Here is a 115,343-nt window from a genome sequence, read left to right on the forward strand (position 1 = left end):
ATGCTTTATGTTTAACCGTAAAACGCAACAAGTCTTCGATGCTTAAAGTGTTTTTTTCAGCCATAATCGGATAGTCCTATCAGTCAAAAAAGGTCAAACAAAAGATGGTAAAGGCCAATGATGGTGTGATGCTAATATCTGGCGCAGCAGGACGCAGCCTTGGGTAAAGCGATCTGCCAACCTACCTTGTCTTTACCATGACGCTTATATTCAGTAGCATATGTTAGACCATGTAACAATATCATAACAAGACTGCCGGCATTTAACCATCTACTGCCCAAAGAAAATGTAAAATTTGTCTAGCGTTGTAGGTCGCAGATGGGGAGCGAGACAGTTAATGTTAGACCCAATTGCTAGACCCAACCGCAACGGGCGAAGCTTATAAACAAACCTATATAACAACAGCGAAAATACTATGGATAAGCAATACTTAATCGACAATTGGCAACGCGTTCATGCACAGGTGATCGCAGCTTGTGAGCAAGCGGACTCTCAAGCCGAGCAGGTAACACTACTGGCCGTCTCCAAAACCAAACCTGCACAGATGATCGCGACTCTGGCGCAGCAAGGTCAGCGCCATTTTGGCGAAAACTACTTACAAGAGGCGCTCGAAAAAATCAATGAGCTACAAAGTCAACCTGACGCTGAGCATATCGTTTGGCATTATATCGGCAGTATCCAGCGCAACAAAACCCGTGACATCGCTGAGCATTTTGATTGGGTGCAAACGGTCGAGCGCGGCATTATCGCCAAGCGCTTAAATGATCAGCGGCCAGAGGATTTACCGCCATTGAATGTATTGGTGCAGGTCAATATTGATGATGAAGACAGTAAGTCAGGCTGTCTGCCAGCCGAGTTGCCTGAGCTGATAAGTGCCATGAAGCGCTATGAGCGTCTGATACTGCGCGGACTGATGATTATCCCTGCCAAGACAGATACCAATGCCTTTGCCCGTACCCAGCAGTTGTTTGAAGACATTAAAGATAAGCATCCAGACTTGGCGCATTGGGATACGCTGAGCATGGGCATGAGTGGGGACATGGCGGACGCCATCGCTCATGGCTCGACGATGGTGCGCGTGGGTACCGCCATATTTGGGTCGCGAGAGTAGATGCCGTCCTATCTTTTTTCTAACTATTCTCCAGTTACCCTGTCTCATCAAGTCTGGTAACCAGCATTTGGGTGATTTTGAGGTTGTCGGTGGCGATGATCTCAAAACGATAGTTGGCATATTCGATAGAGTCGGTCTTTTTGGGGATTTTGCGCAGCATATACATCATAAAGCCGCTGATGGTTTCATAGTTTTGATTGCGTGGCAGATTGACGATATCGAGCGCGCGCACCACATCTTCGATAGGCGTCATACCATCGATCAGCCATGAGTTGTCAGTGCGCTGAACGATAGGCTGCTCCTCTAATGTCACAAGCTCGCCCATGACGATGCTCATGACATCCCTTAAGGTAATGACGCCCACCACCAAGCCATATTCATTGACGATGACAGCAAAGTCAGCACCTGTGGATTTAAACATCTCCAGCACTTCAAACAATGACAAGGTATCTGGCACAAACAGCGCTGGTTTTATCAGGGACTTGTCCGTGAGGCTGACTTCTTGCTTATTGAGTACCAACGCCAAAAAACTACGAGATTCGACATAGCCGATGATATGCTCTAAATCATCGTCATGACAGACCAAAAACTTATTGTGCGGCTGTTCAATCATCGTCTCGACGATTTGTTCGGTACTCATTTTTGTATCGAAGTACACGATATGCTCGCGAGGGTTCATCACTGAGGTGACGGTACGCTCCTGCATCTCAAAGATGTTTTCTATCAAATGATGCTCTTGTTTTTTGAGCACGCCTGCCTCGGCACCAGCATCCATCACCGCATAGATGTCTTCTGGCGTGATGTCATCTTGACGACTGGTGGAGATACCAAAAAACTTAAACAACATATTGGCCGCGCCGTCAAACACCCAAATAACAGGCTTAAAGATAAACGTCAGCGCCATCATTGGCCGCACCAAACGCACGGCAAAAGCCTCGGCATTGGACATCGCCAAGCGTCTGGGCATCAAGTCCGCGAGCAAAGAAAACAGGCTGGTGATGAGGACAAAGGAGATGACTGACGAGACGGCTTCGTTTTTGACCACCAATTGAAAATAAGGGCTGATAGCAGACTCACCGATAGCACCTGCGGAGATGGCAACGGCGTTCAACACCACCTGCACCACAGTGATAAAGCCCCCAGGATTGTCTTGCATATGTAGCACATCAAGGGCGCGCACCTCTCCTTCTTTTGCTATGATTTGTAGCTTGATCTTGCGAGCAGCAGCAATGGCAATCTCAGCGCCAGAGACAAAGGCACTCAAGGCAAGTAATAAAAGCAAAAACACACTAGCGGTTAGCAAACTCATGACATACTCGGTAAAAGATAAGATTCATTAAAAATAATGCAGGATTAGCATAAAAAGAAAAACAGCATGGGTATAGAATCCTTATGTATAAAAACCAAAAAAGCTGGGCAAGCACCCAGCTAATCATAAGGCAGTAAAATAGTATGAAGCGCTGCTCTTGCATCTAAGTTGGTAAAGACTTAGATGCTAAAGGCGCAAGCGCTGAGCGTTTAGCCTTTGATTGACCACTTATTGACCAGTGGATAGCGGCGCTCACGGCCAAAGGCTTTGTGACTGATTTTGGTGCCGATTGGTGCTTGTAGACGCTTGTACTCGCTGTTATCCACCATCTTGATGACCTTGGCCACCATAGCTGCCTCAAACCCTTTATCGACGATTTCTTGATAGCCCATGTCTTCATCGATATACGACATCAAGATGCTGTCCAATACATCATAATCAGGCAGGCTGTCTTGGTCTTTTTGGTCAGGACGCAGCTCAGCGGACGGCGGACGTGTGATGACGCGCTCTGGAATCACAGGTGTGTCCTCTAGGCGGTTACGGTAGCTTGCCAGCTTATATACTTGTGATTTATAAACGTCTTTTAGTACATCAAAACCGCCTGCCATGTCGCCATATAATGTTGAGTAACCAACTGCCAGCTCTGACTTGTTGCCAGTGGTGATGACCAGATGACCAAACTTGTTGGACAGTGCCATCAGCACCACACCGCGCGCGCGCGCTTGGATGTTTTCTTCGGTGGTATCAGTAGGCGATTTGTGAAACAGTGGCGCTAGCGTATGACGGATACCTTCCACCGCATCAAAGATTGGACAGACAGTATAAGAAACGTTTAAGCGGCGCGCTTGTGCTTGCGCGTCCTCTAAGCTGATCTGTGAGGTATATTCGTACGGCATCATCACTGCATAGACTTTATCTGCGCCCAGCGCGTCGACCGCGATACAAAGCGTCAAGGCAGAATCGATACCGCCTGACAGGCCGACGATGACACCTGAAAACCCAGAAAGATTGACATAATCACGTAGCCCCACTACCAATGCTTGATACATCTCCGACTCGCGGCTCAAGCTCAGTGGCGCTTTGGTTTGGCTGTCGAACTTGGCTGTTTTGACATCTAAAGTGGCCAGCAGTAATTGGCTCATAAAACGCGGCGCTTCGTGGGCGACGCTACCATCTGCTTGTATCGCCATCGAGCCGCCATCAAACACCAAGTCATCTTGTCCGCCCACGGCATTGATATAGATAATAGGTAAGTCGTTTTCGCGGCTGCGTTTGGCCAGCATGGTCTTGCGGTTTTCTTGTTTTTCGATCTCAAACGGTGAGGCGTTTAGGCTGACGATCATATCAGCGCCTTGTTTTTTTAGCTCAGCGACTGGGCCTTTTTCCCACAAGTCTTCGCATATTAGCAGACCGATGGTGATACCTTTATAGTCGAACAGTACTTGATTGCGGCCTTTATCAAAGTAGCGGCGCTCATCAAACACGCCATAATTTGGCAAAATTTGCTTATGATAAAAGCCTTTTTGATGACCATTATGTAAGATGGCCGCTGAGTTGAAGGTACCGTGATGATCGACGTGCGGATAGCCGACAATCATAACGATGTCGTCGATATCGCTTAGGGTAGATAGCGCGCTTTTGACGCGGCCTGACAAGCTTGGGCGCAGTAATAGGTCTTGTGGTGGGTAGCCCAATAAGGCCAGCTCTGGAAAGACGATAACGTCGGCGCCTTGCTCACGTGCTTGCAGCGCTAAGGTACGCATTTTTTCGGCGTTGGCGTTGATATCACCGACCAAAAAGTGTGACTGCGCCAGTGCAAAAGTAACGGTCTCTGGCGGCTTGCTGGTATGACTGGCCTCGCTCGAGGGGTTTAGATTGGGATTATCAGTGTCTTTTGACATTGTTATTTTTCCTATCGATATAGTATTTAAAATGTGGTCAGGCAGTGTGGGTCTAAAAATCCAACATTCATTCAAACAACATTTATGCAAAATAATGCGGTTATACAGCACTGGTATAGACCGCTTGATTATTAAATCATACAGCGCCTAGATGAAATTTTTGCTTTGAGAGAAGGCGTAAAGCGGCACCTGATACGTGCGCCAATATTCTGCTAATCTCTCAAATTAGCGTCATCGATAACACGACGCTAACCTCTTGATTTGATATCAAAATGGCGATGTCCATGTGATAGCGGCTTTGTAACGGTCTTTATTTTATGGTGGATTGCCATTGATGCGCCCAAAAAGCGTAAAATAATCGCTTTAGTATAACATCAATTACCGTGACAAATAGAACGCGCCGGTGAATTACCTGATGAGATAGCTGCTGCAAATGGGCAGAAGCGCGCTGCTGTCGGTGATGGTTTATATCGACCAAAACCCTATGATGCAGTGTGGTTATTGTGCTCATAGCTCGGTAAGATTGTATAGAGAAAGTTGTAAGTAAAGATTACAACATAGCGTTATTTATTTGGGATATTTTATTGCATAATGAGGGGTGATAATCGCTTTGATTTTGGTGTGTTTTTATAAAAAGAATGGCCGCTAAATGTGTTACGGTATCATAAGACTTGCTACTGCTATCGTGATGGTGTTATCGCTATGAATGTTGGACAAACCCTCGCTTGTGAATACGACTTATGGACATGATCTATAGACGGATATTCATCACCCATTTATAAACTTGTCAGCAAAGCTGTGATGGTCTTTGCTGTCAGCCCTTGGTTTATACGCTATGATTGAAAACTGGACAAAAGAATTTATTATTCAGCGCCTGCTGGCCATTACCTTATTGGTTGCGTTATTTGTACTGTGCTTTCAGGTGGTACAGTTTTTTATTGTGCCGGCTTTGTGGGCGGCGATTTTGGCGTATGTGACGTTTCCTATTTATAGTTTTTTTCATGAAAAAGTAAAGCTCAGTCCAGACTTTAGCGCGGCGATTATGACCGTGAGTATCTCACTTATCATCGGTATACCGCTGGTCATTGGGGTTTTTATTTTACAACAAGAAGCGTTGAGCCTTATCAGCAACTTAATCTACCGTATCAAGGTAGGCTATCTGGATGTGCCAGAGTCCATCAAGGACCTGCCAGTTATCGGTCAGCAGGTCAAAGATATCTTGTGGCGCATCAATAAAAACCCAGAGGGCACGCTAGAAGCGTTTCGGATGTGGGTGCAGTCACATTTATATTATGGCAAAGTCGCCTTTGATGTGGTGTTTAGTGGACTTGCCAAGCTGGGTATGGCATTGATGACGCTGTTCTTTTTTTACCGAGATGGCACCAGTTTGGTACGGCAAATACGCCAAGCCCTGCGCAATATCATTGGCAATCGCATCGATGGCTATATCGATTCGGTCGGCACGACGACGCGAGCGGTGGTCTATGGCATCGGGCTGACCGCGCTGGCGCAGGCTTTGCTTGCGGGTATTGGCTATTATTTCTCAGGCGCGCCCAGTCCTATTTTGTTGACCATCGTCACCTTTATTATTGCCTTGATTCCGTTTGGGACGCCGTTTGTGTGGGGCGGGGTGTCGGTCTGGCTGCTAAGCCAAGGCCATACAGTTGAGGGCATCGGTTTGGCACTGTGGGGGATATTTGTCATTAGCTGGGTGGACAATTTGATTCGGCCTATCGTCATCAGCGGTGCCACCAAGATTCCTTTTATTATTATATTTATCGGGGTGTTGGGCGGGCTGACAGCGTTTGGCTTTGTTGGTTTGTTTATTGGGCCTGTGGTGCTAGCCATCGGGCTGGCCGTGTGGCGTGAATGGATATCTCAGCATAAAAATGAGATATTTGCTCAGCAAGACGTGGTACTGTCTGAGACTCAGACGTTGCCAACTGTGACTAAATCAGAATAGAGGTACACGACCATGTTAAATAAGAGCGCAGATGTGGCAATGGAAAATAAACCAAATGCAGCAACCGACCTCACCATCGTGGCCGATAGCAATATTGCCAGCTTGTCTGAGTTTTTTAATAATGACACGCTCAGTGGGACGACAGGACGGCGCGTGCGTATGATCAAAGTGGCAGGGCGCGATATCGATGCGCAGCTATTGGCGGATACGCAGCCCAATGTCTTACTGATACGTTCAGTGACCCACGTCAACGCAGATTTATTGAAAGACAATGACAGTGTGAGGTTTGTCGGTTCGGCGACGATTGGTACCGATCATGTCGATCAAGATTACTTAGCGGCGCGTCGTATTCACTTTGCCAATGCGGCAGGCTGTAGCAAGCACTCTGTGGCGCAGTATGTGCTGAGCGCTATTTTGACCTTGCGGCCTGAGTACTGGCAGCGGTCATCGACGCCGCCCACATTGGGCATTATTGGACTGGGCAATATCGGTAGTACATTGGCGCAATATGCCAGTAGTTTGGGCTGGCAAGTGCTCGGCTATGACCCGCTGCTACCAGCCTCAAGCCTCAATAATGCCAGCTTTGCGCAAGTCATCGAAAAAAGCGATGTGGTCAGCCTGCATGTGCCTTTGACTGACAAATCGAGTGCGACCAGCGTGGCGGACAGTGCCCATCATAGTAGTCATGTCAGTGAGTATCCAACGCGGCATTTGATCGACAAAAACGCTCTGGATGCGATGCCAGCCAGTACCTTATTGATCAACAGTGCTCGCGGGCCCGTCATCGATGCCGCTGCCTTGCAGGCGGATATTGAGCGTACCGGTCGGCAAGTGGTGCTCGATGTCTTTGAGCATGAGCCGCAAATTGAGGAAGCACTGCTAAGCAAACTGGCGATTGCCACCCCGCATATCGCTGGCTACACCTTGGAAGGTAAGCTGCGCGGCACTCAAATGATCTATGATGCGCTCTGTGAAAAACTCTCAATCAGCCCTGCGCAGTCGATGCATCAGCTGCTACCGCTCAATATGTTTTTGTGGTCTGAGCTACAGGCACACCCTGATAGGCTGGTTAAGTTTTATGACATCATGCAAGATGATAAAGCGCTGCGAGCCACGCTCGCTGAGGGTCAGGTAAAGGCCGCGGCTTTTGATCAGCTTCGCCGTGACTATCATTTGCGCCGCGAGTGGCAGTTTTAGGCGTATTTTCCATAGGTTTTTATAAAAGTTGTAGTACATCATCATGAGTTCCAAAGCATCAGTCACATCAAACCCAAACGCTTGCTCCCAGCCCAGTTATGCGCCGACCATGACGCTTGCCATGGCACAGCAGCGCGCGCACTTTATGAGTAAGGTGCGGCAGTTTTTTGCAGCGCGGCACGTATTAGAGGTACAGACGCCGCTACTGTCGCAAGCGGGCAATACCGATACTTTTTTGCAGTCGGTCGCCGCGGCAGTCACCTATCAAGACAAACCGCGCACCTACTATCTACATACCTCGCCTGAGTTTGCTATGAAGCGTTTACTCGCCAGCTGGCAAGTGCCGATTTATCAGATCTGTCCTGTGTTTCGAGACAATGAGATAGGAGCGCGGCATAATATCGAATTCACCATGCTGGAGTGGTATCAGCCCCATTATAGTCTTGAGGATATGGCCGCCGAGCTGGGAGCGCTATTAGAAGTGCTATATGGTCATGCAGTGGTGCTAAGTCATTATCGCTATGTCGATGCTTTTATGGATTTTGTCGGGATTCATCCGCTGACCGCTAGCCTTGCGACGCTACAAGCAGTTGCAGAGGATAAAGGGCTGATGGGGTTTGATTTTAATGCGAGCATCAATAAGGCCGAAAAAAACGACGCCGGTCAGAGCGAGGAGAGCATCCGCCAAAGCTGGCTTGATTTGCTGTTTAGCCACGTTGTTGAGCCAAACTTAGGTCATGATCTGCCGACGCTGATTATTGAATATCCACCAGCGACGGCAGCACTGGCAAAGACCGCGGTGGATAAAGAGGGTAATACCGTTGCCAAGCGTTTTGAGCTGTATATCAATGGCATTGAGATTGCCAATGCGTATGATGAGCTGGCAGATGGGCCAGCGTTACGCCAGCGTTTTGAACAGGACAATGAGCGGCGTCAGCAGCATGACCTGCCAGCCATGCCAATCGATGAGCATCTATTGGCAGCCTCTGATGCATTGATGCCTTGTAGCGGCATCGCGGTTGGTATCGATCGGTTATTGATGGTGACAACAGGGGCGCGCAGCTTGGAGGAAGTGATTGCCTTTCCTAGTGGTTTGGCGTAACTGGGCTGTAAATGCATTGTAAGTGCAAGCGTTCTGATATTATGTCTTCTAATAAACCATCATAAAAAAGCGAGTCAAGCAAAAAGGCTGACTCGCTTTTGTCTTTTTTAACTATAACGGTCGTTAATCTACTACAACGTAGCGATGGCTTCGTTGATGGCGGTCTCACCATTGTGCAGACTAAAGACTTTTTTGATGGTATTGTTTGCGCCCAATACCGCAGCCAAGGTCGCCGCCACATCTGCAATCGCATTTTCGCCTGCATTGTCATCGTTGATGGTGATTTTGCCAGTCCCTGCACGCTCCTTTAAGGCCCCTGCTTGTACGATGGTATAGTCAAGCGTGCTGTCGTTGACCAGCCACTGATCGGCGTAATGCTTACAGATATAGTATTCTTTTAGATCAGCAATGCCAGGAGTGTCCCACTTGTTGGTGTCTAATGAAAACACCGTGCTTAGCATGATATAGCGTTTGATGCCTTTGTCTTCTACCGCTTGCATGGTCTTTACAGCGCCATGTAAATCCACTTCTAAAACGTCTTTGCCGCCTGAGCCTGCAACAAAATAGACCGCATCGATATCTTGCTCTATTTGCTCGGCGATGGCGTCTTTTTCGGCGGTGATATCTAAGTCTAGCTGACGGTAATTGTCGTTATCAAAAAGTTTTTTATCTTGACGCGTGGCACCGATGACCTGATGGTCGTCTGCCAATAGTTGTTCGACCAAATCTGTACCCACACGGCCACTTGCTCCAATCACTAAAATTTTCATATGCATTCCTATTGTTATATATTAACTACGATGACGTCTGCGCTTTTATCATAGCGCTTTGACAACGCAGTATTTTGACTGATTTAAATGATACAGGGCTTTAAACAATATTGCGTTTTGTCGTTTTGCCAATGTCATCGCCCTATCAAAGCGTGTCTGAAAAAGCACATCTTAAAGACTGTATAAGACTGTATGTAGACTAACAACAATAAACGGCACACTTCGTTATGAAGCGTGCCGTTTGCATAGTGTTTGGTTGTAGAGTGTATAGGGTTTGCAAGATCTGCAAAAATACGCGGAAGATTAGCGTACCAGCTTATTTAGACCATCGGCAAAGGCTTTTTTGTCACGCTCGCCATAAGGCTTTTGTCCGCTCATCTCTTGTGGCTCTAAGACGCCAGTGCCGCGCATGGTATCCATAAAGTCACGCATGTTCAGCTTTTGCTTGATATTTTCTTTATTATAAATGATGCCGCGCGTGGTAAGCACCAACGCGCCTTTGTCCAAAATATCATTGGCCAAAGGAATGTCGCTGGTGATGGCCAGGTCACCTGCCTGTATTTGCTCAACGATATAATCATCGGCTTTATCAAACCCCGATGGTACCACCGTCATGGTAAGCAGGGGTGAGCGGCGCAGTTTAATCGGCTGATTGGCGACGAATATCGCCGCCGTTTGTGTGCGCTCAGCAGTCTTGATAATCAAGTCTTTGGCAATGGATGGTACCGAATCTGCATCTACCCAAATCTGCATTATTTTTTGGCCTGTGTGGTTTTGGCCTGTGTGGGTTGTGCCTTCGCCTCACTGTCCACTTGGTGGTCTACCGATTGGGGCGCAGCGTAGTTCGCGGCCTTGCTATCGAACGGCTTGGCGTCTTGGGCGATGCTGTTCGTTTGTGGACTGGCCAGCTCTTGAGGCTTTTGGACGGCAGCGTACTCTTTATCCAAACCGACTTTGTTGGGTAAGCTGGCGACCAGCTTGGCCATCGAAGGCTCTAAGTCAGTGACGTCATTGGGCATCAAGGTGATATGAGCGATTTTACGATCGTCGCGTTCGGCCTTGTGGTAGCTGTGATAATGGGCACCATCGATAGCCAGTACGTCGCTGATGTTAGGGTATTGACCCAGTACATTGACCATAATCGCTGGATGGACGTTATCAGTATCGCCTAATGGCAAATCGACCACCGCGCGGATATGGTTTTCAAATTGACTGGTAATCGCCCCTTCGATGCTCCAATGCCCAGAGTTGTGTACCCGCGGCGCAATCTCATTGGCCAGCAGATAGTCATGACCGCGCGCATCCTTGGTGACAAACAGCTCAAGTGCCATCACGCCTACATAACCTAAGTGGTTCATGATCGTGGTGATGGCTTCTTTGGCTTGGCTAAAGATATGGCTGGTGCCGACAGCAGGCGCTTGGGTCTTGGCCAAAATGCCATGATGATGGTGGTTTTCGACCAAATCATAACAGCGCACACTACCGTCTTGGGCGCGCGCCGCAATGATAGATACCTCGCGGCTAAAGTTGATAAAACCTTCGGCAATCAGCGGCGCTGGGGTAGGCGTTAGGCTGCCTTTACCGCTGACCGCGTCTTTGAGGTCGTGCCAAGCTTTGGTGATGTCGCTGTCTTGTTTGATGACATACTGGCCTTTGCCGTCATAACCGCCGCGGCTGGTCTTTAGAACGATAGGTAGCCCTAATTCATCGCAGGCCTGCTTTAACTGAGCCTCAGAGCTGACTTCTTGAAAAGGCACCGTGGCGATTGCTAAGTCATTAAACATCCGCTTTTCTTTTAAGCGATCTTGGGCAATATCTAAGGCCACTGGCGGCGGAAACATGCCTTGCTTGTTGCCTGATGTTGAGAGGCTGGCCAGTTTTTCGACCGTGGCAGTTGGCGTGTTTTCGAACTCTAAGGTAAAGACATCGGCCGCTGCGATAAAGTCATCGAGCTGCGCGCTTGAAAACACCGTACCATAAAGGCTGGCTGGGCAGTCCGCATTGTCCTCTAAAAACACGCATTGATAGCCGAGCGGTAGCGCAGCTTGGGCGAGCATCATGCCCAGCTGACCACCACCTAAGATACCGATGGTACGGATAGTTTGAGTAACAGGATAAGCATTGGCTGTGGTCATGAGAGTAACTCTTTGAATAAATAATGGATGAAAACGAACGTATTAAAATAGGAAAAGGCGCAATGTCTGCACCTTATTCTTGGGTGAACCCGCATGCTAAACGCGCATTTTAAAACAATCGCTAGACGCGCTAAGATGAGTGATCGTTTGGCTTTGCATGGTTGTTTCGTATGATAACCATCAGCCCAGATACCATAAATCGCTAGGCGGATTGATTAATGATACCTGGAGTTGGGCTGGCAAGGATGGTATCAGTTTGCGTCTGACGCAGCGTATCGAGCTTGCTGGCCACCGCCTCGTCATGTAATGCCAACACTTGAATCGCTAGCAAAGCGGCGTTATATGCGCCTGCCGTCCCAATAGCGAGAGTGCCGACCGCCACGCCTTTTGGCATCTGTACGATAGAGAGTAGGCTGTCCCAGCCGCTGAGCATGGAGGACTTGACTGGTACACCAAAGACAGGGAGCGGCGTTTGGCTGGCACACATACCAGGCAGATGTGCTGCCCCGCCAGCACCCGCGATAATCACTTGTAGGCCATTGTCTTTTGCACACTTGGCGTAGTCAAACAATCTATCAGGCGTACGGTGCGCTGAGACCACTTCACAATCAAAGGCAATATCAAAGTCGGCTAGTAGCTGGGCGGCGGCGCTCATGGTGGCCCAATCAGATTGTGAGCCCATAATGATGCCGACTTTTGGCTGGCCAGCAGGAGAGGCGATAGGATTAGGTTGAGTCGTAGCTGATTGGGTGCTCATGATGCGATATCCTCAAAAAGACCATCATACAAAAGTTTTGCCGCATTCGTAAAGCCAAGATTGAGGTTTCTCCATACTATCGTGTTTTTGTCCCCGCACGCATCACAAAAGTGTCAGCAGGTAGCGCGCATCATACGCAGTCTTAGCGCTGATCGTGACGATACTGTACAAAGCTATCTGCTGTGAGTGGTAATGGTTTGGTCGTATCAAGCTGATAGCACGTCAGATAGCCGCTGTCTACGGCGGCAGAATAATCTGTGCAAGCGACTTGCGCGCTGAGCGGCTCAGGCGTACCTGTCAGCCAATAATGCCCGACAAATACAGGTTTGTGGGTTTTTAAGGCAAAATCGATATTGTCAGCCAAGACGTCTTGAGGAATCTGCGCCAATGCCGAAGCGGGCGCGCGAGCAACTTCATACAGCGTGCGCTGGTTCAACGCATCCAGCCACCAGCGTACCCGTACCCGCTTGCGCTCCGTGCCTTCTTTATCGACCATCACTAAGCCGTCTGGCAAAGGTGTCTCCACACCTTTTAGCACCCGCTCTAGCGCATCAAAGGCCGGACTAAACTCACGCGAGGTCACCTCAAGCGCATGCGGCGTCAGACAATTATCTGCGGTGAGCAACGGCTTTAGCACAGCCATGCTATCTACATCCCAGCAAGCATGGACAAAACAGGCATAGTCAGTCTCGAGCCACAACGGAATCTCATAAAAACGCTTAAGCCAGTACTGATGCGCCGCCGAGCCAAAAGGCACCTCTGCCAAAAACGCCTCGTGTTGACGGGTATGCACCGCATCGTGCGAGCGCAGATACTCGCCAGGCACGTCCGGGTCGGGTGTGGCAAAAGCCAGCGCGTTATACTCATGATTGCCCATCACCGCGTCGGCGACATCAGCGTCTAGCATGGCAAACACAATCTCCAACGTCGCCACTTGCTGGGGCCCACGATCCATCAAATCGCCAATAAACAGCGCTCGATGACCCTCTGGCGGCACAAAGTATTGACCATTATGGACATAACCCAACTGTTTAAGCAAACCGACAAGCTTGTCCGCGTAGCCGTGAATATCACCGATAACATCTATAATCATAATAAAACAACATAAAGGTGAGGTTGTGCGCTTATAAAAACGCAATACATAAAAAATCAAACCATCAATGAGATGATTGTCTGTCGGTCATTATCAGCCATAGCCATAGCCATAGCGGCTCTAAAAACCTGGCGACAGCAGCGCGTTGATAAAGTGCGGCAAGACACGCGGCTCTAAAACAATCGTGGCCACCACTCCAAACGCGCCGCCCCACATATGCGCCATATGATTGATGTTTGAGCCGCCGCGCCTATCTGCATAAATACTATAAGCCACATATGCTACTGCAAACAAAATCGCCGGAATCGGAACAATGGCGAATAAGTAAAGGCTTTCCCACGGTGCCAGCAAGATAAAAGCAAACAGTACCGCTGAGACCCCGCCTGACGCGCCAAGACTTAGATAGCTGGCATTGTTTTTGTTTTTTAGATAGCTTGGCACCATAGCGATAACAATGGCAAGCACATAAAATACCACAAACCCATAACCGAACAAAAACGGCTGGTACAGCCCTTCGATGGCGCGACCAAAGAAATACAGCGTAAACATGTTAAACAATAGATGCATGCTGTCGGCATGGATAAAACCATGCGTCACAAAACGATCCCACTGTCCGTTGTTTACCGCTGGTGGATAAAAAATAAAACGGTTAAACAAGCGTTTGTTTTGCCATGCCAACAAGCTGATGATAACCGTAATAATAATGATAAGAGTGGTATGGTTTAACAAAGAAAAATCCTTAGGCCGCGCCTGATTTATGACAATGCGAGAAATGACAACGTTCAAAGCCTAAGCGTTACGGCTGCATAAAAACTGACGATCGTTACTAGGGCGTGTTCTGTCTGCTGAAGCTATCTCACTTTATCTTTACGTAACTTAAGCCTAGGTAATCTCAGCATAAGCCATACTTATCCCAGCCATGCGCTAGTGGTGTTATGTTTTATAGGGAACCAAATTATCGCTGATCGAGCACCGAGGTAAGCCATAATATTAACAGTAGTTGAGCCAATGCCAAACCCTATTATGTGACAAAACGCTGCGTTTTTATGCTTTTCTGGTGAATAATGTAGCCATGCAATGATTGATAGCCGTCAAACCTGAATTAGGTAGCGTTTGAGCTGGCATGAGGTCATCAATGTCGACGTGGTTTTGCGACACTGGCGCTGTTATTGAAAGTATACAGCCAGTACTTTTTCTGTACCGATACTGCTTTTCAATAGCGTCAACCCTAGTCATAATAAAATATAAGCTTGTCATTTTGTAAATTTCCATCAATGGCCGATAGAGGCAGTCATCTATGAGTATCATCGATCAACTAGAGCAAACCGTGACCCCAGCTGTCTTAGGTGAGCAGGCAAGTCACCAAAGCGTGGCTTATATCAGTTTGCTTGAGCAGTTTTATGCGGTTTTGGCTGCCCGTTTGGCGCAGCCAGATATATACTCTGAGCTATTGCGTAGCGATGAGACAATCAGTACAGAGGTGGCTGTAGAGCGTCCGTTTTTTGTGCAGCTATGGCCAGACTCTGCCGTACAGCAAGTGATGATACAAGCGCTGGCGGCCGATCATCATATTGATGAAACTGTGACCAAACAGCTACTGATCAATGCCGCGCCGCTGGTCTATCGCGAGCTTATGATCTTGGCAAATGGTCAGTTCTTGCCCGCATTTCTACAGCAGCAGACGTCAGCGCTGCGCCAATATTTACCGATATGGTCAGCACCTATCATCACCGCAGCAGCCAGCGGCGGCTTAACGAATTTTGAGACGGCTACCAATGCGCCTATTAACCCAAACGATACCGATGACTCTGATGCACGTGCCTATGATACACATGGTTCTGAAGGGCATTTTGATAAAACAGGTAGCGCTATCCATGCCAGTCCAGCGGCGCATCATCTGGCCAAAAACACCAGTCTAAAGCAAGAAAGAGTGCGCAGCCGTAACCTGCGCCGTGACTTGTTGGTGTGGGTGTTTTTATTGTTGTTGGCGGTGGCTGCGCTTGGCCTTGCTTTATGGGCGTTTGTCCTAAAACCCAATAGCGCGCCGCCAGCCGAGCCAATTGTCACTGAGTCTGCGAGCGTGCCGCCTGCGCCTGAACCAGTCGCCGCGCCGACGCCTGTTGAGCTTATCGTAGGGGTGGACGATAGTGGCAGTCTATACACTTGTAGCGCGATTGTCGGTGATACAGCACTACAAAACACCCTACAGCAAGCGCTCAGATCAAGCTTTGGTGAGCAGGCAGCGATCTGCCAGTTTACTGTACAACAAGGGGTTGCCAACAGTATTGCCAACCTACCAGCAGAGCTATTGCCCAATGTGTTGATGATGCTGAGGTCCACGCCCTTTGCCCGCTTGCATCTACAAAACGATCGACTTACGCTAGAAGCGCCAGATGCCATGCTGCTACAGCGCTTGCTCAATGAGATGCGGGCTTTGGTGCCAGCCATGGTCATCGATAGTACCGCGCCCATCCCTTTACCTGATGCCCCGAACGCGGCAACCAGTGAATTGGGTGATGCTGATAGTCTGAGTAATGATGTATACCCCAATAATGCTACTGGTGCTGGCGAATACCAGGCGGCAGACGATGAAACAGGCGATAGCGTCATGCCTGCGCCCAACACTAATGCCAGTATACCTGCCGATCTGCCCAACACTGCCCCTAATAATCTGCCCAATAATATACCGACTAACAATATACCGTCTAATAACAACCAAACTAGGCCGTCAGGCCCTATTTCGCTATCAGAGGTAGATGAGATGGCAAGTAGTGTGATCGTCGCCGAGCCAGCACAAGTCAGGTAGCAATGTGAGGCTACAGATGGATCGTTTTACTAAAAAATTATCTCTGTGTTTTCCTTTAAGTCTTTCTTTAAGCTTTTGTCGGACAGTTGCATTTGGGTGGGCTTTAGGGTGAGATAGTTACGTGTCTCAACTGAAACATTACTTAACGTAGCATTTGCACAACAACCTGTTGATTGTGAACGGATACTTAATACTTTTATAATAACAAAAGTTGAATGTATGAGTTGAACCTACAAAGTGTTGAACCTATAAAGTATTGTTAAAAAAAGCATTGTGAAGAGTGTAATTATATAAATACGTATTAACGGAGGAATTATCCAATGGATATTATCAGTCATCTAACACGGACCGTTAGCCCTGCAGTACTAGGAGATGATCACAGCCCAGCCAAAGAAAGCTTGCTTGAGCAGTTTTATGCTATCTTTGCCGCGCGTCTTGCCGACCATGATACTTATGGACGCTTTGCAAATGAAAACATCGCCCGTGACGATCAAGGGTTTTATGACCGCGTCTGGACAGAAGGCGCTCACCGTGATCAAATCTCGCGTGAGCTGGCGGACAAGCACAATGTCGATGCTACCGCCGCTCGCGGCTTGATTGCGATGGCAGCGCCGCTCGCATTTCATGAAATTAAAAGCTTAGCAGGGACCACGCCTGTGCCGCAGTTCTTAAGTGATAATTTGGCCAGTTATCAGCATCATATTCCGGCATGGGCAAGTACGGTCTTGCCAGCTGGCATGTTGGCGGCTACCCCAGCTGCGGGTGGTACTCGTATCTCTGATACCACCAGCACCGCACCATTGCAGCATACCGAAGAAGAAAAAGGCAGCTTTATGAAAGCGCTGCTACCGATTATTGGTTTGATTATTTTGGGGGCGCTGGCATGGGCGCTACTCAGAGGCTGTCAAGAAAACCCTGAGCCTGTTGCCACACCAGTTGCCAGTGAGCAACAAGCAGCAGGCGATGAGCAAGTGGCAGTTGCCGCAGATGTAGAGCCTGCCTCACTGCGTATCGCGACAGGCGAAAACAATGAGCTGTATGCCTGCCGGATGAATGCCGGTGACGAAACCCTACAAAGCAAAGTGATGAATGCGTTGACAGCCGCATTTGGCGATGAAGCCAATAAATGCCGCGCAGACGTCGATGATAACTTTGCCACCGATATGCCAGCCGCCGCTCAGCTTGCTTCTATTTTGCCCATCGTCAAAAACGTGCCAAACGCCAGCATGATCATTAAAGGTGATACCATCACCGTCAACGCCCCAGACGAAGCGGCGTTACAACAGCTAGTGACCGATTTACAAGCGGCTGCGCCTGCCATGACTGTCCAAGCAGAAGGCCCACTGGACTTACAAGGTGAGATTGACGATAGTCTAACGGCCGCTGATGCTGCTATGAACAACTTGGGTGACAATCCAGACCCTCGTGATGTGGCGCGTGCCCTGAGTATACAAGTGATTAATTTTGAATTGGACAAAGCGATCATCCCTGATGCCAACAAAGCGCTACTGGACCGCGCGGCCAAAATCATCACCGAAGTACCAGATATGAAGCTGATGATTATCGGTCATACAGATAGCCAAGCCTCTGATGACTACAATATCGAGCTGTCACAAGAGCGCGCCGATGCTGTCAAAGAGTATTTGGTCGCCCAAGGAGTCGATGCCAGCAAATTGGCCACCAAAGGTATGGGTGAATCAGAGCCAATCGCTGATAACTCAACTGAACAAGGCCGTTTCCGTAATCGCCGCATCGAGTTTGTGGTGAACGATGAGTTCAACGTGGCAAGTGCAGATGCAGGCACGACAATCAGTAACGATGCGCTTGATCCGGACTTAAACCCGCTAGATAGTAACAACGATGACTTATTGCCAGATGATGATGACGTCACCCAAGGTAGCGCTATCGATCCAGCAAACTAATATCAGCTGTGCTCAAAAAAACCGCTTCTTATTAAGAAGCGGTTTTTATTTATCACAAATGCAATGATCACAAATGTAATGATCAGAAAACAAAGTATTGAATCTAGGGCGTGCCCTCATTTTAAAAATGGCGATAAAAACGAGCTGCGATTATTTATAAGCGGTGGGGTCTATTGAGTCACTAGCAGAATGATTAGCCGGTGTCTCGGCCGCTGCAAAAAACGCCTGCATCACGTTTTGCTTGGCTTGCTGCCAGTAGTCAAACTGCTGACAAGTTGACTCAAGATCGCCTTGCCATGCTGGTATCTTGCCGGACATAGATTTGACACGGTTTTGGTTAGGATAGGGCAGATCTTGCGCTGCTTGGGCGGCTTCATGAGCCGCGATACGGTCATTACAGACCAAAGCAATATCGCAGCCTGCGTTGATGGCCGCTGTTACTCGTGCACTGACATCGCCTGCCGCCTGCGCACCTGCCATCGACAAGTCATCTGAAAACAGCACGCCATCAAATTTTAACTGCTCACGGATGATGTCTTGTAGCCAAATCTTTGAAAACCCTGCAGGTTTATTATCCACTTGCGAAAAAATCACATGGGCGGGCATCAGCGCATCGAGCCATGGCAGGGTTTGGGCAAAAGGCTGCATGTCACTATTGATGATCTCATCCAAGCTGCGATTATCAATCGCTTCTGCCACGTGTGAGTCAGGTGCGATGGCACCGTGCCCAGGGAAATGCTTGCCTGTGGTCGCCATGCCAGCCGCTTTCATGCCGCGCATAAACTGAGAAGCCAAGGCAATGATGGCTTGCGGCTCTTGATGAAAACTGCGATCGCCGATGACTTGGCTGATACCGCCTCTATCAAGCACAGGCGCAAAGCTCAAATCAATCCCCACGGCCAGCACCTCTGCCGCCATCAGATAACCGCAGTCATAAGCGAGGCTCAGCGCCTGCGCCGGATCTTGCTCAAACCGCTCACCCAGCTTGCCCATCGCTGGCAAAGGGCTAAAGCCGTTGCGGAGTCGTGCCACGCGCCCACCTTCTTGATCGACGCCGATCAAGATATCAGGATTGTGGTAGCGTATGTCATCACACAGCTGGCGCACTTGCGCGGCGTCAGCGACGTTGCGGGCAAACAAAATAACACCGCCGACTTGTGCTTGTTTGATTAAGCTGACATCTTCAGCGGTCAGAGCAGTACTATCGATATCAATCATTAAAACGCCATACATTGCGCTATCCTTTTTGGTTATTACTTGATAAGTGGTTATCTTAAAATGCGACTGTTACTGTTATTTAATAAAATTGACAATAAGGAGTACTAAGGTGGGTGACGGTGTTTGTGAAGACTGTACCGTTTAAGTCCCATCGTTTAAGCTCCTTAGGCTCGCGACAGACACGCCTTAGTATATTGTGTAGATGGCCTTATTATGACAGTTATTAGGCACGGCGTATAATGCGCCAGATAAATGGCTTTAAATTGATGGGCTTATGGGGTTTAATGAGTGATCTCGTCGATGTACAAAAAGCGCTAGTAGCGCAAAGATGGACTGCGATAAATATGACAGAAAGTTTGGTACAGAGCGGCGTAGCGTGTAAGATTGTTTATACAGTTTAAGACAGTTTTATCTAGATGCTCGTGATAATATTGATTGATTTTTCACGATATTTTAATGCTATCTGGTCACTTCTGTATAGAATGCCGTATAGGTAGTCAACTATTATAATCACTACAATCTGCGATACCAATGATTGTAATAACAGAGAGGGTATCAAGATAGCAGCAGAGCAAAGCCTTCTGGATTTTTACAATAACGATATTATTACTCACTTAAAAAACTAGGTATATATGATGAAAAAACAACCAGCACAGTGGTTACTCAGTGCAGTGTCAGTGGGCATCGCCGGTATTATTTTAACCCAAAGCTATAGCACCGCTGTGGCAGAGACCAGCACCGAAGGCTTTGTACCGACACCTGAACAAAAAGTCACCACGCGCCAAGTCGCCGCCTTGCTAGATCGGAGTCATTATCTCAATCAGCCACTCGATAGTAAAATGGGTAGCGAGATTTTATCGATGTATATCGATAGCCTAGACCCCAATCACACCTTATTTTTGCAATCTGATGTCGATGAGTTTAAGAAAAAATACGCCGACGAGTTTGGCGCACGCCTCAAGCGCGGAGATTTGTCGGCGGGGGTAGAGATATTTGAGCGTTATCGCAAGCGCTCAAGTGAGTACTTCGCCATGGCAAGTAAAATGCTCAAGACCGATATTGATTTGACAGGTGATGAGACCATCGTTTTAGACCGTGAAAAGCTTGGGCATTTTAAGACCAAAAAAGAGCAACGTGACTATTGGACGCGGCAGCTAAAATTTCAACTGATCAGCATCACCTTGGGGCAAGAAGACGAAAAAGCCAAAGAGCAGGTGTTTTTAAACAACCCCGATATCACGCGTGGTCAAGACCTCGTCCGTGATGACAAACGCACACCAAGTGAGATATTACTCAAACGTCTCACACGTCAGCAAGAGCAGTTTAAACGTCTCAAAGACGATGAAATCATGGAGACGATCTTAAATACAGCGATGCTGACCTATGACCCACACAGCAACTATTATGCGCCTATTCAAGCGACTGAGCTGCAAATTCAGTCAAGCTTGCAACTAGAAGGCATCGGTGTATCGATTCGCCCAGATCGCAAAAACCCAGACTATACGCGCATTGTCACGCTAGTCGATGGTGGCCCTGCAGCCAAAACTGGTCAGATAAAACCCAATGATTTGATCGTCGGTATCGCCAAAGACGGCAAAAACATGACCGATGTGGTCGGCTGGTCAACGCGAGAGATTGTCAGTTTGATTCGCGGTAAGCGCGGTACCTCAGTGACTCTCAAACTACGCCAGCCCAATACGCCAGACTCAAGTGCTCGCACCGTGACGGTGGTGCGCGATATCATTCAACAAGAAGAGTCGGGCGTCAAGCAGCGCGTCGTCGAAGTACAGCGTCCTAATATTGACAAAACGCCCAAACGTATCGGTGTGCTTGAGATACCAAGTTTTTATCTCAATTATCGCGCACGGCGCAATGGCGAAGACTATCGCAGCGTCAGTATCGATACCGAAAAGGCGCTAAAAGCCCTTAATAAAGAAAATATCGATGGGCTTGTGGTGGATTTACGCAACAACCCTGGCGGCTCTTTGGATGAAGTGGCCAAGATGCTGGGCTTTTTTATCAAGAGCGGGCCGCTCGTGCAAATTCGTGACAACCGTGGCAACATCCAAGTCTACCGCGACAACGATGGCGGCGAGCAGCTGTATGATGGCAAAATGGTGGTACTGACCAACTTAGCATCTGCCTCGGCCAGCGAAATCTTTGCTGCCGCTATCCAAGACTACGGACGCGGACTGGTCGTTGGTAGTACGACCACCGGTAAAGGCTCTGCTCAAATCCAGCTTGATAGTCTAGCGCTTGGGACAGCGACCTTGACTCAGCGTAAGTTTTATCGTGTGACGGGCGGCAGTACGCAAAACAAAGGCGTCGTCCCAGATATCGAGCTGGTCAATATCTATGATGATGCGACCTTTGGTGAGCGTTCGCAGAAAAAAGCCTTGCCTTGGGACACCATCAAAACAGCGCCGTACAAGCCTGAGGGCAAGTTTAGCAGCGATACCTTGGCGACACTCAATCAACAATCCAAGATTCGCCAACAGCAAAACCCGCAGTTCGTCTATCTCTCAACGCTCAATGATATCCGTGATATGGAAGATGAGAAAAAACCCATTCGCTTAGATATCAATAGCCGCCGCGCCAAGATGCAGCTGATCGAAAAACGCTCGCTTGAGGCAGAAAACAAGCGTCTGATTGCAACGGGCGAAAAGCCTTATAGTGATTGGAATACCTATCAAGCGGCGATGGATGCAAAGTTTGAAGAGCGCAGTCAGATGAAAGCCAATGAGCGCCCAGAGCTGCCAGAGGATGAAGTCTTTATCAATGAAGCTGCCTATATCATGCTAAGCGCAGAACCAAAGCAGCTGCTGAGCCCTAAAGAGGCGCTAGAGAAATGACGAGTGCTATCGAAATAACAATGGTATGTAAGCATATGCTTACACCGATTGACGTTTCGACCTCTTACTAACAATAGGGCAATCTGCGATTATAACTGTACGGCACGATTGAACGGAACGGTTCATGGATACTAGGGATTGGTATCTTAAAGGTCGCATCAGGGATAGGTGGTTTGCTGATTAGGGATGATAAGGCTGGATGCCTGTCAGTTATGAGATACCCCGGGATTAGGTATTTGATAACATTAACATGGATGGTTAGTGATAAAAGCCGCATAATGCTTGTCGTTATGCGGCTTTGTTACGTCTAAAGGATGGCGATTTAGTGGTAAACCATTGCGCCGCTCTCAATGACACTTGTGCTAGTATGGTTCGGTCAGCTGCTAAAAACGCTGCTCCCACAAACGTACCGTATAAACTAGCAGGCACAAAACAGCAGGCATAAAAAAAGCCGACTCAATTGAGTCGACTCTGTTGGCCAGTTGGCTGATGTATCTTAAAGCCACCAGACCTTTTACTGCTTACCAAATGCAAGTAGCGATTAGTGCTGAACGCCACCAGCGCCATGTACATGGCCGTGGTTTAGCTCGTCTTCAGTAGCAGCGCGCACTTCTTGAATCTCAACATCAAACGTCAAACGCTTACCAGCCAATGGATGGTTGGCATCGACAGTGACTTCTTTGTCGTTTACTGCCGTGACGGTCACTAGCATCACTTGGCCGCCCGCTTCTGACTGGAACTGCATACCAGGCTGGATATCGTCGACACCTTGGAAGTTTTCACGTGGCACGTGCTGTACCGCTTGCTCTTGGTACTCACCATAGCCGTCAGCAGGCTCTACGACAGCGTTTACTTTTTCGCCAGCAGATTTGCCTTCTAGTTGTTTTTCTAGACCTGGGATGATATTGCTGTGACCATGTAGATAGGCAAGTGGTTGACCTTCTGGTGACTGGTCAAGGATGTTGCCTTCGTCGTCTTTTAGCGTGTAATTGAATGTGACGGCGGTGTCTTTTGCGATAGTAGTCATAAAATATCCTAAATATATCGATGTAAAAAATTAAATACGGTTGCAATAAACCTAAAAAAGCCAATCAGCCAGCCAGATAGCCACGTCATTAGTCAATTATCATCAGTTTATTTCGGTTTATAAAAGTAACTTTAGCAGTTAGCATCTTTAATTGAGATGGCTTTGATAACTTTCAAGGCAAAAAACAGAAAAAATGCCAATTAATCACGTTAAATAGCTATTTTTTTGAAATATAAACGGATGGACTCGCCAGATGCCTGAACGCTCCAGCATAAAACGTTTGCCAGTTGCGTTTTGTCTGTCGGACTTCTACCATAATGATAACCATAAAAATGAGACAAGAAAATGACACAGATTACCTTAAAGACCAATGAGCAGCCAGGCAACTATGATGCCAACGTACAGAGTACAGCAGACATCGATATTCGTTATCGTTTTGATTTTTCCCGTTTTGCTGAGCATTTGGTGGATGTGACGCTGAGCTTTACCGCCAGCACCGATGCGCCGCAGCTTTGGCTACCTGCATGGATACCAGGCAGCTACTTGATGCGCGAGTTTGCTCGCAATATCACCGCTGTCCATTATCACCTGCTAGATGAGCAGGATACAGCTCGTGATACGTCGTCACAGCCTTATCGTGGCCAAAAAATAGACAAGCACACATGGCAGCTCCCGCAGATAAAGGCAGGGCAGAGCGTCAGCGTTCATTATGAGGTCTACTGTTATGATCTGTCGGTGCGTACCGCCTACGTCGATCAGCAGCGACTGTATGGCAATTTTACCTCGCTTGCATTGGCTGTCGAAGGGCAAGAGCAGCAAAAGCTGCAAGTGAGTCTTATCGTTCCTGCAACGTTTTTGGCAGATAAGGATGAGGCGCGTGTTTGTCTGGCGATAGGCCTGGACTACACAGAGCTGCAGCTAGAGGGGCAGCTGTGCTTTGCGCTACAAGTGCCCAGCTATCATGACTTGATTGACTATCCGTTTGAGATTGCCGAGCAAGATAGGTTTGATTTTATTATTCAAGACAGCGCGCATCAGACGCTACGTCACCGTTTTTATCTGTCAGGCAAGCACAGCAGCAATATGGGCAGATTGCAGCAGGACATCACCCAGATATGTCAGAGCTATGTAGACTGGCTAGGCGATGCACCTTTTGCAGATTATACCTTTATGACCTTTGCCAGTGGGCAGGACTATGGCGGGCTTGAGCATATCAATTCTACCAGCCTGATCACCCCGCGCCGCGACCTGCCAAGTGTCGATGAGCCAACAATACCCAGCAGCGATTATCAGCGTTTTTTAGGCTTGTGTAGTCATGAGTACTTTCATGCATGGTGGGTCAAGACGGTGCGCCCTGATGTGATGCTCGAGGTTGATTTACGAAAGGAGGCCTTTACGCCTTTGCTATGGGTGTTTGAGGGCTTTACCTCCTATGTGGACGACTTTATGCTGCAAGCATCAGGCGTCATCGATAAAGCCAGCTATCTGAAGCTGCTGGCTGAGCAAATCAATCGCTACTACCAGACGCCAGGGCGCGCATATCAGAGCGTGGCTGAGTCGAGCTTTGATGCTTGGATTAAGTTGTATCGCAATGATGAAAACACAGGTAACGCAGGTATCAGCTATTATAATAAAGGCGCCTTGGTAGCGCTTTGTTTGGATCTGACTTTGCTAGAGAAAACCAAGGGACGCTATCGCTTGTTTGATGTGATACAGGCATTTTATCGACAGGCCAAGCAAAATGACAAGAAGCGCATCGGTATCAGCAGTGCCGATATGGGCGCGGTCATCAGTCAGTTCATGCCGCTTGATGTCTGGCAGGACTTTGAGCGCCGCTACGTCAATGGCGTTGAGGCGTTGCCGATACAGACATTGCTGAGTGCCAATGGTGTCAAGTTACATGTCAATAGTAAGGAGACGGCGGACAAGTACATGCCTTGGGGTATGCGCTGTAGCGACACCCCAGCAGGCCTCAAAGTCAATCGAGTCCTACGCGGCAGTGCAGCGGCGCATGCGGGTATCTCCGCCCATGATGTGATAGTCGCCTTCGATGGTATCAAAGCCGATGCCAAACAGCTATCGGCTCTGAGTACGTCTGCGCGCAAGATTGACTGTCATTTGTTTCGCCGAGATGAGCTAATGTCGGTCACCGTATTACCCAAAGCGGCCGCTGAGAATAAAAATGCAGCGGCAGATATTGAGCAAGATGGCCTTTATCAAGACAGCCTCCGTCAAGATTGCCCTTATAAAGTCACTTTGCATCTTGCAACACCCACGAGCGCATCGCCCAGTGATGAGGCGGCATCGCCGACCCAAGCAGGCTGGTATACATGGCTAAATGTGTGAGCAGATAGGTAGGCTAAAGTCGCCCTTTCGTTGTCTGAGAGTAGATTAGAGGCTAAGGGCAGTTCGCTGTGTCGCCAGAGAGAGGCTTGGTGACACAGCTGGCTTACTATGTATGTTTATGTGTATTTACGACTCACTATCTTTGTCGGGTGCTGTAGCCGGCTCCTTAGACGGCTGAGCATGATCGTCTGACGCGTCAGTCGTAGAGTCCGCATCTGCATTGGTATTTGTCTCAGCGGCGTCCGCGCTATGGCTTGCAATCCAGTTTTGCATCAGCTCAATCTCAGCTTGCTGGGTGTCGATGATACTTTGTGCCAACTGTCGCATCTCTTCGTCTGTGCCGTACTTGAGCTGTACGTTGGCCATATCTACCGCGCCGATATGATGCGGAAGCATACCGCGAGCAAACGCCATGTCTGGCTGCGGGTCGGCGATACCAAGCACCATATCACCGTGTAAGACATCCATGCTTCTGGCATAGGCCTGCTGCATGGCTTCTGTGTGCGGGTTGGTTTTGACGGTGTCGGGATGGCTGGCAAGCCATTTATTTAACGTATCAATCTCTGGCTGCTGGGCATCAATGACGTTTTGCGCCAGTTGCCGCATGCTATCATCTGTCCCGTGTTTTAGCTGGATCTTTGCCATCTCGATCGCTCCGCGATGGTGACCGAGCATGGCTTTGGCAAACGCGGTATCAGGATCGTTATAACCCATACCGATCATCATCTCATCGTGCATACGCGTCATCGCCCTTGTATAGTCTCTGAGCATATCGGTCATTTGTGCCTCGTTTGCTGCATCTTCTTTAGCCAGCACATCGTCCGTTTGCGCATCAGATGGATTGATCTCTAGGTCGGTCACGGGCGGCGTTGCGGTATCGCTAGACGTCGCCTCATCCTCAGTCGCCGGCTGACAGGCACTTAATATCAGCGCAGCAGCAATACTGGTGGCAAGCAAAGAAAAGTGACGAGAAGCAATCATGACATATTCCTATTATAAAGCGGCAATGATAAAAACAGACGAGTGATGAGATAATATCCGTAATGTGCTGAATCTTAACAGATAAACCTTACCAGTTCGAGACATGATGTTTAGAGCGTGTGCCCAATCCCTAATTGTCGACAGCGCTCGTCATTTAGATGAATACGGACAAACTCACCGACCCCCAAACGCCCTAACTCAAACCCTGCAACCGACCAGCGTATCAAACGCAGACAAGGCAGACCTACATGAGCGGTCATACGCCTGACTTGGCGGTTTTTGCCTTCGTAGATGGTCAGCATTAGCCAAGACGTTGGGACGTTTTTGCGCTCACGTATCGGTGGGTTGCGGGGCCATAAGGCTATTGGCAAGTCCGCCTCTGTGACCATTTGGGCGAGCGCAGGTAAAGTTTTACCGTCCTTTAAGTGCACGCCTTTGCTCAGGGCTTGTAGCTGTGCAGCCGTTGCGATCCCCTCGACCTGTACCAAATAGGTTTTGCCTTGCTTATGCTTGTCTTTTTCAAAGCTCGCCGCCGATGGTGGCTGGGTAATGGCTTTGTTGACGCGGCCATCACTGGTCAAGATCAGTAGCCCCTCTGAGGTTGCATCAAGCCGCCCCGCCACTCGCAGCGACTTATCGGTAAAGTATGGCGATAGGGTGGCGTGGTCATTATTACTGTCGTCACGGAACTGACTTTGCACCCCATAAGGCTTATTGAACAAAATGAGACTAGAGCTCGGCATGGCGTAAGCATTCCTAAAATAAACTGACAAAGCGGTCAAAGGGCACTATTAAGTATAAAACAAGTATAAAAATTGCCGGTTGTAACCGTTGATGTGGTATCGGTCTTGAATGCTGCGACTATAACACCGTCCCATCAGCGAATAAATACCATGTTATTATTATGGTTTTATATCTTTGATATCCCGATAGGCGCTATAGTCAATCCGGTATAAAAATAATCTGATAGCCACGTATCCGATTTTAAACGATAAATGGCGAAGCAGCATACAGTAACGTCTCATCAAAACCCTAGCATATAACGCCTTTTGATTTGTTAATACTGTATAAACTATCTTTATAATTATGCTCGTTATGGGCCAATTGTGTTTTTGTCCTCTATGGTTTGGGTAAGTTATACAGTATGGTAAATGGCATAAGGCGTTACTCATCAGATTGGCAAAATTACGATAAATGACCAAGATATATAATCAAATAATTCATAATTGAATCATTAAGGAGTGTTACCCATGTCCTACGATAAAGTGATCGTCCCAAGAGACGGCGAAAAAGTCACGGTAAATGCTGACTTGTCTTTAAATGTGCCCAATCATCCGATTATCCCTTTTGTTGAGGGTGATGGTATCGGAGTCGATATCACGCCTGTGATGATAAAGGTCGTCAACGCAGCAGTAGACAAGGCTTATCATGGTAAAAAATCCATCATTTGGATGGAGACCTATCTCGGCGAAAAAGCGGCAAAAGTATACGATGGGGATTATTTGCCCAATGAAACGCTGGAGATTTTAAAAGACTATGTCATCAGTATCAAAGGACCATTGACGACCCCAGTGGGCGGTGGTTTTCGCTCGCTCAACGTCGCGGTACGCCAAGAGCTCGACTTGTATGTGTGCCAGCGCCCCGTGCGCTGGTTTGAAGGGGTGCCAAGCCCAGTGCAGCATCCCGAGCTGACAGACATGGTGATCTTCCGCGAAAACTCAGAAGATATCTATGCTGGCATCGAATGGAAGGCGAGCAGTGATGAGGCTAAAAAGGTCATTAAGTTTTTAAAAGAAGAGATGGGCGTCACCAAGATTCGCTTCGATGATGACTGCGGCATTGGCATCAAACCTGTCTCAAAAGAAGGCTCGCAGCGCTTAGTGCGTAAGGCCATCCAGTATGCCATCGACAATGATTTGCCTAATGTCACCTTGGTGCACAAGGGCAATATCATGAAATTTACCGAAGGCGCGTTTAAGGATTGGGGCTATGAGCTTGCCGCCGAGCGCTTCGGTGCCGAGCTATTGGATGGCGGGCCTTGGATGACGATGAAAAACCCAAAAACAGGCAATGACATCGTCATAAAAGACGTCATCGCTGATGCCTTTTTGCAGCAAATCCTCATGCGCCCTGCTGATTATTCGGTGGTGGCAACGCTCAACCTAAACGGCGATTATATATCCGACGCCCTCGCAGCAGAAGTGGGCGGCATCGGTATCGCACCAGGTGCCAATAAAGGCGGCGCAATCGCGGTTTATGAAGCGACGCATGGTACTGCACCCAAATACGCCGGACAAAACAAAGTCAACCCAGGGTCGCTCATCTTATCAGCTGAGATGATGCTACGTGACATGGGCTGGACGGAAGCGGCTGATTTGATCATCAGCGGTATCCAAGGCGCTATCGCTAATAAGACAGTGACCTATGATTTTGAGCGGTTGATGCCAGATGCCATTTTGCTGAGTACTTCTGAGTTTGGTAAAGCCATTATCAAGCACATGCACGCTTAAGCGTCGGGGCATGTCTGCAACCGAATCTGCGTCTTTACATAAGGACGCATCCTAAAAGTAAGCATAAAAAAACACCCCTGAGATTTCAGATCTAAAGGGTGTTTTTTTTGCTAAAAGTGGGCGTAAAGGCTTAAATACATCCTTTACGCCCAGCGCTTAGGCATATCAGCGGCGCATCAGATTATAATGAGGCGATCGCTTCGTTGAACAACGTGCTTGGACGCATCACTTGCTCAGCCAGTTTTTCATCGGCTAAGTAGTAACCTTTGATATCTACCGACTTGCCTTGGGCGTCATTCAACTCTTTTATGATGGCCGCTTCGTCACGCTGTAGTTGTTCTGCCAGCGGTGTAAACTGCGCTTTTAGCTCGCTATCTTTGTCTTGAGCCGCCAGCTCTTCTGCCCAGTACATCGCTAGGTAGAAGTGGCTGCCACGGTTGTCAATCTCGCCAGTCTTGCGCGATGGTGACTTGTTGTTTATTAGCAGTTTTTCTGTGGCTTTATCGAGGGCGTCTGCCAATACTTGCGCTTTGGCATTGTTGTCGTTTTTGGCCAAATGCTCCAAAGATTCGGTCAAGGCTAAGAACTCGCCTAGTGAATCCCAGCGCAAGTGGTTTTCTTCTACCAACTGCTCGACATGCTTTGGTGCTGAGCCGCCTGCACCTGTCTCAAACAAACCGCCGCCTTTCATGAGTGGCACGACCGATAGCATCTTGGCACTGGTACCAAGCTCTAAGATAGGGAACAAATCTGTTAAGTAATCACGCAAGATGTTACCAGTAGCAGAGATGGTGTCTAGACCGCGAGCGACGCGCTCTAAGGTATAACGCATGGCGCGAACCTGCGACATGATCTCGATATGTAGGCCATCGGTGTCATGGTCTTTTAGGTACATTTTGACTTTTTTGATCAGCTCGTTTTCGTGCGGACGGTATGGATCTAGCCAGAAGATCACAGGTGTGTCTGACTCGCGGGCACGGCGTACGGCCAGTTTGACCCAGTCTTGGATCGGGGCATCTTTGGTCTGACACATGCGCCAGATGTCGCCTTTTTCGACGGCTTGCTCCATGAGGACTTCACCAGTATCCACATCTACGATACGAGCGATACCAGCGTCGCTTGACTCAAAGGTCTTGTCGTGTGAGCCGTATTCTTCCGCTTTTTGAGCCATGAGGCCGACGTTTGGTACTGTACCCATGGTGGTTGGGTCAAAGTTGCCATGCCATTTGCAGAAGTTGATCATTTCTTGATAAATACGCGCAAAGGTAGACTCTGGCATGACCGCTTTACAGTCATACATTTTGCCATCTGCGCCCCACATCTTACCGCCTGAGCGAATCATCGCAGGCATTGAGGCATCGACGATCACATCGCTTGGTGAGTGGAAGTTGGTGATGCCTTTTGATGAGTCAACCATCGCCAGACGTGGACGATGCACTTGACAAGCATGCAAGTCGCGCTCAATCTCTTCTTGTAGAGAGGTTGGCAGCTCTTTGATTTTTTCGTAAAGTGATGCCATACCGTTGTTGACGTTGATGCCTAACTCATCAAAGAGCGCACCATGTTTTTGAAAAGCGTCTTTATAATACGTTCTGACCGCATGACCGAAGACGATTGGATGCGAGACCTTCATCATCGTCGCTTTTACGTGCAATGAAAATAAGATACCTGCTTCGCGGCAGTCTTCCATTTCGCGCTCATAAAACTCAAGTAGCGCTTTTTTTCTCATAAACATCAGATCGATGACTTCTTTGTCCAACAAAGCAATCTCTGGCTTTAGGACTTTGGTGGTGCCATCTTCGAGCAACAGCTCCATACGTACGGTACGAGCCTTGTCGAGAGTCATCGATTGCTCGCCGTCATAAAAGTCGCCGCTGTGCATGTGTGAGACGTGAGTGCTTGACCACTGTTTCCACTCACCCATTGAGTGCGGATGCTTACGTGCGTAGTTTTTGACCGCTTTTGGCGCGCGGCGATCAGAGTTACCTTCACGCAGTACGGGGTTGACCGAGCTACCTAGTGCTTTGCCGTAGCGCTTACGGATACTTTCTTCTTCCTCAGTTTTTGGCTCATCAGGGAAGTCAGGTAGGGCATAGCCTTTGCTTTGTAATTCCTTGATAGCGGCTTTTAGCTGCTGTACTGAGGCACTGATGTTCGGCAGTTTGATGATGTTGGCATTTGGGTCTTGGGTTAGGCGACCTAGCTCTGCGAGGTTGTCAGGTACGCGCTGTTCTTCAGTGAGGTACTCAGGAAATTCGGCCAACACACGCGCGGCCACAGAGATATCGCTGATATCGACAGAGACGCCTGCTGTATTGGTAAAGGCTTTGACAATCGGCAAGAATGATAAGGTCGCCAGCGCTGGGGCTTCATCAGTTTTTGTATAAATAATTTTTGACATATTAGTAGAATATTCCTATAGGCTGTAGTGAATAATAAAGCTCAAATATAATGCTACAAATCGTTAAACGACATATCGTTAAATAATACTATGCAATAGCAAACGTTATGGTTCGATCCCGTACATTATATGTAGTCTCTTGCAATGGTTGAGGCTACTTAAATTTCTTGTTGCTGTTGGCTAGCCTTTATAACCGTAGTGGCTAGCTTTGATTGGTTTTTTATTCAAAAGGCGCTTGCAATGATGATATCACCATCTAAAAAAAGCGACCTAAAAGCAAATGGCTAAGAGTATATTATAAAGGATCCACTATAAATTCGATACGGTGTCAATCCTATATCATGAACTAAGTATACTATTTTCGCTTATGTCCTATGCAACAGAATTATATTAAGCTAAGAACAGCGTTATTCTACCAGTCATCCGCTTTTATATCATCCCTTCCCAGCGATTACTGTCATTTCATGGGTGCTTACCCGTTATCAATTAAGTAAATCCAAACCGTGTGTCATTCTAGGGCGTGTCCTCAATTCAATCGATAGCCATCTAAATGGGCTAAAAATGGCCAAATCTGGCCAAACGGTGTCAAATAGCTGACTAATATCTCGATATTATCTGCGCTATTTTCCTTGTTTGACGGCGATTTATCTCATTTTTATCACCATTTTTAAAATGAGGACACGCCCTAAAACCGCGCCTTTACTGTCAGTGGTTTTTATAAAGTGATGAGTGTGCTTTGCAAATTGTGACAGCAAACCGGCAAAAATTTGCTAGGCTATTTTAGGTTAAAGTATATCTTTGTCTCACATACAGCGATAAGCTTTAGATAACGCAGCGATGGCTGATATTTGCTGTCGTTGTGACGCGAGCAGGCATCTCACCATGTTTGGCTGTCTTTTATAAGTGATTGACTGATATACGCCTTAAATAAAACATTGACACACATAGAGCGGCTAGAGTGACCATGAGCATACGTTTAAAATACGCACTAATGAGTGATACCAGCTGGCAGCAGATGGCAGAGTGGCAAACGCCAGACACGCCGTTTATGTCCTTTGCTTTTTGGCAAGCGCTGGCAGCCACGGGCGCCATCGGTGAGCAGGCAGGCTGGCTGCCGATATATGTCTTGATCCATCAGGTCGATGAGGGTACAACACCGCCAAGTGCCGCTGACATCAAAAACAGCAAGGCACACTCTGATGTTGACAATAAGGCAACAGAGACCGCAGGCGACAAGGTATCCGTCACGCATCCTATAGCGGTGCTACCAGTCTTTATTAAGGGTCACCACCGCGGTGAGTTTGTGTTTGATCATGCTTGGGCAGAGGCCTACGCGCGCTATGGTGTCGACTACTATCCGCGGCTGGTCAGTAGCGTACCTTACACGCCGATTACCGGTCAGCGGTTTTGGCTGACTAATGGCGAGCGCCTGCGTGCCGATATCATAAAGACCGCCCTAGCAGGCGTAAATGATATTGCTCAGCAAGTGGGGGCATCAAGCTGGCATGGACTGTTTGTCACGCCTGAGTTGGCCGATATTGTAGCTGCCGCCATGCCGACAGATAGCGATGTCATGAGTGCACTGACGGCGCAAGAGCAGGGCGGCGCAGCGGTGGCCATCGACATACCGATACTGGAGCGTCAGGGCTGTCAGTTTTTGTGGCAAAACCAAGACTTATTAAAAAACGCGCAGCCATTTGCAGATTTTGAGGCGTTTTTGGCAACGTTAAGAGCCAAAAAGCGCAAGACCATCCGCGCTGAGCGCCGCAAAGTCGCCGAGCAGGGCATCCGTTGTCAGCGTAAATGCGGGGATACGATTTGTGAGGAGGACTGGCACGCTTTTTATCATTGCTATGTGATGACCTATGCGGTGCGCGGCCAGCAGCCTTATTTAACGTTAGATTTTTTTATGGCGTTGGCCGCGAGTATGCCTGAGCACCTGATGCTGGCTCAAGCACGTGATGCGCATGGTGATATCATTGCCAGTAGTTTGTTTTTGTACGATAAGCCCGATAGCAAAGACGCGACTTTATACGGCCGCTATTGGGGCGCGCTGGCGGACTATGACAGCTTGCATTTTGAGCTGTGCTATTATCAAGGCATCGAGTTTGCTATCGAGCAGAGTTTGAGCTATTTTGATCCAGGGACGCAAGGCGAGCATAAGCTGGTTCGCGGTTTTATACCGACAACCACCCACTCGTTGCACCGCGTTTATGATGGGCGGTTTGTGCCAGCCATTGCGGACTTTTGCCGTAGAGACAGAGAGCATATGGCTGAGTATCGCCGGCGAGCATTTGACGCCTTACCGTTTAATGCTGATAATATGCCCGCCGCTGATGCCAGTCGCTAGCGCTGCTCTCATCTATTTTTTTATCCGTCTTTTATCCGTCATCATTAGCCGCTTATTATGCCTAGTAACCACCTGTTTTGCCCTGTACCGCCTCCCGCCGAGCTATACGCTTGGCTCAATGTCGAAGGCTCTTTGACTGCTGTACTAGAGGTAAAAGCTCGGCAGCCCTTGCGCGTTGAGCGCCGATTTGAGGGCTATCGCGCGCTGACACTGGCACAAAAACGCCAGCTGGGTGTACGAGGCGCGCAGCTAAATCGGCCGATGCTGGCGTGGGTACGCGAGGTGTACCTATATGGCAATGATGAGCAGCCGTGGGTCGAGGCACAGAGCATCTTTCCGTTGCCCAGTCTCAAAGGCCGCGCCCGCCGTTTGCAGCAGCTCAAGAGCACGCCCATCGGTTATGTGTTGTTTAAGCGCAGTCGCACGTTGCCCAATCAGCGTTTTATCTCACAGACGGCCAAAGGCTGGCAACGGCAAACGCGTTATGACTGGTATGGGCGGACGCTGCTGATCAGCGAGACGTTTTTACCCGCGTTCAGCCAAAATAGACAATCACAGATAGGCTGCAACAGAGAACAGAAAAATTTATATCCAAGCATATAAATATACCGTGATAAATACTTTATTTTATTGGCTATTTACTTGCGTTATAAGGCCATTTAATTTGTTCAGCTTAGCGTGAGATTTTTTTGCGCTCACCATACAAATTTTCATGTTACACTTAAACTTTAGCGATGATATCGACGCCTGCGTGTCGATTTGATTGTCGATATAGACACGTCAATGACAGGCCAATTGCCTGTGCTTGCCTGTTTTACCTCCTTTTGCTACTTGCTTCTTTTCGATAAACACTACCATTAACGATAGCCACTACCTAGGACATTATTATGTTTAAAGATATTTCTATCAAAGAGTTTGATCCAGTACTTGCAGAAGCCATGGCCGCCGAAAGCGTGCGTCAAGAAAACCATATCGAGCTTATTGCCTCAGAAAACTACTGCTCACAAGCGGTTATGGAAGCACAAGGCACCGACCTAACCAACAAATACGCGGAAGGCTATCCAGGCAAGCGTTACTACGGCGGCTGTGAGCACGTCGATGTGATCGAGCAATTGGCCATCGACCGCGCAAAAGAGCTGTTTGGTGCAGAATACGTCAACGTCCAGCCGCACTCTGGTAGCCAAGCGAACTCTGCCGTATTTTTGGCTTTGCTAGAGGCCAATGACACCGTACTTGGCATGAGCCTAGACGCTGGTGGTCACTTGACTCACGGCGCGCACATCAACTTCTCAGGCCTGAACTACAACGCCGTACAGTATGGCCTCGTCGAAGGCACTGGTCTGATCGATTATGACCAAGTTGATGCTCTGGCTCGTGAGCACAAGCCAAAGATGATCATCGCAGGTTTTTCCGCGTATTCACAAGTCGTTGATTGGCAGCGTTTCCGTGATATCGCCGACGAAGTGGGCGCGTACTTGCTTGTCGATATGGCACACGTGGCGGGTCTGGTCGCAGGCGGCGTTTACCCAAGCCCAGTACCCTTTGCCGATGTGGTCACCACCACCACGCACAAGACCCTACGTGGCCCGCGCTCAGGTATGATCTTGGCGCGTGATGAGAAGCTGGCGAAAAAGCTAAACTCTGCTGTCTTTCCAGGCAACCAAGGTGGCCCGCTCATGCACGTCATCGCGGCAAAAGCGGTTTGCTTTAAAGAAGCATTAGAAGACAACTTTAAAACCTATCAGCAGCAAGTGGTCAAAAACGCCCAAGCGATGGCAAAAGTCATCCAAGAGCGCGGCTATGAAATCATCTCTGGCGGTACTGAAAACCACTTGATGCTCATAAGCCTCGTCAAGCAAGAAATGACGGGTAAAGAAGCGGACAAATGGCTTGGTGATGCCCACATTACTGTGAACAAAAACGCCGTACCAAACGATCCAAAATCGCCATTTGTTACCTCTGGTATCCGTATCGGTACGCCAGCGATTACCACGCGCGGCTTTAACGAAGCACAAGCAGGCGAGTTGGCAGGCTGGATCTGTGACGTACTAGACAGCCGCGGTGACGAAAAAGTCGCTGCTGAAGTACGCGGCAAAGTAGAAGCTATCTGTAAAGAGTTACCAGTTTACGAAAAAAACCAGTAATTTTCGATTGCTTGATTTTTACAGTTAGGTTGAAAAAAACCGCTTAGCTTAATGGCTAGGCGGTTTTTTATTGCGCGGACGTTTAGATTTATAACAATTTTAATTTGAACTTACTATAACGGCTAATCGGTTTTGTGTCATTAGAAGCTGCGTAACGATAGGGTTAGGTACTGTTAGCGCTCTGCTTTTTTTATATTAAACGCCCAAAAAAGCCCCGATTATAAAAATAATCGAGGCTTATGAAGCGCAGTTCAGGTTAACTTTTGATTAAATAGCTTACATAAACGGCAGTTTGATAAATATCTGTAATATCGTGGCGTTGACGATATCGACAAAGAACGCCCCAACCATCGGCACAATCAAAAACGCTTTTGGCGAAGGCAAGTAACGATCAGTGACCGCCTGCATGTTGGCAATCGCCGTCGGCGTCGCACCCATACCAAACCCACAGTGCCCTGCTGATAACACCGCCGCATCATAGTCTTTGCCCATGACCTTAAAGGTAATCAGGTAAACATAGATGATCATAATAGCGGTCTGCACCAATAGGATGACCAGCACAGGGCCTGCCAGATCAGTCAGCTGCCATAGCTTGAGAGACAGTAGCGCCATGGCCAAAAACAAGCTCAAAGAGGCGTTACCAAACACATCGATTGAGCGATCAAACATATCGAAGTTAAATAAAGTGGTGAGCACATTACGAATGATAACACCGCCTGCCAGCGCCCAAACGAAGGTAGGTAGCTCAAACCAAGTGTCGGCGGCCAGCAGCGTCATCACATCGGCAAACGCCAAAGCGGCGGCAAATAGTGCCAACGTCTCAATGGTCGAGGAGGCGGTGATAAAACGCATACTGTCAGGTCTTTCAAAGATTTCTTTGTTGCTATGGGCAGAGTCTTCATCATGTTTGGTGCTATATAGCGATTGCGCCCCAGCGACTTTTTCGATATCACTAGGGTTGGGATTAGCAGGGGTTGGCTTGAGACCAAGCCGCCGAATCAGGCGGCGCGCCACAGGGCCACCGATGATACCGCCTGCGACCAGACCATAAGTGGCTACTGCGATACCAAGTGTGGTCGCACCCACCACGCCATAGTCTTCTTCTAAAGTAATGCCCCAAGCGCCTGCGGTGCCATGTCCGCCCGTCAGAGCGATGGAACCTGTCACTAGCCCAAGCAGAGGATCGAGTCCTAACATGCTGGCCATAGCGACGCCCACGATGTCTTGTAGCACGATAAACACCGACACCACGATCGTAAAAATCAGCAGCGGCGTGCCACCAGCTTTTAGGCGACTAAAGTCAGCACTGAGACCGATGGAGGCAAAAAACATCAGCATGGTCGCAGTTTGGAGCCCCTGATGAAAGTTGAAGCTATAGCCCCACACCGTATTGAGAATATAGACCACGATTGCCGCGACCAAGCCGCCAGCCACTGGTTCTGGAATATTAAAATCTTCTAAGAATTTAATCCTTTTGACCAAAAAGCGCCCCATTAGCAGCACTAAAGTGGCCAGTATCAGCGTGTAATAGCCGTTTAAGGTAATTTCCATACGTTAATCCTTTCTATAAAAATAAATTAACCTGAATTCGGGATAAATATGGCTTTATCTCGAATTCAGGTTTGGTGATGATTTTTGGTTAAGCGGAGTATGTCGGCGGTGTTATGACCCACAGTTGCGGCTTGCCAAACTCTTTATAGGCGTCCTCAATGATGCGTTGAAACATCGTAAAGTCTTTAGTCGTTATGTTGGTTACCATCGTCAAGTCCAGCACAAGCTTGGTCACATCGCTGTCGGTCAAGCAGTCCCAAGCGCTGTCCCAGTTGTACGAAAAATAACTGGGAAAATGGCACACTGCTGCCAGACTGCTTAGCAACGTGTGCTTGTTGAGTACGTCAGCGATAGGGATGACAGTTGCCTGCTGTAGCGCGTTATCGTGCTCGGTGCTGTCAGGATTGACATAATAAATGGCTTGGCTCATGTTATTTTACTTCCAGTTTATGAAAGCTATCGTAGTGATCCACGGTCAGATAGTAGATGGTGGGCGGATGACCGCCTGTGACGATACGCCTAGCACTGCGGTGCGATACGCCGGGTGTGGGCACAGTGTACTCACGGTAATAGCCTTGTGTCTGTATCGGTAGCCTGCCTTCACGGTTATAAAAAGTCGAGCCGTCTTTATGCGGGTAAGGAAATGGCCCGCCTTGTCGAATCAGCGCGATGGTATGATCTATTTGCGCGTCACCGGTGATAGGGCTGGCGCTGTTAGCCGGCCGCGATAGGGCAGCCGAGTCGATACTCGGATCAGGCTCGGCACTATCGCGATACTCGGCGACCGCACCACCCTCAGTGTGATCGACCAATGCCCCAGTATTTATATCAGCATTTATATCAGCGAAAAAATAAATCGCCGCGACAATCAGAGACAACACACCAAATAACGTGGCACGTGGGCTGTTATTGTTTTGCTTGCCGCTTTGCATAAGGGCATCGTCCTTTAGGTCGTTGGAAGACATTGACTACTCATCACATGATGGGACTACTTATCACATGATTGCTGATCTCAGCAAAGCCTATCGCATGATGGTTTGCGCCACAACCGATACGGACGTGAGCAAAACGTTATCAAAGGGTGGGTTTATATCGTAAGCTCGGCTCAAAATCAACACCTTGCTCATGGCAGATATCAAGGTAATAACGCGGTAAGAGTATGCTAGGGCGTGTCCTCAACTCAATCGATAGCCATCTAATTGGGCTAAAAATGGCTAAATCTGGCCAAACGGTGTCAAATAGCTGACTAGGGCGTGTTGAACATTCGACCATGGCACTGACAGCGACTATTTTTTAGGCGATTCGATGTTAAAAATAATAAGTTTAGTCGCTCTAAGCGCTTATTTTTAACGATGAAGCGGCAAAAAAGAGTCCTGTCCCCTGCTTTTATCGTTGGGTCTGATGCTAAAATTGCCCCATACTGCGTTACAAATCTCGCTAAGGCATCTGCATTATCGTCGCTTTGTGCCTTGTCTGGAACAATTTTAGCGATCAGCAGTGCCTATTTGCGAATATTCAACACGCCCTAATATCTCAATATTACTTGCGCTATCTTCCTTGTTTGACGGCAATTTATCTCATTTTTGTCGCCATTTTTAAAATGAGGACACGGCCTAGATAGATAAAAGTTATTTTTTGTTTGCTACCCCTGGCTGCTGAACACCACACAGCAGCAATTTAATAAAAAACGCCAGCAACTTAGCTGACGTTTTTGGTGGATTATACGTGAAGTTAGGCGATGGATGATAGGTTTGCGTCCAATTCGCCTTTGATAAGTGGTCGATAAATATGTGATAAGTTACGCGCGCGTCTCGCCGTGACCATAGACGATCCATTTTTGTGAGGTCAGACCTTCGAGCCCTACAGGGCCGCGCGCGTGGATTTTGTCGGTTGAGATACCAATCTCAGCACCCAAGCCATACTCAAAACCATCGGCAAAACGGCTAGAAGCATTGATCATCACACTGGCCGAATCAACCTCACGGATAAAGCGCTGCGACTTGGTATAGTTGTCGGTGATGATAACGTCGGTATGATGGCTGCCATGGGTGTTGATATGTTCAATGGCCTCGTCGATACCAGATACCACCTTAACCGCCAAGATAGGGGCCAGATACTCGGTATCCCAGTCCTCGCTAGTGGCTGCTGATAGATGACCTTGCAAGGTCGCATTGTCATTTAAGATGGCTTGTGCCTTATTATCAAGGCGCAGTTGCATGGCGTCATCCGCTTTTATGATGGCTTCGGCAATCTTTGGCAACAGCTCACTTGCGACATGCTCATCGACCAATAGTGTCTCCATGGTATTACAGGTGCCATAACGGTGGGTCTTGGCATTGACACTGACTTTAATCGCCGTTTCGGCATCGGCATCGCTATCGATAAAGGTATGGCAGTTACCATCTAAGTGCTTGATGACCGGTACTTTGGCATCGCGGCTGATGCGCTCGATCAAGCCTTTGCCGCCGCGAGGTACGATGACATCGACGTAGTCTGTCATGGTGATCAGCTCACCGACTGCTGCGCGATCCGTCGTTTGTAAGACCTGCACGCTGTGCTCGGATAGGCCGACCTTTTTTAGTCCTTGTAGGATACATTTGGCCAGTGCTTGATTGGACTCAAAAGCTTCAGAGCCACCGCGCAAGATGATGGCGTTACCTGATTTTAGCGCCAAAGAGGCGGCTTCTAAGGTGACGTTGGGGCGCGACTCATAAATCATACCGACCACACCGAGGGGGACGCGCATTTTGCCTAAATGAATACCAGAGGGGCGGTAGGTCATGTCAGTGACCTCACCGATAGGGTCAGGCAAGGCCGCCACGTCTTTGAGGCCTTGTAACATACCATCGAAGCGCGCGTCGTTTAGCTCAAGGCGATCTAGTAGCGCGGTGTCCAAGTCGTTTTTTTGACCCTTGTCCATATCGATTTTGTTGGCGGCCAAGATGTCTGATTTGGCGTTTTTTAGTGCGTCATGAATCGCCATCAGCGCCGCGTTTTTATCGCCAGTATTGGCTGCCGCGAGGGCGCGTGAGGCGGCGCGCGCTTGCTTGCCGACCGTTTGCATATAAGCAGTAACGTCTGTGGTAGTGGTTTGAGTCATAAATATGTCCTTATGGTTATCAGTGTCTGACAGGGCGATCAATGCCATAAATAATAAAAGCGCCTAGCAAGGCAAAAGTTTAACAAATATAGAAGATTAAATGCTCAGATGGCATTGTGCTATTTAACATAGAGGAGATTGCGTCGATAGTAAAGACGATTTTGTGAACAGCGCCCGCTTGACCGCATCTATTTGTCGACTTTCAGCGGTGTGTCAGGGGCGGTTACATGACAGTTACCTGTTTTTAACACAATTGTGCTGTAACTACTAAGGTAGTCAAATGACATCGTTAGTATAGTGAAGGGTCAAGTAGGGGGCAGCCGAACGCCCATGCTCCTGTTAAATGAATCAATACACTCTGTATTAATGAGGAAGAATGACATGGCTATGCTCTATAAAATGGACAAAAACTGGCTAACTATTGGATTGGTGGCGGCCGCCTTGACACTCAGCGCTTGTGGCAAAAAAGACGATGCGCCGATGGAGACCGAGCCTGCTGTCGACGCACAAACCACAGTAGAGACCGAGGCGACGGGTGTTGCGACTGCAGAGTCTTCTGATGATGTGGCAGTGGCAAGTGCTGATACCAGTGTCGATGACGCAATGGCGGTAGGTGACAATGATGATGTCGCGGTGGCAACTGCTGATGATGCCGAAGTGCTGGATGGTACAGAGAGCTCAGAGCACATCTCGACTTATTAATCGGTCTGACTAGACAAGATAGTTAGATAAGATGATTAGATGATAGGTGGTGCCTGATGTTTTTTACAGATAAGTAGGCATCAAAACAAGTAGGCGTCAAAGGCGATAAGATAACAGCACGCCAAGCTTGCTAAAGTGATAAAATAGCGCCCAGTGCTGTCGATGCAGACTGGGCTTTTTTTATGTGGGTAAAGGGCGGCCAACGTGGTATACGGGCCAAACGCCTAGGTACCTGACATAGATAACATTTGCCTTTTTGCTGCGGAATAAGAGACAATGGCACATTTTTATTCGTGTTTTCACTCATATTTATTGGAAGTCTGCTAAACCATGCTTGATACTGCAAAAAATCCGACTCGGCCTATCGCCTTAGATTTACAAGATATCCATAAAAGCTACGGCTCATTAGCAGTGCTAAAAGGGGTGTCGCTCACCGCCTATGATGGTGATGTTATCTCGATTTTGGGTTCGTCCGGCTCAGGCAAGTCTACGTTGCTGCGCTGTATTAACCTATTAGAGAAGCCCAATCAAGGTCGTATATTCATCGGTGATGAAGAGCTGATGCTAAAGCCTGCCAAATCAGGCGAGCTACAAGCGGCAGATATCAAGCAGTTAGAAAGCTTGCGCGCGCGCGTGGGTTTTGTCTTTCAAAACTTTAACTTGTGGCCGCACAAGACCATTTTGCAAAACATCATCGAAGGCCCGACGCAGGTCCTAAAAATCAAAAAAGACCAAGCCATCAGTGATGCCGAAAAACTGCTCGACAAAGTAGGGCTGCTTGACAAAAAAGACGCCTATCCGGCCAATCTCTCTGGTGGTCAGCGTCAGCGTGTCGCCATCGCCCGCGCGCTTGCCATGCAGCCGCAAGTACTGCTATTTGATGAGCCGACCTCGGCGCTCGATCCTGAGTTGGTCAATGAGGTGCTGGCGGTGATGCGCGAGCTGGCAGAAGAAGGGCGTACCATGCTCATTGTCACTCACGAAATGCGCTTTGCTCGTGAAGTCTCAAGTAAGGTGGTGTTTTTACACCAAGGCGTCATTGAGGAAATCGGAACGCCTGAGCAAGTATTTGACAATCCTACCTCTGAGCGCGTTAAGGACTTTATGTCCTCTCACCGCCAAAACTAGCCACATGGCTGCTATGCACTGTATTACAAAACTAAGATAGCATTAAAAAATTAGGACAGCGCGGCCGTTGCTGTCCTAAAGCGAGTTAACTAATTAACTAAGCCTGAAAATCACCTCTATAATAAAATCTAACGCTTGGTTATGATTTTTAGTCATGGCTATGTGGTCATTAACATTGATGGTTTATTACCCAACAATAACAGTCCGTATGTAAAACGTTTGTTTTTGATATTTTACTCAGGTATTATCAGAAGGTTTATAGGCGGCCGTGTATGACGGCTGTCTGTCTATTCTGCTATCTATATTGCTTGTCTGGCAGGGACGTCAGAGAACAAAATATCAGAACCCTATATCAAAAACTCATCAGAATTTAAGGAATGTATGATGTCGAATTCTCGCCTATTGTGGTCGTCGATGACCGTTACTGCAGCGCTCATGCTGAGCGCTTGTAGCCAACCAGCCAATGAAACTGCTGATACCAATGCCGATGCACCGGCAGCAGAAACCGCTGGCAAGACCATTCGTATCGCTACCGAGGGCGCTTACCCTCCTTTTAACTATACCAATGCCGATGGCAGCTTGGGCGGGTTTGATATCGATGTGGCCAATGCGCTATGCGAGCAAATGCAGGCGGATTGTGAAATCGTCGCTCAAGAATGGGACGGTATTATCCCGGGGCTATTGGCACAAAAATACGATGCGGTAATCGCAGGTATGTCTATCACCGCTGAGCGTCAAGAAAAAGTAGACTTTAGCGAGCCATACTTTGCCAATACCATGGTTTGGCTGACCAAAACCGATGGTAGCTTTGATCCGACCTCGATCAAAAACCTCACGCTCGGTGGTCAGCGCTCGACCACGCCTGGCGCTTATCTACAAGATAACTACGAAGGCAAAGACGGCAACACCGTGCAGTTGTACGACAATTACGACAACGCTTATTTGGACCTAAAATCAGGCCGTAGCGATGCGGTATTGGCCGAAAAAGTCTCAGCCAAATCTTGGCTGGCAGACAATACCGAAGGCTTTGGTATTGTAGGCGATGAAATTGACAATGACGATAATATTGCCATTGCCGTGCGCAAAGGCGACTCACTCAAAGAAGACTTTAACAAAGCCCTGAGCGAAATCCGTAGCAACGGTGAATTGGCGCGTCTTGAGCAGATGAATTTTGATCAATAAGCTGTCGGGCGTGTCAGCAAACGAATACTGACCCGCCTTATAAACAAACAGTAATCCATAAGTCATGAGTGACAAACGGCTGGTAAATATATTAAGGAATAACCCTATGACAATTTCAATGACTCGCTCTATGAGCAAAAAAGCCCTTTGGCTTGCGCCACTAAGCGCGGCCATGCTAATGCTGGCAGGCTGTAACAATAGCTCGACACCAGCAGACAGCGCCGAGGCAGATGCAGCAGACGCCCCGTTAAACATCAAAATCGCTACCGAATCGAGCTACAAGCCTTTTAGTTATACCGACGCTGATGGCAAACTGATCGGCTATGAGATTGAGCTGGTCGATGCCTTATGTGCGCAAATGAAAGCAGAATGTGAGGTCATCTCACAAGACTGGGATGGCTTGATCCCAGGTCTTAATGCACAAAAATTTGATGCCGCCATCGCGGGTATGTCCATCACCCCTGAGCGTAAAGAAGTGGTGGATTTTAGTGACCCTTACTTCCATAGCGGTATCATCTTGATCGGTAAAAAAGGCGATGACCTCGCTATCGATTCGCTCAAAGGCCAGCCGATTGCGTCTCAGCGCTCAACTGTTGCTTCACAGTATCTACAAGATGAGCACAGCGATGCGGATATCAAACTCTATGACACACAAGACAACGCGTATCTAGACCTTACCTCAGGTCGCGTGCGCGGTATGATGTCTGATAAAGTGACAGGTATTGACTGGCTAAAAACAGAAGCTGGACAAAACTACGAAGTTAAAGGCAATGAGATCAGCAGCAACGATGATGCGATGGGTATTGCTTTTCGTAAAGGCGATCCGCTAGTATCGAAGTTTAACAAAGCCTTGTCTGAGCTAAAAGCCAATGGCACCTACGATCAAATCACGGGCAGCTATTTTGGCACCAGCTCAACCGCCGCTGCGCAAAAAGCCGTCGCCACAGAAGGTGTGGAAGAAGTGCTGGTCGTTGATGATGGCGATGTCGATGCCAATGCGGTCATCGCTGACCAAGAGCAAGCAGAAGCCGCAACGAACTAATCTTACCGCTCATCGCTATTTGGGCGCATAGGGTCATCTCTGTGACTACTGGCGTAGGGTAGCGATGGGTATTGTTTTTATCACAACTCTCAAGGATGATCATGAATAATCGTTTTGACCACCGCCGCGCCGTCGCTACTGTACCTGCCAAAAGCCCTATTAGCGTGCGACGTTGTTTAGCACCGTTTGTCGCGATAAGTGCGCTTGTTACGTTGGTCGGTTGTGGTACTGGTCAAAACGAAACCGCCTCTGATGACTCTCAAGACACAGCCGCCGCTGCTGCGGCAGGTGAAGTGCTGCGTATCGGTACCGAAGGTGCTTATGCGCCGTTCAACTATACCAATGCTGATGGCAGTCTTGGCGGGTTTGATGTGGATATCGCCAATGCCATCTGCGCTGACATGCAGATGACGTGTGAGATCATGGCGCAAGACTGGGATGGCATCATTCCAGGACTCAAGGCGGGTAAGTACGATGCCATCGTCGCGGCGATGTCGGTCACGCCTGAGCGCGCCAAGCAGGTGGCATTTACCGAGCCATACTTTAGTAATGCGCTGGTGTTTTTGGCCAAAAAGGACAGCAGCTTTGATCCTACCAATAGCAGCGACATCAATGCGCACTCTATCGCCGCTCAGCGCTCGACCATCTCATCGCAGTGGCTGGAGAACGCCTATCCAAAGGCCGATATCAAGCTGTATGATACCTTGAGTAATGCCTTTTTGGATTTGGGCTCAGATCGCGTCGATGCCATGATCTCTGATAAACTGCCAGCACTAGAGTGGCTCGGCTCGCCATCAGGCAGCAATTATGCGCTCAAAGGCGAGGAGATCGATATCAATGATAACTTTGCGATTGCCGTGCGTCCTAACGATGAAGCATTGCAAGCCAAAATCAATCAGTCGCTGGCCAATCTCAAGGCCAATGGCACTTATGATAAAATCAATGAAAAATACTTTGCCATGCCTACCAGTGCAGCGGCAACGCCAGCAGCAGATGACGCAGCGCAGTAAGCTTGGCGCCCCGTGTTTGGTAAAATCACAGGTCTGCTGAGATATTCTATGGCGTGGTTGTCTTTACAAGGTCATTATAAGGTCATTAGCTATTAATTAGTCAGTACAAGGACATTGCCATTGGATTGCCAGTGGCGGTGTCTTTTTTGTTTTGGGCTGACCGGTGCGTGATGGCTGCACAGAAAGGTCGACTTTTATCAAATCTATCTGATTTGTTTGCTATTTATCCTGATAAGTGTCTATTTAGGCAACGCTTTTACGTCTTAGTATTAACATAGCGGCGAGCGAATATGATAAAATCAGCGCTCATTTCTACTGTGTCAATTACCGTCGCCATAGTCGTATGAATATCACGTCACTCTATGACGCAAAAAACCGCCCGTCTATGCAGTTTTTTATACGACTATCAGCCGCGCTCAGCTATTGATGCTGATTCTTTTAACTCATATTTTGCAACTTGCTAATATAAAGAGACTGAGTGGATAATTGTGTTTGATTTACAAGGATTTGGCGCGCTTTTATTAAGCGGCGCTACCGTCACCATAAAGCTTGCGTTGACTAGCCTAGTCATCGGCATGGCTTTGGGCTTGCTCGGCGCGACAGCAAAGATGTCCAATATCTGGGTGCTGCGTAAGCTGGCGACTGTCTATACTGCCACGATGCGCGGCATACCTGAGCTGTTGTTGGTGCTGTTTATTTATTATGGCGGCTCCATACTGCTGATGAGCATCCTCAAAAAATTCGGCTATAACGATTATATCGAGATTAGCGCGTTTTGGGGCGGGGTCATGGCGCTCTCGATTGCTTTTGGTGCTTATGCGACCGAAATCTTTCGCATGTCGATTCAAGAGATTCCAGTCGGGCAACGCGAGGCCGCGCAAGCGATTGGTATGCGTCCGCTGCAGATTTTCTATCGTATCACCTTGCCGCAAGTGTGGCAGATTGCCTTGCCAGGTTTGGGCAATTTGTTTTTGGTACTGCTCAAAGACACAGCGCTGGTCTCGGTTGTGGGCCTTAAGGACATCATGTATCAGTCCTCGCGGGCTGCGCAATCGACTCAGCAGCCATTTACGTTTTATATGGCGGCGGCCATTATTTATTTGGGTCTGACCATGTTGATTACCGGTTTTATGATGTGGCTTGAGTGGCGTGCCAATCCAGCGGCGCGCTACGCCAAAAAAATCAGCCGTCAGTCAACACAACGTCAATCGACCATAGGGTAGAGGAGAGAGACTATGGATTGGAATTGGCAGGTCATCTTTGACCATATCCCTGATTTGATGGGTGGTGCGGTGCTGACCGTACAGCTGGTGGTGATATCAGGTATCATCGGATTGTTTTTTGGTCTGATTTTAGCGCTGCTACGCCTATCGAAAAATTGGGCAGTACAGATATTACCGTTTTTATATATTTTCTTTTTCCGTGGTACGCCGCTGCTGGTACAGATATTTTTGATTTATTATGGTCTGGGTCAGTTTGAGGCGGTGCGCGACTCGTTTTTATGGGAGCCGGTGCTTAGTCAAGCTTACTGGTGTGCGATCATCGCCTTCACTATGAACACCAGTGCGTATTTGGCAGAGATCATTCGCGGTGCGATTCAGGCCATTCCCGTAGGCGAGCTAGAAGCTGCGGATGCGCTGGGTATGTCGAAGTGGCAAAAGCTGACCCGCGTGACACTGCCGCGCGCCTTTGGTATCGTCATCCCTGCTTATAGTAATGAAGTCATCTTTATGCTAAAGGGTAGTGCGCTGGCCTCGACCATCGCTTTGATGGACATCACAGGGGTGGCGCGGACGATCAGTGCGCGAACCTATACCTTGATGGAGCTGTTTTTTGCAGCAGGTGTCATTTATCTGCTATTGACGTGGGTGATCTTGTTTAGTTTTAGAATGTTTGAAAAACGTATGAATCGCCATGCCAGCTATGTACCACCCGATGTGGTGACCAATACCATCCCTTAAGGATATCAGTCAGCATCGCCACTTTTGATGTTTGTGAATAACTTGCTATGAGAGCCGAGTATGAGTCAATCGCCCCATATGTCGCTGGTCAATGCCATCGCCGCCAATGCCAATAATGATGAGAGCATGACCGATGCCAATCAAAGCTTGCGTGCGCCGATTGGTAAAGTGGTTTGTGTCGGTCGTAATTACGCCGCGCACGCTCGCGAGCTGGGCAATGAGGTACCTACCTCGCCGATGCTGTTTATGAAGCCCGCCTCTTCGGTGGTGTCTATCCGCCAAGGCGTGGTCCGTCCAGATCCGGCAGTATTTGGCGACACGCACTATGAGACTGAGCTGTGTATCCAGCTGGCAACGGACTTATCTGCTGCGACGATGGAGGAAGCAGCGCAAGCCATCGGTGCGGTGACGGTGGGGCTGGATCTGACTTTGCGCGATTTGCAGTCTGAGCTAAAAGCAAAAGGCCATCCATGGGAGCGAGCCAAATGCTTCGATGGCGCTTGTGTGCTGGCTGACTGGCTCGATCCCCAAGCGTTTGGCGACTTTCGCAATGTCGCCTATCAGCTGTATATCAATGATAGCCTCAAGCAAGACGGCGATACTGCTTTGATGCTGTTTCCGGTATATGAGCTGCTGGTCAATATCAGTCATGCCTTTAGCTTACAGGCAGGCGATGTGATTATGACGGGTACGCCAAGTGGTGTTGGGGCGTTACATGCTGGTGATACGCTGACCCTAAAGCTTGGCGCGCATGAGTGGCAGGCAGAAGTACACTAGGATATTGCTTAGCTAGTGCGTACTTTATCTAATAAGATTGTCTAAAAAATCCCAAGTGACCGCTTGGGATTTTTTTATTGGCGCTGTTTTTTATGAACATGACTTTTGTGGGAGTGTTTTAGGAAGCTATTTGATGAGCATGGTTGACGCTTATCTCTGTAACAATCTGGCAGCCTTTGGTGGGTCGCTGAGTGATAGATTTAGCAGTTATTGTCAACGTACTGTCATAAATGCTCGGTAGACTTGAGCGTAACTTATATCGTTGTGGTGGATTTGATAAAGCCGCAACCCACCCTTTACGCCACTCTAGCCAAATAGCAAGGTGACTGAACATGACGTTATTGAACAAACCGCTCGCTCATGAAGCCGTAGAAGACTCAAACACGAGCAATAATATTGAATTTCAAACCATCATCAACCGCCGTATGCATCGTCGCCATATCTTAAAAGGCGGTACAGGGCTGACGGCGGCGGCGTTTTTTGGGGCGCTGCCTTTGGTTGGCTGTAGTGACGACGATGACAACAGCCCATCTCGCCTGCCCAGCGACGATGACCAAGCCGCCATCCCAGCACAAGGGAGTCTCAAACGTCCCGATACCCTAAAATTCACTGCAGTGGCGCATTCGACAGCCGATACCATGAGTGTGGCGGAAGGCTATCAGGCAGAGATGATATTGCCACTAGGGACACCGCTGATGTCTGGTATCGCCGACTGGAAGGACAACCGTGAGCAGTCCGCTGAGTCGTTTGAGTGGCGTATGGGCGACAACCATGATGGCATGTGGTTTTTTGGCAAAAAAGGCAATGCCTATGATGCCAAAGCCTCTAAAAACGGCCTGCTGGTCATGAACCATGAGTATGTCAATAGCAGCGAGCTTAGCCCATTTGGTTATCATGTCATCGCGGATAACAATGCGGCACCCATTTATCAAAACCGTCGTCTGGCCAGTGATGTGCGCCGCGAGGTCAACTGCCACGGGGTCGCTGTCGTTGAGATGACGCGCCGTGCCGATGGCATGGGTTATGAGATGGTCAAGGATTCAAAATACAATCGCCGTATCACTAGCAGTACGCCCGCCCAGCTGACGGGTCCTGTGGCAGGCTCTGATTTGGTCAAGACAAAGTTTGATCCAACAGGGTTGCAGACGCGCGGCATTAACAACAATTGCGGCGCAGGACTGTCGCCGTGGGGTACCTATCTGACGACAGAAGAAAATTTCTTGGGCGTATTTGCGCGTGGTCAAGACGCCGAGCAGCTAAGCACAAGTCATAACTACGGGCGTGAGCGCTATGGGGCCAGCGAAAACTTCTCTGGCTGGGAGTATCTGTGGCATACGCCTTATGCCAAAGATGAAATCATAGCTGATGAGTTTGCCCGCTGGGATATGACCGCGACAGGTACTGATGCTACTGAGGATTATCGCAATGGCTTTAATACCTTTGGTTACATCACCGAAATCGATCCTTTTGATCGGAACTCAGCACCGCAAAAACGCACGGCACTCGGTCGTTTTGCACACGAAAACTGTGCGTATGCGCCCGTCGAGTCAGGTAAACCTGTGGTGTTTTATATGGGGGATGATGCGCGCGGCGAGTATATTTATAAGTTTGTCTCAAAGGCGCTATGGTCCAATGCAGATATCGGCGGCGGCCTAAAAGCTGGCGACAAATACCTAAATGAAGGCACGCTGTATGTGGCGGTGTTTCACGAAGATGGTCGCGGCGAGTGGCGGCCACTGGTCCATGGACAAAATGGACTTGATGCGAGCAATGCTGAGCTGCCCTTTGCTGGGCAAGATGAGGTGTTGGTCTTTGCGCGCGCTGCCGCCGATGCCTTGGGTGCGACTAAGATGGATCGACCAGAGTGGGTGTCGGTGAGCCCCATGACAGGCGAGGTGTATGTGACCTTGACCAACAACAAATATCGCGGCGAGCGTGAGGATCAGCCTCTCTCAGCAGCCAACCCGCGCAGCTACGAAGTGGGTGGCAAATCCCGCGGAAATGATAATGGTCATATCATTCGCTGGGCCGAAGCAGGCGGTGACCATGCAGCGACAAGCTTTGAGTGGGATATATACTTGTTTGCCGCGCCCAGTGAGCTGGCGGCAGAGAATTTATCGCAATTAAACAAAAACAATGACTTGTCATCGCCTGATGGCCTGTACTTTGATCCGCGCGGGGTATTATGGATTCAGACCGATGATGGCGCGTATACCGATACCAGCAGTTGTATGCTATTGGCCGCGTTGCCTGGTCAAGTCAGCGATGGCACGCTGATCACCACATCTGCAGGCCAGCAAACCCGTGTCGGAATGCCCGCCCGTGATGACAATATCAAACGTTTTTTTGTCGGTCCTGAAGGCTGTGAGGTGACAGGCATCACTATGACGCCAGATTTTAAAACGTTATTTATCAACATTCAGCATCCTGGCAACACATGGGGCGCGGTGGCTGGAGGTAGTACGCCGCGCTCGGCCACCGTGATGATTACTCGCGAAGATGGCGATGTCATATTGGCAGAATCATTTACTTAGAGCGCTTGGATGACTCGGCTACGATAGTGAAATGGCTGAAATAGTGAACGGCTGCGATGGTAAAGCGGCGGCACGGTGATTACAGATACGGATAGTGATGTTAGCTAAAACCGCAAGCGCTGGCTTGGGGTTTTTTTTCTGTGAGTAGCGGCAGATGTCACGACGTTTTATCGTAAAGTGGCTACCGGTTACATCATTTTTTTCTATTGCAAGCGTTTACAGGCTAGTATATAAATATCTTTTGACCCAATGTGTCCATTTCATAAACGCACTAACGAGTAACACTATGGACAGTGTAGAGATTATTTATAAAGACAGCATGAGGCCTGATAGCTCAGATGAAGCAGGTCATGAGCTGGCCGCGCATTTTGCCTCAGAGACTGCCGCCACAGAGCACACAGTAGCGCCGCATAGCGACCTGTATGAGCAAATCGATCAGCTAGCCGCCATCGATATCGACGAAATCATCAAACTGCAAGCCGATGATGCCAATGCCGTGACGACACATCCTGTGCTGTATGCCGATTTTTTTGAAGGGCTTGCGCAGCTGGCGACGATGGGCGTGGTGGAGGTGACAGAGATTGTGGAAGCCATTCACCGCGAGGTGATTTTACGCCCTTTGGGACGGTTTAATGAAAACCACCTTAACAATTGGCAACGGGGTATCACGGGGCGTATATATGGCACCATACGCCAAGTCATGCTACTGGTGGGCAACAATCTGGCCACGGTGCTGCGTATCTACAAAACCATGATGCGCCAAAAAAACACTCAGCCGTTGCCTGACACCCTAAAAAAACTAGTCAATGTGCTAAACGGCGTGATGGGTGATCATCTGGTCAATCATAAAAACGCGCTGGCCATACCGATGCAGCTCTATGATGGCAATGGTGATACGCAGTTAGCGACGCTCTCAGGGCGAGTGGTAATCTTATGTCATGGCTTATGTATGAGTCATCTCAGTTGGCAATCCGCAGAAGGCAATCATCTGGGGGAGGCCATCGCGCGCAGTCAGCCTGAAGCGACAGTGCTGTACCTTGATTATAATACGGGGCGGCGTATCTCGCGTAGTGGCCGCAAGCTGTGCCAGCTACTACAAGACTTGATCGAGCAGCATCCCAATATCAGTCAGATCGATCTGGTCGGTCACAGTATGGGCGGCTTGGTTGCTCGCAGTGCACTGTTTTATGGCGAGCAAGACCATCTGGCTTGGGTCAAGCGAGCCGGCAACCTCATCACTCTCGGCTCACCGCATCACGGCGCGGTGCTAGAGCGTATCGGTCATCATGTACAGGATATCATCGCCAAGCTGCCGTTTGCAGGCTCGCTTGCCAAGTTGGGCGAGATGCGCAGCGCGGGTATCATTGATCTGCGTCACGGTAGTATTCGCGATGCAGACTGGCGGGCGCTGGAGGTTCGTAGTGTGCTGCCGCAAGACTTTCGGCATCCTGCGCGCTTGCCAAGTGGTATCAAAACGTATTTTGTCGCCAGTGCATTGGTCGAGACCCATTATGACTCGAAGATGACACACCTGCTGGGCGATGGTCTAGTCTCTGTCGCCTCAGCGCTTGGAGAAGATGATGCCGAACATGCTTTGTTTGTCCCTGACGGGCATAAAGCACTGTTTTATGGCGTCAGTCATATGAATCTGATTCATAGTAGACGGGTGCGCGAGCAAGTAGTGGCGTGGCTATTAGCTAATGGCCGCAGTGACTACGCCGAGCAGCCGCGGATATATTCTTATCCCAAAAGTCTGGGACTGATGGTATAAAGGTAGGTTAGGCTAGATTGCCTTTGCTAAGCACAGCATCATAAAAAAAGGCCCTCACACTTTATGTTGAGGGCTTTTTATTGAGAGGTGTTTTACCAGATACCGCCTATTTAGCAAAGATAGCGGTCACATCGTCTTTATCAAACGGATAGATCTCACCGCAAAAACCGCAGTCCATCTCAAACGTCCCGCCTTGCTCTTCGACGATATCTAACGCTTCTGCTTCACCGATTTGCTCGATGGCTGTCTCGCACTTTTCGCGTGAGCAAGTACAGCCAAATGATAGCACCACAGGCTCAGGTGCCACGATGTTTTCTTCATGATACAAGCGGTATAAAATCTCGCTGGTATCGAGTGTGGTCAGCTCTTCTGCTTTTAGCGTACGCGTGAGGACGTTTAAGCGCGGCCATAGGTCATCATCGATGCCGGCGTCTTGGTTTTGCTCGACCTCAAAGGTTTCCTCAGCGGTACGTGGCAACATTTGTACCAAAATACCCCCAGCTTGTAGGCCGTCTGATGCTAAGTTGATCAGCGTTGGAATCTGCGCGGACTGCTTTTGATAGTGCGCTAAGCAGTCTGCCAAATTGTCATGACTACGCTCGACGATACCTTGATAAGAGTCGCCGCCGTCAGGCTGGATATTGATAAACAATATGCCTTGGCCCATCGCGCCAAGCTCCGCAAAAGCGTCTTTGGCTGTGGTCATGCTCTCCCACGCTTGTGTTTGCGCGTCGGTGTCGGCCTTCCAGCTGGCAAGCGCGCGGATGATGCCGTCTTGGTCACACTCTGCCATTGCCCAATTGAGCAGGCTCTCAGGGTCTGAGGACTGCAGCTGGATAGACAAACGACCGTTGATTTTGACAGTGCTGATCAGCAAGCTTGCCGCCGTCATCATCTCACCCAATAAGCGTTTAATCGCTTCAGGATAGGGTTTTTGGGCAATCGTGGTCGCATAGCTGCGCGATAGACGCACCACATCACCGCGTACAGGCGAGTCTTCAATAAAAAAGCGCTGGCGAATGTCGTTGTAACTGGTGGTTTGGGTGTCAGTATTTGGTGCTTGAGTATCTTGAGTCATAACTGGCTTATGTCATTGAGAAGTTGCTAACTTTATGGGGATTGTTGCGTATTTATCAATATTATCAATTACCCTGATGACCGTCGCGGGTTAGATGGGTAATCGCCAAAGACCATCATTCTATATTTTGCACAAAAAAGTTTATCGCCCGTTGCAATTTTGTTGTACAGTAACATTAAGTTGCATTGTGATAAACAATAGCAATAACGACAAGGGTGCATGACAACCAGTCAGTTGATAGGGGGTGATTTATAAACCCTTTATCGTCCAAGCACTCGTTTAATTTAGTGATAATGTGATAAAAAGGATGTATCTCATGAGCTATCTATCTTCCAAACCTTTCTCTAAGAGCTTGACCCTAGCGGCCTTTATGGCGTTTGGCCTCGCTGGGTGTAATAACAGCAACCAAGCGACCAGTGAGACAGCGCCTGCCGATGAGACGGGTACCGCGACCAGTGCAGCAAACGGCACGCTACAAAAAATCAAAGACTCAGGCACCATCGTGGTCGGTCACCGTGACTCTTCTATTCCTTTTTCTTATATCGCGGACGACCCAAATCAGCCGATAGGCTATGCCCACGACCTAGAGATGAAAGTCGTCGAGGCCGTCAAACAAAGGCTCAATATGCCTGATCTTAATGTCCGCTATAATCTTATTACCTCGCAGACGCGTATTCCCTTGGTACAAAACGGTACTGTGGACTTTGAGTGTGGCTCAACCACCAACAACGAAGAGCGCCAAAAGCAAGTGGCCTTCTCCAATGGCTTTTTTGAGATTGGGACGCGTCTGTTGACCAAAAAAGACTCCGGTATCAATGACTTTACCGACTTAAAAGGCAAGACGCTAGTCACCACCGCTGGCACGACATCAGAGCGCTATATCCGTCAATATAATGACGATAATCAGATGGACATCAACATCATCTCAGCAAAAGATCATGGCGAGGCGTTTTTGATGTTAGAAAACGGCCGAGCTGACGCCTTTATGATGGATGATGTGCTGCTCGCTGGCGAAAAAGCAAAAGCCAAAAACCCAGATGAATGGGTCATCGTCGGCGAGCCGCAATCGTTTGAGATCTATGGCTGTATGATGCGTAAAGACGACCCTGAGTTTAAAGCGGTGGTCGATGAAGCCTTGGTCAATGTCTTTAGCTCAGGCGAGATCAATAGCATCTATGATAAGTGGTTCTTGAACCCAATCCCGCCAAAAAACGTCAATCTCAACTTTGAGATGTCTGACAACCTAAAGGCATTGATTGCCAACCCGCACGATGGTGCGCAGCCAAAAGCGGCGCCAGCACAGTAATCGTTGTCCCAAACCCTAGCTGGCCTATGCGTATGTCATGTGTTGTTTGACGCATAGGCTTTTTTATCGCTGCTTGGAGAGACAACCATGAATTATAGCTGGAACTGGGGTGTGCTGTTTGAGCAGACCGGTATCGGTAGCGAGCTGTATATCCATTGGATGATTACTGGTCTTGGCTGGCTGCTACTGATTGGCAGTATCGCTTGGGCCATCGCCATGACCGTCGGCACCATCTTAGGCATCATGCGCACGCTGCCGAGCAAGACGGCGCGAGCGATTGGTACTGCTTACGTGACGTTTTTTCGTAATATACCATTACTCGTACAGCTGTTTTTTTGGTTTTATATCGCCCCTGGTTGGCTGACACCAACGATACAAGAATGGTGGTATAAAGACCTGTCGCCCAATACCTCAGCCATGCTCTCGGCGAGTATCGGTTTGGGGCTGTTTACCGCCGCCCGTATCGTCGAGCAGGTGCGCACGGGTATCGAGTCGCTACCAGATGGCCAAGTCAATGCCGCCTATGCGCTCGGCTTTAGTATTCCGCAAGTATACAAAGAAGTCCTACTGCCGCAAGCCTTTCGTATCATCTTGCCGCCGCTCAGCTCTGAGCTGACCAACTGCTTTAAAAACGCCTCAGTCGCCTCGCTCGTTGGGGTGATGGAGCTGATTAGCCAAACCAAAACCATCAGTGAATACACGCAAAACAGCATTGAGATCTATACCTACGCGACGATTATCTACTTGGTATTTAACTTGTCCTTAATCGCGATAATGGGACTGATCGAGCGCAAACTGCGCGTGCCTGGGCTGATTGCAGGAGGTCAAAAATGAATATGATGACTGAGCTTGCCACTGCCTATCCCGGGTTGATGGGCGGCATGCTGACCACGCTTAAGGTATTGTTTTTGGCGATTTTGGGCGGTATCAGTTTGGGGACGATACTGGCGCTGATGCGTTTATCGGGTATCAAAGTGCTTGAGATACCAGCAAAACTGTATGTGAATTATTTTCGCTCAGTGCCCTTGCTGCTGGTGCTTTTGTGGTTTTATTTTGCTGTACCGATGATTTATTTTTGGATCGCGGGTAAGTATCTACAGCTCGATGCGGCGTTTGCCTCTTGTGTGGTGGCCTTTATGATGTTTGAGGCGGCGTATTTTTCTGAGGTGGTGCGTGCTGGCATTCAATCGATCGGCAGCGGGCAGGTCAATGCTGCCAAAGCGCTGGGCATGACTTATGGGCAGACCATGCGTTTGGTTATCTTGCCGCAAGCCTTTCGCAAAATGCTGCCGCTGATTTTGCAGCAGTGTATTATTTTATTCCAAGATACGACGTTGGTGTTTGCTATTGGTTTGACGGATTTTTTCCGCGCAGCCTACGTGCGCGGTGAGCTGATGGGGCTGCTGACGCCTTATATTTTGGGCGCTGGTGCGGTTTATTTTGTCATTAGCTTGAGTGCGTCTATGGGCGTGCAGCAGCTACAAAAGCGTTTGCGGTTCTGACACACCCTAGACTGCGCGGTCGCGGTTGACGGAATTTTTAAACAATGATTATCAAGATAATGTGGTTAGGAGCCAGTAATGAACAATGCTGATACGTATGTAAATGCCTTTGGCGGGCTGGTCACCAATAATGGTCATGCCAGTGATGAGATGGTCATTGAGATGGCAAATGTCAGTAAGTGGTATGGCGACTTTCAAGTGTTGACTGACTGCACCGCCCATGTACACAAAGGCGATGTCGTCGTGGTTTGCGGGCCATCGGGTAGTGGCAAATCAACGCTGATTAAGACGGTCAACGGGCTTGAGCCTTTTCAACAAGGCGAGATTATGGTCAATGGTGTCTCTGTTGGTGCACCTAAGACTAACTTGCCCAAACTACGTAGCCGTGTCGGTATGGTGTTTCAGCATTTTGAGTTGTTTCCGCATTTGACCATTATCGACAATTTAACCGTCGCGCAAATCAAGGTGCTGGGCCGTAAAGAGTCTGAGGCTAAACAAAAAGCCATGGCTTATCTAGATCGCGTGGGACTGAGTGCGCAGGCACCCAAATATCCCGCCGAGCTATCAGGCGGTCAGCAGCAGCGCGTGGCGATTGCCCGTGCGCTGGCGATGGACCCTGTGGCGATGCTGTTTGATGAGCCAACCTCGGCGCTTGATCCTGAGATGATTCAAGAGGTGCTTGATGTGATGGTCGAGCTGACTCGTGATGGCATGACCATGATGTGTGTGACCCATGAGATGGGCTTTGCCAGTCAGGTCGCCAATCGCATTATCTTTATGGATGAAGGTCATATCGTCGAAAACTGTAGCAAAGATGAGTTTTTTGAAGGGGCAAAAAGTGAGCGCGCCCAGCTGTTTTTGTCCAAGATTTTAAATCATTAATAGCAACGTTTTTGCTGCTACTTTAGCGCCTTGATGTATAGTTAGCTGAATGTAAAACTGTTATGGATTTAAACGCGCTACTGGTATAAATTTTACTTGCGTGCTGCGTTCCCAGAGGCTGCGCAAAATTCATCCCAGTAGCGCTATGACATTTTTAGAGTGTATCGACTATAGAGACTGTTCAATGAGCCCTAAGCATTTGCCAAAAAGCGTCTATGATTTTAGGCGTTTTTTTTTGGCTATAACGGTCCATTAGCGGGGGGATAAGCAAGTAGATGAGTGCATGACTGTTTACTGCTACAATAGCGCTCAAGATACCGACAATTAAAAGTTTATACATTATATTGGAGCTATTATGAGCATAGAAAATGCCGACACCCTCGCAAACTCAACAAACCCCGCCAATGCTAAAAACCCTTTACATACTGAAAACCCCGCACCAGCGGAAAACCATGCGTCAGCGGAAAGCCAAGGCATCGTCATCGTTGGTGCCGGCTTGGCAGGTTGGCACGTCATCGATGCCATTCGAGCAAAAGACAAAGACATCGCCATTACTCTCATCACAGCGGATAATGGCGATCGTTACCATAAGCCAATGCTGACAATGGCCATCAGCCAAAACAAGCGGGCGGCAGATTTGGTACGTGCAACTGGCGCTGACGCTGCCAAAGCGGCAAACGTCAATCTACTAGCCAACACGCAGGTCACGGATGTTGACGCCGCTACGCAGCAGTTGCAGCTGGTCGCTGCCCTGCGCTCTGACCCTGTTTATACCAATTATGCCACCATCAGCTATGACAAGTTGGTACTGGCGATGGGCGCGCAGCCGATTTTTCCAAAGAGCCTGCCGGAGGATTTGGTGTGGCATGTCAATCATATTGAGCGCTTTGGGCAGCTACAAGAAAAGCTGGCAGCAGGCAGTCAGCATGTCGCCATCGTTGGCGCTGGTATGGTGGGGACAGAAATCGCCGAAGATTTACTCAAAGCTGGACATGAAGTCACCTTGATTGATTTAAATGACGCGCCTTTATCACAAATGCTACCAGCAAAAGCGTCCGCTCGTATCGCGGCGGCGGTCCAGTCCCAAGGTATTCACTTTTTGGGTGGTTATCAAGTGACTGGCGTTACGCGTCAGGAGGACGGCAAGCTACACGTCCGCTATGCGCCAGTGACAGACAGTGCTGGCAGCGCGGCCGCTCAGTCATCCGAGCCTTTGGTCGTCGATCATGTGATTGCCAGTACTGGCCTCACGGTCGATGCCAGACTGCCCACTGCTGCAGGGGTAGAGTTTGATCGCCGGACTGGTATCGTGGTGGATGCCACCACCTTACGTACGCAAGCGTCAAATATCTATGCCATCGGTGATTGTATGTCTATCAATGGCGTTGCCTGCCGTTATGTGGCCCCGCTGCGCGCCCAGGCGGCGACCATTGCGGATGATATCTTAGGGGTGGCACATGACGGCTATGATCATAAACCGCCAATGATTCGCCTAAAAAACAAAGCCATCTCTGTCATGGCTACTGGCGTACCACAAGCTGCTGGCAATTGGCAGGTAAAGACTGACACTGATGATGAGTTAATCATGAATTTGCTAGATGATAACAATGACGTCAGTGCGACAGTAACGATTAAAGCGCCGCCAATGGTTAAATCTTAATCAACGCTTAATCGCTGTAAGTTTAGGGCGTGTTGAACATTCGCAAATAGGCACTGCTGATCGCTAAAATTGTTCCAGACAAGGCACAAAGCGACGATAATGCAGATGCCTTAGCGAGATTTGTAACGCAGTATGGGGCAATTTTAGCATCAGCCCGCAGGGACAGGACTCTTTTTTGCCGCTTCATCGTTAAAAATAAGCGCTTAGAATGACTAAACTTATTATTTTTAACATCGAATCGCCTAAAAAATAGTCGCTGTCAGTGCCATGGTCGAATGTTCAACACGCCCTAACTTTTAGCTTTAATTTCTAGTTTTAATTTTTCTCAAGCCAGCTGTGTAACAAATACGTAGCTGGCTTTTTGCCTACAATAATCGCGGGTTTTCATGCTATCTTTTACTGGGCTAATATTTTTAGCAGTTAATTTAAATGATACATAATGTATTACTATTATTGACAGTTTCGTTTTAGGCGGTATAGTAGTGAATCATATATGATAGATACTCAAGGAAGAAAAATTGGCCCACGGGCGGTTTTTGAGTAGAATAAAAAGCACAACGAAAGGACTCGTTATGACGCAACCTACTGCATTTGACCACATATTAAGCAACATCCCTACCGTAAATATGGGCGCGCGCTCAGCGAATGCGCCACTGACCCAAAGCTATGATAAAGGTCCTGATGTGCCGCTGATTGAGGCGACCATCGGCGACTTTTTTGATGCCATTGTCTCCAAATATCCAGAGCGTGAAGCGCTGGTCGTCCGTCATCAAAACATCCGCTGGACGTACCGCGAATTGCAGCAACATGTCAACCAGCTGGCCAGCAGTATGATCGAGATGGGGCTTGAGATTGGCGATCGCATTGGCATCTGGTCGCACAACAACGCCGAATGGCTACTTATGCAGCTTGCCACGGCCAAAGTCGGCGTGATCCTCGTCAATATCAATCCTGCCTATCGTACTTTTGAGCTGCAATATGCGCTCAATAAACTCGGCTGCTCAGCACTCGTGCTCATGCGCCACTTCAAAAGCAGCGACTACGCTGGCCTTATCCGTGAGCTGTGCCCTGAGATTTATCATAAAGACTACACCCAGCTGGATTTGGTCGAGATTCCAACCATCGAGCGTATCATTTGGATTGATGAGCCAGACTCTGACGAAGCGTTTGGTTTTATGCAAAAATTCTCTGACTGGATGGCGGAAGGCGATGCCAACGATCCGCGCGTGGCCGAGCGTCAAGCGCAGCTAAAAAACACCGACGCGATTAATGTTCAGTTCACCAGTGGCACGACTGGGACGCCAAAAGGCGCGACCTTAAGCCATCGTAATATCCTCAATAACGGCTACTTCATCGGTGAGGCGATGAACCTTACTTTCGAGGATAGACTGTGTATTCCTGTGCCGCTATATCACTGTTTTGGTATGGTGCTCGGCAATTTGGCCATCTTGACGCATGGCGGTTGTATCGTCTATCCCAATGATGGTTTTGAGCCGTTATCAGTCCTACAAGCAGTCGAAGAAGAAAAATGTACGGGGCTGCATGGTGTACCGACGATGTTTATCGCCGAGCTTGATCACCCTGAGTTTGAAAACTTTGATTTATCGACCCTGCGTACAGGCATTATGGCCGGCTCTAGCTGCCCGATTGAGGTCATGCGCCGTGTCATTGATAAGATGCATATGAAAGAGGTGACCATCGCTTACGGCATGACCGAGACCAGCCCAGTCTCTTGCCAGACCAACGAGCACACGCCGCTTGAGAAGCAAGTCTCGACCGTTGGCCTGGTACAGCCTGCGCTTGAGGTGAAAGTCGTCGATACCGAGACGGGTGAGATCGTACCGTTAGGGGAGACAGGAGAGCTGCTCACACGCGGCTACTCGGTGATGAAAGGCTATTGGGGCAGCCGCTTTAAAACCCGTGAAGCGATCCAAGATGGCTGGATGCATACTGGCGATTTGGCTACCATGGATGAGGACGGCTATGTCAAAATCGTCGGCCGTAGTAAAGACATGGTCATCCGCGGCGGCGAAAACATCTATCCGGTTGAGATTGAGAACTACTTATATCGCCATCCCAAGATTCGCGATGTACAAATCGTTGGTGTACCAGATAAGCGGTATGGTGAAGTGCTGGCCGCTTGGATTATTCCCAAAGAGCCAGGCTGCTTGAGTGAAGACGACGTGCGCCAGTTTTGTAGTGAGCACATTGCTCATTATAAGGTACCGACTTATTATCGGTTTGTTGAAGAGTATCCGATGACCATCACCGGTAAAATTCAAAAGTATAAGATTATCGAGCAGATGAAAGCAGAGCTGGGTTTAGACTAAGCGCACTTCTCGGATACAGAACATCCACGACACCGGTGAGTGATACAAAAGACAAATGGCTACCAATTTATCGGCTAGCAGTCGTATGACCAGCAGTCACTATAAGCCATATAATCAATCACTTGCACTTACGCAGCAAAGAAAAGGGATATCATGAGCACTATCATAACCAGTAAACTGAGTCCAAACGCCAGCGATTTTCAGCAAAACCGTGCCGCCATGCAAGAGATGGTCGATGACTTATATGTACACCTGCGTAAAGTCGCTCAGGGCGGCTCAGAGCGGGCGCGAGCCAAGCATTTAGCGCGTGGTAAGCTGCTGCCGCGTGAGCGAGTCGAGCGTTTGCTGGATGTCGGCACCCCGTTTTTAGAGGTCGCTCCGATGGCGGCGCACGACATGTATGGCGAAGAGATACCCGCCGCGGGCGTGATTGCCGGTATTGGCCGTATCAATGGTACTGAGTGTATGATTGTCTGTAATGATGCCACGGTAAAAGGCGGTACCTATTATCCAATGACAGTCAAAAAGCACTTGCGCGCGCAAGAGATTGCGCAAGAAAACAATCTGCCTTGCGTGTATTTGGTGGACTCAGGCGGTGCAAACTTGCCCAACCAAGATGACGTATTCCCAGACAAAGAGCACTTTGGTCGTATCTTCTTTAACCAAGCCAATATGAGTGCGGCGGGTATCCCGCAGATTGCGGTGGTTATGGGTAGCTGTACGGCAGGCGGCGCGTATGTACCGGCGATGAGCGATGAATCCATCATCGTCAAAGAGCAAGGCACCATCTTTTTGGGTGGGCCGCCATTAGTAAAAGCAGCAACGGGCGAAGAGGTCAGCGCCGAGGATTTGGGCGGCGGTGATGTACATACCCGTCTGTCAGGAGTCGTCGATTATCTGGCACAAAGCGACACGCATGCGCTATCGATTGCGCGTGATATCGTCAGTCACCTTAACCGTCCTGCCAAGCAAATTCCCAATCAAATCAAACCGCGTCCACCGCGCTACGATGCCAAAGAATTATACGGCATCATTCCGACCGATAAGCGTCAGCCCTTTGATATCAAAGAAATCATCGCTCGCATCGTCGATGACAGTGCCTTTGATGAGTTTAAAGCGCGCTTTGGCAACACGCTGGTTTGCGGCTTTGCTCATATCGAGGGCATGCCAGTTGGCATTATCGCCAATAACGGCATCTTGTTTAGTGAGTCGGCGCAAAAAGGCACGCACTTTATCGAGCTGTGCTGCAAGCGTAAAATCCCGCTGGTGTTTTTACAAAACATCACCGGCTTTATGGTCGGCCGTAAATACGAAAACGAAGGTATCGCCCGTCATGGTGCCAAAATGGTGATGGCAGTGGCCAACGCCAAAGTGCCAAAGTTTACCGTCATTGTCGGTGGCTCATTCGGTGCGGGTAACTACGGTATGTGTGGCCGTGCTTATAGTCCGCGTTTCTTATGGATGTGGCCAAATGCGCGCATCTCTGTGATGGGCGGTGAGCAAGCGGCGTCGGTATTGGCCACCGTTAAGCGCGATAACTTCGAGCGTAAGGGCGAGACATGGAGTAGCGAGGACGAAGCGGCCTTTAAAGCACCGATTCGAGATATGTACGAAGCGCAAGGCCATCCCTATTATGCCACCGCGCGCCTGTGGGATGACGGGGTGATTGATCCTGCTGATACGCGTCAAGTGCTGGCATTGGGGCTAAGCGCCGCCTATAACGCTCCGATTGAAGAGACGACGTTTGGGGTCTTTAGAATGTAGATTGGTACTATATTTTCGATGAGAGAATGCTTTGGTTTAAAATAAAAACTGGGTTACTAAGGCCGAGAACATTACGCAAAATTATCCGTAAAAAAAGACATGCAAAAGTTACCACAAAACATTGAGATAACCCTATATGAATAATTATAAAAGCCTATTGGTTGATATCGAACAGCACGTGGCGACGGTGACGCTAAACCGTCCTGAGATACGTAATGCCTTTAACGATGAAATGATCGCTGAGCTGACAGAGGTTTTTACCACGCTTGGCACTGATGATAATGTGCGAGTCATCGTGCTAGCAGCAGCAGGCAAAGCGTTCTGTGCGGGCGCTGATTTAAACTGGATGCGCGCCATGGCGGATTATAGCTATGAAGAAAATCTAGCCGACGCCGATAAACTCGCGCAAATGCTCAAAACCATTTATGAATGCCCTAAGCCAACCGTGGCTGCCATTCAAGGCGATGTCTATGCAGGTGGTATGGGTCTGGTCGCCGTCTGTGATGTGGCCATCGCGGTGAAGATTGCCAATTTTTGCCTCAGTGAAGTGCGTTTAGGGTTAGCACCTGCCACCATTAGTCCGTATGTCGTAAGAGCATTAGGGGCTAGGGCGTCGCATCGCTACTTTTTAAGTGCAGAAGTGTTTGATGCCAAAAAAGCGCGTCAATTAGGCTTTATCCATGAGCGCGTCAGTGAGGAAGCGCTCGACGATGCGGTGGCAACGTTTTGTGCCAAAATGGTCAAAAACAGCCCCGATGCGGTGAAAACCTGCAAGCAGCTATTGCATGATATCGCAGGCGCGCCCATTAGCGACGAGCTGATCGCCGATACGGTAAAAGGCATCGCTGATATCCGCTCATCCACACAAGGTAAGGAAGGCGTGCAAGCGTTTTTGCAAAAGCGTAAGCCTGATTGGTTGACGGCAGATTAACGACAAACAACGATAGCCAAGCCGACAAATAAAAACGACAAGACACAGGGATAGTTATGTTTTCTAAAATTTTAATCGCCAACCGTGGTGAAATCGCCTGCCGTGTGGCCGCGACTGCCAAGCGCTTAGGCGTTCGTACCGTCGCTGTTTACTCTGATGCCGACCGCGGCGCCAAGCATGTCGCCGTCTGTGATGAAGCCGTTTATTTGGGTGGCTCATCGCCGAAAGACAGCTATCTAAAAGGCGATGCGATCATTGCGATTGCTAAAGAGACTGGTGCAGAAGCGATCCATCCAGGCTATGGCTTTTTAAGTGAAAACGCCGACTTTGCTCAGGCTTGTCAGGATGCGGGGCTGGTGTTTATCGGTCCATCCGCTGATGCTATTCGCGCGATGGGCGGCAAGTCTGAGTCCAAGCGTTTGATGGAAGCGGCTGGCGTGCCACTGATACCGGGTTATCATGGTGACAATCAAGATGTAGAATTTTTAAAACAGCAAGCAGACAGCATTGGCTATCCAGTACTGATTAAAGCCAGTGCCGGTGGCGGCGGTAAAGGCATGCGTATCGTCGAGCAAAGCAGCGATTTTATCGAAATGCTAGACTCTTGTCGCCGCGAAGCAATCACTAGCTTCGGTAATGATCAGGTACTCATCGAAAAATACGCGCTAAAGCCGCGCCATATCGAAATCCAAGTATTTGGTGATACGCATGGCAACTATGTACATCTGTTTGAGCGCGATTGCTCGGTGCAGCGCCGCCATCAAAAAGTGCTAGAAGAAGCGCCAGCGCCAGGCGTCGATGCAGCGATGCGTGAAGCCATGGGGACAGCGGCGATTGAGGCGGCGCGTGCGGTCAGCTATGTCGGTGCAGGGACGGTTGAGTTCATCGTTGAGCAGCGCGAAGGCACGATGAGCTTTTATTTTATGGAGATGAACACTCGCTTGCAAGTTGAGCACCCAGTCAGTGAAGCCATTACCGGTGTCGATTTGGTCGAGTGGCAGCTCTTGGTCGCCTCCGGTCAGCCATTGCCAAAGTCGCAAGATGATTTGGCGATTAATGGTCATGCGATTGAAGCGCGTATTTGCGCGGAAAACCCTGACAATGATTTTTTGCCAGCGACGGGTACACTCTTTACGTATCAAAAGCCTGAACACAACACCTTTGATGTTGCCGATGTACGTATCGACGATGGCGTACGCGAAGGTGATGTGATTAGCCCATTCTACGACTCTATGATTGCCAAGCTTATCGTGCATGCGCCGACTCGCGAGCAGGCATTGGCCAAACTCGATCGCGCACTGGCACAAACGCGCATCGTCGGTTTGCCTAATAACGTGGCGTTTTTGCGTTATATTTTAAATACAGAGTCGTTTAGTCAAGCCAATCTCGATACAGCGCTTATCGAGCGCGAGGCGGACGAGTTATTTGATCAACATCCACTTGATTTATCGACGCTGGTGGTGACTGCTATCGCCCAGCAGCTGGCTAGTGAAGGCATGGCACAAGACGCCGATCCGTTTAGTAAGCCGACAGGATTCCGTGCTTATAACGATTATACACGCTCGTTTAGCTTGGTTTATGATGAGCAAGCTTATAGCGCCCGCATTAGTCATTGGCACAACGCCACTGCCACTGCTGGCAAAAAAGACGCAGATAATCTGAGCCGCTTTACACTAGTGATCGAAAAAGAAATCGCGAACGCTGACAAAAATGCCAATGCCAATGTCGCCGCGCCAACCGAAGCGGTATATGAAGGTGAGGTCAGCTACGCCAGCGATGACGCGCACAATCATACATTATGGCTCGATGGCGCGCGTATCAATGCGCAGAGCTGGATGAACAATGAAACCGTCTATGTGTTCACCGATCGTGGTCGTGATGAAATTATACTTGTCGATATTATGGCGCATGTAGGCGAAGAGTCTGCGGCAGTCGGTAGCTTAAAATCACCAATGCCAGGGCAGGTCGTTGCCTTTAAAGTGGCTGTCGGCGATAGTGTAAAAAAAGGCGAGCCACTCGCCGTCATCGAAGCAATGAAAATCGAGCACACCATTACTGCACCCACCGATGGCGTGGTGGGAGAGTTGTTATTTGCAGCGGGTGATTCGGTGGCTGATGGTGATGAGCTGCTCCGTATTGATACAGAAGCTAGCGGCGCTTAAGCGCTGAAGTATAAGAACAGTAAAAGGATAATAATCATGAGCCATTCGTATCCAGAGCACGTCACCATCGTTGATGTCAGCCCACGTGATGGCTTGCAAAACGAAGCCATGACGGTACCGACGGCGGTTAAGCAAACGCTTATCAACGATTTAATCGCAGCAGGCGTCAAAAAGCTGGAAGCGACCAGCTTTGTCTCGCCAAAGTGGGTACCACAAATGGGTGACAACAGTGAGCTGATGAGCGCACTGGCAGAGACGCGGCATAATGACGTTATTTATTCGGTACTGGTGCCCAATATGCGCGGCTTTGATAATGCGATTGCACATCGTCCTGATGAAATCGTTATCTTTGGCTCAGCCAGTGAGACTTTTAGTCAAAAAAACATCAATTGCAGTATTGATGAAAGTATTGAACGTTTTGCACCCGTTGCCGCTGCGGCAAAAGCGCATGGCATCAAAGTGCGCGGCGTCATCTCTTGCACGGTCGGTTGCCCTTATGAAGGCGAGATTGACCCAAGCCAAGTCGCGTATGTGACCAAGCGTTTGGTTGAGATTGGCTCAGAGCAGATTGGTATTGCTGATACTATTGGTGTCGGCACCCCGCTAAAAGTACAGCGCGCCCTACAAGCCGCATTAGAATATGCTGACATCGCTATGCTATCAGGCCATTTTCATGATACTTATGGTCAAGCCGTGAGTAATACTTTAGCCGCACTACAGATGGGTGTCAGTGAATTTGATACTTCAGTGGCTGGGCTTGGCGGTTGTCCTTATGCCAAAGGCGCAACGGGCAATGTCGCCACCGAAGATGTCGTCTATATGCTGCATGGTATGGGTATCAGCACTGGCATAGATTTGGATAAATTGGTCGTCGCTGGCGAGCGTATCAGTGAGTTTTTAGGTCGCCGCAATGGCTCAAGCGTGGCGCGTGCGCTGATTAATAAGCGTCAGTCTTGACTAAGAAAATAAAGCGAGTCATAAGCTATATGGTCTTTTTTTAAATGGATCTGAATTTTTTAAAAATTAAACATCAAAATACAAGGAATGGTTATGAGTTTACCTGGGTTAAATTTTCAGCTTGGCGAGGATATTGACGCACTGCGTGAAGTGGTACAGCAGTTTGCGGCTAATGAAATCGCCCCGCGCGCAAGCGAAATCGACAGCAGCGATGAGTTCCCAATGGATTTATGGCAAAAAATGGGCGACTTGGGTTTGCATGGCATTACTGTTCCTGAAGCGTACGGCGGCTCGGATATGGGCTACGTGGCTCATATGGTCGCGATGGAAGAAATCAGCCGCGCTTCTGCCTCTGTAGCGCTGAGCTATGGCGCGCACTCAAACCTATGTATCAACCAAATCAAACGCAATGGTAATGAGGCGCAAAAACAAAAGTACTTGCCTAAGCTCATCAGTGGTGAATTCATCGGTGCTTTGGCGATGAGTGAAACGGGCGCTGGCTCAGATGTGGTCAGTATGAAGCTCAAAGCCGAAGAAAAAGACGGCCATTATGTGCTAAACGGCAGCAAAATGTGGATCACCAATGGTCCAGATGCTGACGTGATGGTGGTGTATGCCAAGACCAATCCAGAGCTGGGTGCCAAAGGTATGACGGCATTTATCGTAGAAAAAGGCATGAAGGGCTTTGGCACCGCACAAAAGCTCGACAAGCTCGGCATGCGCGGCAGCCATACTGGTGAGATGATCTTTGATAATGTCGAAGTGCCAAGTGATAATATCTTAGGCGGCGTCGGCAATGGCGTCAAAGTGCTGATGAGCGGCCTTGATTATGAGCGTGCGGTACTTGCTGCAGGCCCTATCGGCATCATGCAAGCGGTGATGGATAATGTCGTGCCTTATATTCACGACCGCAAGCAGTTTGGGCAAGCGATTGGTGAGTTTCAGCTTATCCAAGGTAAAGTCGCCGATATGTATACCATCCTGCAAGCAGGGCGCAGTTTCTTATACACGGTCGGTAAAAACCTCGATATGCTCGATCAGCGCGGCGCAGGTCATAGCCGAGAAGTGCGCAAAGACTGCGCCAGTGTGATCTTGTGGTGCGCCGAAAAAGCTACTTGGATGGCCGGCGAGGGCATTCAAATCTTTGGCGGTAATGGCTATACCAATGAATACCCGCTCGGCCGCTTTTGGCGTGATGCCAAGCTTTATGAGATCGGTGCAGGCACCAGTGAGATACGCCGTATGCTGGTCGGGCGTGAGTTATTTAACGAGACTAAGTAGAAACACTTACTTTCATATTAAACCAAAAAAGCAGGTCGCTTAAAACGTCCTGCTTTTTTATATTTATTTTATGTCTTATAAAAATCTTAGATTAAAATTGTTATGTCTGTTTACTATGGTCAAAATAGCGTGCCAGACCAGTTAATAGTAAATCATCACGTAGTCGTACTGGGCGATTGACGTGCTGGGCGATGATGGCGGCATCGCCACCCGTCATGATGACTTCGAAGTTGGGATGACGATGGCTGATCTCGTTGATAGCGCCAACGATAGAGAGCAGTATACCGCGATGCACCGCGTCTTGGGTGGTCATGCCCTGACCGACGCTATCAAAGGCACCGTTAGAGATGGTGATTTGCTTGGTACCAGAAAATAGCGACTCGCGCTGCAAATAAATACTGGGAAAAATATAACCGCCCAAATGTGTCGCATGATCGATCAAGTCAATCGTCACCGCGGTCCCGCAACCTATCACGCACTGGCGCTTTTTTTTATCGACTGCACCCAGCATCTGCAGCCAGCGATCGCAGCCGAGCTGCTGATCGTTATAGCCGCTACGCATCAGCGGGTGCGCGGCATCGACATGAACAAACTCAAACGGGATATTTAGACGGCTGAGGGTTTCGGTGACTTTCATATTGAGCGCTTCGCCGAGCACAGATGAGATACCGATAAAATCGGGCGCATATCGCTCAAAGCGATCGGTGAGACCCATGAGTAATTCGGCAGGCGCTTGCAAATGCTGCTTGGCATCATGGTCGACGATCTGACCGATATCATCGGTGAGCCAGTATTTTAAGCGGGTATTGCCAAGATCTAACCAGAGCATAAAAATCCCTTTATATAGTCAATTCACTAAAAAATGTTATGGCAAAGCTTGTGGATGAAATTTGTCAATAAAACCCAGAGACTTTTATGCCATAAGGGCGATAGCGCCCGCAGGCTCTATGCGTTAGGCCTGATGAATCACGTCAATGCGTCCAGTAAACAGCGCAGAAATATTACCGTTATCTTGGCGCAATTGCAAACACCCATGTGTATCGATACCGCAGGCATATCCTGTCACTACAGTGCTATTGCCATGGTGCTCTTGAGTGACGCGTAGGCGTCGTCCTGCGAGGGCATCGACGCCATCAAACTGCTCTAAAAAACGATCCAGATAGTAGGTATGACCGGTGGGTTTTTCTAAACTAAAATATTCAAAACGCGTCATCGCTGCCATCAGCGCTTTACTCATTTGCTGATAGAGTGTTTTGAGATTTGGCAAGCGTATCGTCGACGCGTCAGGCAGCATCTGACCGATATCTTGTAGACTGATCGCCTGATAGCTCATGCCTTCGCAAGTCTGCGCGGTCAGCGCTGGTGCCGCTTGTACATTTAGCCCCACACCCATCACCACACCGACCAACTTGCCTGCTATGGTGACAGGCTCTATCAAGATACCCGCAAGCTTTGAGAACGGCTGAGTTTGTATTGCTGGTTCAGAGGGTGTCAGCGCCGGCTTGGATATGGCAGCATAAAAGCCCAAGTCATTGGCCCATTTTACCCCAATAGGCGTCAGCTGGCGTGCGTGCAGTTGCTCATTAAGCGCTTGAATGACAGGCATTTTTGCCAGCTCGACACCGATGACCAAAGACAACAAACCGCTAATCGGCTGATGCACAGGGTGATATAACGACAAATAAACATTACCAAGTGGCGACTGCCAAGAGCGTCCATGCTGCCCGCGACCAGCGCTTTGGGTATCGGCAGTCAGTAGATGCATCTGTGCGGCATCAAGCGTGCCATCTTGTACCGCTGTGATCAGCTCGCTATTGGTCGAGGCGCTACTAGCAAGGTGCCGATGGTTGAGCTCAGGCAAATGTACAAGCGTTGGCGATGTATCTGACGCAGTTGGAGTAGAGGTCTCGGCTAAAGGGTCAAAAGGCGCGGCAGATAAAGGGGCTGATGGCGGCATAAGTTTCGTCGATGTGGTTAAGGTTGTAGGGACAATCTTTGCTATACTGAGCGCGGGTCACGGCTTGGTATGAATAAGCGCGAATGAGCATGAATAAGCATGAATAATTATAGTGACGCGGCTTAATAGCGGTAATCAAATAGCATAAAGATCGGCTGCAGGTTTGGCAAATGGAATATATAGTCAATTGCAAATAAAACGGTTATATAAAGTTAAACGCACTACTGTTATAAATTTTCCTTGCGTGCTGTGCCTGCCCTGCAAATGTGCAGATGCGCTAAAAATACTCCAAAACCCCAAAATAAAAGGCTGAGCTAATGATGTTATATGTATGGTTTGTGATTGCAGGGGCGTTTGCTGGGGTCAGTGCAGGCTTGTTTGGGGTAGGCGGCGGTATGATTATTGTGCCCGCCTTGGTGTGGATATTTACCGCCTATGACTTTTCGCCTGATGTCATCACCCATCTGGCGATCGGTACCTCGCTTGCGACCATCATTGTCACCTCGATTAGCTCATTGACAGCACATAATAAGCGCGGCGGTGTGCGCTGGGAAGTCTGGCGCAAGATGGCGCTGGGCTTGGTCATCGGAAGCCTTGTCGGTGCCGGTATCGCCGATATGATCGATGGAAAAGTCTTGCAAGCCATCATCGGTGTTGGTGCGTTATTGGTCGCGCTAAAGATGCTGTTTTTGTCTAACAAAGAGCAGCTCGGCAAGCCTTTGCCGCCCGCTGGCGTGCAGTTTGGCGCGGGCACAGGGATTGGTATGGCGTCCTCTATCTTTGGTATCGGCGGTGGTAGCTTGACCGTACCGTTTTTAAACTGGGCAGGACTGCCGATGAAGCAAGCGGTTGGCACCTCGGCCGCGTGTGGCTTACCGATTGCGGTGGCAGGCGCGGTAGGATTTGCATGGTTTGGTCAAGACGTGGTCGATTTGCCTGAGGGTACGCTCGGTTTTGTCCATATCATAGGGTTTTTGTGCATATCCGTCGCCAGCTTTATGATGGCAAAGGTCGGTGCCAAGCTTGCACACGTCTTGCCAGCCGCCACGCTTAAGCGCGCGTTTGGCGTGTTGTTATTGTTTGCCGGCGGGCAGTTGTTGTTAAGCGGGCTTGGGGTGTTTTAAGGGAGTCATTGACTACTAGTTTGAAATATTTTTATAAAAAGGAGCATGCGTGATAGCAATAAAACATCGGGTTTTGAAACTACTCATAGCGACCACTGTCATACAAAGTCTAACGCTACAAAACGCGACTGCAGAAGCGTGTACTAAGCCGCCAGTTGCTAAAGGTACTTGGGTAAGCTGCGTCGCATCAGGCGTTGCTATTGCGCAAAAAAATGGCAAATATGGCTTAGTTGATCGTCGAGGGAAGACGGTTGCTGATTATCAGTATGATTATATTAGCAAGTTTCAAGACGGATTTGCCATTGTCACCAAAGAAGGAAAATGGGGGTTGGTTGACCCAACTGGAAAGCACAAAATTCCTCTTGAGTACGATGATGTTTGGGCGTTTGAAGACGGATTTGCTAGGGTTTATAAAGATGGAAAAATGGGCGTGATCAACAAGTCCAATGAGCTGGTTGTTCCTATGGTTTACGAGATCATAGGAAGTTTTAACAACGGTTTAGCGATAGTGATCAAGAACGATAAATTTGGATATATCAATCAGTACAATAAAGCGATTACTCCCTTGATCTTTGATAGAGGGAGTAAGTTTGATAATGGTTTTGCCTTTGTCAAAAAATCGGAAAAATGGGGAGTTATAGATACTCAAGGAACTTTGGTTGTGCCTTATATTTATGATGACATTGAATCGATATCTTCAGAAAAAACGAGTGCTTTTATCATAGAAAAAGATGGCATGTATGGATTAATGGATCGACAAAGAAAGGTAATATTGCCTGCTAAATATGAGTGGTTTCATTTTGATTATGATGCTGAATTAGCAAGTATCAAAAACGATGACGGTAAAGGCGCTATCAATAGACAAGGGGTTGTGGTCGAGCCGATCTATGATCGTATTTATATTCGAGACAATATGATCATTGCAAAGTTAGATGACAAGTATGGCATATTTGATAGTAAGGGGAAGTTGCTCTTTCCCTTTGAATATGATGAGTATGGATATTTAAAAAAAGGCTTAGGATATTTAAAACAAGACGAAAAAGTTGGCTTAATAAATAATAAGGGTAAACAGCTTACCCCCATAATATTTGATGAGCTTAGCGTAATAAGGGGGATGGAAGACAGTTATATTGAAGCTAAGGTAGGGGATAAGTATGGCTTCGTTGATGACCAAGGCAAGACTGTTATTGAAGTCAAATATGAGCGGTGGAAAGCCTACCAACTAAAAGATGCGCGCCAAAATAATGATAAAAATAATAAATAGGATGCATAGTGAAAACAATCAAAACGTTTAGTCTGGCTGTTACAAACCTAGCACTTGTTTTTAGCGGTTTCTCAGTCGCTATGACTATTGATGCCAATGCACAAGAAGTCAAGCAAAGACAAGCAGTAGCCGCCGTTGCACAGAGGTATCGAGGGTGTGAATATATATCATCGACGAAATGCAAAAAGCTATTTGTCGATGAAGAAACTTATCAGCAGGTGGTTGAGCAATATGACAGTGTAGGTAAATACACAAACCATCTGATACGAGTTGGCAACGATGGTGATTACGGTCTTATTGATAGTACAGGGAAAGTCGTCTTACCTTTGGAATATGATTTTTATTCTAGCTCTTCTTCTGACTATGGTGTCCCTGAACAAGTTGTCATCATTCATAAAGATGATCAATATGGCTTATTAAATAGACTGGGCGAAATCGTCTTGCCTTTAGAGTACGATAGGATAAAAAAGATAGATGCCGAAGCAGATTATTTTTATGTTTTGAATAAAAAAGATAAATACGGGTTGGCAAATAAGTATGGCAAAGTGCTTTTGCCTGCAGTTTATGATGATATTAGTAGCCAGTTTTATGTGTCAGGTGGGGTGTTGAAAAAAAATGAAAAATTCAGCCTAATTGATACTCAAGGTAAGATAGTATCGCCTATGGATTATGATAGCTTTAAGTCATTAGATGATGGTTTACTATTAGTAAGTGTTGAAGAACGTTTTGGTGTGGTAGATCAGCAAGGTCATATCGTTGTGCCGTTAAAGTATCAAGAGATATCCTCCTTTGATAACAACATTGCTCACGCTCAGTTAGAAGGTAAGTGGGGTCTTATTGATACTAGTGGCAAGGTGCTTGTGCCATTTGAGTACGATGATATTGAAGGTTTTGACAGTGATTCGTATGCTGTACAACAAAAAGGTAAATGGGGCGTTATAAAACCTAATGGCACTATTGTCATTCCACTAAAATATACTGAAATTCGCAATATGCATGATGGCTTAATTCGTGTAGGTAGCGACTATAAGGTAGGCTTTATCAATTATCAAAACGAAGTGGTCTTGCCTATTATGTACGAAGATATCAGTCGCTTTGATGACGGTAAAGTTGGAGTGCTTATCAAAGGAGAAACTTTTGAGGTTGACCGCACTGGACAACGGGTAGAGTAGGTATTTAGTGACTATATTCAAGATTGGCCAGTGATATACCCTAAAAACCAAGCGCGATTTACGTTAAAATGGCGCTTGGTTTTTTTTGTAGATGAATTGACACGCCATGCGCCTAAAATCCTTAAAATTGGCAGGCTTTAAGTCTTTTGCCAATGTCACGACGTTCAATTTTCCCAAAGGCATCACCGCCATCGTCGGGCCAAACGGCTGCGGCAAATCCAACGTCATCGATGCCATTCGTTGGGTGCTGGGTGAGACCTCCGCCAAGCAGTTACGCGGCGGGGCGATGAGCGATGTTATCTTTGCCGGTACACAAGACAAAGCGGCCAAAAGTGTTGCTAGCGTCGAGCTGACCTTTGAGCATACTCAAGATGAGCAAACTGGCATTCGCCATGAATTGAACCTGTACCATGAGCTCTCTGTGCGCCGTCAGGTCAATAAAGAGGGACGCTCGGATTACTTTATCAATGGCACGCGCGCGCGCCGCCGTGATGTGGTCGATGTGTTTTTGGGTACTGGGCTTGGGGCGCGTAGCTATGCGGTGATTGAGCAAGGCATGATTGGGCGTATTGTCGAGTCAAGCCCGATGCAGCTACGTGAGTTTATCGAAGAGGCGGCTGGGGTATCGCGCTATCAGGCACGTAGAATAGAGACACAAAAAAAACTTGAGAAAACCCAAGACAATCTGGCGCGTCTGCATGACATGCAAAGCGAGCTGGTCAGTCAACAAAAACGCCTGTCCAAGCAAGCCGCTAGCGCTGAGCGTTATAAAGAGCTGGCACTGACACTGGCGGACATCAAGCAGCAACTGGCCATTCAGCAGCTGTATCAGGCCAAGCATAGTCAGCAGCAGCAAAAACGCGCCCATGAGCAAAGCTGTGCTGAAACCGCTCGCCTGCAAGCACAGTATGAGGACCTAAAAGCCAAGCAAGATAAGCTGACGGCTCATATCAATCAAGAGCAATGGCTCAAAGATGATGCACAAAGCCGTCATTATCAGCAGCAGCTCAATTATCAAAATGCCGAGCACGCGCTAAACGATGCCAAATCGCAGCTTGCCAGTTTGGCGCAGCAGATGAGCAGCTTGGCGCAGCAGCGTGAGCAGGCCGTCAATGAGATTGAACGCATCACCACCGAGCAAGCCGAGCAGCAAAACGTGCTAGAAAAATTGCGCCCGCAGCTCGATGAGATAGCGAGTAAACGCGAGATGCATCAACGTGACGAGCGGCCGCTACAGTGCGCCTATCATGATGCACAAAACCAGCTGTCACGGCTACAAGACAATCATCGTGTGCTAGAGCAGCAGCAAGCGATTAATAGCCAAGCACAAAAACGCCAGCAGCAAAGCCATGAAAAATGGCAGCGCCGCCAGCAGAACTGGCAAAATCTCTGGCAGCAGCTACAGCAGTCACTGTCTGCCAAAGTAAATGTGGCTAATACACATAGCGCAGATGGACAAAATCCGACCTTAGCGTCGCACATTGCTGAGCTGAATAAACAGCTACAACAGATCGAACGCCAACAAGATAGCGTCGATGAGCGACTCTCCAAGCTACAGCCGCGCGCGCATGAGCTGCAGCAGCTTTTACACAAGCAGCAGCGCGCGCTGGGCGAGGAAGAAAAACGTCATGCAGTGTTGACCAGTGAATACGACACCTTGCACCAGATACTGCATCCAACACCTACGCCAAAATCACAACAGTCTGCTAAGGTAAAAACCACCGATGTAGTAACAACTGATTTAGCAAATCAAGTAGTAAATAACGATAACGACTTAGCCATTACCACCTTGCGCGAGCAGATTGAGCTGAGTGCAGTAGGCAAGCAGCATGCTGAGCTGCTCGATAAGGTGTTAGCACTATGGCTCGATAGTCATGTGCTGGCTTCTAAACAAGCAAATAATGAAAAAGTTAACGGCGAGGTGCAAAAAGCGAATAGCTTATGGCAAGCGCTTGAGTATAACTTAAGGGATGTGTTTACTTATCAGAATGCGCAAAACGCGCAGACTAATAAACAGGACAATTCGTCAATAGAAACGGGTCATAGTTTGTGGCTATCTGCTAAGCAAAATGATGTAAACGAAAAGCCATTTGTTGGCGCATTGCCAAATACTTTGACTGATAAGGTACTGCCTTTATCACAGCTGATCGCGGCGCCCAACCTAGCGCTTTGGCAGCAGTGCTATCTATATATCGCAGACCTTACAACAAACAACCATCAGACCTTCGATGTGCTGGCAGATATATTAAAAGCGCTCCCACCGTCAGCGATTTTGCTAACGTCTGATGGCTGGCTTATCAGTCGTCAAGGTACGATAAATCTTGGCAAGCTTGTTGGCGCGCAAGATGGTCAAAACGACAGCAATAGTCAATTTTTGACGCAGCGTCTACAGCAGCGCGAGCGGCTGCAGATCTTAGAAGAGCTACTTGATGGGCTGGAGAGTAAAATAGAAGAGCAGCGCAAAGCCATTGCTAATAATCAGCGAAGCTATGATGCGTTGACGATTGGCTTAGAGGAGGCACGGGCGCAAGCTGAGCAGCTGACGCGTGATAAATATAACTATCAGGAGCAGCTGACAACCCAGCGCGCTGCCGCTGAGCGCCTGCAAGCAGATAGCCAGCGCCTAACTGCGGACAAAGCAGCCCTTGAGCAAGAGCAGCAGGAGCTTACGCACGAGCAGCAGGCGCTTACGCATGAGCAGCAGCATATCGCAAGCGAGCTGGCAGCCCTTGCGCCGCAAATCGCTGAGGCGCAGGCGACTATGCAGCAACTGCAAGCTGAGCGCCGTGAGCAGCAGCACCGTCAGCAAGCAGATGACGACGCTTGGCAAGCCCTGCAGCTGCGTGTACAGCAAAGCCAGATGCGCCTTGAGCACAGTAGCAGTAGCCTAAAACGCGCAAATGCGCAATATGATAAGGCGCAACAAAACGAGGAAAGTCTAAAGGCGCAGCATGAGCAGCAGCAAAATAAACTGCCCGCGCTGCAGACCGCCTTGCAGGCACTGCAACAAACGCGCGATGAGCAGCAGGCGCTCTTGGCAGAGCGCGCTGCGGCTTTAACGGCGCTAAAAGAAACCTACAATCAGCAGCAGGCGACTTTAGACACGCTACAGCAGACGCTACAGACGCAGCAAAGTGAGCAGGCCGCACTTGCCACTGAGCTGGCATTGAGCGCCGCGCGTTTAGAGGAGGCGACTCGCTATGCTGAAGACGCCATGGCCGAGTATCACCGTATCAGCGAACAGGGCGACACCGCGCAATTGATGAGTGTCTCGAGTTTGTTGGCGGATTTTATCGCCCATGATCGCCGCGTGCGCCCTGATAAAATTGCCGAGCTTGAGCGCGAAAAAGCCAAGCTTGAACAGCAAATCAGCAAGATTGGCGCGGTCAATCTGGCCGCCGTGGCAGAGCTGGCTGAGGTCAATGAACGTCTAGAGCCGCTTGCGCAGCAGACCACTGACATCACTGCCAGTATGAAGACATTGAGCGAGGCGATAGCCGCTATCGACGAGACCACCAAGACCTTGTTTATCGAGACCTTAGAGGCGGTGAATACCGAGCTTGCCAACTTGTTTGCCAAAGTCTTTGGCGGCGGTCAGGCAAGCTTGACATTAAACTTAGAGGATTTACCGGCAAACACACCCAAATCAGAGCAGTGGCGGGCAGGGCTGACCTTGATGGCGCAGCCAAAAGGCAAGCGTAATAGCCGCCTTGCGGTACTCTCAGGCGGCGAAAAAACCCTAACAGCACTCAGTCTTATTTTTGCTATTTTTAAGCAACATCCTGCGCCGTTTTGTGTGCTTGACGAGGTCGATGCGCCGCTCGATGATGCTAATGTTGGACGTTTTACTAGCCTCATTCATGAGCTGGCAGATGACTTGCAGTTTATCTTTATCAGTCATAACAAGCTGGCCATGCAGATCGCTGACGAGCTCAAAGGTATCACCATGCCAAGCGCTGGGGTCTCTCGTTTGGTAAGCGTCTCGCTCGATGAGGCGGCGCGCTATATTAGTGAATAACAAGGAGAATGAGGACAGGCGCTAGACAAAAAAAATCACGGAGCAATAAAATAGTAATAACAGCAAGCGGCGAGCAATGGTATAGTAAATAGCACGCCAGCAACGTCACACAACTGTGTCAGGCTGATGATAAACGATGACTATATGATGACGATATTCATAAGCCATGCTAGACTATTGCCATTTATTGTTTCTTGTGTATTCCCTTTTGTCATATATTAGGATGTATCTCTCATGACCGCTATTCAGTTTATCTTGATTGCCATTGCTGCGTTTATCGTGCTCGCAGGACTGTATATGGTCATTCGTAGCTTTAAGCGTCGTAGCAGCGCTGACGCTCCTGTCGTCAATTATGACAAAAACGGCATCCCGATCATACCGCGTCACGAGCGTAGCATCGTCGACCAGCCAGATTTAGAAGACACTGTCGCCGGCGAGACCAGTATCGGCCCTGATCGCAGTTATTTAGATACGGTGGTTGAGCAAGAGCCTGTGACTGCGCCTCACAATACCGAGACCCCATCAGCCACGGCGCAAAACTTGGCCGATACGCCTGATAGCAATGATGAAGACTATATGCGCTGGCAAGAAGCTGAGCTGCGCCGTGACGATGCAGAGTTTGCCGACACAGCGGCGCAGATGGGCAGTGAGCAAGAGCTCGATGCGTTCTCAAGTTTGGTATCGGCGACTGACAGCTTGATGCCATCGATTGATACGGCAGAAGAGCCAAGCTTTGATAGCAACAGCCCCATACTAGATCAGCACCTCTCAGAGCCGGTCGATGAAGCGCAAAACGCGCCGCTTATCAACGCCAAAGACAACATCAACATCACTATTTTACCAACCCAGTATCGTGATCGCCCAGCGGCGATTATTCGTGGCCGTGATTTGCTGGCACTGATTGACAAATATGGCCTGCGTTATGGGGCGATGAACATGTTTCACCGCTATGAAAAAAAAGACGGCACAGGCATGCTATGGTTTAGTATGATGGGCATCACCGAAAGCGGTATCGCCCCTTTTGATCCGCATAGCGTCGCGACCAATGTCTATAACGGTGTGGTGGTGTTTTTGTCATTGCCGCATCCGCAAGCGCTGCACAGCTTTGATAGTATGATGAGCATCGCTTATATGATGGCAAGCGATTTGGACGCCATCTTACTTGATGAAAATAACGAACCGATCACGCCCGAATACAAGCAGCAGCTACGCAACCAAGTCCGTGACTATGAGGCCTAAGCGCCAACGCTAAATAAATCAATAGAAATTCAAAGCAAAACCAAAAGCAAAAAACATCATGATAGCGTGATGTTTTTTGCTTTTTTTATGGGCGGTTTATCACAATATTAGCCAAAATTGTTATGATATCAGCATCTAGAGTAATCAAGACGCTGACTATGACCGACCTGCACTTATCGCCTGCCACGGCACAAAAAACCCAACAGCCCGCCACACCTGATGACATCGTAGCACAGATGCGCACGCTGATCGCCGCTATCAAAAAACACAATTATGCCTATTATGTACTCGACAATCCTATTTTGGACGATAGCGAATACGATCAGTTGCGCCGCGCATTGCTTGAGATCGAAGAAAAGTATCCGGATTTGGCGCAGTCCGATAGCCCCATCAACCAAGTCGGCGACATACCGCTGTCGGCGTTTACGCAGGTGACCCATGACATCCCTATGCTATCGCTTGGCAACGTCTTTGATTATGACGAGCTGCACGGCTTTATGCGCCGCGTCAATGATCGCCTGAGCGATGCCCAGCAAAATCCTGAGTACGAGATGGAGCTAAAGCTAGATGGGCTAGCGGTGTCACTCAAATACGAGTATGGACAGTTTGTGCAAGCGGTGACGCGTGGTGATGGGCAGACAGGCGAGGACATCACCCAAAACGCCAAAACCATTCGGAACTTGCCGCTGTATCTTTGTGAGGCAAAAGACATCCCGCTATTAGAAGTGCGCGGCGAGGTGCTGATGCCAAAGGCGGGGTTTTTACGTTTAAACCGTCTGGCAGAAGAAAGTGGCGACAAAACCTTTGCCAACCCGCGCAATGCTGCCGCCGGTAGCCTACGCCAACTCGACCCTGCTATCGCTGCCAGCCGTCCGTTGGCGTTTTATGCGTATTCGGTCAATCAAGGTCTGCCAGCGGCGATTGAAACCCAGTCCGATGCACTTGCTTGGTTAAAAGAGCTTGGCTTTACCGTGAGCGCTGTCGAGGTGGTACAGAATCCACGCGAAGCACAAGCCTACTATGAATCGGTGATCAAGAGCCGTGACGCGCTACCGTTTGAAATTGATGGGACAGTGATTAAGGTCAACAGCCTTGCCCTGCAGCAGCAGCTTGGGTTTTTGTCGCGTGAGCCGCGCTGGGCGACCGCTTATAAATTCCCTGCCGAGACGGTGATGACGCGCTTAAACGATATCGAATGGCAAGTGGGGCGCACCGGACAGATCACACCTGTGGGTAAGCTTGAGCCGGTGCAAGTCGGCGGCGTGACGGTCAGCAATGTCACCTTGCATAACTTTGGCGAAATTCAGCGCTTGGATGTGCGCGCAGGCGATATGGTCAGCGTGCATCGTGCCGGCGACGTCATTCCCAAAGTCACGCGTGTCTGGCACGACCAGCGTCCAGCAGACGCAAAACCAGTCGAGCTACCATCGGCTTGCCCCGTGTGTGACTCGCCTGTGGTGCTGCCAGAGGGTGAGGCCTTGGCGCGCTGTAGCGGCGGTTTGTTTTGTCCTGCGCAGCAAGTCGAGGCGCTTATCCACTTTGTCTCACGGCGGGCGATGGATATCGATGGGCTGGGCGAGCGCTGGCTGATGAGTTTTTTTGAGCATGGCCTTATCAAAACTGTCGCTGATATCTATGACTTACATAACCATACCGACGAGCTGATCACTTTTGAAAAGCTGGGCGAAAAATCGGTAAAAAATCTCATCAGTGCTATCGACGCTAGTAAGCAGACGACACTCGCACGCTTTATCTACGCGCTTGGCATTCGCGGCGTGGGTGAGACGACCGCGCAAAACCTCGCCCAGCAATTTGGCGAGCTTGATAGTTTGATGGCAGCGGATATCGAGACATTGCTACAAACACCTGATGTCGGTGCGATCACCGCCGAGCTGATTTATGAGTTTTTCCGAGCGCCGCACAATATCGAGGTCATCACCGCGCTACGCGAGGCGGGCGTGCATTGGGACAAAGTCGAGCAGGTCGCAGCAGAAGGGCTACCACTCGATGGGCAGACGTGGGTCATTACCGGCGCGCTTGATAGCATGGCACGTGATGAAGCCAAGGCCAAGCTGCAAGCGCTCGGTGCCAAAGTCTCGGGTAGTATCTCGGCCAAGACCACCGCGCTACTGGCAGGGGACAAAGCAGGATCGAAGCTGACGAAGGCAGAGAAGTTAGGCGTTAAAGTAGTGGGCGAGGAAGAGTTTTTGGGAATGGTTGGGGATGAGAGCCGTTAAAAAATTGCACTGCAATTTTAGGTTCGCAAATAGTGAAAAACAAAAGCATGGCCTCAGCATCGCTTGCTTTAATAGTGGGCAAATATGCGGGTCATGAGCCGTCTTTCTTTAGTGGTTCACTCGGCGCTCGTCCCTCGCGCAAGAGCAGAGCGAAAATTCTGCATCTATTTGAGTATGGCGCGCCCAGCGCACCAGATAAGATGAGTTACTATAAGCGTGTTGAACATTCGACCATGACGCTACTGCTCAAGCAGCCTCTATAGCTTCTACTCCGCCATTTCCCCATGCGCCTTTGCTTCACCTTTTTTACCATCAGGCTGAATAACGATAGGCAAGACCAACCCTTTTGCAAAGTCATCCGTCAATACATAATCATAACGGCTGGCCGCCACGTCAGGCGTGGTATGAATGACAAGTTTTATCTCTTCACTATCGATAATCTCATGTGAGGCATAGCGCTCGCTTAGCTGATCTAGCACCTTTGATAGTGCTTCGTTGCTCGCCATGCTCACCGTGAGGTTGTGCTGGGCAGTAGCAGTATCCATATCAAAATACTCGGCATAATCGAGGACGTTTTGGCTATCGATGGCAAAGGGGTACTCATAGGTACTGCGATCAGCAGGCTTTTCGCCGCTCGCGACCGACGACCAATCGATGGTGTAGGCGGCAGGCGCTGAGGTCTGTGCAGTGCCATCGCTGGACACTGCTGCTTGCTCAGTCGCAGGGTCAGCCACCTCAGTTGGCTGGTCACAACCTACTAGCGCCCAACCAGCAGCAGCCATCAGTAATATACTCATTAAGCGCATTCCCATCGATGTATCCTCTTTGTTCTTGGTCGTTATGATTGCCCATTGTGCTATTTTGCCAGCTTTTGCTCGGCTTCTCTAGGGCGTGTCCTCAATACGTTTTAATACCTCGATATTACCTGCGCTATTTTCGTTGTTTGATTAGGGCGTGTTGAACATTCAACCATGGCACTGACAGAGACTATTAACGCGCATAAAAAAAACAGCCATCTTTTGATGACTGTTTTTGATGTACTTTATTGGTTTGGCTTTTTGGTTTTCTGTCGTTTAAACGCAAAAGCTTAACGACTGAACCTTAAGTATTATCTACCGATCTGGCAGTTTACTTGATATTCTTTACCGTTTGCCCATTTGATGGCAAAGATACCTTTGTCACCTTTCATATGCCAAGCATAGACTGCTTCTGGGTTTGAGTCATTGATATAGCTGGCTACGTCACCTTGTACGCCGCCGTTTAGGATAATTGGCTGCTCTGCCCATTCTACTTTAGGCATGGTGGCGTTTAGCATGACTTGTTTTTTATTGATAGACTGTTTTGCCATGATTTGGCTGTCATCAGTACAGGTATAAGGTGCTGGTGCCATACGGTCGTAAGCGGCATCCGTGACGCTCTCTGATGCTGGCGTGTTTGCAGCGTTTGGCGTGGTCGGTGCGGTCGTGGCACAAGCGCTTAGCAATGCAAGGGCAGGTAGGGCAGTGGCGATTTTGGTTAGGGTGTTCATGGCATTCTCCAAATGTTTAATAAAATTATAAGAGTTCTTAAGAAGTCTATAACAATTATGTATTTATTATTAACAAAGCATTAAGCTAACAATGCATTAAGCATAGGCATAAGCATATAGGGGCTATGGTAACGAAAGCCGCCTTTGATGAGTGTTAGAAATTGTTTGTTACATGTTCATTAAGTTACGTAAACACTGACTAATGTAACTCTACGGGACAGTCGTTAGTGATAACCGGCTCGCCGCCAGTGCCACATTTTATAGTTAATTCGATATAACACCCTACAATTACCAAAAAACGCCTGCCGACAATTGGTCGACAGGCGTTTTGCTCAAACAGCGCTTGGGATAGTCCACTCTAGCCATCGTCCAGACTATTTAGTCTTGCGCGGCGGCAGGCCTGTATGCTGCGTCTGAAAGTTGCCTTTACTGACGCGCTTTTTGCTATTTTTGTTCCCAGTATTTTTGGTCGTTGGGCGCTCAGAGGCGCGGTTGCTGCGTTTGAGCGAATCGTTGCCGACGCGGCTGTTCTTTTTGCGTGCAGAATGGTAGCTGTCTTGCGCCGCATCACGGCCTTCTAGATGGGCGTTATATGGCGGTATCAGGCAGCCGCGATTTTTACCGATCAGGTCACTACGGCCCATGTCTTGTAGCGCTTTACGCAGTAGTGCCCAGTTTTTTGGGTCATGGTAGCGAAGAAAGGCTTTGTGCAATTTGCGCTGCTTGCCTGATTTGACGATGTCCATATCACCACCCTCACGGCTGACCTTGTGTAGCGGGTCTTTGTGGGTATGGTACATGGTGGTCGCGGTCGCCATGGGGCTAGGATAAAACGCCTGCACTTGGTCGGCGCGGTAGCCGTTACGCTTTAGCCACAGCGCAAGGTTCATCATGTCCTCATCTTTGGTGCCAGGGTGGGCGGCGATAAAGTAAGGAATCAGATACTGCTCTTTGCCAGCCTCGGCGCTGAAGCGCTCAAACATGGCTTTAAATTCGTCGTAGCTGCCCATGCCCGGCTTCATCATCTTGGACAGTACGCCTTCTTCAGAATGCTCTGGGGCAATTTTTAGATAGCCGCCGACATGATGGCTGACCAGCTCTTTGACATATTCAGGGTCTTTGACCGCCAAGTCATAACGCAAGCCTGAGGCGATTAGGATTTTTTTCACACCTTTGATATCACGGGCCTTACGATATAGCTGGGTGAGGTTGCTGTGATCGGTAATGAGGTTTTCACAGACATCAGGATAGACACAAGACGGCTTGCGGCAGTTTTTCTCAATGGTCTCGTCTTTGCAGTTGAGACGGTACATGTTGGCAGTAGGGCCACCAAGATCGGAGATGACACCTGTGAAGTTAGGCGCAGTATCACGGATGGCTTCGACTTCACGTAGGATGGAGTCCTCTGAGCGGTTTTGAATGATGCGGCCTTCGTGCTCAGTGATAGAGCAAAACGTACAACCACCAAAGCAGCCGCGCATGATATTGACCGAAAACTTAATCATGTCATAAGCTGGAATGCGTGCGTCACCATAGCTCGGATGCGGCAAGCGGGCATAGGGCAGATCAAACACATAATCCATCTCTTCGGTGGACAGCGGAATCGGTGGCGGGTTTAGCCACACATCGATGGCGCTGTGTGAGTTACCACCGCCGCTGTTGTGCCGCTGCACCAGCGCCCGAGCGTTACCGGGATTGGTCTCTAAGTGCAGGATACGGTTGGCATGCGCGTAGAGCACAGGGTCTGATTTGACGTGCTCATAGTCAGGCAGGCGAATCACTGTCTTATCACGTGGCGGCATTTTTAGCTTATGCTTCCGCGCGGTCATCGGCTTGTTTGTTTTTATCTTATCAAACCCGCGTATCTGTACTACTTGCGTGTCGGTATCGACTTGATCAGCATTTAAGACTTTGTTGGTGACGGGCTCTGCGACAAATCCTGCGTATTGGGCAGACATACCAGTCATCGCTTGGCCAACGGGCGAATCGCTAGGCTTTTCTTGTTCGATTTTACAGCTATCAACGTCCTCGGTCATCACGTACGGGTTGATGATTGGATCGACGCGGCCGACGGTATCGACATCGTTGCTGGCGACCTCAGTCATATCTGCTTGCCAATGGCGACGACTGGGCGAGAGTAGATACGCTGTGCCTCGCAGCTTACTCATCTGCTCAAACGTATAGCCTTTAGACAGACCATGTACCACATCGACGATGGCGCGCTCGGCATTGCCGTACAGTAAAACATCAGCGCGGGCGTCGAGCAAGATGCTACGGCGCACTTTATCTGACCAATAGTCGTAGTGGGCGATACGGCGAAGGCTGCCCTCGATACCGCCGAGGATAATCGGCACATCGGGATAGGCCTCACGGCAGCGCTGGCTATAGACGATCGCAGCGCGGTCGGGGCGTTTGTTTGCCACATTGCCCGGCGAGTACGCATCATCGCTACGAATCTTGCGATCGGCGGTATAGCGGTTGATCATGCTGTCCATATTGCCCGCGGTCACGCCGTACGCATAGACTGGCTTGCCAAGCGCCATAAAAGCGTCTTTGCTCTTCCAGTCAGGCTGGGCGATGATACCGACGCGAAAGCCCTGCGCTTCTAATAAGCGACCGATAATCGCCATACCAAAGCTTGGGTGATCGACATAAGCGTCGCCTGAGATGATAATGACATCACAGGCATCCCAGCCCAGCGCGTCCATCTCAGCACGGCTCATCGGTAGATAAGGCGCAGGCTCGTAGCAGCTCGCCCAGTGTTTGTCATAATCATAAAGCGGTTTGATGCCTTGTTTAAAGGCGGTGCGGGCGATGGTATCGGCAGACATGGGCGGACCTGTTAAATAAAAAGAGACACTAAAAAATAAGCCGTTATTTATCAATAATAATAACGGCTCATTAAAAAACGCTCATTTTAACATGAATTGTCTTCAGGATGTCATAAAGCCGTTTTAATGAGTGAAGGGTAAGTTATTGATAGTGCGTGAAAATATTGAGCGTAAAGGCGGTCGCCAAACCGCTGGTTTGTACCGTGTTTTAAAATCATGACTGCTTTAGTCAAAGACACAAGCTAATCGCCCAATAATTGTAATGGAAAAGTCACCACATCAAATGCTAAGGCAAAAGGCAGTAACACCAGTTTTTGGGCGCTATTAGGGCCGCGGCGAGTGACCTGCTCGTGCTCTGTTTGTGTATAAAAGCTGACGGTATAAGGTTTGGTGAGTGAGCGGTAATTGGACTGAATCAAACGTAAATTGCTGACTTGCGGATAGATAGCGCCTTTGACAGGAACGCTAAAGCAAAAGCGCTGTGCATCGATGCGCTGGTCGCTAGTGGTGGTGCAGTCACGGCCATTATTTTGCAAAAAGAACTGATAGTCTGAGCGCTGAAACTCGTCTTTTAATTTGGCATAAGACAGCTTCATCTCTCCTTGAAAAACGCCAGCGTTATCGGGTACATAAAAGCTCATGTCATTATCGACGTGGATATTTTTAGGTGTCAGGGTGCTCAGTAAGCTGATCATCTCTGTCCCGCCCTGCGTCAACACATAGCTGTTTTTTTCGCCGACGATGACCATGGTAGCATTGGGCGTTTTGGGTAACGCTTGAGCTGGGCGACCAAAAGCGACGATCTGATCTTCGGATAATATCTCTTTGCTGGTTTGGCTGCTGACATGACGATCATTTTCTAGTAGTGCGCTGGTAGCGCAGCCTGAGCTGGCAAGTAGCGCTGCAAGCGATAGCCCTATACAGCTGGCTTTTAGATACCTGTTTAGGTACACGGCCGCGCTCATGCTTTGCAGCTTATGAGAGAGTGGGGTTTTTGATGGGGTCATGGTCGCACTTCCTTGTTTGCGATATTGTTGTGGGGAGATGACGGTGGTTTTCTGTAGATATCCTACCTTGTTTATCCAATACTTTTCTACTGCAAATAGAGGTTTTACGGCGGCAAATGACAGTGCTGTTGGCACCGGTTGTCCTGCCTGTTATTGGTCTGACTATTATATACTGGGTGATATTTATAGTTAGCTGAATGTAAAACTGTTATGGATTTAAACGCGCTACTGGTATAAATTTTACTTGCGTGCTGCGTTCCCAGAGGCTGCGCAAAATTCATCCCAGTAGCGCTATGACATTTTTAGAGTGTATCGACTATATAATAAAACAGGACGGTTTACGCGATGGTAAATCGTCCTGTTTATCAGCTCGATAGGAGCAGAGCCTGCCAGAGCATTTAATCCAAATGCTGTTTAAAGCCGCGCTGCTTATCGCGCTCCCAGTCGCGGTCTTTTAAGGTTTTACGTTTATCGTGTTGCTTTTTACCGACGGCAAGGGCGATCTGACACTTGACCATCGAGCGCTTCCAGTAGCAAGACAGCGGCACACAAGCATAGCCTTTTTGATTGACCGCGCCATATAATTTGTCGATCTCGCGGCGATTGAGCAGCAGTTTACGGGTACGGATGCTATCCGGGCTAATGTGCGTCGAGCTAGATAGCAGAGGCTGGATATGAGCACCAAACAAGAAAGCCTCACCATTACGAAAGGTAATATAAGCCTCGGTGATGGACATTTTACCTGCACGAATGGCCTTGACTTCCCAGCCTTGCAATGACAAGCCTGCCTCAAAGGTTTCTTCGATAAAATACTCGTGCCGCGCTTTTTTATTGGCGCAGATTTGATTGTCTGGTTTTTTTGCTTTTTTTGACATAAATTCTCCATCAGGATGTCAGTGCGCTGCATCCTTGTCTTACCATTCCTCATCTAAGACCATCGGCGGGCCTACTATGTGAGATGAGTCGAAGCGCTTATTGTAGCAAAGCAAAGAGGCAAAAGGTAAATCGGCTGTTAGGACAAATGTAGCAGATAAGTATTAAATGTAGGCAAAATTTGCTAGCATGTGCAGTATCATTAACGACCAGATTAGCACTGCTATGAATTCAGCAAATGTCGCCCATGCTTCAAAGCTTCAGACCAAGATTTTATACCCTGGCACCTTTGACCCCATTACCAATGGCCATGTCGATTTGGTGACGCGCGCGACCAAATTATTTGATGAGGTGGTCATTGCCGTGGCATCAGGACACCACAAAAAACCGCTGTTTAGTTTTGAGGAGCGGGTGGCTTTGGTCGAGACGGTGTTTGCAGATTTGCCGCAAGTGTCGGTGGTGGGTTTTGAAGGTCTGCTCGTGGATTTTATGCGCCTGCAAGGTGCCACTGCCGTCTTGCGTGGCCTGCGTGCGATGTCGGATTTTGAGTATGAGTTTCAGCTGGCCAATATGAACCGCGAGCTCGATGAAAATTTTGAGGCGGTGTTTTTGACGCCATCGCAAAACTACTCGTTTATCTCATCGACGATGATTCGTGAGATTGCCAAGCTTGGCGGCGATGTCAATAAATTTGTGCCACCTTGTGTCTCGCAAGCTTTTGCCAAAAAGCTCACGCTTAACTAGCCGTCACCGTTTATCTGCTGACAGTTATTTTATCCTTCACCAAACTCGCCAGAGTAATCTGCCGCGCTTGTTATTAGTCATACATAAGGAGCAGTTTATGGCATTGTTAATCACTGACGAATGCATCAACTGTGATGTCTGCGAGCCTGCTTGCCCAAACGAGGCCATCTCTGAGGGCGATGATATATATGTGATCGACCCTGACCTGTGTACAGAGTGTGTCGGTCACTTCGATGAGCCGCAATGCGTGGTCATCTGTCCTGTCGACTGTATTCCAAAAGACCCCGATCATGTCGAGAGTGAAAGCGATTTATTGGCCAAATACAAGCGTATCACTGGTCAATAATGCGCTGAGATGCTGCTGTCCAACAAAGCCTAGGAATAATATGATGAATACGGATATTCAATTGCCCATACACTTTTTTCAACATACATACTTTTCGTTTGCGAGCGGACGATGAGTATGCCTACCAGCGACTTCGACCACCAGCACTTGTGGCATCCCTATGCCAGCTTGCCGCCCACTTATCCAAATATCGTCATTGACCATGCCGAAGGTATCTATATCGTCACTCAAGATGGCACGCGTCTCATAGATGGCATGTCGTCATGGTGGGCAAGCGTGCATGGCTATAACCATCCGGTGCTCAATGCGGCAATGACTCATCAGCTCGGCAAAATGGCGCATGTGATGTTTGGGGGCTTGACCCATCAGCCGGCGATAGACTTGGGTGAAAAACTGCTCTCCATCGTACCAGCAGGCCTCGATGCTGTTTTTTATGCTGATAGCGGCAGTATCGCGGTGGAAGTGGCATTAAAGATGGCGCTACAGTATCAGATTGCTGCTCAGCGTCCGCAAAAGTGCCAGTTTGCCTCGACGCATTCAGGCTATTATGGCGATACCTGGCATGCGATGAGCGTCTGCGATCCTATCAATGGCATGCATAGCTTATACGGTAAGCAGCTGCCGGTGCAGCATTTTGTTTCTGCCCCGCCATTGGGATTTGAACATAAATTAACGCAAGACGTGCGCGATGAATTAACCCAGTTTTTTGCTAAACATAGCGCTCAGCTTGCCGGATTCATTATCGAGCCTGTCATTCAGGGCGCAGGCGGCATGCGCTTTTATAATCCAGAGTATTTGCAATTACTGCGGCAGTTATGTGATGCACATGATGTGCTGTTGATTACCGATGAGATCGCCACAGGCTTTGGCCGTAGTGGTAAGCTTTTTGCGTGTGAGCACGCCGATATCAGCCCCGATATTATGACCGTGGGTAAGGCGCTAACGGGCGGCTATATGACCTTTGCGGCCACCTTATGCACCCGCCATATTGCCGATACCATTCATCACAGCGATTATCCTGCACTGATGCATGGGCCCACCTTTATGGGTAATCCGCTGGCCTGCGCGGTCGCTTGTGCGTCGATTGATTTGATTTTGTCTTATGATATCGAGAGGCGTACGGCAGATATGCAAGCCGTTATGGAGTCGCAGCTTGCGCCAGCAGCGACATTGGATGGTGTCAAAGAGGTACGTTGTTTGGGCGCGGTCGCCGTCATTGAATTGGATAAAGCGGTCGATATGCCTGTTTTCCAATCCTTACTGATCAAAAATGGTATTTGGGTCAGACCCTTTGGTAAATTGGTCTATATCATGCCGCCCTTTGTCATGACGGATGATGAGCTGGTGACGCTATGTCAGTCACTACTGACCGTCGTTACCTCTTATTTAAATCAAACTTGTGTCACTAATAGAGCGGCTATATGAGTGTGCTATTTATCTCCGGTATAGACACCGACATTGGCAAAACTTACGCCACCGGTATGCTGGCTAAGGCCTTGATGCAGCAGGGCATAAATATCATCACCCAAAAGCTGGTACAAACGGGCGTTGGGGTTGATTTGGCCAGTGGTGAGATGAATATTGCTGATGATATTGTTACTCATCGCCAGTTGATGGATGTACCGCTACAGCCGTGTGACCTTGCTCACACCACATGCCCTTATCGTTATAAAAAACCAGCGTCGCCGCATCTGGCGGTCAGACTGGCCGATGATGTGTTAGACCCTGATGTCATCACTCAGGCGACGCGGCAATTGCAAGTAAACTACGATGTGGTGTTGCTAGAAGGGGCAGGCGGTTTGCTCGTACCCATAACCGAGCAATTACTGACGCTAGATTATATTGCCACCCAAGGCTATCCAGTGGTTTTGGTGACCTCGGGTCGCCTTGGCAGTATCAATCATACTTTGCTTAGCCTTGAGGCTATCAAAGCACGCGGTTTAACGCTGCATAGCGTGATTTATAATCCCATTCATGATAATGCGGCGCAGACAGATCCTGAGATTGCGACGAGTACCATGGCATTTTTACAGCACCATCTGCAGCGGTACCATTCGGACACGTACTGGCTGACCCTGCCCTATATAAAGCAAGATAAGCAACGCCACACTCTGCCAGATTTTTATTTACCAAATGGTTTTGTCTGAGGCGGCTACAAGCGATTATTTGACGAGGCAAAATTAGTCACAAAAGATATTCCCAGATGAGCCTTGGGTTTGCTATACTGGCGCCCTTGGTAGACTAGGCGATCGCCGCTGCACACTGGCAACAGATGCGCAGGGGAGGAAAGTCCGGGCTACATAGGGCAGCGTGCCAGCTAACGGCTGGGCAGGGTAACCTGACGACCAGTGCAGCAGAGAGGAGACCGCCCCGCGCAAGCGAGGTAAGGGTGAAAGGGTGCGGTAAGAGCGCACCGCGTGGCCAGCAATGGTGCACGGCATGGTAAACTCCACGCGTAGCAAGACCAAATAGGCATCGGCATGGCGCGGCCCGCGTTCGATGCGGGTAGGTTGCTTGAGCGTATCAGCGATGATGCGCCTAGAGGAATGATCGTCCACGACAGAACCCGGCTTATCGGTCTACCAACTTTTTTATGCTTCGTTTTTTAAGCGTTGTGTTTAAGCATTGTTTTTACGCTTCGTTTGTATAGTTAGCAGTGATGTTTTTGCGCTTAATATGAATAAAATTCATTTTTTTTGCAAAAAAAGCCAATTAGGGGTTGACGGTATCCACCTCTATCGGTATTATACCGAGCCTTAAATGGCGATGTAGCTCAGCTGGTTAGAGCGCACGACTCATAATCGTGAGGTCGAGAGTTCAAGTCTCTCCATCGCCACCATATATCATAAAACCTAATCAGTTTTAAAAAGCCAATCTTTCATGATTGGTTTTTTTTTGCCTAAAATAACTTAAAAACTCTGTCAGGCTGATGGCTTTTTATCATGAAGCCGCTTATAAAAGAGCCATTAAGCTTACGGATTTCTTGCTATATCATTGGTTTATCGGTTTACTCACAGATTACTTCTTGTAACTTGTGTCCTGCTTACTTATCATAGGGGCTGTTTTCGGTAAAGTCCTGTAACGCCATGTCTGTACAATTGCCTCCTTATCGTCCCATCAAGCACCGTAGTGGCCTTAAAGTCATGGGTGCGGCATTTCATGCGTTGCTGATGCGTGAGCTACAGACGCGCTTTGGTGGCTATCGTCTGGGCTATCTATGGGCACCACTTGAAGTCTTGTTCCAAGTGCTTATCTTTTTGGTTATCTTTGGCGTGATTATTGAGCGCGCTTTACCAGGGATGGGTTTTCCGCTGTTTTTGGTGACAGGCATGGTGCCTTTTCGCATGTTTCAAACGATAGCGACGAGAGCATTAGGCGCTGTTGAAGGAAACAAAGGCTTGTTGATGTATCGCTCGATACGTCATATCGATGTCATTATTGCTCGATCGGTATTAGAGCTGATCATCTACTTTATTACCTCGATTATTTTGTTAGTTGGTTTGGCTTTTTTTGATATTTATGCCAGCTTAGAGAATCTACACATCGTATTGTTTTGCTGGATCACACTGTTTTTATTTAGTTTTGGCATTGCACTGATGATGATGGTTATTGGTTATTATGGTGGTGAGATTAGCAAGGTGATTACCATTATATTTACCATCTTGTACTTTGCTTCTGGCATTATTTACCCGATTCATGTGGTACCAGAGCCATACTTTAGCTACCTGCTTTACAATCCTTTTATTCATAATATCGAACTGATCAGGCATGCTTTTGCCCCTAATTATCCCGCTTATCATATTGATATCACCTATTTTTTGAAGTGGACAGTGGCTGTCAACTTCTTAGGTCTACTCATGTATAAAGCGGTAGAAAAAGATCTAATACGCTCAAAATAAAGCTCGTAGTGTTTCATTTTTATGATATTTATAATATCTAGTTTTATTTTATGGTAAATAAATGATTGAAGTTAAAAATATTTCTAAGTCATTTATGACAAAAAAAGGTCGGCATTATCTTTTTAAAGATCTCAATCTGACCATTGGTGATAAGCAAAGCGTTGGCTTGCTCGGGCGTAATGGCGCGGGTAAGTCAACCTTGCTGCGTATCATTTGCGGACTTGATGAGCCAGACCATGGCGAGATCATCACCGACTCTACCATCTCATGGCCAGTCGGTGTGGCAGGAGGCTTTCAAGGCAGTTTGACGGGTCGGCAAAACGTCCGCTTTGTGTGCCGGCTGTATTCTAGCGGGGCCTATATTGATGAAAAAATTCGTTTTGTCGAAGAGTTTGCAGATATTGGTAACTATTTTGATATGCCGGTCAAAAGCTACTCATCTGGTATGAAGGCTCGTTTGACCTTTGGGCTGAGTCTGGCGTTTGATTTTGATTATTATATGCTCGATGAAGCCGGAGCGGTGGGTGACGCGGCATTTCGTAAGCGCAGCGAAGAGATTTTGGCCGCCCGCCGAGAGCAAGCAGGGTTTTTGATAGTGTCGCATAATATCGGTGATATTAAGCGTAACTGCGATATTGGTATTGTATTAATGGATCAGACAGCACACGTCTTTGAAGATACAACAGAAGCGATTGAGGTTTATGAAAAGCATATCCACAAAGCAAAAAAGTAAGATAATTAACCTCTCGTTATTTATCGGCTTAGTCATACTGCCTTGGGTGCTCGTGATATTTTATGTCATGACGCTGGCTCATCCGCGTTATATATCGACCGCTGATGTGGTAGTAAAGCAAGTCAGCGAGTCAAGTGTGCCGTCCGGTGGTGGTCTGTCTGCGCTACTGGGTGTCAATAGCACCAGCAAAGAAGACGCCACCTATCTGACGGAGTACATTTTATCGAATGATATGGTCAAGCGCCTTGATGATAAGTTTAAGTTTCGCGAGGCTTATTATGTCGATGGTTCAGACCCCATCTATGAGATTGATCCGGATGCCACGCAAGAAGAGCTACTCGATTACTTCAAAAAGCGGGTACACATCAACCTTGATGAGCAAAGCTATGTGCTGTCGGTGGCGACAGAAGCCTTTGATTCACGCTATGCGTTTGAGCTAAACAAAACCATCTTGAACGAGTCTGAGCAATTCGTAAACCGTATCTCACAAGAAGTTGCGCGTGATCAGTTGGTGTTTGCCGAAACCCAATTAGAAGAGTCACAAGATCGCCTAAACGACGCCAAAGAGCAGCTATTAAACTATCAAAATAAAAATGAGATTTATGACCCGCAGGCCAACGCCCAGATTATCAATCAGCTGATTGGCAGCCTACAAGGACAGCTGAGCTCTCTACGTACTGAGGAGCGGCAACTGCTTAGCTATCTCAATCCTGATGCGCCGCAAGTGGTGTCGATCAGAAGCCAAATCAAAGCGATTGAAGCGCAAATTCGTCAAGAGCAAACCAAGCTGACCTCGCCAAATACCACCAAGCTAAACCGTCAAGCGGTGCAGTTTGAGACCATCAAAGCGGATGTGGACTTTGCCACAGAGCTGTATAAGCTATCGCTATCATCACTTGAAAAGGCGCGCCTAGAAGCCTTTAAAAAGATGAAAAACCTGATTGTGATCTCAACCCCTTATGAGGCCGAAGAAGCGTTGTATCCACGCCGCGCTTATATCATTTGGACATCACTTATATTGTTATTGATATTCTACGGTTTTGTGCGCTTGGTGATGGCCGTTGTCCGCGATCATCGTAGCTAGTTTTGCGGTCTGCCAGCTTTGACCGACCAGATATCACTAATGATCGACAGATCAGTAAAGGAATATAATTCATGAATACGAAACCACGTGCGATCGTGATGATGATAAGTGTGGCGATGGCTGCTACGAGCATGTCAGCAAACGCCGTCAGTTATGCTGAGCAAATGGCAGGCTCTAGCTTTGGTACAAGCGCCAATAATGCCAGCCAAGATCAAAATCGCAATAATATCAATGTTTCAACCCAAGCGTTTGCTGGCGGTGTACCTGGACAGGCCACCACCCAAGAAGCGGTGAATGCCGCCAGCTTGCCTAGTCAGTCGGTTATTAACACCACCCGCCCTTACCAAGACATCAACACCCAAGACATGATGTTTGGTGAGCAGCTATTTCGCGGGGCTTTTTCGACCACCTCCGGCTCGACCTTTAACGATAGCTATGTGATAAATCCAGGCGACAATGTCCAAGTACGCATGTGGGGCGCTTATCAATTTGCCTCCACCATGACAGTCGATCCACAAGGCAATATTTTCTTGCCAAACGTCGGTCCGGTACGTATCGCTGGGGTTCAAAACGGCAACTTACAAAACGTGGTCAAAAGCGCGGTCAATCGTATTTATCGCTCAAACGTCGGCGTCTATGCTTCTTTAGAGCAAGCACAGCCGGTCAAAGTATTTGTCACCGGTTTTGTCAAGCAGCCTGGTTATTATGGCGGGCTGGCGGCGGACTCGGTGCTGTCTTATCTCGACAGGGCGGGCGGCGTCGACCCAACACGCGGCAGCTTTATCGACATTCAGATCAAACGCAATGGCCAAATGCTTCAGCAAGTCAATCTTTATGATTTTTTATTGGCCGGTAAGTTGCAGCCTTTTGCCTTTCGTGATGGTGATGTGATTACAGTGGCCCCGCAGAAAAAAACCTTTGCCGTGAGTGGTGAGGTACAAAACGAATATACCTTTGAGTTTGATGTCAACGATCTGACCATCGGTGATGTCTTGCAAGTGGCCAATCCTGCCGCAAACGCTACCAACGTCAGTATTACCCGCAGTGCAGGCCGCGCCCAGACAGCGGAGTATTACTCACTGGCAGAGGCGCAAAACGTACCTGTTTATAATGGCGATCAAATGGTGGTAACGTCCGATCGTTACGCCGGCACCATTGCTGTGCAGGTAAAAGGGGCGCATACAGGTAATGGTGCGATGGTCGTACCATACGGTGCCCGTCTCAAAGACATCGTGCCGCAATTACAACCAAGCCCGCTGGCTAAGTTGACACATTTGACCATTTATCGTCAGTCAGTCGCTGAGCAGCAAAAACGCATGATCAATGAGTCGCTTGATCGCCTAGAAGAGCTGACACTTGCCACGCAGTCAACGACTCGTGAAGAGGCCGCACTGCGTCAAGATGATGCCGCTTTGGTCAAGCAGTTTGTGGCAAAAGCGCGAAATGTACAGCCAGATGGTCAGATCGTTGTGGTGCCAAACTCATGGCAAGACATTATCCTTCAGCAAGGCGATGTCATCGAGATCCCCGCGCAGACGTCTGTGATTACGGTCAATGGACAGGTACGCGCGCAAGGGGCGTTGACCTTTAACCCAGATTATACCGTCGGCGATTATGTGGCCAATTCAGGCGGCTTCGGTGATAATGCAGATACCAAAGAGATTTTGGTTGTCCATCAAAATGGCGCCAGCGAAGTGGTGAATACCGCTTATCGTATCCAGCAAGGCGATGAGATTATGGTATTGCCAAAGGTTAAAACCAAACGAGTAGAGATTGCGCGCGGACTGTCGCAGATTTTCTATCAGTTGGCCATCGCTGCAAAAGTGGTGCTGGATCTATAACGACTGATAGGTGTTTTATAGGATAAGGTGTTTATACTAAAATATCAGTGATTGGTAAATCACTGATTGACAAGGGGAAATAATGGCAAACAGCGTCACAGATGAAGGCAAAAACGCCTCTATATCGGCCTTTGATGATACGCTGTTTTTGCCCTTAACCCAGCGCTTGCGGCCGATGCAACTGGCGGTGATTGGTAAAGGTATGCAGCGTAATAATCTTTTGCTACCACAAGTGCTGCATGCTGATATTCAGCGCTGGTATCCGTGGTCAGCGAGGCAACAAGGTGTCACGGCTCCTGCTGCATCACTGCTGTCTAGGTTGCCCTTACCAAGCCGTATCAAGAATCAGATCAAAACCATATCGAAGCCTCAGCCTGAGGCTTTTATCGGTTGGGGACGCAAAAAAAGCTTTCAGCGCGCCCACAAAGCCGCCAGCAAACAAAGCTGTGCTGTGCTGAGTATCGAAGACGGATTTTTGCGCTCATTAGACTCTGGCATCAGTAGCCGCCACGCTGTCAGTGTGGTTGTCGATGATGTGGGTATTTATTTTGATTTGACCCAAAGCTCGCGCTTAGAGCAGCTTATCGTTGCTCGTGCCAGTTTTGACAATCATAACACTCATAACAATCGTGACAGTGCTGGGCATCATGCGCTGCATCACAGTCGTGCTCAGCAGCTGATGTCACGCATTTGCGCAGAAAAGCTGAGTAAATATAATGCGGTGACGACTTGCCCCTCACTCAATGAGTTGGCAAACAGTAAAGCGGCAAAGCGAAAAGTCGCCAGTACCGCAAACACTCCTCGGCCGGCACATATCTTATTAATCGATCAAGTCGCAGGCGATGCCTCTGTCAAAGGGGCTGGTGCAGATAAACGTCAGTTTAGACGTATGCTAAAAGCCGCTTGCCGCAATCATCCGAATGCCCATATTTGGATAAAAGCACACCCTGCTGCCCGCACAGGCTATCTGACTGGTCTCAAGTTACCCAAAAATGTGCAGGTGTTGACACAGGTGCTCAATCCTATCGCCTTACTGACGCAGGTCGATCATGTGTATACAGTCAGCTCGCATATGGGTTTTGAGGCGCTGATGCTCGGCAAGCAGGTGCACTGCTTTGGGGTCAACTGGTATAGTGGCTGGGGGCTGACAGATGATAGCGGTGCGCCCAAACGCTTGTATCATACTGTCATGGACCGTCGTCAAAACTTTGCGAAGGGTTTGCCGCCGTCCAAACCACAGCCTAATTCAGCCTTGTTTCCACCAGCTTTTTCTCAAACGACGTCTAAAGCCAATATGGCGAGAAACGTGAGCGCAACTTTAGAGGTGTTGTTTTATAGCGCTTATGTCGATTATAGTCACTATGTCGATCCTGCGAGCAGCAAAGCTTGCGACATAGAGGCGGCGATTGAGTGGCTGGTGACCAACCGTCACTGGCAGTCGCAGCTGGCAGGTCGTTTGACGGCTTATGAATTTAGCCGCTGGAAGCTGCCATTTGTTAAGGCTTTTGTGGATCTGCCGCGTACCGATTTGTTTATAAAACCAAAACCTCGCCTAAAAAACCTGCTGCATCCCGATCATTTACGGGTGGATTATCAGCAGCCGTTACTGGTTTGGGGCTTAGCAAAGCGGCAGCAGGTACAACAAAAACGCCAGCGCAAGCAGATAGGTTTTGGTGCAGATAGCCCAGCTATCTACTGTATGGAAGATGGTTTTATCCGCTCCAACGGTCTAGGCGCAACGCTACTGGCGCCTTTATCTGTGGTGATAGACAGACAAGGCATCTATTACGACGCCACCGCGCCCTCGGATTTGGAGACGCTGCTACGCCACTGTCAGCCGCTAAGTCAGTCGCAGCGTCAGCGCGTCCAAAACCTACAAACCAAACTGCTCACCCAGCGAGTCAGTAAATACAATGTGGGTGCGAGCATCAGTCGTCAGGCAAGTCATGATGGCAGCTGGCTCATACAGGCAAAGCAGTCTGGCAAGCGTCGCCTCCTCATCGTTGGACAAGTAGAAGATGATCTCTCAGTGCAGCACTGCGGGTCAATGATCAAAAAAAACCGTGATCTGATCGCGCGCGTTAGGCAAGACAATCCTGATGCATATCTCATTTATAAACCGCATCCTGATGTGGAGGCAGGGCTGCGCGCTGGCAAGGTAGGTGCTGATGGCTTACAGCTGGTAAATGCGGTCGCTTATGATACCGCGATGCCTGACTGCCTAGAAGGGGTCAATGCGGTGCATACCATCAGCTCGTTGACAGGTTTTGAGGCGCTGCTTCGCGGTTTGAGTGTGACGTGTTATGGTCTGCCGTTTTATGCAGGGTGGGGGCTGACCACAGATATCGACGCGCAGCTGCCGCCAAAATCTCAGTATCTGACCAGACGTAATCGCGCCACTCCTTTATCGCTTGAGCAGCTATTGTATTGTACTCTGATTCGCTACCCGTTATATCGCCTGCCAAATGGCCACGGGCTGGCGCAAGTGGAGCAGGTCATCGACTATTTGTACCCGCCTGATGACGATGCTTTGATGGTCAGTTCAGAGGCTTTCATTACTCCCAGCACCAAGAGCCCTATGCGCGCTTTATTACCAACGCCTACCCAATTAAAACGCCGCGCCGCGACGCGTTTTATGCAGTATCGCCATCAGTGGCAACAGCGTCTAAGTAATAAACCGCACTAACCTTATCTCAACAATCAACGTAAATCCCCTGCGACAATCATGCCTTTTTTAGGTATAATTGCCTGTCGTTTATGCGGTTTTTTTGTATATTGGCCTGTTTTAATGCGACCTTCTTTTTCTTTGATTAATGGTAATTTGATACTATGACAGCTTCGATGTCTCATCTGCTTACTCATCGACATGTCTTGCTATTACAAGGAAAAATGGGCGGGTTTTTTCATCGTTTCTCAAGCTTTTTGCAGACGCAAGATATCAAGGTCAGCAAGATTAACTTTAATGCTGGCGATGCGCTGTTTTATCATCATCCCAATACTTACGAATACACAGGCACATTGGCGCAGTTTTCGTCGTGGTTGTCTGCTTTTATTCAAGAGCAAGGGATCGATGCCATCGTCTGCTTTGGCGACTGCCGTCCGCACCATACTCAAGCGGCGCGGGTCGGTGAGCAGCTAGGCACCTCATTTTTCGTATTTGAAGAAGGCTATTTGCGCCCTGATTACATCACCTTGCAAGAGCATGGCATCAATGGCTACTCACGCCTCAATACGGCTGATATCAAGGCGCTGAAAAAAGCCAACGACCAGCCGCTATATACGCATAATCGCTTTTATCGCTTGAGCGTCGCGGCTGTCGTTTACTATGCGGCCACTTGGCTGTATAAAAGCCGCTACCCGCATTATTCCCATTATCGTGGCATGACCGCCTGGCAAGAGGCAATCGCTTGGCTAAAAGCACCGTGGCGCAAGCTACGTGGCTACTTACCTGACAAGCGCTTACAACAGCGGCTAACGCGGCAAGATAGCAACAATTATTTTTTGATTAGCTTACAGGTGCATAATGACTCGCAAATCACTCATCACAGTGACTATCGTGATGTGGTGCAGTTTATTGACGAGGCCATCGCAAGCTTTGCCCATCATGCCGATGCTGCGCAGCTGCTGGTATTTAAGCATCATCCGCTAGACCGAGGTCATCGGGATTATCGCGAGTTGGTAGCAAGTTTGGCAGCGCGCTATCAAGTCGCAAACCGAGTGTTTTATGGCTGTGATATGCATCTGCCCACCTTGATGAAGCACAGTATCGGAATGGTGACCATCAATAGCACCACGGGTCTACAATCGATATATCATAAAAAACCGACCAAAGTTATGGGCCGCGCTATCTATGACACTCCCAAACTGACGGATCAAAAGCCACTCGATAAATTCTGGCAGCAGCCAAAGGGCCCCGACAACGAGTTTTATCTGCGCTTTCGTGAGTATCTGATAGAGCAAACTCAGCTAAATGGTGCTTTTTATGGCAAGTCGCCATGGATATATAAGTATCTGAGCGCGACAAAAGACACTGACAATTCGGCGTTCTCTGAGAGTAAGATGCCCTAAAAAATAACGGGGATAAACGTGAAATATCGCAAAAGACACAGGCGCGATAAACAAATTAGCCAACAATCTGTTGCCTTCTTTTTTTCTGTAGCGTTATCGGCTTGTAACCTCACTGGTAAATACTTTGCCAACAAATAAAATCGCCTTACTTTATAGTGGAAAACTGCTAGAATACGCTTTTATGTTTGCGCATAACGGTTGGCGTCTTCAGTGGTTGGTTAAAGATAGTGATACCGGATGTCGGTCTGATAATGTCTGGATCTTTATGGCTCATTTATAGGTCGCCAGTTTTTAGATAGCGACTTTTTAGATAGCGACCGTGTGACATGCGCCTGACAGCATTTGCTCGAATCTTTTATTCTATCACCCTTAATTTAGTAGGCGCTTTGTGACTGCATTAGCAAATATTCGTAACTTTTCAATCATTGCCCACATTGATCATGGCAAGTCGACGCTTGCCGATCGTTTTATCCAGATGTGCGGTGCCTTGCAAGATCGCGAGATGCAAGCGCAGGTACTCGACTCCATGGATATCGAGCGTGAGCGCGGTATCACGATTAAGGCGCAGTCGGTCACTTTGTTTTATGACCATCCAAATGGCGAGCGCTATCAGCTTAACTTTATTGACACACCAGGCCACGTCGACTTTTCTTATGAAGTGTCGCGCTCACTTGCTGCCTGTGAAGGGGCACTGCTGGTGGTGGACGCCGCGCAAGGCGTCGAAGCACAGTCGGTGGCCAACTGCTACACCGCGGTCGATCAAGGTTTGGAGGTTATGGCAGTCTTAAATAAAATTGATTTGCCACAAGTAGAGCCTGAGCGCGTGATTCAAGAGATTGAAGACATCATCGGGATTGAAGCCATTGATGCGCCGCGTGTCTCTGCCAAATCAGGTCTAGGTGTCGATAAGCTATTAGAAACGTTAGTAGATGTTATCCCTGCGCCCACAGGCGACCGCGAAGCCCCGCTACAAGCCCTTATCATTGACTCTTGGTTTGACAGCTATTTGGGCGTGGTATCGTTGGTTCGTGTCCGTGAAGGGACGGTGAAAAAAGGCGATAAGATTTATATCAAATCGACCAAAGAATCTCATCCTGTCAGCTCTATCGGTGTCTTTACGCCAAAACCTGTCGACACCGGCGTCCTAGAAGCAGGGGAAGTGGGTTTTGTCATCGCTGGTATCAAGGACATCGCAGGCGCGCCGGTAGGCGATACCATCACGCATGCCAGCACGCCTGACGTTGAGCGTATCCCAGGTTTTCAGCAAATCACTCCGCAGGTCTATGCAGGCATGTTCCCTGTCGATGCCAATGATTTTGAAAAATTCCGTGAAGCCTTACAAAAACTACAAATCAACGACGCCTCGCTTTTCTTTGAGCCAGACACCTCGGATGCGTTAGGGTTTGGTTTCCGCTGTGGCTTTTTGGGCATGCTGCATATGGAGATTATCCAAGAGCGTTTAGAGCGCGAGTATGACTTGGATTTGATCACCACTGCGCCGTCGGTGATTTATGAGATTGTCAAAAAAAACGGTGAGATTATCTATGTCGATAATCCATCGAGATTGCCTGAGCCAAACAATATCGAAGAGTTCCGCGAGCCGATTGCCCGTTGTCAGATTTTAGTGCCGCAAGATTACTTGGGCAACGTCATGACTTTGTGTATCGAGCGCCGCGGTGTACAGGTCGATATGCGCTTTATGGGCAAGCAAGTCCAGCTGATCTTTGATATTCCGATGGGTGAAGTGGTCATGGACTTCTTTGACCGTCTAAAATCAGTCTCGCGCGGCTTTGCCTCATTGGATTATAACTTTGAGCGTTATCAAGTCGATAAGCTGGTGAAAGTGGATGTACTCATCAATGGTGATCGAGTTGATGCGCTAGCGATGATTGTACATCAGGACCAAGCACGCTTCCGTGGCAACCAGCTAGTGACCAAGATGAAAGAGCTGATTCCGCGTCAGATGTTTGATGTGGCAATTCAGGCGGCGATTGGTAGCCAAATTATCGGTCGTAGTACGGTCAAAGCCATGCGTAAAGATGTCCTAGCCAAATGTTATGGCGGTGACGTATCACGTAAGAAAAAGCTGTTGGCTAAGCAAAAAGCGGGTAAAAAACGTATGAAGCAGGTGGGTAGCGTCGAGATTCCACAAGAAGCCTTCTTAGCCGTGCTGCAAGTGGATAGCTAAGAGTACATGCTGCTTTGGTAAAGGTTTGATAAAAAATACGTCACATATGGTTTGATCTTATCGATGCTGCAATAAGATAAGCCGCTTGTTAATAGGCAAGTTATTATGGATTTTGATTTTAATTTAATTTTAGTGCCATTAACCATCGGCTTAGGTATCATTTGGCTATTAGATAAGTTGACCCTCAAACAGCGTAAGACTCGCGGACGCGGCAAGGAGAGCTTATTGGTCCGCTGGGCCTATGACTTTTTCCCCGTATTGGCCGTAGTGTTAGTGGTACGCTCATTTTTGATTGAGCCTTTTAATATTCCCTCATCATCGATGGTGCCTACGCTGTACACAGGCGACTTTATCGCGGTCAATAAGTATGCGTATGGTGTGCGTCTGCCTTTGACGTACAATAAAGTATTGGACACAGGCGAGCCTGAGCATGGCGACGTGGCCGTGTTTCGCTATCCAGAAAACCCAAGTATTTACTACATAAAGCGTGTGATTGGTCTGCCAGGGGATACGGTGAGCTATGATAACGGGACGCTTGCGATCAATGACGTACCAGTGAAAACCAAGCCTGTCAGCTTTACGGCCAATACAGATCTGACGTCTCAGCTTTATTTGCCAGGACAGATTGCCCCCGGTCAAATACTCACCGAAGAGAGTGCTGCTGCCATGGGCCAGCAAGAAGAGCGTGAAGCGCAGTATTTTGCCGAAACCCAAGGGGATACGACGCATCTTGTGCGCTACTTGACCGATATGAATAGCGCGCAATATGCGCCTTTTTTGCAGCAGCAAGCGCCAGAAGTGGTCAGCTCTGAGGGTACACAGTGGCGTATCCAGGTACCAGAAGGTCAGTATTTTGTGATGGGTGATAACCGTGATCGCAGTGCTGACGGTCGGTTTTGGGGTTTTGTGCCCGAACAAAACCTAGCGGGCAAAGCGGTCTACATCTGGATGCATAAGCCACCAGGTCTAAACCTGCCCACTTTTGCACGTAACGGTACGATTCACTAACCGTAAAGGCTGACTAGAGCGCCTCTTCACTTAGGGTTTGGTTTGAGGCAGCGCGTACAAGCTTGATATGTGTGCTGATAAAAAGCAGCAGCGCCGCTATTGGTTTTTTTATCGATAATAGTTTTGTGCTACTATTGTTACTATCTAATCAACGATCGCCTCATAGGTAGGCGGCGGTTAAAAATAGTGATTTATCAATATGGACCAGTAGAGGAAAAGAATCATGCAGCAGATATCTGGCTTGGCAACGCAGCGCGGTGCAAGTGTGACCAGTATCGTTTTAGTCATTATGGTTTTGGGTGTTGCTGCCAAACTCATCGTTGCTATCGTACCCGCTCACATCGGTGATTACCAGTTAAATAAGACTTTGAGTGCCCAGCTAAAAGAGTCGAATAATAATAATGAAACCGCCAGACAGTACGTCGAACGTGTCAATCGGCAGCTATCTATCAACGCTGATTATGACACCAAAGCAGAAGATGTCTTTACCTTTACCAATAAAAAAACGGGTCAACTGGCGATTCATAAGCAGTATGCGGTCACCAATAACTTCTTTGGCAATGTCGATATCGTCAATCGTTTTGAGGCCGATATCGATATGAATAGCGCAGAGTAGCGCAGCCGAGCCGCCGATGATTTTTATAGCGCATTTATCATTCTAACCATTCACCACCTCAGTAAAAACAGAAGGGATAACCATAAGCCACGCATGAAACCAACTTCGCAGCATTCCCAAGCGGTTACTACTCCCAAAAAAAATAGCACGTCTGTCGACAACCACGTTGTAAGTACAGAGTTTGCCCAACGATTAGCGGTTTTGACGCGCAAATTAGGCTATGTGTTCAACGATTTGAGCTTGCCAAAGCTTGCGCTGACGCACCGCTCTTTTGACAGCAAAAAAAACTACGAGCGTTTAGAGTTTTTGGGTGACGCCCTGCTAGGGATGATCGTCGGAGAAGCTTTGTACCATCGTTATCCGACGCAAAATGAAGGGCGATTGACGCGTATGCGAGCCACCTTGGTACGTCAAGAGTCGCTGGTAATCATCGCGCAAAATCTTGAGCTATCCAACCATTTAATTTTAGGCGTGGGTGAGCGTAAAGGTGGCGGACGCAATCGCGCTTCTATCTTGGCCGATGCTGTAGAGTCTTTGATTGGGGCGATTTACCTAGATAGCCAAGACATGGACATCACGCGCCAGTGCGTACTGTCGTGGTATGGGGATTTGATCGACAATGTCAACGATCAAAAAGCCTTAAAAGATGCCAAAAGTCGTTTGCAAGAGTGGCTACAGTCCAAGCAATTTGATTTACCGCATTATGAGCTATTAGAAACTCGAGGGAATGCGCCGCATCAGATATTTGTGGTGCGCTGTCATGTCAATATCAATGAATGCCCTGACATTACTGAGTCTGGTGAGAGTCGCCGTATCGCTGAGCAAAAAGCGGCCGAGCTGATGATTAATCAGTTGCACAAGCTGCCAAACTCTGCCAAAAAACGCTTATAGCAAGTGATAAACCCACAGCCTGACATATAATATGGTTATTGCAAGGTAAGTTTGTCCACGTTGATTTTACTCGTCTTGACCGCATATATTATAAATGTTTACCTATATTATTAGCCCATAACGCAATGGATGTTTTAATATTGGTGATAATGCACCATTTAACGCCTAGTGATTTTTTATCAAACACCGTTTGGCTGGTGATAAACCCTACAGGATTACCTTATGAGCAATCATTCTGATTTGCCATCACACAATGCAGATAATACTGACAATATGACTGAAAACACCCCCATGCCCGCAGACCAAAATCAGGTAGCAATGAGCACAGACGAGATCAATCAGTCAGAAGATGTCTCATTAGAAAACGATGCCACCATTGAGGCGTTTTTTGCCCCGAGTAGTCAGACGCGTATCGCGGAAGATTTCAAGTCGGGCTATGTGGCGATTGTTGGTCGTCCAAACGTGGGTAAATCGACACTGATGAACCACTTGCTTGGGCAAAAACTGTCTATTACCTCGCGCAAGCCGCAAACCACCAGACATCGTATCCACGGTATTTTGTCAAACCATGAGATGCAAGCGGTGTTTGTCGATACGCCAGGTATCCATCGTAACGAAGTACGGGCAATCAATGAGCGTATGAACAAAGCCGCGGTTTCGGCTTTGGTCGATGTTGATTTGGTGCTATTTGTGGTCGACTCGGATCAATGGCGCGATGACGATCTGCTTACCTTGCAAAAACTTGGTGAGACAGATCTGACCGTGGTATTGGTAATCAATAAAGCTGATACCTTAAAGGATAAAGGTACGCTCTTGCCCCTGATCGAAACGTTCCACGAAAGTTTTGACTTTGCTGATATCGTTCCTGTGTCTGCGCTAAAAAACCAAAACCTCGATCGCTTACAAGAGGTGATCGCCTCACACTTACCAGTGGCGTCGCCTATTTATGATACCGAGCAAATCACCGACCGCTCAGAGCGCTTTTTGGCCAGTGAAATCATTCGCGAAAAAATCATGCGCAGTGCAGGCGATGAAGTGCCCTATGATTTGACCGTGCAAATTGATGAGTTCAAAGACGAGCCTGCGCATACAGATGCCAAAACTGGCCGTCCACGCAAAGCTTGTACCTTTATTGATGCGACCATCTATGTGGAGCGTAGCGGACAAAAAGCCATCGTCATCGGAGATAAAGGCCAGCGTATCAAGCAAGTCGGCATGGACGCTCGCAAGGATATGGAGCAACTGTTTGACAAAAAAATCATGCTGACCTTATGGGTAAAAGTCAAACGTGGCTGGTCTGATGACGAACGAGCCTTGACCAGTTTGGGCTATTGATGAGCAGCGATACCGATAGGTATAGACGTTTTTAAGCCGCCTGATAAACATGGGTGCTGAGGTAATAGACATGCGTAACGAAGCGTTGACAGGTTACTTATTGCATCAGCGTCCTTATCAAGAAAAGCGCGCATTATATTGTCTTTTTTCTCAGCAGCATGGGGTCATACATGGGGTTGGCAAAAAAGGCGCACCGCTATTTATGCCTTTGCAGCTATTTGCCAGTGGCAAGCGTGATTTAAAGACGTTTAGTCAAATCAACATCGCTGTACACAGTAACAGTAATAGACATGAAAAAGTCTCTTTAGATGCTCATCCCGATGATACAGCGGTAGATGACGCTCACACGCTTGCTGCCATGCCTTATGAGACAATCACGGGTCAGCAGCAGTATTCGGCATTGTATCTCAACGAGATATTGTGGCGTCTTTTGCCAACCGAAGACCCAATGCCGGTACTGTGGCAGCACTACCAAAACAGCCTATACCAACTCAAACAGCCTTTGACCCAGCAGCAGCTGCGTCTATGCTTGCGTCAATTTGAAAAGCACCTATTTGATGAGCTTGGTTTTACCCTGACTCTCAGTCATGACAGTATGCAAGACGCGATTGTGCCTGAGGGACTATATCGGTTTTTGCCAGATGCTGGGTTTTTGGCCATATCGCGTGACACCATAGAGTCTGAGCATTTAACAAGTGCCAGTGGCTATGCGGTGTTTTTGGGTGCAGATATCATAACAATGGCGCAGTCAGGCATCACTACCACGACGCTAAACGACTGGTCAAAACTACATCGTCATCTGATTGATCATTTATTAGAGTATCAGCCCCTGCAAAGTCGATTGTTGTGGCAGCAGCAGCGGCGCTATCAATGATTACGTCTAGCAGTAGTCACCTTTATCAATCAATCGTTACGTCTATCAATAGTCATGCCTGTCTATTAGGTCTCGTTATTAAAAGGATGTCTTATGACCACTTCTTCACCGTCCGCCGCTCATGGTACTTTGCAAAAACCTTTGTTAGGAGTCAATATTGACCATGTAGCGACATTGCGTCAAGCACGCGGTGTCAATTATCCAAGCCCTTTGGCAGCCGCTTTACTGTGTGAAAAGGCGGGCGCTGACGGTATCACGATACACCTACGCGAAGATCGTCGCCATATTCAAGATGCTGATGTTTATGAGATAGCAGAGCAGCTGACGACGAGAATGAATTTAGAAATCGCTGCAACAGAGGAGATGCTAAAAATTGCCAGTGAGGTCAAGCCATACTGGGTATGTCTGGTGCCTGAAAAGCGTGCTGAGCTAACCACAGAAGGCGGTCTTGATGTCGCAGGACAACTGGCTTGGTTGACCGATTATATCGGCAAGCTACAAGCGGCGGGCATTAAAGTGTCACTGTTTATTGACCCTGACGACAAACAAGTCGCAGCAGCCATCGAGTGCGGCGCGGATGCCATCGAGCTACATACCGGTGCTTATGCCGAAGCAGGTTTGGCCGGTGATGCAGATGCCCAGCAAAATGAGCTGGCGCGCATCAAAGCGGCGGTTGCGGCTGCGCAACGTCTCAATAACCAGCTACTGGTCAATGCAGGTCATGGCCTCACACGTGACAATGTCCATGCCATTGCACAGATAGAAGGGATTTATGAGTTAAACATCGGCCATGCGCTCATCGCAGATGCCGTATTTGCCGGACTAGAGCAGGCCGTCTTGATGATGAAGCAGGCTATGCATCAAGGCAGCTAATGCATATATAGCCAATCCGATATAAAAAGGATACAGCGAGCGGCGTCATCACAGCACGCAAGAAAAACAACTCTTTATTGAGCCGTTTTTAGCCCACTTAGATAACTATCGAGTGAATTGAAGGCACGCCCTAGCTATTACACTGCGTAGGATGATGCTCATTGTGCTTTTGCTTGATGATACCTTGTTGATTAAATGAGATAAGATACATGGCTTTATTATAAGTGGCCGTTGGGCAGTATTTTATATGACCAAAGTGCCCACGCGGTTTGCCACTATCTCCCCAAAACTTAGTATAGTGGCGTCTGCCGCCTACGCGTAACATCACCTTACTGTATTTTAGCTTCAGTGACTGCTGCACCAACAGCTGATCGACCTGCGCATCGAAGTGCTTGTTGTTATTTTTATCGATAAATAACAAAAGGGTTTTGTCACTGTTTCTATGACAGCGGCCACCTGCGTTTGATAAGCACAGCAACACGTTTTGTCTTCTGATAAAACTTTCAGCCTTGGCTAAAGCAAGTGTATCCTCTAATTGGTTTTTGACGCGTTCAGCTTCCATCCGCGCCAGCTGCGTCTGTATGGCTGGTGCCGCCATCATCGCTATAATAGCCAGTATCGCAACTGTGATAATCAGCTGAATTAAGGTGAAACCCTGACAACTTTTATACACGTGCGGACAATTCGCGATTTTGGGTTTATCTAATGAAGTGATTGGATATGGTGAGCGTGGCGACCAAGCTATACAGTCTTTACCTCTCTTGTCTTTATCTCTCTTATAAAGCAAGTAACGTCTTACTTTGTCAAATAACAGTGCGCCCAAGACCAACGTTACTTTACCAGCGCGACCAACGCGGCAAACTCTAAGTAGCTCTATCCTAAGTAGCCAGTTCATGAGGCGTGTAACCTATACTAAGTGAAGGAATCTAATAACGAGGTCCCACTTATTTCCTTGTTACTTCATTTTATATTTGCATTTTTAAATATATTGCTATTTTTTTATCAAAGTGCCATTAATTTGCTTTACATAAAACTGTATAAATACACTACAATATACAGTAAATAAATGTCGACTTATGGAGTTTAAACAAAATATATGTCTACTGTCAAAAAATGTTTCAATTGGTGAATGCTGGGTTTTAACAATAGAGAAAAATTACTAACTGTATTAAAATACGCTCAGACAGTAGGTATTGTTAAGTGAACTATCTATTGCGAACTGACATACAAAAGATAAAAAGCGTAAGGTGTGTTAGTTCTAGGTAACTTATGCTGGTTATTGTGTTTTAGTTACGACATTATCGTGTAATAATGTGTAGCTCGTTAACGAAAAAAGTTGTAAACTGAATTGATAATCGCTAAGCTACTCCTTAATTGGTTTTGCTTTGTAACTTAAAATTCGTAAGAGATGTCTATTTTAGAGCGTCTTTAGAAGCGGTTTTGCTTAACGCATCACTAAAATTATCCTTTGGAGGAAGTCCATGAAATTGAATAAAATTGCTCTAGCTCTGGTTGCTGTAGCAGCTGCGCCTTTAGCAGCAAATGCTGGCGTAACAATCAGCCCGCTATTACTTGGTTATCACATGACTGAAGAGTTCAGCGATACTAGTGATAAGCAACGTGATATCCTAAAAACTGGTAAAGACCTATATATCGATGGCAACGGTAACTCAATTGATGGCCGTGGCGGTAACGTACCAAACGGTGGCGTAGCGCAAGAAAGCGGTCTTTATACTGGTGCTGCTCTTGGTATCGAATTGACACCTTCTACGCAGTTCCAAGTTGAGTATGGTGTTACTAATACCAATGGCGAAGCTTCAGAAAGATCAGCAGACGCTGGCGTAAACCGTTTTGACGTAGAACAAACCATGCTTTCTGGTAACTTCTTGATCGGTACTGAAGAGTTCACGGGTTACACTGACAACGCATTCAAACCATATGTATTGGTTGGTGCTGGTCAATCTAAAATTGAAGTAGAAAACCAAGAAACTTATGGTCCTGCTGAAGGTTCGTCTGTAGGTACAGTTAATGCTGGTACTGAAGTATCAAACTCTAAAGACACTATCGGTAACCTAGGTCTAGGTGCTATGTATCGTATTAACGATGCACTAAGCCTACGTGGTGAAGCTCGTGCGATTCACAACTTTGACAACAACTGGTGGGAAGGCATGGCATTGGCTGGTCTAGAAGTTGTACTTGGTGGCCATTTAGCACCTACAGTAGCAGTACCACCTATGCAAGAGCCAGTAGTTGACAACACGCCAGTCGTGGTTGTTGATGATCTTGATTCTGATGGTGATGGTGTACCTGATAGCATCGACGCTTGCCCAGATACTCCAATGAACGTTGTCGTTGATGAGCGCGGTTGCCCAGTTCCAGTAGATATTACTGATGAGCTAAAAATGGAACTACGCGTATTCTTTGACAACGACAAGTCAACGATCAAAAACCAGTACAAGCCAGAAATCGCTAAAGTTGCTGAGAAGATGCGTGAGTATCCTAACTCTACCGCTCGCGTAGAAGGTCATGCTTCTAAGACTGGTCCTTCAGCACGTTATAACCAACGTCTATCTGAAGCTCGTGCCGTTGCGGTTAAATCTATGCTAACTAACGAATTTGGTATCGAGCCAAACCGTCTAACCACTGTTGGCTATGGTTACAACAACCCAATCGCGCCAAACGACACTGAAGAAGGTCGTGCTATGAACCGTCGTGTTTATGCCATCATCACTGGTGACAAAACAATGACTGTTGAGCAAACTAAAGACATGGTTGTTCAGTAAATAACAACTGATAGACTCAAGTCTTGAGTGAAAAACACTCATATATAGTTACAAAAAAAGCTGCCCATAGGGTGGCTTTTTTTTATTTATGTATTGAGAAAAGCAAGTAATTACATAAATTTATCGGGCAATAATGTTATACTAGCAGCCCAAACATTCTGTAAATTGACAGAGTGTACATTAGCATAGCTATCTGTATGATGAATTTATCAGTGTAGGTATTTGATTCTCTTGAAATAATTAAAAAGTCGGTACTTATTGGACGACTTTTTAAATCAGTATTAAATACCTGTCTGATTGATGATAAAAGTTTATCCAGCGGCGCTTATTGCTACTGCATTTTTTTAAGACGAAACGAGCATTTTATATGGCGAACGATATCAAACACCTGCGTAACATTGCAATTATTGCCCACGTTGACCACGGTAAAACCACTTTGGTTGATAAGTTATTACATCAGTCTGGTACTTTTGGCGACCGTGCAAACATTGCTGAGCGTGCGATGGACTCAGGTGATATTGAGCAAGAACGTGGTATTACTATTTTGGCTAAAAACACAGCCATCCGCTGGACAGATCAGACTGATGGTACCGAATACCGTATCAACATTGTAGACACCCCAGGTCACGCCGATTTTGGCGGTGAAGTCGAGCGTGTTATGTCAATGGTTGATTGCGTCTTGTTGGTAGTGGACGCGGTTGATGGCCCAATGCCACAAACTCGTTTTGTGACGCAAAAAGCATTTGAACAAGGTCTAAAGCCGATCGTGGTTATCAATAAAATCGACCGTCCAGGCGCGCGTCCTGACTGGGTCATGGATCAAATCTTTGATCTATTTGATAATTTGGGCGCAACCGATGAGCAGCTTGATTTCCCAGTAGTATATGCTTCAGCGCTAAACGGTATTGCAGGTTTAGATGCTGATGATTTGGCAGAAGACATGACGCCGCTATTTAAAACCATCGTTGATGTGGTACAGCCACCTCAAGTAGATGCAGATGCGCCATTCCGTATGCAAATCTCAAGCCTTGATTACAACAGCTTTGTTGGTGTTATCGGGGTTGGTCGTATCCAGCGCGGTAAAGTAAAGACCAACACACAGGTCACGATTATTGATAAAAACGGCAAAACACGTAACGGCCGTATTTTAAAAATCATGGGTTACCACGGTCTTGAGCGTATCGATGTAGAAGATGCGCAAGCAGGTGATATTGTTTGTATCACGGGTATCGATGCACTAAATATCTCAGACACCATCTGTGATCCAAACCATGTAGAAGCCCTGCCAGCGTTGACGGTTGATGAGCCAACGGTATCTATGAACTTCCAAGTAAACAACTCACCGTTTGCTGGTCGTGATGGTAAGTTTGTGACGTCGCGTAATATTCGTGAGCGTCTAGAGCGCGAACTGATTCACAACGTCGCCCTGCGCGTAGAAGATACAGAATCTCCTGATAAATTTAAAGTATCAGGTCGCGGTGAGCTACACCTTTCAGTATTGATCGAAAACATGCGCCGTGAAGGTTTTGAGCTTGGGGTATCAGGTCCTGAAGTTATCGTAAAAGAAGTCGATGGTAAGCTACAAGAACCGTATGAAAACGTGGTTTTTGATATCGAAGAAGAGCATCAAGGCCCTATCATGGAGCAAGTTGGTCTACGTAAAGGCGAGATGACCAATATGGAGCTTGATGGTAAAGGTCGTATGCGTATTGAGGCAACGATGCCTGCGCGCGGTTTGATTGGTTTCCGTTCTGAGTTTTTAACGCTAACCTCAGGCACGGGCATCATGACATCGAGCTTTTCTCACTATGGTCCGCAAAAGATTGGTGATGTCGGTGGCCGCGCTAATGGTGTGTTGGTATCTATGGCCAATGGCGTATGTCTAGGTTTTGCACTATTTAACCTACAAAAACGCGGTAAGCTATTTGCTGAGCCACAGCTAGAAGTCTACGAAGGCATGATCGTCGGTCTAAACTCACGTAGTGATGATATGACCGTTAACCCAACGACGGCAAAACAGCTAACCAACGTTCGTGCTAGTGGTACTGATGAAGCGTTGACATTGACGCCAGCTGTGAAGTTCACCCTTGAGCAAGCGCTTGAATTTATTCAAGATGATGAGTTGGTCGAGGTGACACCAAAAGCCATCCGTATCCGTAAGCGTTATTTGACGGAAAATGAGCGTAAGCGTCACAGTCGTAGCAAAAAAGCATAAGACAAGCCAGAGCTTAAATACTCAGTGCTAAAATATAGTACGAAAGTTTATTTAAGCTAAAAGTTCAGTAATAAAAACGGCTAACCCCCTAGGGTTAGCCGTTTTTTTTGCATATGCGTTAGGACAAAGATAATAAGATTTAGAGCAAAGAAGCAAAGACTAAGGGGTTACGACCACATAATCATTGGTATTGATTAAGATCTCTGATGGCTGGTCTACGACGATACGTACGACGTTATCATTGACGGCTTGCGATTTATAATAGTTATCTTCGGCGACGGTACAGCCTAAGCAGCGACCCATGGCACTCCACGGCTCAACGAACAGCTTTTGCTGCGCTTGATCTGGATTACCCCCGATGATAGAAAATGGCAAACTGACGATATAAGCGGCGGTGCCAGCAACTGCATTGACCAGTTGCAAAGGCTTGCCCACAACGGTATCCACGACCATGGTTTCATAAGAGGGGCCAAAGTCGCTTTCATCAATCTCTATCGCTGCCAACGCAGGCTGCATGCTAGCCGCCATCAAACCTAAGCTTGCGACTGCTGTAAAAAGTTTTTGCTTAACGGCGCGTTGGTTGTTGGCTCTAACAGTCATAATGATATCCTAAAACTTATGATTAATATGGTTTGCTGGTGCTTTTAAAGCAACTAGGAAACCGCGTCTCTATAAAGTTATCGCAATAATAGACAGCTTAAATATTACAGATAGATGAATGATTTGCACAACTTATGTAAGTGCTAGCACTATTAAAGCAAGATGTGCGTCAATAAGCAACAAAAATGCGTACAATCGCGCGGCGGAAATAGAAACGGCGATTATATTATCGATAAATAAATAGTAGAGCATTATGAGTGGTTGTTTAAAACCAATGAGATAACAGTCAGCTGAGCTGCTAACAGGTGAGTGCCACTTAAGGATTTAGAGGCTGACAGTTGGCACAATAGACACTTGCGCGGCCGTTAAGTTTGATGTTTTTGAGGGGTGTATCGCAGTGTGGACAAGCTTCCCCTTGTCTGCCATAAACATTGAGTGTTTGTTGAAAATAACCTGTGGTGCCGCTTGCCACCGTAAAGTCGCGTAGAGTCGAGCCACCAAGCTCTATGGCTTTTAATAAAATATCTTTGATGTGAGCGACCAAAACCAATAGCTGCTCATAGGAAAGCTGATGGGCTGGGGTGGCGGGATGAATACCTGATAAATATAGGCTTTCTGTCGCATAGATATTGCCCACACCAACGACGACCTGCTGCTCCATAATCACTGATTTAATTGCGCGGGCTATCGGCTGCTTCTTTGATTTGGTGGTACTGGCAGCCGCTGTATTATTGCTGTCGTTAGGTGCAGTTGTCCGCTGAATCAGATGGTACAGATAGTCAGCGGTGAACGCCTCTGACAAAGGCTCAGGGCCTAAGTGATCAAGCAGCTTGGTGCGATAGTCTCGATACCAGAGCACCGAGCCAAACCGTCTAGGGTCATAGTAGTGCAGCTGGGTTTTGTTGTTGTCAGTATCGCGAAATGTGATCAGCAGATGATCGTGTTTGCGTTTTTCGGTCGCATGCTCGTGTTGTTGCAGGCTGCCTGACATACCCAAATGCACCAATAGCTTTTTTGGCTCCTTTATATGAGCGTGCTGAGAGCCATCATCAGAAGTAGAGGGTGAGAAGTTTAGGATCAAGTATTTGGCGCGGCGCTCCACACTGACTAAGGTATGATGAATCAAACTTCCCAAATCATCTGGCATAGCCCAGCGCAGTTTTGGCTGAAACACTTGTATGTCAGCGACTTGCTGACCATGTAAGGGGCTTAGGCTGGTCTTGGTGGTTTCTACTTCAGGCAATTCTGGCATGATGCTTTATGATAACTTTATGATTAAGGTAAGTTTGTAAGCTCAGGTCAAGGGACAGGCTATAAAAATACGCGCCTTATGCGACGGCACGTCTGGCATGCAAGATACCGTGCTGCTGCTCGAGCTTGGCCAATAGTTTAGACAAGTGCGCCAGTCCTGATACTTCGATATGGAACTTCAAAAAAGCGATATTGTCGTCATTACTTAACGTCTCAACTTGGCGAATATTGACGTTTT

The 115,343-nt window shown here is 48.2% G+C and carries 88 protein-coding genes, 1 tRNA gene and 1 other RNA gene (2 of these 90 cut by a window edge); 60 read left to right on the top strand and 30 right to left on the bottom strand.

Annotated elements, in window-relative coordinates:
• Window positions 1-64, bottom strand: partial view of a type IV pilus twitching motility protein PilT gene (locus tag ACNFVB_RS02755; RefSeq protein ID WP_192995874.1) — the beginning only. The gene continues 992 nt to the left of window position 1, outside the view; only the first 64 of its 1,056 coding nucleotides appear in the window; the start codon lies at window positions 62-64; its stop codon lies beyond the left edge, outside the window.
• 351 nt (window positions 65-415) lie between these two features.
• Here ACNFVB_RS02755 and ACNFVB_RS02760 point away from each other — a divergent pair, with 351 nt between their 5' ends.
• Window positions 416-1,111: a YggS family pyridoxal phosphate-dependent enzyme gene (locus ACNFVB_RS02760; RefSeq protein WP_430738023.1), complete on the top strand. Its 696-nt coding sequence runs from the start codon at window positions 416-418 to the stop codon at window positions 1,109-1,111.
• 34 nt (window positions 1,112-1,145) lie between these two features.
• Here the strand turns inward: ACNFVB_RS02760 and ACNFVB_RS02765 are convergent, their stop codons facing one another.
• Together ACNFVB_RS02765 and ACNFVB_RS02770 are read right to left on the bottom strand one after the other, a co-directional pair.
• Window positions 1,146-2,420, bottom strand: coding sequence for a hemolysin family protein (locus ACNFVB_RS02765; protein ID WP_192995872.1), 1,275 nt, complete (start codon window positions 2,418-2,420; stop codon window positions 1,146-1,148).
• 209 nt (window positions 2,421-2,629) lie between these two features.
• A complete protein-coding gene (locus ACNFVB_RS02770) occupies window positions 2,630-4,321 on the bottom strand; it encodes an NAD+ synthase (protein WP_289056413.1) in 1,692 nt (563 codons plus the stop codon).
• Window positions 4,322-5,156: 835 nt separating this feature from the next.
• Between ACNFVB_RS02770 and ACNFVB_RS02775 the strand changes: the two genes are divergently transcribed.
• From ACNFVB_RS02775 to epmA, 3 genes are read left to right on the top strand one after another with little or no spacing between them, the layout of a single operon-like run.
• Window positions 5,157-6,284, top strand: coding sequence for an AI-2E family transporter (locus ACNFVB_RS02775; protein ID WP_105244748.1), 1,128 nt, complete (start codon window positions 5,157-5,159; stop codon window positions 6,282-6,284).
• Between the two features lie 39 nt (window positions 6,285-6,323).
• Window positions 6,324-7,481 (top strand): 4-phosphoerythronate dehydrogenase, encoded by a 1,158-nt coding sequence (locus ACNFVB_RS02780; RefSeq protein WP_430738458.1) that lies wholly within the window; start codon window positions 6,324-6,326, stop codon window positions 7,479-7,481.
• 43 nt (window positions 7,482-7,524) lie between these two features.
• Window positions 7,525-8,583 carry an EF-P lysine aminoacylase EpmA gene (epmA, locus tag ACNFVB_RS02785; RefSeq protein ID WP_430738024.1) on the top strand — a complete coding sequence of 353 codons (1,059 nt, stop codon included), beginning with the start codon at window positions 7,525-7,527 and terminating at the stop codon, window positions 8,581-8,583.
• A 131-nt stretch (window positions 8,584-8,714) separates the two neighbouring features.
• Here epmA and ACNFVB_RS02790 read toward each other — a convergent pair whose 3' ends face one another.
• From ACNFVB_RS02790 to ACNFVB_RS02815, 6 genes are all read right to left on the bottom strand, one after another.
• On the bottom strand, window positions 8,715-9,353 hold the full coding sequence (locus tag ACNFVB_RS02790) for an NAD(P)H-binding protein (RefSeq protein ID WP_430738025.1): 639 nt from the start codon (window positions 9,351-9,353) through the stop codon (window positions 8,715-8,717).
• A 303-nt stretch (window positions 9,354-9,656) separates the two neighbouring features.
• Window positions 9,657-10,106: a YaiI/YqxD family protein gene (locus tag ACNFVB_RS02795; protein WP_105244751.1), complete on the bottom strand. Its 450-nt coding sequence runs from the start codon at window positions 10,104-10,106 to the stop codon at window positions 9,657-9,659.
• On the bottom strand, window positions 10,106-11,488 hold the full coding sequence (locus ACNFVB_RS02800; protein ID WP_430738026.1) for a 5-(carboxyamino)imidazole ribonucleotide synthase: 1,383 nt from the start codon (window positions 11,486-11,488) through the stop codon (window positions 10,106-10,108). The genes ACNFVB_RS02795 and ACNFVB_RS02800 overlap by 1 nt, the downstream gene beginning before the upstream one ends.
• A gap of 202 nt (window positions 11,489-11,690) precedes the next feature.
• Window positions 11,691-12,245, bottom strand: a complete 555-nt coding sequence (purE, locus tag ACNFVB_RS02805) for a 5-(carboxyamino)imidazole ribonucleotide mutase (protein ID WP_075101763.1) — start codon at window positions 12,243-12,245, stop codon at window positions 11,691-11,693.
• Window positions 12,246-12,387: 142 nt separating this feature from the next.
• Window positions 12,388-13,338, bottom strand: coding sequence for a metallophosphoesterase (locus ACNFVB_RS02810; RefSeq protein ID WP_201584142.1), 951 nt, complete (start codon window positions 13,336-13,338; stop codon window positions 12,388-12,390).
• 120 nt (window positions 13,339-13,458) lie between these two features.
• Window positions 13,459-14,067 (bottom strand): rhomboid family intramembrane serine protease, encoded by a 609-nt coding sequence (locus ACNFVB_RS02815; RefSeq protein ID WP_075101761.1) that lies wholly within the window; start codon window positions 14,065-14,067, stop codon window positions 13,459-13,461.
• 568 nt (window positions 14,068-14,635) lie between these two features.
• On the opposite strand from ACNFVB_RS02815, the gene ACNFVB_RS02820 reads away from it, so the two are divergent.
• Window positions 14,636-16,144 (top strand): hypothetical protein, encoded by a 1,509-nt coding sequence (locus tag ACNFVB_RS02820; protein WP_430738027.1) that lies wholly within the window; start codon window positions 14,636-14,638, stop codon window positions 16,142-16,144.
• A 320-nt stretch (window positions 16,145-16,464) separates the two neighbouring features.
• Window positions 16,465-18,066 (top strand): OmpA family protein, encoded by a 1,602-nt coding sequence (locus ACNFVB_RS02825; RefSeq protein ID WP_430738028.1) that lies wholly within the window; start codon window positions 16,465-16,467, stop codon window positions 18,064-18,066.
• 150 nt (window positions 18,067-18,216) lie between these two features.
• Here the strand turns inward: ACNFVB_RS02825 and nagZ are convergent, their stop codons facing one another.
• Window positions 18,217-19,299, bottom strand: coding sequence for a beta-N-acetylhexosaminidase (gene nagZ, locus ACNFVB_RS02830; RefSeq protein ID WP_192995864.1), 1,083 nt, complete (start codon window positions 19,297-19,299; stop codon window positions 18,217-18,219).
• Between the two features lie 620 nt (window positions 19,300-19,919).
• Between nagZ and ACNFVB_RS02835 the strand changes: the two genes are divergently transcribed.
• The gene (locus ACNFVB_RS02835) at window positions 19,920-22,136 is read left to right on the top strand and encodes a carboxy terminal-processing peptidase (protein ID WP_430738459.1); all 2,217 of its coding nucleotides are present in this window, start codon (window positions 19,920-19,922) and stop codon (window positions 22,134-22,136) included.
• A 541-nt stretch (window positions 22,137-22,677) separates the two neighbouring features.
• Here the strand turns inward: ACNFVB_RS02835 and ACNFVB_RS02840 are convergent.
• The gene (locus tag ACNFVB_RS02840) at window positions 22,678-23,163 is read right to left on the bottom strand and encodes an FKBP-type peptidyl-prolyl cis-trans isomerase (protein WP_430738029.1); all 486 of its coding nucleotides are present in this window, start codon (window positions 23,161-23,163) and stop codon (window positions 22,678-22,680) included.
• A gap of 345 nt (window positions 23,164-23,508) precedes the next feature.
• On the opposite strand from ACNFVB_RS02840, the gene ACNFVB_RS02845 reads away from it, so the two are divergent.
• Window positions 23,509-25,509, top strand: coding sequence for a M61 family metallopeptidase (locus ACNFVB_RS02845; RefSeq protein ID WP_430738030.1), 2,001 nt, complete (start codon window positions 23,509-23,511; stop codon window positions 25,507-25,509).
• Between the two features lie 126 nt (window positions 25,510-25,635).
• On the opposite strand, the gene copM is transcribed toward ACNFVB_RS02845, so the two are convergent.
• Together copM and ACNFVB_RS02855 are read right to left on the bottom strand one after the other, a co-directional pair.
• Window positions 25,636-26,490: a CopM family metallochaperone gene (gene copM / locus ACNFVB_RS02850; protein ID WP_430738031.1), complete on the bottom strand. Its 855-nt coding sequence runs from the start codon at window positions 26,488-26,490 to the stop codon at window positions 25,636-25,638.
• 110 nt (window positions 26,491-26,600) lie between these two features.
• The gene (locus tag ACNFVB_RS02855) at window positions 26,601-27,233 is read right to left on the bottom strand and encodes a pseudouridine synthase (RefSeq protein ID WP_430738032.1); all 633 of its coding nucleotides are present in this window, start codon (window positions 27,231-27,233) and stop codon (window positions 26,601-26,603) included.
• Window positions 27,234-27,740: 507 nt separating this feature from the next.
• On the opposite strand from ACNFVB_RS02855, the gene icd reads away from it, so the two are divergent.
• Entirely contained in the window at window positions 27,741-29,000 is a 1,260-nt protein-coding gene (gene icd, locus ACNFVB_RS02860; protein ID WP_430738033.1) for an NADP-dependent isocitrate dehydrogenase, read from the top strand.
• A 181-nt stretch (window positions 29,001-29,181) separates the two neighbouring features.
• On the opposite strand, the gene ACNFVB_RS02865 is transcribed toward icd, so the two are convergent.
• A complete protein-coding gene (locus ACNFVB_RS02865) occupies window positions 29,182-31,401 on the bottom strand; it encodes an NADP-dependent isocitrate dehydrogenase (RefSeq protein ID WP_430738034.1) in 2,220 nt (739 codons plus the stop codon).
• Between the two features lie 970 nt (window positions 31,402-32,371).
• Between ACNFVB_RS02865 and ACNFVB_RS02870 the strand changes: the two genes are divergently transcribed.
• From ACNFVB_RS02870 to glyA, 3 genes are all read left to right on the top strand, one after another.
• Entirely contained in the window at window positions 32,372-33,751 is a 1,380-nt protein-coding gene (locus tag ACNFVB_RS02870) for a GNAT family N-acetyltransferase (RefSeq protein WP_430738460.1), read from the top strand.
• Between the two features lie 57 nt (window positions 33,752-33,808).
• Window positions 33,809-34,354 (top strand): chorismate--pyruvate lyase family protein, encoded by a 546-nt coding sequence (locus ACNFVB_RS02875; RefSeq protein ID WP_430738035.1) that lies wholly within the window; start codon window positions 33,809-33,811, stop codon window positions 34,352-34,354.
• 284 nt (window positions 34,355-34,638) lie between these two features.
• Window positions 34,639-35,895, top strand: coding sequence for a serine hydroxymethyltransferase (glyA, locus tag ACNFVB_RS02880; protein ID WP_075101749.1), 1,257 nt, complete (start codon window positions 34,639-34,641; stop codon window positions 35,893-35,895).
• Between the two features lie 276 nt (window positions 35,896-36,171).
• Here the strand turns inward: glyA and gltS are convergent, their stop codons facing one another.
• The 4 genes from gltS to ACNFVB_RS02900 all read right to left on the bottom strand — a co-directional run bounded on the left by gltS (window position 36,172) and on the right by ACNFVB_RS02900 (window position 40,546).
• The gene (gene gltS, locus ACNFVB_RS02885) at window positions 36,172-37,446 is read right to left on the bottom strand and encodes a sodium/glutamate symporter (RefSeq protein WP_430738036.1); all 1,275 of its coding nucleotides are present in this window, start codon (window positions 37,444-37,446) and stop codon (window positions 36,172-36,174) included.
• 88 nt (window positions 37,447-37,534) lie between these two features.
• Window positions 37,535-37,876, bottom strand: coding sequence for a barstar family protein (locus ACNFVB_RS02890; RefSeq protein WP_105244767.1), 342 nt, complete (start codon window positions 37,874-37,876; stop codon window positions 37,535-37,537).
• A gap of 1 nt (window position 37,877) precedes the next feature.
• Window positions 37,878-38,411, bottom strand: a complete 534-nt coding sequence (locus ACNFVB_RS02895) for a ribonuclease domain-containing protein (protein ID WP_430738037.1) — start codon at window positions 38,409-38,411, stop codon at window positions 37,878-37,880.
• 833 nt (window positions 38,412-39,244) lie between these two features.
• Entirely contained in the window at window positions 39,245-40,546 is a 1,302-nt protein-coding gene (locus ACNFVB_RS02900) for a glutamate-5-semialdehyde dehydrogenase (protein ID WP_430738038.1), read from the bottom strand.
• A gap of 381 nt (window positions 40,547-40,927) precedes the next feature.
• Between ACNFVB_RS02900 and ACNFVB_RS02905 the strand changes: the two genes are divergently transcribed.
• The 10 genes from ACNFVB_RS02905 to ACNFVB_RS02950 all read left to right on the top strand — a co-directional run bounded on the left by ACNFVB_RS02905 (window position 40,928) and on the right by ACNFVB_RS02950 (window position 52,653).
• Window positions 40,928-41,248, top strand: coding sequence for a hypothetical protein (locus ACNFVB_RS02905; RefSeq protein ID WP_192995886.1), 321 nt, complete (start codon window positions 40,928-40,930; stop codon window positions 41,246-41,248).
• A 330-nt stretch (window positions 41,249-41,578) separates the two neighbouring features.
• Complete coding sequence (locus ACNFVB_RS02910) at window positions 41,579-42,376, top strand: ABC transporter ATP-binding protein (RefSeq protein ID WP_105244772.1); 798 nt, start codon at window positions 41,579-41,581, stop codon at window positions 42,374-42,376.
• 381 nt (window positions 42,377-42,757) lie between these two features.
• Window positions 42,758-43,558, top strand: a complete 801-nt coding sequence (locus ACNFVB_RS02915) for a transporter substrate-binding domain-containing protein (RefSeq protein WP_430738039.1) — start codon at window positions 42,758-42,760, stop codon at window positions 43,556-43,558.
• Between the two features lie 106 nt (window positions 43,559-43,664).
• Entirely contained in the window at window positions 43,665-44,600 is a 936-nt protein-coding gene (locus tag ACNFVB_RS02920) for a transporter substrate-binding domain-containing protein (RefSeq protein WP_430738040.1), read from the top strand.
• Between the two features lie 101 nt (window positions 44,601-44,701).
• A complete protein-coding gene (locus ACNFVB_RS02925) occupies window positions 44,702-45,610 on the top strand; it encodes an ABC transporter substrate-binding protein (RefSeq protein WP_430738041.1) in 909 nt (302 codons plus the stop codon).
• A gap of 488 nt (window positions 45,611-46,098) precedes the next feature.
• Window positions 46,099-46,833, top strand: a complete 735-nt coding sequence (locus ACNFVB_RS02930) for an ABC transporter permease (RefSeq protein WP_274633003.1) — start codon at window positions 46,099-46,101, stop codon at window positions 46,831-46,833.
• Between the two features lie 12 nt (window positions 46,834-46,845).
• Window positions 46,846-47,571: an ABC transporter permease gene (locus ACNFVB_RS02935; protein WP_105244776.1), complete on the top strand. Its 726-nt coding sequence runs from the start codon at window positions 46,846-46,848 to the stop codon at window positions 47,569-47,571.
• 126 nt (window positions 47,572-47,697) lie between these two features.
• The gene (locus ACNFVB_RS02940; RefSeq protein WP_430738461.1) at window positions 47,698-48,348 is read left to right on the top strand and encodes a fumarylacetoacetate hydrolase family protein; all 651 of its coding nucleotides are present in this window, start codon (window positions 47,698-47,700) and stop codon (window positions 48,346-48,348) included.
• Between the two features lie 332 nt (window positions 48,349-48,680).
• Window positions 48,681-50,882: a PhoX family protein gene (locus tag ACNFVB_RS02945; protein ID WP_430738042.1), complete on the top strand. Its 2,202-nt coding sequence runs from the start codon at window positions 48,681-48,683 to the stop codon at window positions 50,880-50,882.
• A gap of 286 nt (window positions 50,883-51,168) precedes the next feature.
• Window positions 51,169-52,653 (top strand): esterase/lipase family protein, encoded by a 1,485-nt coding sequence (locus ACNFVB_RS02950; RefSeq protein WP_430738043.1) that lies wholly within the window; start codon window positions 51,169-51,171, stop codon window positions 52,651-52,653.
• A 106-nt stretch (window positions 52,654-52,759) separates the two neighbouring features.
• Here ACNFVB_RS02950 and ACNFVB_RS02955 read toward each other — a convergent pair whose 3' ends face one another.
• The gene (locus ACNFVB_RS02955; RefSeq protein WP_430738044.1) at window positions 52,760-53,731 is read right to left on the bottom strand and encodes an Hsp33 family molecular chaperone HslO; all 972 of its coding nucleotides are present in this window, start codon (window positions 53,729-53,731) and stop codon (window positions 52,760-52,762) included.
• Window positions 53,732-54,047: 316 nt separating this feature from the next.
• Here ACNFVB_RS02955 and ACNFVB_RS02960 point away from each other — a divergent pair, with 316 nt between their 5' ends.
• The 11 genes from ACNFVB_RS02960 to ACNFVB_RS03010 all read left to right on the top strand — a co-directional run bounded on the left by ACNFVB_RS02960 (window position 54,048) and on the right by ACNFVB_RS03010 (window position 68,506).
• A complete protein-coding gene (locus ACNFVB_RS02960; RefSeq protein WP_430738045.1) occupies window positions 54,048-55,037 on the top strand; it encodes a glutamate/aspartate ABC transporter substrate-binding protein in 990 nt (329 codons plus the stop codon).
• A gap of 87 nt (window positions 55,038-55,124) precedes the next feature.
• On the top strand, window positions 55,125-55,871 hold the full coding sequence (locus tag ACNFVB_RS02965; protein WP_430738046.1) for an amino acid ABC transporter permease: 747 nt from the start codon (window positions 55,125-55,127) through the stop codon (window positions 55,869-55,871).
• The gene (locus ACNFVB_RS02970; RefSeq protein WP_430738047.1) at window positions 55,868-56,539 is read left to right on the top strand and encodes an ABC transporter permease subunit; all 672 of its coding nucleotides are present in this window, start codon (window positions 55,868-55,870) and stop codon (window positions 56,537-56,539) included. Before ACNFVB_RS02965 ends, ACNFVB_RS02970 begins: the two co-directional genes overlap by 4 nt.
• Before the next feature lie 150 nt (window positions 56,540-56,689).
• On the top strand, window positions 56,690-57,421 hold the full coding sequence (locus ACNFVB_RS02975) for an amino acid ABC transporter ATP-binding protein (RefSeq protein WP_192995975.1): 732 nt from the start codon (window positions 56,690-56,692) through the stop codon (window positions 57,419-57,421).
• 355 nt (window positions 57,422-57,776) lie between these two features.
• Entirely contained in the window at window positions 57,777-59,081 is a 1,305-nt protein-coding gene (locus tag ACNFVB_RS02980; protein ID WP_430738048.1) for an FAD-dependent oxidoreductase, read from the top strand.
• 572 nt (window positions 59,082-59,653) lie between these two features.
• The gene (locus ACNFVB_RS02985) at window positions 59,654-61,411 is read left to right on the top strand and encodes an AMP-binding protein (protein WP_105244784.1); all 1,758 of its coding nucleotides are present in this window, start codon (window positions 59,654-59,656) and stop codon (window positions 61,409-61,411) included.
• Window positions 61,412-61,564: 153 nt separating this feature from the next.
• On the top strand, window positions 61,565-63,175 hold the full coding sequence (locus ACNFVB_RS02990; protein ID WP_430738049.1) for a carboxyl transferase domain-containing protein: 1,611 nt from the start codon (window positions 61,565-61,567) through the stop codon (window positions 63,173-63,175).
• A gap of 136 nt (window positions 63,176-63,311) precedes the next feature.
• Window positions 63,312-64,106, top strand: a complete 795-nt coding sequence (locus tag ACNFVB_RS02995) for an enoyl-CoA hydratase/isomerase family protein (RefSeq protein ID WP_075101984.1) — start codon at window positions 63,312-63,314, stop codon at window positions 64,104-64,106.
• A gap of 56 nt (window positions 64,107-64,162) precedes the next feature.
• Window positions 64,163-66,268: an acetyl/propionyl/methylcrotonyl-CoA carboxylase subunit alpha gene (locus ACNFVB_RS03000; RefSeq protein WP_430738050.1), complete on the top strand. Its 2,106-nt coding sequence runs from the start codon at window positions 64,163-64,165 to the stop codon at window positions 66,266-66,268.
• 36 nt (window positions 66,269-66,304) lie between these two features.
• On the top strand, window positions 66,305-67,225 hold the full coding sequence (locus ACNFVB_RS03005; RefSeq protein WP_430738051.1) for a hydroxymethylglutaryl-CoA lyase: 921 nt from the start codon (window positions 66,305-66,307) through the stop codon (window positions 67,223-67,225).
• Window positions 67,226-67,318: 93 nt separating this feature from the next.
• The gene (locus tag ACNFVB_RS03010) at window positions 67,319-68,506 is read left to right on the top strand and encodes an isovaleryl-CoA dehydrogenase (RefSeq protein ID WP_430738052.1); all 1,188 of its coding nucleotides are present in this window, start codon (window positions 67,319-67,321) and stop codon (window positions 68,504-68,506) included.
• 100 nt (window positions 68,507-68,606) lie between these two features.
• On the opposite strand, the gene ACNFVB_RS03015 is transcribed toward ACNFVB_RS03010, so the two are convergent.
• Both ACNFVB_RS03015 and ACNFVB_RS03020 read right to left on the bottom strand, forming a co-directional pair.
• Complete coding sequence (locus tag ACNFVB_RS03015; protein ID WP_430738053.1) at window positions 68,607-69,335, bottom strand: pantothenate kinase; 729 nt, start codon at window positions 69,333-69,335, stop codon at window positions 68,607-68,609.
• Between the two features lie 123 nt (window positions 69,336-69,458).
• Window positions 69,459-70,463, bottom strand: coding sequence for a biotin--[acetyl-CoA-carboxylase] ligase (locus ACNFVB_RS03020; protein ID WP_430738054.1), 1,005 nt, complete (start codon window positions 70,461-70,463; stop codon window positions 69,459-69,461).
• A gap of 320 nt (window positions 70,464-70,783) precedes the next feature.
• Between ACNFVB_RS03020 and ACNFVB_RS03025 the strand changes: the two genes are divergently transcribed.
• From ACNFVB_RS03025 to ligA, 6 genes are all read left to right on the top strand, one after another.
• Window positions 70,784-71,587, top strand: a complete 804-nt coding sequence (locus ACNFVB_RS03025; RefSeq protein ID WP_430738462.1) for a sulfite exporter TauE/SafE family protein — start codon at window positions 70,784-70,786, stop codon at window positions 71,585-71,587.
• 49 nt (window positions 71,588-71,636) lie between these two features.
• Entirely contained in the window at window positions 71,637-72,851 is a 1,215-nt protein-coding gene (locus tag ACNFVB_RS03030; RefSeq protein ID WP_430738055.1) for a WG repeat-containing protein, read from the top strand.
• 8 nt (window positions 72,852-72,859) lie between these two features.
• Complete coding sequence (locus ACNFVB_RS03035) at window positions 72,860-74,023, top strand: WG repeat-containing protein (protein ID WP_430738056.1); 1,164 nt, start codon at window positions 72,860-72,862, stop codon at window positions 74,021-74,023.
• Window positions 74,024-74,129: 106 nt separating this feature from the next.
• Window positions 74,130-78,041 carry an AAA family ATPase gene (locus ACNFVB_RS03040; protein WP_430738057.1) on the top strand — a complete coding sequence of 1,304 codons (3,912 nt, stop codon included), beginning with the start codon at window positions 74,130-74,132 and terminating at the stop codon, window positions 78,039-78,041.
• A gap of 234 nt (window positions 78,042-78,275) precedes the next feature.
• A complete protein-coding gene (locus tag ACNFVB_RS03045) occupies window positions 78,276-79,280 on the top strand; it encodes a cell division protein ZipA C-terminal FtsZ-binding domain-containing protein (protein ID WP_288995594.1) in 1,005 nt (334 codons plus the stop codon).
• Window positions 79,281-79,438: 158 nt separating this feature from the next.
• Window positions 79,439-81,517 (top strand): NAD-dependent DNA ligase LigA, encoded by a 2,079-nt coding sequence (gene ligA / locus ACNFVB_RS03050; RefSeq protein ID WP_430738058.1) that lies wholly within the window; start codon window positions 79,439-79,441, stop codon window positions 81,515-81,517.
• Between the two features lie 266 nt (window positions 81,518-81,783).
• On the opposite strand, the gene ACNFVB_RS03055 is transcribed toward ligA, so the two are convergent.
• The 5 genes from ACNFVB_RS03055 to smpB all read right to left on the bottom strand — a co-directional run bounded on the left by ACNFVB_RS03055 (window position 81,784) and on the right by smpB (window position 87,758).
• Window positions 81,784-82,314 carry a hypothetical protein gene (locus tag ACNFVB_RS03055; protein WP_430738059.1) on the bottom strand — a complete coding sequence of 177 codons (531 nt, stop codon included), beginning with the start codon at window positions 82,312-82,314 and terminating at the stop codon, window positions 81,784-81,786.
• A 311-nt stretch (window positions 82,315-82,625) separates the two neighbouring features.
• Window positions 82,626-83,045 (bottom strand): hypothetical protein, encoded by a 420-nt coding sequence (locus ACNFVB_RS03060; protein WP_430738060.1) that lies wholly within the window; start codon window positions 83,043-83,045, stop codon window positions 82,626-82,628.
• A gap of 374 nt (window positions 83,046-83,419) precedes the next feature.
• Window positions 83,420-85,876, bottom strand: a complete 2,457-nt coding sequence (locus tag ACNFVB_RS03065) for a YgiQ family radical SAM protein (RefSeq protein WP_430738061.1) — start codon at window positions 85,874-85,876, stop codon at window positions 83,420-83,422.
• A gap of 242 nt (window positions 85,877-86,118) precedes the next feature.
• Window positions 86,119-86,883: a hypothetical protein gene (locus tag ACNFVB_RS03070; protein WP_430738062.1), complete on the bottom strand. Its 765-nt coding sequence runs from the start codon at window positions 86,881-86,883 to the stop codon at window positions 86,119-86,121.
• 398 nt (window positions 86,884-87,281) lie between these two features.
• The gene (gene smpB / locus ACNFVB_RS03075) at window positions 87,282-87,758 is read right to left on the bottom strand and encodes an SsrA-binding protein SmpB (protein ID WP_075101997.1); all 477 of its coding nucleotides are present in this window, start codon (window positions 87,756-87,758) and stop codon (window positions 87,282-87,284) included.
• A 223-nt stretch (window positions 87,759-87,981) separates the two neighbouring features.
• Between smpB and coaD the strand changes: the two genes are divergently transcribed.
• The 19 genes from coaD (at window position 87,982) to pdxJ (ending at window position 108,256) form a co-directional block, all read left to right on the top strand.
• A complete protein-coding gene (gene coaD, locus ACNFVB_RS03080; protein ID WP_075102063.1) occupies window positions 87,982-88,500 on the top strand; it encodes a pantetheine-phosphate adenylyltransferase in 519 nt (172 codons plus the stop codon).
• A 97-nt stretch (window positions 88,501-88,597) separates the two neighbouring features.
• The gene (locus ACNFVB_RS03085; RefSeq protein WP_192995924.1) at window positions 88,598-88,846 is read left to right on the top strand and encodes a YfhL family 4Fe-4S dicluster ferredoxin; all 249 of its coding nucleotides are present in this window, start codon (window positions 88,598-88,600) and stop codon (window positions 88,844-88,846) included.
• A 111-nt stretch (window positions 88,847-88,957) separates the two neighbouring features.
• The gene (gene bioA, locus ACNFVB_RS03090; protein ID WP_430738063.1) at window positions 88,958-90,271 is read left to right on the top strand and encodes an adenosylmethionine--8-amino-7-oxononanoate transaminase; all 1,314 of its coding nucleotides are present in this window, start codon (window positions 88,958-88,960) and stop codon (window positions 90,269-90,271) included.
• Window positions 90,268-90,993 (top strand): dethiobiotin synthase, encoded by a 726-nt coding sequence (bioD, locus tag ACNFVB_RS03095; RefSeq protein WP_430738064.1) that lies wholly within the window; start codon window positions 90,268-90,270, stop codon window positions 90,991-90,993. Before bioA ends, bioD begins: the two co-directional genes overlap by 4 nt.
• An 86-nt stretch (window positions 90,994-91,079) precedes the next feature.
• An RNA gene (gene rnpB, locus ACNFVB_RS03100) (RNase P RNA component class A) lies at window positions 91,080-91,436 on the top strand.
• A gap of 172 nt (window positions 91,437-91,608) precedes the next feature.
• A tRNA-Met gene (locus ACNFVB_RS03105) sits at window positions 91,609-91,685 on the top strand.
• 247 nt (window positions 91,686-91,932) lie between these two features.
• Window positions 91,933-92,745, top strand: a complete 813-nt coding sequence (locus ACNFVB_RS03110) for an ABC transporter permease (protein ID WP_207969427.1) — start codon at window positions 91,933-91,935, stop codon at window positions 92,743-92,745.
• Window positions 92,746-92,806: 61 nt separating this feature from the next.
• Window positions 92,807-93,478, top strand: a complete 672-nt coding sequence (locus ACNFVB_RS03115) for an ABC transporter ATP-binding protein (RefSeq protein WP_075102002.1) — start codon at window positions 92,807-92,809, stop codon at window positions 93,476-93,478.
• On the top strand, window positions 93,447-94,562 hold the full coding sequence (locus ACNFVB_RS03120) for a capsule biosynthesis protein (protein WP_430738065.1): 1,116 nt from the start codon (window positions 93,447-93,449) through the stop codon (window positions 94,560-94,562). The genes ACNFVB_RS03115 and ACNFVB_RS03120 overlap by 32 nt, the downstream gene beginning before the upstream one ends.
• 71 nt (window positions 94,563-94,633) lie before the next feature.
• Window positions 94,634-96,403 carry a polysaccharide biosynthesis/export family protein gene (locus tag ACNFVB_RS03125; RefSeq protein WP_430738066.1) on the top strand — a complete coding sequence of 590 codons (1,770 nt, stop codon included), beginning with the start codon at window positions 94,634-94,636 and terminating at the stop codon, window positions 96,401-96,403.
• Between the two features lie 82 nt (window positions 96,404-96,485).
• On the top strand, window positions 96,486-99,089 hold the full coding sequence (locus ACNFVB_RS03130; protein WP_430738067.1) for a capsular polysaccharide biosynthesis protein: 2,604 nt from the start codon (window positions 96,486-96,488) through the stop codon (window positions 99,087-99,089).
• 143 nt (window positions 99,090-99,232) lie between these two features.
• Window positions 99,233-100,471 (top strand): capsule biosynthesis protein, encoded by a 1,239-nt coding sequence (locus tag ACNFVB_RS03135; protein WP_430738068.1) that lies wholly within the window; start codon window positions 99,233-99,235, stop codon window positions 100,469-100,471.
• A 388-nt stretch (window positions 100,472-100,859) separates the two neighbouring features.
• The gene (gene lepA / locus ACNFVB_RS03140) at window positions 100,860-102,659 is read left to right on the top strand and encodes a translation elongation factor 4 (protein WP_274632853.1); all 1,800 of its coding nucleotides are present in this window, start codon (window positions 100,860-100,862) and stop codon (window positions 102,657-102,659) included.
• A gap of 105 nt (window positions 102,660-102,764) precedes the next feature.
• Window positions 102,765-103,667, top strand: a complete 903-nt coding sequence (gene lepB, locus ACNFVB_RS03145) for a signal peptidase I (protein WP_075102008.1) — start codon at window positions 102,765-102,767, stop codon at window positions 103,665-103,667.
• 223 nt (window positions 103,668-103,890) lie between these two features.
• Window positions 103,891-104,283, top strand: a complete 393-nt coding sequence (locus ACNFVB_RS03150) for a DUF4845 domain-containing protein (RefSeq protein ID WP_226941337.1) — start codon at window positions 103,891-103,893, stop codon at window positions 104,281-104,283.
• A gap of 93 nt (window positions 104,284-104,376) precedes the next feature.
• On the top strand, window positions 104,377-105,174 hold the full coding sequence (rnc, locus tag ACNFVB_RS03155) for a ribonuclease III (RefSeq protein WP_105244814.1): 798 nt from the start codon (window positions 104,377-104,379) through the stop codon (window positions 105,172-105,174).
• Between the two features lie 318 nt (window positions 105,175-105,492).
• On the top strand, window positions 105,493-106,509 hold the full coding sequence (gene era, locus ACNFVB_RS03160) for a GTPase Era (protein ID WP_288995734.1): 1,017 nt from the start codon (window positions 105,493-105,495) through the stop codon (window positions 106,507-106,509).
• A 70-nt stretch (window positions 106,510-106,579) separates the two neighbouring features.
• Window positions 106,580-107,383 carry a DNA repair protein RecO gene (gene recO / locus ACNFVB_RS03165; RefSeq protein WP_430738069.1) on the top strand — a complete coding sequence of 268 codons (804 nt, stop codon included), beginning with the start codon at window positions 106,580-106,582 and terminating at the stop codon, window positions 107,381-107,383.
• Window positions 107,384-107,476: 93 nt separating this feature from the next.
• On the top strand, window positions 107,477-108,256 hold the full coding sequence (gene pdxJ, locus ACNFVB_RS03170; protein WP_430738070.1) for a pyridoxine 5'-phosphate synthase: 780 nt from the start codon (window positions 107,477-107,479) through the stop codon (window positions 108,254-108,256).
• Between the two features lie 130 nt (window positions 108,257-108,386).
• Here the strand turns inward: pdxJ and ACNFVB_RS03175 are convergent, their stop codons facing one another.
• Window positions 108,387-108,929, bottom strand: a complete 543-nt coding sequence (locus ACNFVB_RS03175) for a pilus assembly FimT family protein (protein ID WP_430738071.1) — start codon at window positions 108,927-108,929, stop codon at window positions 108,387-108,389.
• 808 nt (window positions 108,930-109,737) lie between these two features.
• Between ACNFVB_RS03175 and ACNFVB_RS03180 the strand changes: the two genes are divergently transcribed.
• The gene (locus tag ACNFVB_RS03180) at window positions 109,738-111,039 is read left to right on the top strand and encodes an OmpA family protein (protein WP_430738072.1); all 1,302 of its coding nucleotides are present in this window, start codon (window positions 109,738-109,740) and stop codon (window positions 111,037-111,039) included.
• Window positions 111,040-111,406: 367 nt separating this feature from the next.
• Window positions 111,407-113,254, top strand: a complete 1,848-nt coding sequence (typA, locus tag ACNFVB_RS03185) for a translational GTPase TypA (RefSeq protein ID WP_198335993.1) — start codon at window positions 111,407-111,409, stop codon at window positions 113,252-113,254.
• A gap of 159 nt (window positions 113,255-113,413) precedes the next feature.
• Here typA and ACNFVB_RS03190 read toward each other — a convergent pair whose 3' ends face one another.
• From ACNFVB_RS03190 to ACNFVB_RS03200, 3 genes are all read right to left on the bottom strand, one after another.
• On the bottom strand, window positions 113,414-113,854 hold the full coding sequence (locus ACNFVB_RS03190) for a hypothetical protein (protein WP_105244818.1): 441 nt from the start codon (window positions 113,852-113,854) through the stop codon (window positions 113,414-113,416).
• Between the two features lie 316 nt (window positions 113,855-114,170).
• The gene (gene mutM / locus ACNFVB_RS03195) at window positions 114,171-115,106 is read right to left on the bottom strand and encodes a bifunctional DNA-formamidopyrimidine glycosylase/DNA-(apurinic or apyrimidinic site) lyase (protein WP_430738073.1); all 936 of its coding nucleotides are present in this window, start codon (window positions 115,104-115,106) and stop codon (window positions 114,171-114,173) included.
• Window positions 115,107-115,182: 76 nt separating this feature from the next.
• On the bottom strand, window positions 115,183-115,343 hold the end of the coding sequence (locus tag ACNFVB_RS03200) for a RelA/SpoT family protein (protein ID WP_430738074.1). Its footprint extends 2,392 nt past the window's final position; 161 of the gene's 2,553 nt are visible here — the last part of the coding sequence; its start codon lies off the right edge, out of view; its stop codon occupies window positions 115,183-115,185.

This window comes from Psychrobacter sp. VH5 (genome assembly GCF_050572635.1).
Lineage (GTDB): Bacteria > Pseudomonadota > Gammaproteobacteria > Pseudomonadales > Moraxellaceae > Psychrobacter > Psychrobacter celer.

Bases quoted from the DNA above. Each gene is read 5' to 3' on its own strand.
- ACNFVB_RS02760 (WP_430738023.1), top strand. From the start codon at position 416: ATGGATAAGCAATACTTAATCGACAATTGGCAACGCGTTCATGCACAG.
- ACNFVB_RS02765 (WP_192995872.1), bottom strand. From the start codon at position 2,420: ATGAGTTTGCTAACCGCTAGTGTGTTTTTGCTTTTATTACTTGCCTTG.
- ACNFVB_RS02770 (WP_289056413.1), bottom strand. From the start codon at position 4,321: ATGTCAAAAGACACTGATAATCCCAATCTAAACCCCTCGAGCGAGGCC.
- ACNFVB_RS02775 (WP_105244748.1), top strand. From the start codon at position 5,157: ATGATTGAAAACTGGACAAAAGAATTTATTATTCAGCGCCTGCTGGCC.
- ACNFVB_RS02780 (WP_430738458.1), top strand. From the start codon at position 6,324: ATGGAAAATAAACCAAATGCAGCAACCGACCTCACCATCGTGGCCGAT.
- epmA (WP_430738024.1), top strand. From the start codon at position 7,525: ATGAGTTCCAAAGCATCAGTCACATCAAACCCAAACGCTTGCTCCCAG.
- ACNFVB_RS02790 (WP_430738025.1), bottom strand. From the start codon at position 9,353: ATGAAAATTTTAGTGATTGGAGCAAGTGGCCGTGTGGGTACAGATTTG.
- ACNFVB_RS02795 (WP_105244751.1), bottom strand. From the start codon at position 10,106: ATGCAGATTTGGGTAGATGCAGATTCGGTACCATCCATTGCCAAAGAC.
- ACNFVB_RS02800 (WP_430738026.1), bottom strand. From the start codon at position 11,488: ATGACCACAGCCAATGCTTATCCTGTTACTCAAACTATCCGTACCATC.
- purE (WP_075101763.1), bottom strand. From the start codon at position 12,245: ATGAGCACCCAATCAGCTACGACTCAACCTAATCCTATCGCCTCTCCT.
- ACNFVB_RS02810 (WP_201584142.1), bottom strand. From the start codon at position 13,338: ATGATTATAGATGTTATCGGTGATATTCACGGCTACGCGGACAAGCTT.
- ACNFVB_RS02820 (WP_430738027.1), top strand. From the start codon at position 14,636: ATGAGTATCATCGATCAACTAGAGCAAACCGTGACCCCAGCTGTCTTA.
- ACNFVB_RS02825 (WP_430738028.1), top strand. From the start codon at position 16,465: ATGGATATTATCAGTCATCTAACACGGACCGTTAGCCCTGCAGTACTA.
- nagZ (WP_192995864.1), bottom strand. From the start codon at position 19,299: ATGTATGGCGTTTTAATGATTGATATCGATAGTACTGCTCTGACCGCT.
- ACNFVB_RS02835 (WP_430738459.1), top strand. From the start codon at position 19,920: ATGAAAAAACAACCAGCACAGTGGTTACTCAGTGCAGTGTCAGTGGGC.
- ACNFVB_RS02840 (WP_430738029.1), bottom strand. From the start codon at position 23,163: ATGACTACTATCGCAAAAGACACCGCCGTCACATTCAATTACACGCTA.
- ACNFVB_RS02845 (WP_430738030.1), top strand. From the start codon at position 23,509: ATGACACAGATTACCTTAAAGACCAATGAGCAGCCAGGCAACTATGAT.
- copM (WP_430738031.1), bottom strand. From the start codon at position 26,490: ATGATTGCTTCTCGTCACTTTTCTTTGCTTGCCACCAGTATTGCTGCT.
- ACNFVB_RS02855 (WP_430738032.1), bottom strand. From the start codon at position 27,233: ATGCCGAGCTCTAGTCTCATTTTGTTCAATAAGCCTTATGGGGTGCAA.
- icd (WP_430738033.1), top strand. From the start codon at position 27,741: ATGTCCTACGATAAAGTGATCGTCCCAAGAGACGGCGAAAAAGTCACG.
- ACNFVB_RS02865 (WP_430738034.1), bottom strand. From the start codon at position 31,401: ATGTCAAAAATTATTTATACAAAAACTGATGAAGCCCCAGCGCTGGCG.
- ACNFVB_RS02875 (WP_430738035.1), top strand. From the start codon at position 33,809: ATGCCTAGTAACCACCTGTTTTGCCCTGTACCGCCTCCCGCCGAGCTA.
- glyA (WP_075101749.1), top strand. From the start codon at position 34,639: ATGTTTAAAGATATTTCTATCAAAGAGTTTGATCCAGTACTTGCAGAA.
- gltS (WP_430738036.1), bottom strand. From the start codon at position 37,446: ATGGAAATTACCTTAAACGGCTATTACACGCTGATACTGGCCACTTTA.
- ACNFVB_RS02890 (WP_105244767.1), bottom strand. From the start codon at position 37,876: ATGAGCCAAGCCATTTATTATGTCAATCCTGACAGCACCGAGCACGAT.
- ACNFVB_RS02895 (WP_430738037.1), bottom strand. From the start codon at position 38,411: ATGTCTTCCAACGACCTAAAGGACGATGCCCTTATGCAAAGCGGCAAG.
- ACNFVB_RS02900 (WP_430738038.1), bottom strand. From the start codon at position 40,546: ATGACTCAAACCACTACCACAGACGTTACTGCTTATATGCAAACGGTC.
- ACNFVB_RS02905 (WP_192995886.1), top strand. From the start codon at position 40,928: ATGGCTATGCTCTATAAAATGGACAAAAACTGGCTAACTATTGGATTG.
- ACNFVB_RS02910 (WP_105244772.1), top strand. From the start codon at position 41,579: ATGCTTGATACTGCAAAAAATCCGACTCGGCCTATCGCCTTAGATTTA.
- ACNFVB_RS02915 (WP_430738039.1), top strand. From the start codon at position 42,758: ATGATGTCGAATTCTCGCCTATTGTGGTCGTCGATGACCGTTACTGCA.
- ACNFVB_RS02920 (WP_430738040.1), top strand. From the start codon at position 43,665: ATGACAATTTCAATGACTCGCTCTATGAGCAAAAAAGCCCTTTGGCTT.
- ACNFVB_RS02925 (WP_430738041.1), top strand. From the start codon at position 44,702: ATGAATAATCGTTTTGACCACCGCCGCGCCGTCGCTACTGTACCTGCC.
- ACNFVB_RS02935 (WP_105244776.1), top strand. From the start codon at position 46,846: ATGGATTGGAATTGGCAGGTCATCTTTGACCATATCCCTGATTTGATG.
- ACNFVB_RS02940 (WP_430738461.1), top strand. From the start codon at position 47,698: ATGACCGATGCCAATCAAAGCTTGCGTGCGCCGATTGGTAAAGTGGTT.
- ACNFVB_RS02945 (WP_430738042.1), top strand. From the start codon at position 48,681: ATGACGTTATTGAACAAACCGCTCGCTCATGAAGCCGTAGAAGACTCA.
- ACNFVB_RS02950 (WP_430738043.1), top strand. From the start codon at position 51,169: ATGGACAGTGTAGAGATTATTTATAAAGACAGCATGAGGCCTGATAGC.
- ACNFVB_RS02955 (WP_430738044.1), bottom strand. From the start codon at position 53,731: ATGACTCAAGATACTCAAGCACCAAATACTGACACCCAAACCACCAGT.
- ACNFVB_RS02960 (WP_430738045.1), top strand. From the start codon at position 54,048: ATGAGCTATCTATCTTCCAAACCTTTCTCTAAGAGCTTGACCCTAGCG.
- ACNFVB_RS02965 (WP_430738046.1), top strand. From the start codon at position 55,125: ATGAATTATAGCTGGAACTGGGGTGTGCTGTTTGAGCAGACCGGTATC.
- ACNFVB_RS02970 (WP_430738047.1), top strand. From the start codon at position 55,868: ATGAATATGATGACTGAGCTTGCCACTGCCTATCCCGGGTTGATGGGC.
- ACNFVB_RS02975 (WP_192995975.1), top strand. From the start codon at position 56,690: ATGGTCATTGAGATGGCAAATGTCAGTAAGTGGTATGGCGACTTTCAA.
- ACNFVB_RS02980 (WP_430738048.1), top strand. From the start codon at position 57,777: ATGAGCATAGAAAATGCCGACACCCTCGCAAACTCAACAAACCCCGCC.
- ACNFVB_RS02985 (WP_105244784.1), top strand. From the start codon at position 59,654: ATGACGCAACCTACTGCATTTGACCACATATTAAGCAACATCCCTACC.
- ACNFVB_RS02990 (WP_430738049.1), top strand. From the start codon at position 61,565: ATGAGCACTATCATAACCAGTAAACTGAGTCCAAACGCCAGCGATTTT.
- ACNFVB_RS02995 (WP_075101984.1), top strand. From the start codon at position 63,312: ATGAATAATTATAAAAGCCTATTGGTTGATATCGAACAGCACGTGGCG.
- ACNFVB_RS03000 (WP_430738050.1), top strand. From the start codon at position 64,163: ATGTTTTCTAAAATTTTAATCGCCAACCGTGGTGAAATCGCCTGCCGT.
- ACNFVB_RS03005 (WP_430738051.1), top strand. From the start codon at position 66,305: ATGAGCCATTCGTATCCAGAGCACGTCACCATCGTTGATGTCAGCCCA.
- ACNFVB_RS03010 (WP_430738052.1), top strand. From the start codon at position 67,319: ATGAGTTTACCTGGGTTAAATTTTCAGCTTGGCGAGGATATTGACGCA.
- ACNFVB_RS03015 (WP_430738053.1), bottom strand. From the start codon at position 69,335: ATGCTCTGGTTAGATCTTGGCAATACCCGCTTAAAATACTGGCTCACC.
- ACNFVB_RS03020 (WP_430738054.1), bottom strand. From the start codon at position 70,463: ATGCCGCCATCAGCCCCTTTATCTGCCGCGCCTTTTGACCCTTTAGCC.
- ACNFVB_RS03025 (WP_430738462.1), top strand. From the start codon at position 70,784: ATGTTATATGTATGGTTTGTGATTGCAGGGGCGTTTGCTGGGGTCAGT.
- ACNFVB_RS03040 (WP_430738057.1), top strand. From the start codon at position 74,130: ATGCGCCTAAAATCCTTAAAATTGGCAGGCTTTAAGTCTTTTGCCAAT.
- ACNFVB_RS03045 (WP_288995594.1), top strand. From the start codon at position 78,276: ATGACCGCTATTCAGTTTATCTTGATTGCCATTGCTGCGTTTATCGTG.
- ligA (WP_430738058.1), top strand. From the start codon at position 79,439: ATGACCGACCTGCACTTATCGCCTGCCACGGCACAAAAAACCCAACAG.
- ACNFVB_RS03055 (WP_430738059.1), bottom strand. From the start codon at position 82,314: ATGAGTATATTACTGATGGCTGCTGCTGGTTGGGCGCTAGTAGGTTGT.
- ACNFVB_RS03060 (WP_430738060.1), bottom strand. From the start codon at position 83,045: ATGAACACCCTAACCAAAATCGCCACTGCCCTACCTGCCCTTGCATTG.
- ACNFVB_RS03065 (WP_430738061.1), bottom strand. From the start codon at position 85,876: ATGTCTGCCGATACCATCGCCCGCACCGCCTTTAAACAAGGCATCAAA.
- ACNFVB_RS03070 (WP_430738062.1), bottom strand. From the start codon at position 86,883: ATGACCCCATCAAAAACCCCACTCTCTCATAAGCTGCAAAGCATGAGC.
- smpB (WP_075101997.1), bottom strand. From the start codon at position 87,758: ATGTCAAAAAAAGCAAAAAAACCAGACAATCAAATCTGCGCCAATAAA.
- coaD (WP_075102063.1), top strand. From the start codon at position 87,982: ATGAATTCAGCAAATGTCGCCCATGCTTCAAAGCTTCAGACCAAGATT.
- ACNFVB_RS03085 (WP_192995924.1), top strand. From the start codon at position 88,598: ATGGCATTGTTAATCACTGACGAATGCATCAACTGTGATGTCTGCGAG.
- bioA (WP_430738063.1), top strand. From the start codon at position 88,958: ATGAGTATGCCTACCAGCGACTTCGACCACCAGCACTTGTGGCATCCC.
- bioD (WP_430738064.1), top strand. From the start codon at position 90,268: ATGAGTGTGCTATTTATCTCCGGTATAGACACCGACATTGGCAAAACT.
- ACNFVB_RS03110 (WP_207969427.1), top strand. From the start codon at position 91,933: ATGTCTGTACAATTGCCTCCTTATCGTCCCATCAAGCACCGTAGTGGC.
- ACNFVB_RS03115 (WP_075102002.1), top strand. From the start codon at position 92,807: ATGATTGAAGTTAAAAATATTTCTAAGTCATTTATGACAAAAAAAGGT.
- ACNFVB_RS03120 (WP_430738065.1), top strand. From the start codon at position 93,447: ATGAAAAGCATATCCACAAAGCAAAAAAGTAAGATAATTAACCTCTCG.
- ACNFVB_RS03125 (WP_430738066.1), top strand. From the start codon at position 94,634: ATGAATACGAAACCACGTGCGATCGTGATGATGATAAGTGTGGCGATG.
- ACNFVB_RS03130 (WP_430738067.1), top strand. From the start codon at position 96,486: ATGGCAAACAGCGTCACAGATGAAGGCAAAAACGCCTCTATATCGGCC.
- ACNFVB_RS03135 (WP_430738068.1), top strand. From the start codon at position 99,233: ATGACAGCTTCGATGTCTCATCTGCTTACTCATCGACATGTCTTGCTA.
- lepB (WP_075102008.1), top strand. From the start codon at position 102,765: ATGGATTTTGATTTTAATTTAATTTTAGTGCCATTAACCATCGGCTTA.
- ACNFVB_RS03150 (WP_226941337.1), top strand. From the start codon at position 103,891: ATGCAGCAGATATCTGGCTTGGCAACGCAGCGCGGTGCAAGTGTGACC.
- rnc (WP_105244814.1), top strand. From the start codon at position 104,377: ATGAAACCAACTTCGCAGCATTCCCAAGCGGTTACTACTCCCAAAAAA.
- era (WP_288995734.1), top strand. From the start codon at position 105,493: ATGAGCACAGACGAGATCAATCAGTCAGAAGATGTCTCATTAGAAAAC.
- recO (WP_430738069.1), top strand. From the start codon at position 106,580: ATGCGTAACGAAGCGTTGACAGGTTACTTATTGCATCAGCGTCCTTAT.
- pdxJ (WP_430738070.1), top strand. From the start codon at position 107,477: ATGACCACTTCTTCACCGTCCGCCGCTCATGGTACTTTGCAAAAACCT.
- ACNFVB_RS03180 (WP_430738072.1), top strand. From the start codon at position 109,738: ATGAAATTGAATAAAATTGCTCTAGCTCTGGTTGCTGTAGCAGCTGCG.
- typA (WP_198335993.1), top strand. From the start codon at position 111,407: ATGGCGAACGATATCAAACACCTGCGTAACATTGCAATTATTGCCCAC.
- ACNFVB_RS03190 (WP_105244818.1), bottom strand. From the start codon at position 113,854: ATGACTGTTAGAGCCAACAACCAACGCGCCGTTAAGCAAAAACTTTTT.
- mutM (WP_430738073.1), bottom strand. From the start codon at position 115,106: ATGCCAGAATTGCCTGAAGTAGAAACCACCAAGACCAGCCTAAGCCCC.